This window comes from Caenimonas sedimenti (assembly GCF_007833165.1).
Lineage (GTDB): Bacteria > Pseudomonadota > Gammaproteobacteria > Burkholderiales > Burkholderiaceae_C > Ramlibacter > Ramlibacter sedimenti.
In genome coordinates this window covers 54,999-163,800 of the sequence record NZ_VOBQ01000009.1, presented here as the reverse complement: position 1 = coordinate 163,800, position 108,802 = coordinate 54,999, and the positions used below count along the sequence as shown (strand labels likewise).

Below are 108,802 nucleotides of genomic sequence, written 5' to 3'. Positions count from 1 at the left end.
CCACCACCGCCGCAGGCGGCCAGGACGACAGCGGCAAGCGCCGCGGCAAGAAGCGTTCTGAAGTTCAAGTGCCGGCTCCCGCAACAAGGCTGCGTGCGCCATTGTCGGGCTCGCGGGCCCCGCCTCGCGGCCTTTTTTGGCGCGAAGGAAGCGCGTCAGTCGAAGGTGAAACGCTGCAACGGAACCTGCCGGCCGTCCGGCAAGGTCATCGTCGCCTTGGTCGCCGTCCTCGCCTGGAACGTCACCGACCCGAGCGAGGCCGACAGGGTCCTTGGCTGCTGGTACGGCCCGGTCAGCGTCTGCCCGTCAGCGAACTGCGTCAGGGTGAGCGTGAAGGACGAAGTGGTCGCCAGCTGGCCGGTCGCCCGGTACCACACCGGGCTCCCATCCTTGTCGTACATGAAGCTGCCCAGCGTGACGTTGTTGCCCTGCACTTCGATCACAAAGGCGCGGCCGCTCTCGTCTTCGTTCCACCAGGTCCCGTTGGCGAAAGTCGCGTTCGACGGCGGCCCGCCATCGCCGCGGAACTGCTCGAGGGTGATCAGGTGTTTGTCGTCGCTGCCGGTCAACTTCACTTCCAGCGTGCCAGTGGTTGCCGTGTCGAATTCCAGGACCATGGTGGCGATGGCGCTCGACGTGTCGGGCGGCCGGTAAGAGCCCTCCAGCGTCTGCCCGCCGCTGTAGCGGGTCAGCGTGCCGGTGTAGCTGCCATCGGACTGCTGCGTCGCGAAGCCGGTGGACCAGGTCGCCCGGCCATCGTCGTCGAAGACGTAGGCGCTCACCAGGATCCGCTCGTCCTGCCGCTCGATGAAGAAGCCGCGGCCGTTCTCCTGCGGGTTCCACCAGAGGCCGGTGTTGGGCTCGGCCAAGTCCTTTTCGGCCTGGCAGACCGCGGCAAACAGCGTGGGGTTCTCCGAGCCCTCCTCGCCGCAGCAGCCCGCGAGTGCGAAGGCGGCCAACACGGCGGCACACAGACCGCGGAAGTTCATGCGGCGTCTCCTGACGGTTGAATCTGCACGGGATGCAGCAGTTCCTCCCCCGCGCCGAACCGGCGCACGTTTTCGACGATCAACGCCGCGAGCCGCGCCACGCCCTGCGGATTGCCCGCGCCGCCCACGTGTGGGGTGATCAGCACGCCCGGTGCTTTCCACAGCGCGTGGTCGGCAGGCAGCGGCTCGGGGTCGGTCACGTCCAGTCCCGCGCCTGCCAGGTGCCCCGAGTGCAGCGCGGCCACCAGGCTGGCCGTGTCCACCACGGTCCCCCGCCCCACGTTCACCACCAGCGCGCCGCGCTTGCAGGCCGCCCATTCGGCCGCGCCGAACAGGCGATGCGTTTCTGCCGTGCCGGGCAGCGAAAGCGACACGGCATCGGACTGCGCCAGCGCCTCGTGCAGGCGCGCGAGCGGCAGCACCTGCTGCACGCTGCCCACCACGTCGCCGACGCCGCTGCGGTTGACCGCAATGCAGCGCATGCCGAAGCCCTGCACGCGCCGCGCGGTCTCCTTGCCGATGCGGCCGTAGCCCACCAGGCACAGCGTGCGGCCATCCAGCGAATCCATGCGCGCCGCATAGGCACGGTTCCACTCGGCGCGGGCGCCCTGCACGGCGGCATCGCCCAGGCGGCGCCCCAGCGCCAGCAGCAGGGCGACCGCGTGCTCGGCCACCACGCCGGCGGCGGTGTCGCCCACGCTGGTCACGGCGACGCGCGGCGGCAGGCCGTGCTGCTCCACCGCCTCCTGGCCGGTGGAGATGAGCTGCAGCCAGCGCAGCCGGGGCGCCTGCAGGACGGCCTGGGCGAGGGCGGGGCTGTAGCCTTGCGCGACGCCGGCGAACAGGGCGCCGTCGGCGCTTGCCAGCGCGGCGATGGCTTCGGCTTCGCTGGCCACGGCGACCAGCTCGCAGGCGGCGTTGCGCAAGCCTTCAGCCAGCATGCGCTGCTGGCCGGTGAACGGCGTCCAGAGAAGGATGGTGGGGCAGGTGGGCATCAGGCGAGATTGTGGCGTTAAGCTCGCCGCCATGCCCATCGCCGTCATCGACTTCGAAACCACCGGCCTCTCACCCGCCATGGGCGACCGCGCGACGGAGATCGCCATCGTCATGGTGGAAGGGGACCGCGAGGTTGGCCGTTTCGAGTCGCTGATGAATGCCGGGGTGCGCATCCCCGCCTTCATCGAGGCCTTCACCGGGATCACCAACGAGATGATCGACGCGGCGCCGCCGGCCGATGAGGTGATGGCCGCGGCGGCGCGCTTCGTCGGCGACGCGCCCCTGGTCGCGCACAACGCATCGTTCGACCGCCGCTTCTGGGCCGCCGAGCTGGAGCGGCTCGGGCCCGACGCGCCGGCAGCCAACCCTTTCGCCTGCACCATGCTGCTGTCGCGCCGGCTGTACCCGGAGGCCATGAGTTTCCGACTCGGTTCGCTGGCGGCGTTCCATGACCTGTCGTATTCCTCGCGCGCCCACCGGGCGATGGCCGATGCGGAGGTCGCTGCGGCGCTGCTGAAGCGCATCCGGCGCGACCTGGAGCGGCGCTACGACGCGTACGAACCGGGGCACGAGTTGCTGGTGAAGGTGGGCAAGGCGCCGAAGAAGAGGGTGGGCGAGGCGATTGCCAAGTACCTGGGCGCCCGCGGCGAGCCCCGCCCCGGAGCGGCCGCCTCGGTCCCCGCCACCATGAAATTCGAAAGTCAGGCTTTCCTTTTTCCTGGTCCGTAAGGTACCATCGGTCCATGCTCCCCCGCCCCGCACTGGAAGCCGCGGTCCGGCGCGCGCTGGCGCGCTCGCGCGGCGTGGTGCTGGTGGGCCCGCGCCAGGCCGGCAAGAGCACGTTGGCGCAGGCCTTCGTGCGGCGGGATTCGCCCCAGTATTTCGACCTGGAATACCCGCCCCACGAACGCCGGCTGGCCGAACCCGCGCTGGCGCTCGAGCAAGCACGGGGGCTGGTCGTCATCGACGAGGTGCAGCGCCGGCCGGACCTGTTCCCGTTGTTGCGCGTGCTGATGGATCGCTCCGATGCGCCCGGCCAGTACCTGCTGCTGGGCAGCGCCTCGCCCCACCTGGCACGGCAGGCCGGCGAGTCCTTGCTGGGGCGGGTAGAGGTCGTCGAGGCCGCCGGCTTCGACCTGCGAGAGGTCCTGCCCCGCACCGCGCCGTGGCACGATGAAACGGCCAGCCGCCTGTGGCTGCGCGGCGGCTTTCCTCGCTCCTGGCTGGCTGCCACCGATGACGACAGTTTCGCCTGGCGCCAGCAGGCCATCGCCCAGCATCTGCAAACGGACCTGCCGCAGTTCGGGCTCAACATCAGCGCCCCGGGCATGCTGCGCTTCTGGACCATGCTCACGCACTACCACGGCCAGACCTGGTCGGCCGCGGATCCCGCGCGGTCCCTCGGCGTGTCGGAACCGACCATCCGGCGCTACCTGGACATCCTCACCCAGACCATGATGCTGCGCCAGCTCCAGCCCTGGCACGAAAACCTGGGCAAGCGCCAGGTCAAGGCGCCCAAGCTCTACTTCCGCGACACCGGCTTGCTGCACGCCTTGATGGACGTGCGTACGATGGCCCAGCTGGCCACGCACCCGCGCGCCGGCGCCAGTTGGGAGGGTTTTGCCCTGGAGCAGGTACTGCGCCTGGCGCGTCCGCAGCAGGCCTACTTCTGGGCCACGCACCAGGGCGCGGAGCTCGACCTGCTGATGTTCCAGGGCAGCCGCCGGATCGGCGTCGAGTTCAAGCGGGCGGACGCGCCTGCGGTGACGCCATCGATGCGCATCGCCATCGACGACCTGAAGCTGGATGCCCTGTATGTGGTGCACCCGGGCCAGCACCGGTTCAAGATGGCCGAGGGCATCGAGGCGGTGCCGCTGTGGGCCATGCTGCCATGAAGGCGCCGGGCGACAGCCTGTTCGCCGCCTTCATCCCCCTGTTGCCGCTGACGCTGGCCGTCTTCACCGGCTACTTCGCCATGGGCATGGCGATGCCGGTGGTACCGCTGCACGTGAGCCAGACGCTGGGCTTCAGCACCGTGATCGTGGGCGTGGTGATGGGCAGCCAGTTCGCCTCGTCCTTCTTCGCGCGCATGTGGGCGGGGGAGGTGTCGGACGCGCGCGGGCCGCGCTTCGCCGCGATGGCCGGGTTGCTCGTCACCTGCTGCGTGGGGCTCACCTACCTGGCTTCGCTGGCCTTCACCGGCCAACCCACCGTCTCCGTCGCCATCCTCGTCGCCGCACGCCTGATCACGGGCGTGGGCGAGAGTTTCATCATCACCTCCATCCTCAGCTGGGGCATCGCACGCATGGGCGCGGAGCATGCCGGCAAGGTGATCGGCTGGGTGGGCATGTTCCTCTTTGCCGCCTACGCGGCCGGCGCGCCGGTGGGTGTGGCGGTGCACGGTCGGTTCGGCTTCGCGGGCATCGCGGTCGCCACCATCGCCATTCCGCTGCTGGCGCTTGCGCTGGTGGCGGCGTTGCCGAGGCTCAAGCCCAGCACGGCGCCGCGGCTGCCGTTCTACAAGGTGTTGGGTGCCATCCAGCTGCCCGGGCTGGGGCTCACGCTGTGTTCGATGGGCTACGCCATGGTGGTGGCCTTCATCGCGCTGCTGTTCGCGCAACGCGGCTGGGGCGGCGCGGCGCTGGCCTTCACCAGCATGGGAGCGGGCTTCATCGCTGCGCGATTGCCGTTCGGGCACCTGCCCGACAAGCTGGGCGGCGCGCAGGTGGCGGTGTTCACGGTGTTGCTGGTGGCGCTGGGGCAGCTCGCGATCTGGCTGGCACCGGGGCCGGTGCTGGCCTGCGTGGGAGCCGCGCTCACCGGCGCCGGCTATGCGTTGGCCTTCCAGGGATTCGGCGTGGAGGCGGTGCGGCGCACACCGCCGCAAAGCCGCGGCGCGGCGATGGGCGCCTATGTCGCCTTCCAGGATCTCGCCATGGGCTTGTCGCCGCCGCTCGGCGGCGCGCTCGCGCATGCCGCGGGGCTTGACGCTGTGTACCTGGCTGCAGCGGTCGCGGCGCTGGGCTCCGCCGTGGTCGCGGCCGTGCTGCTGAAGGCACGCTGACCAAGCCGGCTGCGTTGCGGCAACGCCACCGCACCGCCTGACACAAAAAATATTCAGTACGCACAAGCCTGTGGAGCAAACCGGCACAACTGCCGGGTTGTCCACACGGGCGGCGGCGCCGCCGAAGTTGTCCCAGATGCACGACAGCAGGGACAGGGCGCCGCCCACATGCCTGTCCCGTTCGTAACTGCTTGATCCGCAAGGGGCAAAGGGCGGTTATCCACACAAGTGGCCGGCGCCTATCTACTACTGCTATCTTGAATCTGAAGAGAAACCAGGAAGAGAGTGCGCAGCCGGAAGCGGCGCCAGGGAGGCTCTTGCGCTTCGCGCGGCTTGGCCCACAATCCGCCCCTCGGGTTGACAAGCGCAACTGACAAGTCCCGGCCGGCCGGGCCACTACGCTGCGGCACTCAACACATCCTGGAGGCACTTCCCATGGCCACGCAACTCCCCGACAGCGTCCTCTCGCACGTCTCGCTCGGTACCAACGACTACCCCACCGCCAAGGTCTTCTACGACGCCCTGCTGGCGACTCTGCAGATCAAGTGCGTGATGGACTTTCCCGGTGGCGCGGGCTACGGCCGCAAGTTTCCCGAGTTCTGGATCCAGGCGCCGCATGACGGCGGCCGGGCCAGCGTGGGTAATGGCGTGCACATCTCCTTCCTGGCGAACTCGGTGGAAGAGGTGAAGGCCTTCCACGCCAAGGCGCTGGCCCTGGGCGGCAAGGACGACGGCGCGCCGGGCTATCGCAAGGAATACGACGACAAGTACTACGCCGCCTTCGTGCGCGACCTCGACGGCAACAAGATCGAGGCGATGCTGATGGTGGAATGAGCGCGGGGCCTTGTCCGACACACAGGGGCACCGGGCCTGCCTAGATTGGGTTCATCTGCAAGGAGAAATGCAATGGATGAACTCAAGGCTCCCCGCCCCCTCGCGGTCGTGACCGGCGCCTCATCGGGGATCGGTTACCACCTGGCCCGCTGCGCCGTCGAACACGGCTACGACCTCGTCGTCGCGGCTGACACTTCACTGGATGCGGCGGTCAGCGACCTGAAATCGCTCGGCGCCGCGAAAGTCGATGCGGTCGAGTGCGACCTGGCCTCGACGGACGGCGTCAAGAAACTCATCTCGGCGATCGGCGGGCGCGAGGTCGACGCCCTGCTGGCGAATGCCGGCCACGGGCTGGGTGGCGCCTTCCTCGACCAGGACTTCCCGGCCATCCTGCACGTGATCAACACCAACATCACGGGCACGGTGCACCTGATTCATCAGATCGCCAACCGCATGCGCGAGCGCGCCAGCGGCGAAGGCCATGGCCGCATCCTCATCACCGGATCCATCGCGGGTTTCCAGCCAGGCAGCTTCCAGGCCGTCTACAACGGCACCAAGGCCTTCATCGATTCCTTCTCGCTGGCGCTGCGCAACGAGCTGAAGGACACGCGCATCACCGTGAGCTGCCTAATGCCCGGCCCGACGGACACCGAGTTCTTCGCACGGGCGGACATGCTGGACACCAAGGTGGGCACCGACAAAAAGCAGGATGCCGAGGAAGTCGCGCGCATCGGTTTCGACGCCATGCTCAAGGGCGAGGCCGATGTCGTGGCGGGTTGGAAGAACAAGATGCAGGTCGCCATGAGCAAGGTCATGCCGGCGCAGGCGACGGCGGAGATGCACCGCAAGCTGGCGGAACCCGGCACCGGCAAGTCCACGGAATCCAAGGAGCAGTGATGACCCACCAGTACAAGAACCAAGCCCAGGACAAGCAGGCCGCGTTGAGCGGCAAGGTCGAGAACGACTTCAACAAGCAGGGTCAGCAGAAGCCCACGCAGAAGAACGAGGGCCAGCGCACGCCGCTGAGCCGGCATGACCGGGAAAGCCAGATCGGCAACAACCAGTCGCAAGCCAGGCGCGGTGCCCCGAACCAGGGCAACAAGGCCGGACCGCGCTGATCAGCCCTGCGGGGCCGGGCCGAGCAGGTCGGCGTAGTCGAAGCACTGCGCCAAGCCCAGCGAGCAGCCGCGCGGCCGCCAGCGGCCGTCGGCCTGCTTCACGAACAGCTGGTGCCCACCCAGCAGGCGGCGCAGCATGGGATCGAAATCCAGCAGTGCGTGGGGAGCCAGTTTGGCTTCCACTACGTGGCCGGGATCGAACGTGTCGGCTGCGGGCGTGTGCATTGCAGCATTTTGAGGCGTTTTGCGCCGCCCGCGCTGTCCAACGGACGACATTGCGGCTTGTGCGCAACGCCTTCCGTCGGGAGCTGCCTCTAAAGAGGGCGCTTGCCTGGCTTCTTACCTGGTACTGACAGGCAGACCGGCCAGGGTGTCGCCGAAAGCGTTCCGCGGTGCAGCCTGGGCCAACCAGGTGCTGCCGCTGTCTTCACCGGTCAGGGCGGCCACCTGGTCGCGGCTGGCGAGGTATTCGCCAACCACTTGGGCGCGCGTCCTGGTGCCCTGCACGAAGCGCAGCGGGTTGTACTGGGTGGACCAGGGGTTCACGCCGGCCTGCTTGAAGGCCACGAGTTCGGCATTCACCTGCGCGCGGCTGGCGGTGGAGACGAAGTCGTCCTTCACCACGGTGGGAGTTTCAGCGAAGGCGCTGCCGGCGAAGGCGGCAGCGGCGACGACAAAGGCGGCGGCGATGTGGCGGTTCATGATCAGGTTTCTTTCCATCGAGCGGTTGCTTTGAATCCGGGCATGGCGGGCCGCGCTCGTCGCCCGTCTGTCCAGCCTCGGTGAGTCTTGGGTCGGCTCATCGATGCATGGCAGATGGGAAGGAAAGACGCGCCGACAAGCGCGCGTTTTCGGGATGCAGTGTTTCGCGGATGGAAACAGCAGAGACTAGAGGAAGCCGACCCGCTTGGGGAACAGCTCGCGCTCCAGGTTGGCCAGCATCTGTGCCCAGCCCTTGCGCGTGGCGTCTTCCATGGCCTGGGCTTCGTTGTGGTCGCCTAGTTCGTGGGTGAGCGTCAGCTCGCTGGCGTTGGCGCCCTGCGCCGCAAAGTCCAGCCGCACCCGCGTGGTTTCGTCCGAATAGGAGGCCACCAGGAAATCGAACACGATGAGCCGGGGCCGCTCGATGGTGACGTAGTTGCCGCGATGCACGACGTCGAACACGCTCTCGTCGCCGTCGGCCAGCGGCCGGCGGTCGGTGACGACGAAGCCGCCGCCCACGACCGGGTTGATCTCGCACTGCATCACGTTGCCGGTGCGGGTGGCGAAGAGGAACCGGGAGGCCTGCGAGGGCGTCAGCCAGGCGTCGAACACGCGCTCCGCGGGCGCGCTGTAGCGGTGCGCCACGCGCACCATCACGGGAGGGCTCATCGTGCGGTTATCGCGCCGACCAGCCCGGCCGTCAAGAAACGAAATGTTAGCGTGCCACCTTGGCTTGAGTTCTGCTCCGCGCAGCGGCCCGTGGATGGCGCGGAACATCGTGCAGCGACGTCCCCCTTGCGAGGAAGAACCGGCTTTGCCGGGCTTCCTTGCACTGATCAACCACTTGGAAAAGTCGCGCAGCGAGCTTTTCCAAGTGAAACCATCTAGCGTGCCACCTCGGGCAGCTCGATCTTCACTTCCAGCACGTCGAAGTTGTCCTGGCGCTCCAGGTGCACCTTGATGTCCTGCGGGTCGATCTTCACGTACTTGCCGATCACGGCGACCAGGTCGCGCTGCAGCGCGGGCAGGTAGTCGGGCTGGCCGGGGTTGCGGCCGCTGCGCTCGTGCGCCAGGATGATCTGCAGCCGCTCCTTGGCGACGCTGGCGGTCTTCTTCTTCTCGCCGAGCAGGAAGGAAAGCAGGGACACGGCTCAGCCCCTTCCGAAAATGCGCTTGAAGAACCCCGCCTTCTGCGCGTCGATGAAGCGCAGCGGCTTGTCCTCGCCGAGAAAGCGCGCCACGACGTCCTGGTAAGCCTCGGAGACGTCGGTGCCCTTCAGGTGCACGGCGGGCAGGCCCTGGTTGCTGGCCTGCAGCACCGATTCGCTTTCCGGGATGACGCCGATCAGCGGAATGCGCAGGATGTCCTGGATGTCCTCCAGCGACAGCATCTGGCCCTGGTCGACCCGGCTCGGGTTGTAGCGCGTGATGAGCAGGTGCTCCTTGATCGGCTCCTTGCCCTCGATCGCGCGCCTCGTCTTCGACGACAGCATGCCCAGGATGCGGTCGGAGTCGCGCACCGAGGACACCTCGGGATTGGTCACCACCAGCGCCTCGTCGGCGAAGTGCATGGCCATCAGCGCGCCGGTTTCGATGCCGGCCGGCGAATCGCACACGATGTACTCGAAGCCCATGGCCGCCAGGTCGTCCAGCACCTTCTGCACGCCGTCCTTCGACAGGGCCTCCTTGTCGCGCGTCTGCGAGGCCGCCAGCACGTGCAGGTGCTCGTTGTGCTTGTCCTTGATGAGGGCCTGGTTCAGCGTGGCCTCGCCGTGGATCACGTTGACGAAGTCGTAGACCACGCGGCGCTCGCAGCCCATGATGAGGTCGAGGTTGCGCAGGCCGACATCGAAGTCGATGACGGCGGTCTTGTGGCCGCGCAGCGCGAGGCCGCTGGCGAAACTGGCGCTGGTGGTGGTCTTGCCGACCCCGCCCTTGCCGGACGTGACGACGATGATCTTGCTCATGGGATTCCCTGGATGCGGAGCTTGCTGCCTTCGAGGCGGATCTGCTTGGGCCGGCCCTGCAGGTCCGCCGGCAGCGGCTCCTCGAAGCTGCGGTAGATGCCGGCGATGGACACCAGCTCGGGTTCGAGGCACTGCGTGAAGATGCGTGCTTCGGTGTTGCCGCGCGCGCCGGCGATGGCCTTGCCGCGCAGCGGTGCGTAAACGTGGATGTGGCCGTCGGCGATGACTTCGGCGCCGGCGTTCACCATGGCCAGGACCACCAGGTCGCGGCCGCGCGCATAAGCCTGCTGGCCGGAGCGCAATGGCTTCTCGATCACGAGCGCGGACGGGTTGACTTCCTCCCTCCCCCCCTGGGGGAGGGCGGGGGCGGGGGCGCGCGCGGCGACAACGTCAGCCTCCTGCGACAAGGCCAGCCCTGCTTCCTGAGCCGCCCGCAATTGCCCCGCATTGCCGCCCTTCACCGCGACCGGCACCACACGGTAGGGCTTGAGCACCTCGAGCAGCGCATCGAAGTCCACCATCGCCTCGGCCGGCAACGGCGCCAGATCGATCACCAGCGGATCGTGGTCGAAAAAATCGGGCATGTCGCCGAAACGCACCTGCATTTCCTGCGCCAGCTGGCCCAGGTCGGCCGTCTTCAGCAACAAGGCCAGCAGCGGCAGGTTCGCGCTCTTGAGTTCGAACGTGGCGGGCGCGCGGCCCGCGAGGGAAACCGTCATCGGTACAGCGGTGGCACAGCGAAAGCGGCGCAGTGTAGCAGCGAGGTGTTACCGGGTTGTCTCCATCTTCCTACGCGGGTTGTGGCACCCCGCCGCCTGGGCGGGGCCGCGCGCCGGACCGACACTGTCCGCAGTCCCCAGGAGTCCGCCATGCGCATCAAGCACCACCCCACCCACTGGCTAGGCGTCGCCGCGATCGTGGCACTGGCCCTGCTCGCGTTCGAAGCCGCGGGCCAGAGCACGGGCGCGGGCGCCATGTTCGAAGGCCGGCCCGCGATGGCCGGTGCGCAGGGCGGCCAGGGCGCGCAGGCGGGGCCGCCGCAAGGGGGCATCGGCCTGCAAGGCACGGAGGGCGCCGAGCTCCGGCTGCGCCGCCCGGCCATCATCGAGCAATCCATGAATCCGCCGCCGGCCGCCGCCTGCGCGGACCTCCCGCGCACCTCAGCGGCGGAACAGCCGCTTTGCCTGCCGCAGGTCCGCGACGAACGGATGGAACGCCGCGTCGCGCGACTCGGGATCGACGCGCAGCAGCGCTGACGGGTGCAGCGTCACCAGCACCTCGCGGCCGTCCGGCCGCGGGAGCCAGTGGCCGCGCTCCGCCATGACCGGCACCGGGCGCCCCAGCAGCGAGCGCGCGGCCGTCGACCCGAGCGCCACCAGCGCCTTCGGCTGCACCAGGGCGATCTCGTCTTCCAGCCAGTGATGGCAGGCCGCGATCTCGCGCACCGCCGGGCTCTTGTGGATGCGGCGCTTGCCGCGCAGCTCGAACTTGAAATGCTTCACCGCGTTGGAGACGAAGGTCTGGGCCTGCGGAATCCCGGCCGCTTCGAGCGCGCGCGCCAGGAGCTTGCCGGCGGGTCCGACGAAGGGATGGCCTTCGAGGTCTTCCTTGTCGCCCGGCTGCTCGCCCACCAGCATCAGCTTCGGCTTGAGCTTGCCTTCGCCCGTGACCGACTGGGTGGCGAACTCGCCGATGGGGCATTCGCGGCACGCCATGGTGGCGGCCTTCAGTTCCGCGAGCGAGGCCACCCGCACCGGTGCCGGCGCGGGCCGTCCGTCAGGCACCGGACGCGGGCACCACCTGCTGCGGCCGGAACAAGGTGTCGAACCAGTCCTGCCACAAGGCATCGGGTGCCATCTCGCCGGGCGCGCGGGCGGCGGGGATGCCCGGCGCGTAAATCAACTGGCCGGCGTCGCAGCGCACGCTGCGCTCCGGCGTGAAGATGGCCCAGTGGGCCGCCACGCTGCGCTTGGCGTACCAGGGCGCCACGGTCTCGACCACATGGTGCGTGGGCTCGTACCAGGCGACCTGCAGGCATTCGCCTTGCTCATCCGGCGCGAGCGCGATGAAGCGCAGGTTCGACTTCATCTTGTGCACGTCGCGCCGCACCGCATGCGCCATGTGCTGGGCATGCAGCATGTCGGGGTCGGCGGCATCGTTGCGCAGGCCGGGCTCGTGCACCAGCCGCCAGAGCAGGCGGTAGAGCAGGGCGAAGCGCTCGGGGTCCTGGTGCAAGACCACGAACTCGGACAGCCGCAGGAAAGAGGCCGGGACGATCGCGGTGGCGGCCCGCGCGACATTGCGTGGGCGGCTGGCCGAGGCCAGTGCCGGCTGCAGGTACTGGTCACCCGCCACCGGATGCAGGCTCCACACGACTTCTTCCGGCCGAACCTGACGCGCGAGCAGATGCGTGGCTTCATCGCGGAAGCCTGCGAGATCGATCGGGCCTTGCAGTTTTGCTTCCATGGGCGATTGTGAGCTGTTTGCACTCACTTAGGGGCGCTGCGGCACGGGCAGTTGTTTGCGTGCACGCAACTCGACACTGAGATACATCACGGCCGCCGCGAGCAAGGGGCCGATGTAGTAGAGCGCGCGGTAGCCCAGCAGCGCCGCCAGCAACTGGGCATCGGGCACGCGGTGCGACAGCAGCGCCACGAACACCGCTTCCAGCACACCCAGGCCAGCCGGCACATGCGTGATGACCCCAGCGACTGCGGCCACCAGCAACACGCTCAGCACGTCGCTGTAAGGCACCTTGCCTTGCAGCAGGACATGAACCGCGCCGGCCATGATCATCCAGTTGGCGCACGACATCGCCAATTGCACGATGGCCATGGTCGGCCGGGGCAACAGCAGTTCGTGGCCGCGCAGCGTCCAGCTGCGCTTCTTCGACCAGCCGCACAGCAGCAGGTAGGTGAGCGCCAGGGCCAGCAGAACGATGCCCAGCAACTGCAGGCCTTCGCTGTCGAGCTTCCAGTCCGGCGGCAAGGCGAGCGGTGCCACGGTGAAGACGATGCCGGCCAGCAGCAGATAGCCCAGCCAGTTCGTGAGCATGCTCAGCGTGAGCACGCGCGTGATGGTGGCCGTGGCCAGGCCCAGCCGCGAATACATGCGGAAGCGGAAGGCGACGCCGCCGACCAGCGAACCCATGTTGAGGTTGAAGGCGTAGCTGATGAAGTTGACCTGCATCACCTGCGGAACCCGAAGACGGTGGCCGGTGTAGCGCCGCCCGACCAGGTCGAAGCAGCTGTACAGCAGGTGGCTGCAGGCGCACAGGGCGGCCGCCTCCCACAGCACGTGGCGCGGCAAGGCGAGCAGGCTCTCCTTGACGTCGCCCCAGTCGACCCCCCGCGCGTACTTGACCAGCAGCCCGATGACCAGTGCGAAGAAGGCGAACGTCAGCGCGCGCTTCAGCCAGGGCCACCAGGGCTTGTCACGGATCACGATCGTCCTTGGGGGTCGCGAATGCCGGGATCAGGGACGCCGGCAACAGGCGGGGCAGCCGGCTCGGCAGCCAGCTCGCGATCTGCGGGTAACGGCGCGTGAAGTGGTAGGCCAGGAAGCTGTGCACCAGCGACCAGCCCTTCAGCTCGCCCATGCCTTCCAGGGTGACCTGGTTGCAGCTGTGGCACATCAGCTTGTCGAGGCGCTCCGACAGCAGCGCGTTGAAGGCCCGGTCGCGGATCACGACGTTGGCCTCGAGGTTCAGCGCCAGGCTCATGGGGTCGAGGTTGCTGGAGCCCACGGTGGACCACTCGTCGTCCATCAGCGCGACCTTGCCGTGCAGCGGGCGGTCGCAGTATTCGTAGATGCGCACGTCCGACTTCAGCAGGTGGTGGTAAAGCATCATGGCCGCCGTCTTCACGAAGGCCATGTCGGGCTGGCCCTGCAGGATCAGCCGCACGTCGACCCCACGCCGCGCGGCGCGGCGCAGCTCTTTCATCAGCCGGTAGCCGGGGAAGAAGTATGCGTTGGCGATCACGATGCGCTTCTTCGCCGCGCGGATCGCGATGCGGTAGTGGCGCTCGATGTCGTTGACGTGCGAGTTGTTGTCGCGCACGGCGAACAGCGCGTCGGCGCCGCCGGCGGCGGGCAGCGCGGCGGGCGTGGTGCGCAACTGCTTGCGCCAGCGCCACCACTGACGGTGCTGGCGCATGTAGCGCTGGCCCTGGGCCAGCGAGGTGTGGACGAAGCGGTGGATCTCGGCCACCAGGGGGCCCCGGATCTCCACCGCGTAGTCCTGCTTGGCCTCGGGTCCGAAATCGCCCAGGTGGTCGGCCGAATAGTTGATGCCGCCGACGAAGGCGACCTCGCGGTCCACCACGACGATCTTGCGGTGCATGCGATGGAAGAACTGCGGCCGCCAGCCGAAGGGCCGCGGGCCGGGGTCGAACACGTGCAGCCGCACGCCGGCGTCGCGCAGGACCTGCTGGTAGTGCTGCGACAGGCTGGGCGAGCCCCAGCCGTCGATGGTGAGGTCGACCTGGGCGCCGCGCTTGGCCGCCGCGACCAATGCTTCCTGCAGCTGCAGCCCGACCTTGTCCTCGAACAGGATGAAGGTTTCCAGCACCACCTCGGTCTTCGCGTTGGCGATGCAGGCGAACACGCGCGGATAGAACTCCTCGCCGTTTTCCAGCAGCCGGATGTCGTTGCCAGGAATCCAGCGCCCATGGCTCATAAGTGAATCTCCGCGGCCAGCGGCGCATGGTCGGACAGGTGGGCCCATGGGCGGCGCGGCAGCACCACCGGCAGGTGCACCGAGCAGTTGCGCACGTAGATGCGGTCCAGCGACAGCACCGGGAAGATCGCGGGGAAGGTCTTGGCCGATTCGCCATAGGCGGTGACGAAGATCTCCCTGAGCCCGGCCTCGCGCCAGAGGATGTCGTGCGCGCGCTTGCGCCAGTCGTTGAAGTCGCCGGCGACGATCAGCGGCGCCTCCGGTGGCATCTCGGAATGGGTGATCTTGCACAGCAGGTCCAGCTGCTGTTGCCGGTGGTTCTCGGCCAGGCCCAGGTGCACGCAGATCACATGCACGTCCTGCGTGTGCCCGGGCACGCGCACCACGCAATGGAGCAGGCCGCGCTTTTCCGGCCCGGCGATCGACACGTCGTGGTTCTGGTGCCCGACGATCGGGAACTTGGACATCACGGCATTGCCGTGGTGGCCCTTGGGATAGACCATGTTGCGACCGTACGCGAACTGCGGCCAGATGCTGTCGGCCAGGAACTCGTAGTGGGGCGCGTCCGGCCAGTCCTCGATCTTCTTGCCGTGGTCGTCGTGCGTGCCCAGGACCTCCTGCAGGAACACGACGTCGGCTCCGACCTTGCGGACCGCGTCGCGCAGTTCCGGCAGGATGAATTTGCGGTTGAAGCTGGTGAAACCCTTGTGGATATTGACCGTCATGACGGTCAGCTGCGGGGCTGAAGACACAGTCTCGCTCATGGGCGCTCGGCTCTCGTTCTGGTGGGAGAGCCTGTTGTACGGCCCGGCTCACTGCCGAGGCGTAGGACGGCAGGCTAAGTTGCTGTCGTGCGGGCTGGCGCGATGTTGCGCGCGGTGCCGAGCCAGGTCGCGCACAGCGTGACGTGGCCGTCCGCATCGATGGCGAAGACGTCGGCCGCGCAGACCGTGAGCAACTGGCCCGCATCGATCACCCGGCCGCGGGCGCGCAAGGCCGCGCCCCGTGCCGGTGCCACCAGCTTGATCGCGCCGTCGATCGTCGCGTTGACCCAGCCCGCGGGCAGCAAGGTGCCGGCCGCCGACACGGCCGCGAAATCGGCGATGGCGAAGACGGCCGTCGCCTGCAACTGGCCCGGGCGAAAGCTGAAGGCGTCGGCCACCGGCATTTCCAGCTCCACGGCGCCAGGCTGTGCATCAAGGAAGCGCAATCCCAGGGTGCGCGCCATCGGCATGGCGAGCACCAGGCGCTGCAGGTCGGCGAAAGCGGCGGCAGATGTCATGCGGACAGCTTAGGATCGCAGCCGTGGCACGGCGGTTGCATTGGCGACTCGATGTCGCGCAGGTGGCGGCTGTAGGACGAAGGGCCGAGGCGGCGTCGGTTCCTGCTGACCCCTTCCCCCCAACCTCAGCGGTTTGTTGCAGACTGGAGCCCGATGAACAACAGCAAGATGCGTCTCGCTTCCCTCATTCCGCCCTTGTTGGCGGCACTGTTCGTGGCCCCGGCCGCCGCCGACTGGCAACCCGACGCCTACTACCTTCAAGGTGGGTGGAGCCGGCATCACGCCGCCAGTGCCACGGTGGGCGCGGTGTGGGACGCTGACTGGCGGCATTCCGTTTGGGGCCTGCAGGCCAGTGTGCAGGGCGAAGTCTTCCTGAGCGCGTGGCGCGCCGAGGACTTCAGCAAAGGGCACCAGTGGTTCTATCAAGCCGGACTGTTGCCAGTGCTGCGGCTGCGGCCGGCCGAGGGCCGCTCGCCCTGGTTCCTGGAAGGTGGGATCGGGCTCAGCTACACCAACCGGCCTTACATCACGCCCATCAAGCAGTTCAGCACCAAGTTCAACTTCTACGACATCGTGGGGTTGGGCTACAGCTTCGACGGCGGGCGGCAGGAAATCGGCTTGCGCTACGTCCACATTTCGAACGCCGACATCCGCAAGCCGAACCCCGGCGAAGACTTCGTGCTGCTGCGCTACGCGCGCCGCTTCTGAAGGCCGGGGCCTGCGCGGCGGGACGCGGCGTCCTACGGGGGCGCCCGGGCGCGTCCGATAGGGCCGGGCAGGCAGTGCTCCAAAGTGGGAGGTACGTACCCGGCACGCCCGGGCCTTCCCCCACAAGATACGGAGCTCATCATGAACAGGACCACCATCACCCGTGCGTTGCTCGCCGCCGGCGTGCTCGCCACCGCGGGCCTGGCCCAGGCGCAAACGACCGACGTGCCGATGCAGGCGGGCGAAGCCAGCACCTTCAGCGGCGGCGTGCCCAATGCCGCGACCACGAACTCGCCTTACGAGGACAGCGGGATCCTGGCGCGCTCGTACACCTACAGCGTCGCCCCGCCGGTCACGTACAGCGTGGCTCCTTCCACCACCTACATCATGGGCGCGGCACCGGTCTACACCAGCCCCTATCCGCTGACCGCCGACCGCACGCATGACACCTACCAGCAGGGCAGCGCATCGGCCACCACCAACGTGCCGGGCCGCGCCGGTGAGGCCAGCACGATGACCGGGGGCGTGCCGAACGCCTCGACCAACAACTTCGCTTCCGGCGGCACGACCATCCTCCACGGGCCGCTCTACGACCAGTTTGGTCACCGCGTTTACGTTTACTGACGCTCTACGCGGGGTTGCAGGCCGGCTCCTGCCGCGCCTGCCACCACGTGTCCTACTTCAGCCGTCTGACGCGTCCGATGCGAGCGCGCAAGGCTCAGCCCCAGAGTTGCGCTGTTCCCGGCACCGCCGGGCTTTCAGCGCCAACTACCCCAGGGAGCACCACCATGACCAAGACCTCTTTCACCCGGACCCTGCTGGCCGCCGGCCTCTTCGCCGCCGCCGGCCTGGCCCAGGCCCAGCTCACCACCGACCTGCCGACGCGTGCCGGTGAAGCCAGCACCTTCACGGGTGGCGCGCCCAACGTGGCCACGTCCAACTCGCCCTACGGCGGGCTGCCGAGCAACCCGACCTACATCACGGTCTCGCCCAGCAACACCGCGGTGCTGGGCGCCGGTCCGCTGACCCCGGTGTACGTGAGCCCGGCCTCCGTGGCGACCGACCCCACGGACGACAAGTACCGCATGGGCCGTGCCGCCGCCACCAACAACGTCCCCGGCCGCGCCGGTGAGGCGAGCACCTTCACCAACGGTGCCCCCAACGTCTCGACCAACAACTGACCGTTCGTCGCTGGAATGAAAAAAGGCCTGGGCCGCGAGGCCCAGGCCGAACTTGCTTCTTCGTCCCCGAAGCTGGTTCGTGATCAGCCGTGGTGGCCGCGGTGCCCGCGATGGCCCTTGCCCATGCGCAGGGTTTCCGCGTCGAACACCTTCTGCTGCGCCGCCGACAGCACGCCATAGAAGCTCTTGGTGACTTCGGCGCGCTGGTCCATGGCGGCCGCGCGCTCGGCACGGCGTGCGCGCATGAAGTCGATGCGCTGGGGCGTGGTCATCGCCGCGAGGTCCGGACGCTGGCCACGGGCGCGCGGCTGCATCGCCGCGACCCACGCGTTCCAGGCGGTTTCCTGGGCGGCGTGGATCTGCAGCTTGGCCTTCAGGTCGGCGAGCTTCTGCGCATGGCGCTCCTGCATCTTGGCGATCCGCTGCTCGTGGCGGGCGGGGTCATGCCGGCCGCCCGCGGGCGGCGACTGGGCGAACGCCGCCGAGAGGCCGAGGCCGGCCACCAGGCTGGCGGCGAGCAGGTGCTTGTGCAACTTGTTCATGAGAGGCTTCCTTTCAAGGTGGAGCCAGTGTGCGCACGATCTGTAACACCCCCATCGCGCTCCCGTTGCTGCGCGGTAAAGCTGGGCCAGCCACGGCGCCCGCCGGAGAGCACAAGCCGGGTCGCCCGCCTCCTACGGCAAGCTGGCACGCCGGGCCACATGGCGCACGGCCGGGCACGCGCACAGTGGCCTCAACCAATCAGGAACATCCCAAGGAGTGCACCATGACCCAGGCTTTTGTGCGAGCGGCCGCCACGGTGCTGGCCACCACACTGCTGTCCGCCGGCGCCGTGCTGGCGCAGGCGCAGGCCCCGAATACGCGCATCGATACGGCGCCGCCGCCGGCCGAGGAGCGCAACAGCGTCGGAACCGTCGAGATCGAACCGGTGCTGGCGAAGAAGCGCTACCTCGAGCAGCTGGCCCGCAGCAGCGGCGAGCCCGACACCCGGACGATGGGTGCCGGCCCGGCCAACGTGGTGCGGCGCGCGCAGGCCGGTGAAGACTTGAAGCTGCAACGCGCTGTGGATGCCGCCCACCGCCGCAGCCACAGCCCGATCGCCCCCTGACGGGCCGTCAGGCCGGGCCGCCGGCCAGGTCTTCGAGGATCGGGCAGTCGGGGCGCTCGTCGCCCTGGCAGCAATGAATGAGGTGGTGCAGCGTCTTGAGCATCTCCTCCATCGCCACGATGCGCGCCCCCAGTTCGTCCGCATGCCGCTGGGCGACCCGGCGGACGCTGGCGCTGGCCCGGCGCCGGTTCTGCCAGAGGCTCACCAGTTCGCCGATCTCCGCCATCGAGAAGCCCAGGTCGCGCGAGCGCTTGATGAAACGCAGCGTGTGGACTTCCGCCTCGGAGTACTGCCGGTAGCCGGCGTCCGTGCGGCCCACTTTGGGCAGGAGGCCCAGCCCTTCGTAGTGCCGCACCATCTTGGCCGAGACGCCGGACAGGCGTGCGGCTTCCCCGATGTTGACGGGCCAGGCCATCAGCGGGCCACCTGGTAGCCTTCTTCCTCGATGGCCCGCGCGATGGCTGCGGGATCTCCGCCCGATTGCACCTGCACCTGGCCGCTGGCCAGGTCCACCTTCACCTCGGCCGCGGGGTCGACCGACTGCACGGCCTGGGTGACGGCGCGGACGCAGTGCCCGCACGTCATGCCCTGCACCTGGAAACTCTGGTTCATGATTCGTCCTTCCTGTCGATGAGCGTGCCAGTCTGAACTTTGCCATGATGGCAAGGTCAAGCGGGCATGCAACCCAACCCTTTGGCGAGAAGGGTTGCCGCACCGGGCTTGACCTTGCCATCATGGCAGGCTTGACCATGGCGCCATGACTGATTCGACCGCTTCCACCGCCACCCTGGACCTCGGCGTCGCCGGAATGACCTGCGCCACCTGCGTGAACCGGGTCGAGCGCGCCCTGAAGAAGGTCCCGGGCGTGCAGGATGCCAACGTGAACCTGGCGACGGAGTCCGCGCGCATCCGCTACGACGCGGCGGGCGACACCGAGGCGCGCATCCGGCGGGCCGTGCGCGACGCCGGCTACGAGCCGCGGGCGGCCGAGCAGGCCCTGGCTCCCGACGCATCGCCCTGGGCCGGCTTTGCGCCGGTGGCGCTGGGGCTGGTGTTGTCGCTGCCCCTGGTGCTGCCCATGCTGGGCGACCTGGCCGGCCGCCACTGGATGCTGCCGGCCTGGCTGCAGTTCCTGCTGGCCACGCCGGTGCAGTTCGTCCTGGGCGCGCGCTTCTACCGGGCCGGCTGGCATGCCCTGAAAGCCGGCACCGGCAACATGGACCTGCTGGTGGCCATCGGCACCACGTCGGGCTGGGCCCTGTCCATGTGGCTCTGGCTGGGCCAGGGCGCGCAGCACCTCTACTTCGAGGCCTCCGCGGTCGTCATCACGCTGGTGCTGCTGGGCAAGTGGCTGGAGACGCGCGCCAAGCGGCAGACCACGGCGGCGATCCGGGCCTTGCATGCGCTGCGGCCGGAGATCGCCCACGTGCTGCTGCGCACCGGCGGCGAGGCCGACCTGCCGTTGTCCGAGGTGCTGGCCGGCGACCGTCTGGTGGTGCGCCCCGGCGAGCGCGTGCCCGCCGACGGCGTGGTGGAGCAGGGCGAGACGCAAGTCGACGAATCCATGCTGACCGGCGAGCCGCTGCCGGTGGCCAAGGGCGTGGGCGCGCGCCTGACCGGCGGCAGCATCAACGGAGACGGCCGCGTCGTGCTGCGGGCGACGGCAGTCGGTGGCGAAAGCGTGCTGGCGCACATCATCCGGCTGGTCGAAGACGCGCAGGCGGCCAAGGCGCCGCTGCAACGCCTGGTGGACCGGGTGTCGGCCGTGTTCGTGCCGGTGGTGCTGGCGATCGCCGGGGTCACGCTGGGCGGCTGGCTGCTGGCGGGCGCCGGCTTCGAAGCCGCCCTGATCCACGCGGTGGCGGTGCTGGTGATCGCGTGCCCTTGCGCGCTCGGCCTGGCCACACCGGCAGCCATCATGGCCGGCACCGGCGTGGCGGCGAAGCACGGCATCCTGATCAAGGATGCGCAGGCGCTGGAACTGGCGCACCGCGTCGACGTGGTCGCCTTCGACAAGACCGGCACGCTGACGCTCGGCCGGCCGCGCCTGGTGGCATTCAGCGTCGCGCCCGGTGTCGATGAGGCGCAGGCGCTGGCGGCGGCCGCCAGCCTGCAGAGCGGCAGCGAGCATCCACTCGCGTCGGCCGTGCTGGACCACGCGCGCGAACTTGGCATGGCGATCGCGTCGCCGGATGCGGTGCGGGCGGTTCCGGGGCGCGGCACCGAGGGCGAGGTGGCGGCGCGCAGCTACCTGATCGGCAGCCTGCGCTGGCTGCACGAACTGGGGGTCACACCGGGGCTTCTCCAGGGCGAGGTCGACCGGCTCCAGCGCCAAGGGGCGACGCTGTCGGGCCTGGTCGAGCGCGCCACGGAAGGCCTGGTGCTGCGGGCGCTGCTGGCGTTCGCCGACGAGCCCAAGCCGGGTGCCGCCGAGGCCCTGGCCCACCTGCGCACCCGCGGTGTGCGAATCGTGCTGCTCTCCGGCGACAACCGCGCCGCCGCGCTGGCCATGGGCGCCCGGCTGGGACTGCGACCGGACGAAGTGCGCGCCGAGGTGCTGCCGGGCGACAAGGCCGCGCAGATCGAACAGCTGCGGGCCACGGGCCAGGTGGTCGCCATGGTGGGCGATGGCGTCAACGACGCGCCGGCGCTGGCCGCCGCCGATGTCGGCATCGCCATGGGCACGGGCACCGACGTCGCCATGCATGCCGCCGGCGTGACGCTGATGCGCGGCGACCTCCGGCTGGTGGAAGGCGCGCTGGCGATCTCGGGCCGCACGGTCGCGAAGATCCGGCAGAACCTGTTCTGGGCCTTCGCATACAACGTGGCCGGGATCCCGCTGGCGGCTCTGGGTTACCTCAACCCGGTGCTGGCAGGGGCAGCCATGGCGCTGTCGAGCGTGAGCGTGATGGCGAATGCGATGTTGCTGAAGCGCTGGCGGCCCTGAGCAAGCTGGGGTTCGCCTGCGGGCTCACCCCAGCCTACGAAGCCCGCGGGGTACGCCGGCGATGCAGCGCGGTCGAACGCGTAGGCTGGCGGTGAGCCCGAAGGCGAACCCCAGCGTGCGCACGCTCACCCCTTCATCAACGCCGGATAGTCCGTGTACCCCGCCGCCCCGCCGCCATAGAACGTCGCCCGGTCCGGCGTGTTCAACGGCGCATTGGCGCGCAGGCGCTCCACCAGGTCCGGGTTGGCAATGTACGGCCGGCCGAAAGCCACCAGGTCGGCGCCCGTCGCCAGCGACAGCTCGGCCAGCGGCTTGTCATAGCTGTTGTTCACCATCCAGGCGCCCTTGGCACCGGCGTCGCGCCAGGCCTTGCGCAACGCCACATAGTCGAACGGCCGGCCCTCCACTTCACGCGGCCCGCCGGTCGCGCCTTCGATCACGTGGAGGTACGCCAGGCCCAATGGCGCCAGTTCACGCACGACGTGGTCGAACAGCGGCTGCGGATCGGCGTCGACGATGTCGTTGGCCGGCGTCACCGGCGACAGGCGCAGCCCGACGCGGCCGCCGCCGATCTCGCCCGCCACGGCGCGCATCACTTCCAGCAGCAGGCGCGCGCGGTTCTCGATGGAGCCGCCATAGGCATCCTGCCGGTGGTTCGCGCCGGTCTTCAGGAACTGGTCGAGCAGGTAGCCGTTGGCGCCGTGGATTTCCACCCCATCGAATCCGGCCGTGGCCACGGCGTGGCGCGCGGCATGGCGGAAGTCCTGCACGATGCCCGGGAGCTCGGCGGCGTCGAGCGCGCGCGGCTCCGAGGTGGGCGCGAAACTGCCCACGCCGTTCTCGATCAGGTAGGTCTTGGTCTTCGCCGTGATGGCCGAGGGCGCCACCGGCTGCTGGCCGCCGGGCTGCAGGCTGGTGTGCGAGACCCGGCCGACATGCCAGAGCTGCACCACGATGCGACCGCCTTGGGCGTGCACGGCATCGGTGACCTTCCTCCAGGCGGCGAGCTGTTCGGTGGTGTACATCCCGGGCACGTCGGCATAGCCCTGGCCCTGCGGGCTCACCGGCGTGGCTTCGGTGATCAACAAGCCTGCGGTCGCGCGCTGCGCGTAGTACTCCGCCATCAGCGGTGTCGGCACGGCGCCGGGGGCGCGGTTGCGGGTCAGCGGTGCCATCACGATGCGGTTGGGCAGGTGCAGCGTGCCGGCTTGCAGCGGATCGAACAGGGAGGTCAAGGACGGGCTCCGGGGTTGGGTCGGGGAAGGGCATCAGCCTAGCGGCTTGCGTTCAACCTTGCCGGCGTAGGGTGGTGCGGGGCCGCAGCGACAATGGCCGGGCATGCCGCCCGCTTCGCTGCTCCCCCTGGCGCTCGCGCTGTCCCTGGGCGCGGCGGTGTCGCTGGGCATCACCCGCTTCGCCTACGGCCTGTTGCTGCCGCCCATGCGCGCGGACCTGCAGTGGAGCTACACCCTGGCCGGGGCGATGAACACGGCGAACGCACTGGGCTACCTGGCGGGCGCGCTGGTGACGCCGCGCTTGCTGCAGCGCTGGGGCCCGGGCGTGCTGCTGGTCGGCGGCTCGGCGCTGGCCAGCGTCTTCATGGTGCTCAGTGGATTCTTCACCGCGGCCGCACCCTTGCTGGCCCAGCGCCTGCTGGCCGGCGTGGCCAGCGCCTTCGTCTTCATTGCCGGCGGCTTGCTCGCGGCGCGGCTGGGTGCACAGCAGCCGTCGCGCAGCGGCTTCCTGCTGGGGCTGTACTACGGCGGCACGGGCTTCGGCATCGTGGCTTCGGCGCTGCTGGTGCCGGCGGCCATGCAGGCGGCCGGCGAGCGGCCGCACGCCTGGGCCTGGGCGTGGTGGGCACTGGCGCTGGCGTGCGCGCTGGGAACGCTGGCGTTGCGCTGGCCGGCGCGCGTGCTGGCGCAGGGCCAGGCAGCCCCTGATCCCGCCGCCGCGGCGCCGGCGGAGGCTCCCGCCGTGTGGCGTCCTTTTGCCTGGGGCCTGGCCGGCTACTTCATGTTCGGCGTGGGCTACATCGGCTACATGACCTTCGTGGTGGCGCTGCTGCGCGAACAGGGTGTGACGCCCGGCGCGGTGACGGCCTTCTATGCCTTGCTGGGTTGTGCGGTGATCGCATCGTCGCGCATCTGGGCCGGCCTGCTGGATCGCTTTCGCGGCGGCGAGTCGCTGGCGATCCTGAATGCGCTGCTCGGATGCGCGACCTTGCTGCCGGTGCTCACCTCGGCCTGGGCCGCGCTGCTCGCCTCCGGCCTGCTGTTCGGCGCCGTCTTCCTCTCGGTGGTCGCCTCGACCACCGCGCTGGTCCGCCACAACCTGCCAGCCGCGCACTGGGCGCGCGGCATCAGCGCCTTCACCATCGTGTTCGCGGCCGGGCAGATCGTCGGGCCGACGGTGGTCGGCTGGGTCGCGGATGGGCCGGGCGGGCTGCAGCGCGGGTTGCTGCTGTCGGCGGTGGCCCTGTGGCTGGGCGCGGGGCTGGCGTGGCGGCAGCGCCCCTTGAGTTGACCTGGGAGGTCATGGACGGCGCACCGTGGCTGCCCAGAATGGGCGCATGACCGCTCCCATCTTCGGCAGCACACGCCGCTTCCGCACCGTCATGCACCTGTGGCCGCCCTACTGGGGCACGGGCATTTCAGTGGGCGAAGTCGCGCCCGACTGGCGGCGGCTGGTCGTGCGCATGCGCCAGCGCTTCTACAACATGAACGCCTTCGGCACGCACTTCGGCGGCAACCTGTACGCGATGTGCGACCCGCATTACGCGCTGCTGCTGATCCCGCTGCTGGGACGCGGCTACCAGGTGTGGGACAAGGCGGCTGCCATCGATTTCGTCCAGCCGGGGCGCGGCACGGTGCAGGCGGTGTTCGACTGGGACGATGCGCAGCTGGAGGAAATCCGCGCCCGCACCGCCGATGGCGCGAAGTTCGAGCCGCAACGCGTGGTGGAGGTGCGCGATGAAGCGGGTGCCGTCGTCGCGCGGGTGCACAAGACCTTGTACGTGCGAAGGCGGGCCGCTTCGTAGGCTGGGGTTCGGCTTCGCGCTCACCGCCAGCCTACTTGCTACGCCTGCAGGCCTTCCACCTTCAACGCCTCCTGCACCGCCGGCCGGGCGCCCACGCGCTCCTGGTGCGCGACCAGGTTCGGATACGGCCCGAGGTCGATCCCCAACGGCTTGGCCCAACGCGTCACCACGTACAGGTAGGCGTCCGCCACGCTGAAGTGCTCGCCGAGCAGGAAATCCTTGCCGGCCAGTTCGCCATCGAGCCAGGCCAGGCGTTTGAGGCCGCGATCGCGGAACACGTGCTTCGCCTCCTCCGGGAGGGCCGGGTTGAACAGCGCCCCGATGGAGCGGTGCAGCTCCATGCCGATGAAGGTCAGCCACTCCTGCAACCGGTAACGCGGCAGCGTGCCGGCGGCCGGCACCAGGTTCTTCGTGGGCACCTGGTCGGCGATGTATTGCAGGATGACCGGCACCTCGCGCAACCGGGTGCCGTCGTCCAGTTCCAGCATGGGCACATAGCCCAGCGGATTGATCGTGTAGTAGTCGGTGCCGTCGTCGAGCTGGTGGGTCTTGGTCGGGGCCTTGACCGGTTCAAAGGCGAGGCCGGCTTCACGCAGCACGATCTGGGGCGACAGCGAACAGGCGCCAGGCGAGTAGTACAGCTTCATTTGTGTTTCTTTCTGTGTATGCGGGGGGTAAAGACGCATGCTAGCGTTTCCCTGCGGATTTTGCAGAGCCACAATGTCGGGCATGGGACGGATCCTGAAGTGGCTCGTAGGCGCGCTGGTGCTGTGCGCGCTGGCTGCTGCCGCGGCCGTGCTGTCGGTTCAGCAGTGGCTGCGCACGGACGACTTCCGCGTGCGGATGCAGCAGCAGGCGACGCAGGTGCTGGGCGTGCCGCTGCAGATCGGCAAACTCTCCGTCGACATGTAGCCGTTGCCGGCGGTGGCCGCCGAGGACGTGCGCATCGCCACCAACCCGCCGATCACCATCGCCCGTCTGGAAGCCCGGCCGGACTGGACGTCGCTCGCGGCCGGTGACGTCGAGATCGACACCCTGATCGTCGAAGACGCGGTCGTGCCGCAGTCCAGCGTGAATGCGATCGGCGCGACCCTGCAGAAGCGCGCCAAGGCCACCGAGCCGGAGAAGCGCGCACGGCAACGCCGCAGCGGCATCCGCTCGCCGCGCCGCGTGCAATTGAAGAAGGTGACCTGGTCCGACGGCCAGCAGCGGATGACCGTCGAGGCCGAGTTCGGCCTGGGCCGCGACGGCCTGCTGGATGTCGCGAACTTCAAGGTGGTGGACGGGCGGCTGGCCGGCGCCAGCGGCACCATCAAGCGCAATGGCGACGACTGGCCGGTGCACGTGAAGGTGGGCGGCGGGACGATCGCCGGCAAGCTGCAGCTGGACGAGTTGCCCAGCGGCGCAGTGTCGCTGACCGGGCAGCTCACCACCGAGGGCGTCGAGGTGGCGGCGCTCACCGCGCCGAGCAAGACGCTCACCGGCAAGCTGCGGGCGCAGACGGCGCTGCGCGCGGAGTTTCGCGACATCGGGCAGCTCGGCGATGTGCTGGCCACGCAGACGCACTTCAACGTGAGCGATGCGCTCGTCCGCGGCATCGACCTGGCGCGGGCGGTGGAGACCGCGGGCCTCAACCGCGGCGGCATGACCCGGCTGAACGCGCTGGCGGGGCAAGTGCACACCCAGGGCAAGACCGTGCATCTGACCCACCTGGTGGCCACCTCGGGTCCGCTGGCGGCCAACGGCAACGTGACCATGGCGGCCAACCGCAGCCTCAGCGGCCGCATCAACGTCGATGTGCCGACGGCCAAAGGCGCGGTCGGCGTGCCGCTGGTGGTGAGCGGCACGGCCGATGCGCCGGCGGTTTCGATGACCCGCGGGGCGCTGCTGGGCGCGGTGGTCGGCACGGTGATCGCGCCGGGCGTGGGCACGAGCGTGGGCGCCAGTGCCGGCGAAAGGGCGGCCGACAAGCTGCGCGGCCTGTTCGGCAAGTAGCCGCGTCCTACAAGCGCTGGCGGCGGCTGCCGATCAGCAGCGAGTCCGGGCGGCTCTACATTGGCCGCATGAAGACGCACCTCTCCACCGTGGAAACGGTGCTCGAGTACGAGATCCTGTCGCCCACGCATTTCTGTTTCAACATCGAAGCGGCGCACTGGCCGACGCAGAAGATCCGGAGCGAGCGGCTCGCCATCTCCTCCGGCGTGGCGCCCCATAGCTTCGAAGACCCGCGCAGCGGCAATCGCTTCATCCGGTTCGACGCGGCCCCGGGGCCGTTGCTGGTGAACTACCAGGCCGAGGTCGAAGTCGAGACGGTCGAGATCGACCCCGCCTTGACGGAGACGCCGGTCGGCCAGGTGCCGGATGCCGTCTTCCGCTACCTGTTGCCGACCCGCTATTGCGAGTCCGACGTGATGGGCAGCGCCGCGCAGAAGATGTTCGGCCAGTTGCCGCCCGGCATCGGCCGCGTGCGCGCGATCGAGGAATGGGTGCGCAACGAGATCACCTACAAGCCGGGCAGCAGCACGTCGACGACAACGGCGCAGGAAGTGTTCGTGCAGCGGGCCGGCGTCTGCCGCGACTTCGCGCACCTGGGCATCACGTTCTGCCGCGCGCTCAACATCCCGGCGCGGCTGGTGGTGGGCTATGTGTGGTTCGACGAGCCGCCGCAGGATTTCCACGCGGTGTTCGAGGCGTGGGTGGGCGGCCGCTGGGTCCTGTTCGATCCGACCGGCATGGCGCCGGTCGACCGGCTGGTGCGCATCGGCACCGGCCGCGACGCCAAGGACGTGGCGTTCAGCACGATGTTCGGCTCGGTCCGGATGACGCGCAAGGAGGTCAGCGTGCTGGAGCACGACCCGCGTCCGCCGAAGCCTGAGCCCCATGCGCAGGTCGACCACCGCGACGCAGAACCAGCCATCCAAACAGCGTAGCGGTCAGGTACATCACCACTGAATAGATCGCTGACGGCAGGGCGAGCTGGAAGTTGTTCAGCACCGACAGCGCGATGAACAGCGACAGCGTGGAGTTGTGGATGCCGATCTCGAAGCTGATGGCGGTGGCCAGCGGCTTGTCGAGGCCCGCCGCGCGGCTCAGGTAGTAGCCGGCCAGCAGGCTGACCAGGTTGAACAGCACCACCGCCGGGCCGATGCTGGAGAAGCTGGCGGTGAGCGCCGACCATTCCTTGCCGATGGCGATGAGCGCGAAGGCTGCCAGCACCAGCGCGCTGAAGATCTTGAACGGCTTTTCCATGCTGGCGGCGAAGCCCGGACGCTGCGCCGCCACCGCCATGCCGATGGCCACCGGCACCAGCACCACGCCGACCACCTCCAGCACCTTGCCGACCTGCAGCGGCACGACCTGGCCGCTCTGGATGAAGGCGTTGATCGCGAAGTTGGCGATCAGCGGCAGCGTCACGATGGAGAAGATGGTGTTAATGGCCGTGAGCGAGATGTTCATCGCCACGTTGCCGCCGAACAGGTGGCTGAACAGGTTGGCCGACACGCCCCCGGGCGAGGCCGCGAGCAGCATCAGCCCGACCGCGTACACCGGCGACAGCCCCAGGCCGACCACGATGCCGTAGCAGGCCGCGGGCAGCAGCACCGCCTGCAGCAGCAGCGCGATGAAGACCGCCTTCGGGTGCTGCAGCAGCCGCTTGAAATCGGCCAGGCTGAGCGACAGGCCCAGCCCGAACATCACCAGCGCCAGCGCGACCAGCAGCAGCGTCGGCAGGAGCTGGATGAAGTCCAAGGCCGGCCCCGGCTAGTTCTTGTACGAGGGGTCGGTGCGCTCCACCTTGCGCAGCAAGGCCGGCCAGACCAGGTTGGAGCCCTGGCCCATGGTGACCTTGCGCCGCGCTTCGGCCACCCCGTCGATGATCCGCGGGTCCACGGTGGTGAGCTCCCCGCCGCCGGCTTGCGCGTCGATCTGGATGCGGCAGGTGTTCTCGAACGTGTACATGGAGAGGAAGGCATCCGCCACCGTGGGGCCCACCGTCAGCAGGCCGTGGTTGCGCAGCATCAGGAAGGTCTTGTCGCCCAGGTTCTGCTGCAGCCGCGCCTTCTCCTCGTCGCGCACGGCCACGCCCTCGTAGCCGTGGTAGGCCAGCGAGCCCAGCACGAAGGTGCTCTGCTGGCTGATCGGCAGCACGCCGTTCTTCTGCGCGCTGACCGCGATGCCCGCGCGGCTGTGCGTGTGCAGCACGCAACCCGCGTCTTCCCGCACCGCGTGGATGGCGCTGTGGATGACGAAGCCGGCCGGGTTGACGGGGAAGGGCGAGTCGATCAGCTTGTTGCAGGCCAGGTCGACCTTCACCAGCGACGACGCGGTGATCTCGTCGAACATCAGCCCGTAGGGATTGATCAGGAAGTGGTGCTCGGGGCCGGGGATGCGCGCGGTGATGTGGGTGAAGATGAGGTCGCTCCAGCCGTAGAGCGCGACCAGGCGGTAGGCCGCTGCCAGGTCCACGCGCAGGTTCCACTCGGCTTCACTGACGACTTCCTTGAGCGATGCGATGTTCATGCGGCTTCCTTCTTCAGGTAGATCGAGTTGCGGGGCTGTGCCATCAGGCGGCGCAAGAGGGGTTCGAATTCGGCCAGCGGCAGCGTCTCGGCCTTGGGGTCGAAGGCCGGGTTGTCGTAGAGCGCGCAGAACTCCTCACAGCGCGCGAAGTGCGGGTGATCCCGGAACTGCTCGCGCATGTCGCGGTCGAGCCCGACGTGGTGGAAGAAGTAGTGGCCCTGGAAGATGCCGTGGTGCTGCACCATCCAGTGGTTCGCTTCGCTCACGAACGGCTTGAGCACGGCGGCGGCGATGTCCGGGTGGTTGAACGAGCCCAGCGTGTCGCCGATGTCGTGCAGCAGCGCGCAGGCCACGTATTCGTCGTCGCGGTTGTCGCGCAGCGCGCGCGTGGCGGTCTGCAGCGAGTGCGTGTAGCGGTCGACCGGGAAGCCGCCGTAGTCGCCCTCCAGGATCTGCAGGTGCTTCATCACGCGATCCGGCAGGGATTGGGTGAACTGCATGAATTCGCCGCCGATGACTTGCCAGTCGGCGGCGGTGCTGTCCTGCATGCGGGTGAATTGGGCGCGGGCGTTCATGGGGGGCTTCGTGGCTTCCTTGGAGTGTGCATTCTTGGCCCGGGCTTGACCATCAACTGTCAATATTTGGACAATGTGCGGGTTGTCCCTGCCCTTGGGAGTCGCCACCGTGTCACTGTCCGCCAGCGCCGAGCTGCTGCACAGGCTGTCCGCCAACCCCTGGTTCGGTGCGCTGGCCCTGGGCGACCGCCGCGCCGTGCTGGCCGCCTGCGACCGCGTGCGCCTGCGGCCGGGCGAGATGCTGTTCCGCCAGGGCGACGCGGTGCCCGCCGGTACGGGCGCGTTCTACGGCTTGTCCAGCGGCTCCATCAAGGCTTCCAGCCTGCGCGAGGACGGCAAGGAAGCGATCCTGGCCGTGCTGGAGGCGGGCAACTGGTTCGGCGAGATCTCGCTGATCGACGGCCAGCCGCGCACGCATGACGCCACGGCCTTGCGCGAGTGCGAGGTCCTGGCGCTGCCGCGTGCCGACTTCGATGCGCTGATGAAGAAGCCCGCGTTCTCGCATGCCGTGAGCCGCATGCTGGCGGCCCGGGTGCGTTCGCTCTACGGCATGGTGGAAGATGCGACGCTGCGCTCCACCCGCGCCCGCATCGCCCGCCGCCTGCTGCTGCTGGCGCGCGGCGACGCGACCCAGTCGCCAGGCGCGCGGCCGGTGGTGCCGGTGTCGCAGGAGTCGCTGGCGATGATGCTGGGCGTCACGCGCCAGACCCTGAGCAAGGAGCTGCGGGTGCTGGTGCAGGCCGGCGCGGTGGTGCTCGGCTACGGCAGGATCGAGATCGCCTCGACGGAGAAGCTGCAGGAACTGGGCGTGGACCACTGAACGGCGGCCAGCGCGTCAGTCCTGCACCTTGCCGCGCCCCGCCTTGATGCCGGAACGGATGGATTTGCCCTCCAGCCGCCGCTGCCTGGAGCCGTAGGTCGGCTTGGTCGCGCGCCGGCGCTTCGGGACATGGGCCGCGGCGGCCACCAGTTCCTCCAGCCGCGCCATCGCTTCCAGCTTGTTCTGGTCCTGGCTGCGCGTGGCCTGGGCCTTGATGACGACCACGCCGTCCTTGGTGATGCGCTGGTCGGTCATGGCCAGCAGCCGGGCCTTCACTTCCTCCGGCAAGGACGACGCGCGGATGTCGAAGCGCAGGTGCACCGCGCTCGACACCTTGTGCACGTTCTGCCCGCCCGGGCCGCTGGCCCGCATGGCGGTGAATTCGATCTCGTGGTCGGGGATGGGAGGCATGGCGCGGTGCCGCGCGGCGGCGTCAGCCGCCGCGAAACTCGCTCGGGCTCTTGCCGGTGTGGTCGCGGAACACCCGGCTGAAGTGCGAAGGATTGCCGAAGCCCCAGGACAGCGCGATGTCCGTGATCGGCCGCGCGTGCGGGCCGGCCTGCTGCAGGTCGCGGATGCAGGCCTGCAGCCGCAAGCGCTGGATGTACGCGGCGATGGACTCGCCCTCGCCGCCGAACGCGTTGTACAGGTGGCGCCGGCTGCAGTTCAGGGCGCGCGCGATCGCGTCCACCGACAGCGCCGGGTCGCGCAGGTTCTTCTGCACGTGGGACCGGATGCGGTCGCGCAGGGCTTCGCGCTGGGTCACGGCGGTTTCGAGGCCGCTCAGTTCCTGCAGCGACAAATGCACCAGCTGCTTGATCAGCTCGCCCGCGCCCTGCGCGGCAGCCGGGCTCATGTTCGGCAGCTCCTGGTAGGTGTTGCGCATGGTCTCCAGCGCCACCCGCGAGATGCCGCTGGTGCCGAGGCGGCGCGCCATGACCCCGTCGAAGCGCAGGTTGCGCTCGGCCAGGCCGTCCTTGGGCACCATCACGATCAGGTGGTCCACCCGTTCCGGGTTGGCGATCTCGTAGCTGCCGGTGGTGTCGTAGATCACCCAGGCGCCGTCACGCGCGCAGGCTTCGCGCCCCTGCTGCTGCACGGTGGCGCTGCCCTGCCAGGGCGCGACGATCTTCAGGTAGGCCGTCTCGCTGGTGCGCGCCATCGAGGGCGTGCGCAGCACGCGGTGCCGGTTGGCTTCGAGGCGGGTCAGGATCACGTCGCCCGCGTGCGAGGCCTGCATGTGGCCATCGAACTCGCTGTCGCCGTACAGGTCGGACTGCAGGCCGCCGAAATGCTTCGACACCCACTCGCGCCATTGCGGCGCCCGGTCGCGCGGGGCGACGACGTCGGTGCTCAGCAGGGTGGAATCGGCCATGGATCGCAGGATTATGGGGTGCGCATGGGCGGGTGACCCAGGGAAAACCCGGAGCGACTTGCACACCCAGACAAGCGAATGTGCGCGTTCAGCACAGCGGCGAGCGGCCGCGGTTTCTACGATGCAGGCACCGCCGCAAGGTGCGGAAGGAGACATCCCATGCAAGCAGTGAAGGCCATGAAGAATCGCCGCCAGTTCATCCAGGGCACGGCGGCCGCGGTGGGGGCGCTGTCCGCCCCGTCCCTGATGGCGCAGGCCGGCCCCGTGCGCGTGGGCTATGCGATGGCGCGCACCGGCCCCTGGACCGGCGGGGCCCAGGTGAGCCAGGAGCCGAACTACCTGCTCTGGGCCGAGCAGCAGAACGCCGCGGGCGGGCTGGACGTGAAGGGCACCAAGCGCCAGATCGAACTGATTTCGTCGGACGACCGCAGCGACGTCGAGACCTGTGTGCGCACCTACGAGAAGCTGATGGGCAGCGACAAGGTCGACCTGGTGCTGCCGCCCTGGGGCAGCAACGCCAACTTCGCCGTGGCGCCGCTCGCGAATCGCTTCGGCTATCCCTTCCTGGCACCGACGGCACTCTCGCGCCGGCTGGCCGAGATGAAGCTGCCGTACTTCTTCCTGCTGCTGCAGCAGCCCAAGCCGATGTGCGACGCGCTGGTCGACATGCTGAAGGCGAACGGCGCCAAGAGCGTGGCCGTGGTCTACGTGGACGACCTGTTCGGCCTGGAGAACTATGCGGCGCTGAAGGTGGCGTTGGCCGGCAGCGGCATCAACCTGGTGCAGGACACCAGCTACCCGGGTGGCGTGAAAGACCTGTCGCCGGTGCTGCGTTCGATCAAGGACAAGAACCCCGACGCCTTCATCGGCTTCACCTATCCGCCCGACACCATCCTGGCGTCGCGCCAGGCCAAGGAGATCGGCTTCAACCCGAAGTTCTTCTACGCTTCGGTGGGCACCGCCTTCCAGCTGTACCGGAACGTGATGACGCCGGCCGGCGCCGAGGGCGTGCTGGGCATGGGTTCGTGGAATGCCAAGACCAGCCCGGGTGCCAAGGCGTACTTCGACGCGCACGTGAAGAAGTTCGGCGCGCAGAAGGAGCCGGATCGCTGGGCGAGCGGCCATTGCTGGGCCGGCCTGGAGATCCTGACCAACGCGGTGAAGCAGCATGGACTGGACCGCAAGGCGATCCGCGACTACGTGGCCAACACCACGCACAAGACCATCATCGGCGACGTCAAGTTCACCGGCAGCGAAAACACCGCGACGCCGGGGACGGTGGGGCAGTGGCAGAACGGCGAGATGGAGATCGTGTGGCCGCAGAAGGTCGCGACGGCGAAGTTGAATCCGGCGAAGCCGGCCTGGAAATAGCCCCCCATCAACCTGCAAGGACACGCCCCGGACACGGGGCGTGTTGTCCTCCGTGCTCTCACTTGGTGCCTGGCTCGAACTCCTCACCTCCGGGCTGATCACCGGCGGCATCTATGCGTTGGTGGCGCTCGGCCTCAACCTGCAATACGGCCTGATGCGCATCCTGAACATCGCCCACGGCGAGTTCCTGATGGTGGGTGCCTACCTGACGTGGATGATGCAGACGTCGTTCGGCTTCCCGCCGCTGCTGATGGTGCCCGTGTCGTTCGCCATCCTGATGGTGCTGGGCCTGGCCATCCACTGGCTTTGCTTCCGCCGCCTCACCGCGACCTCACCGAATCTCGACATCTTCGAGGCACGCGGGCTCATGGTCGCCTTCGGCCTGATGTTCCTGGTGCAGAACTTCGTCAGCTGGGGTTGGGGCGGCGACTTGCGCGGCTACGACTTCATGACCGAGCCGGTGAAGTTCGGCGGTGCGCAGTTCGCCGGCAACAAGCTGCTGGTGTTCTTCCTGGCGCTGGTGTTCGCCATCGCCATGATCGTGCTGCTGCGCATGACCTTGCTGGGCAAGGGCGTGCGGGCATTGATGCAGTCCCCGGTGGGCGCTCAGCTGGTGGGCATCAACACGCGGGTGTTGCATCCGCTGATGTTCGGCATCGGGCTGGGGCTGTCGGGCGTGGCGGGCGCGTTGCTGTCGATGGCGTACACGATCTCGCCGTCGATGGGCGAGCCCTACACGGTGACGGCGCTGATCGTCATCACGCTGGGTGGCTTCGGCAGCATGGGTGGAGCGCTGGCGGGCGGGCTGCTGCTCGGCGTCGTGGAAGCGATCGGCATGCACTACACCAACCCGTCATTGAAAGCCCTCTTGTCGTACTGCGTGTTCATCGGGGTGCTGTTGCTGCGGCCTGAAGGGCTGTTCACGCGAAAGAGCCGCAAAGCATGACGAGCAGACAACTCCTCGTGCGCGACCTGCTGGTGCTGTTCGGCGTGGCGGGCTGGTCCCTGGCCTTGCCCTACTGGGGCAGCGAATTCGTCGTGTCGATGGCGCTGACCTGCCTGATGTACGTGGCGCTGTCTTCGAGCTGGGCGCTGTTTTGCGGCTTCACGCGCTACCTCTCGCTGGCGACTTCGGCCTTCTTCGGCATCGGCGCCTATACCTGCGCGCTGTCGCTGGAGAAGCTCTCGTGGGTGCAGTCGGTGGCGCTGGGCGCAGGCATCGCGATGGTGATCGCGCTGATCATGGGGGCCGCGGTGCTGCACTTGCGCGGCACCTATTTCGCGGTGCTGACCTTCGGCATGACCGAGCTGATCCGCCATGCCATCACCTATTTCGAGAAGAGCGTGACGGGGACGGTCGGCCGCGTGCTGACGGTGGTGCCGGAGCGCGACACGATCTACCTCACCGTGCTGTCGCTGGCGCTGCTCGCCGTGGGCACCTCCATCGTCGTGCGGCGCACGCGCTTCGGCCTGGCGCTGGCCGGCATCGGCGCCGACGAGCAACGCGCCCAGACGCTGGGCGTGAACACGCGCTGGGTCAAGCTGGCCGGCTTCGCGATGACGGCCGGTTTCGCCGGCGCCATGGGCGCGGCCATGTCGGTGCGCTGGACCTACATCGACCCGCACACGGTGTTCAATCCGTTCATCGGCTTCCAGACCGTGCTGATCGCGCTGATCGGGGGCGCGCTCACGCTGTGGGGTCCGCTGATCGCCGCCATCGTCTTCAGCCTGCTGGCCGAGACGCTGCGGCTGAAGGCGCCGCAGGTGTACATGATGGCGCTGGGGCTGCTGCTGATCCTGTCGGTGCTGTACCTGCCCGGCGGCCTGGCGTCGCTGCGCTGGGAGACGTTCCGCGGCTGGCGCGATGCGACGCGAGCCTGGTGGAAGGAGCGCCGCTACGAATGGAGCGGCGACAAGCAGCGCGACAAGGCACGCGCACGGAAGAACCGCTATGCATGAGGGCACGCCGCTGCTGCTGGCCGAATCGGTGACCGTGCGCTTCGGCGGCCTGGTTGCGGTGGATGCCGTCAGTGCGCGCTTCGACGCCGGGGAGCTGGTCGGGATCATCGGCCCCAACGGCGCCGGCAAGACAACCTTCTTCAACGCCATCACCGGTGTGCAGGTACCGACCTCCGGGCGTCTCCTGGTGAGCGGCGACGACCTGACCGGCAAGGGGCCGCACCGCTTCGCCGCGCACGGCTTGGCGCGCACCTTCCAGACGCCGCGCGTTTTCGCCGACCTGCCGGTGCGCGACAACATCGAATTCGGCCTGAAGTTCGCCGGGCGCCGGCCGCGCAAGTACTGGTTGTGGGGCGAGGAGGCCACCGTGCCGTGGACGCTGCGCGATGCGACGCGGATCCTGCAGCTGATCGGCCTGTCGGACCAGGCGGCGCTGCCGGCCGGCGCGGTGACGCCGTCGCAGCAGCGGCTGCTGGAGATCGGCATGGCGCTGGCGACCCGCCCGAAGATGCTGCTGCTCGACGAAGTCGCGGCGGGCCTGACCGAATCCGAGATCGAGGAGATGGCGCGCCTGATCCGCCGCCTGCGCGACGAGCTCGACCTGACCGTGGTCTGGATCGAGCACGCGGTCACTGTGCTGCTGCGCCACGTGGAGCGGGTGCTGGTGCTGCACCAGGGCCGCAAGATCGCCGATGCCACGCCGCGCGAAGTGGTACGCAACCCGGAGGTGGTCGAGGCCTACCTGGGCGACGAGATGGTGGAGGGCGTGTCGTGATGCACTACCGCGATCGACCGTTCGCGTTGGCAGGTGGCATCGCGCCGGCACACCTGAAGGTGCGCGGCCTGCGCGCGGGCTACGGTCCCTTCCTGGTGCTGCGTGACGTGACCTTCGAGGTGAAGCCGGGCCTCACCGTGATCCTCGGCCCCAACGGCGCGGGCAAGACGACCTTGCTGCGCGCATTGAACGGCCTGATCCCGCGCGGTGGCGAAGTGCTGCTCGACGGCGAGGAGTTGGCCGAGAAGACCCACGAGATCGTCCGCAACGGCGTGACGCTGGTGCCCGAAGGCCGCCAGCTGTTCCCGCAGATGACCGTCATGGAGAACCTGGAGCTGGGCGGCTGGCTTGTGCCCAAGGCGGAGCGCGCCTCACGCATCGAGCGCGTGTTCGCCGACTTCCCCAAGCTGCGCGAACGCATCACGCAATTGGCCGGCACCATGAGCGGCGGCGAGCAGCAGATGGTGGCGGTGGCGCGCGCCATGGTTTGCGCGCCGCGCCTGCTGATGCTCGATGAACCGTCGCTGGGCCTCGCACCGCGCATGGTCGACGAGCTGCTCGCGATTGCCCGCCGCATCGCCGACGCCGGCACCACCGTGCTGATGGTGGAGCAGAACGTGAAGAAGGCGCTGGCCGTGGCCGACCGCGGCTACGTGCTGGAACGCGGCGCGCTGGTGGCCAGTGGTCCCGCGAAGCTGCTGGCGCGCTCCACCGTCATCCGCGAAGCCTACCTGGGTGCCGCGAGCAGTGAAACGACGACTGCGGCCGATGCGGCCCGGCGCGAAAAGGCTGCCGCGTGAACAGACACCGAACAGCACCGTCATTCCCGCCTTCGCGGGAATGACGACAACCAAGGAGTACCCCATGTCCGATCTTTCCATGTTGATCAACGGCCTGAAAGTCACGGCCGAGAACAACGCCACCTTCGAGCGGCGCAACCCGCTGGATGGCACCGTGGCCACGCGCGCGCCCGCGGCGTCCGCCGCCGATGCGGTGATGGCGGTCGAGGCCGCGGCCGAAGCCTTCCGCACCTGGAGCGAGACCGGCCCCGGCGAGCGCCGTGCCTTGCTGCTGAAGGCCGCGGAAAAGCTGGAGGCGAAGCTGCCGCAGTTCGTGGAAGCGGTGTCGGCCGAGACCGGAGCCACCGGCATGTGGGCCGGCTTCAACGTGATGCTGGCGGCGGGCATGATCCGCGAAGCGGCGTCGCTGACGACGCAGATCGCGGGCGAGGTGATCCCGTCCGACGTGCCCGGTTCGCTGGCGATGGGCGTGCGGCAGCCGGCCGGTGTGGTGCTCGGCATCGCGCCCTGGAACGCGCCGATCATCCTGGGCGTGCGCGCGATCGCCACGCCACTGGCCTGCGGCAACACCGTCATCCTGAAGGGCAGCGAGAACTGCCCGCGCACGCACCAGCTGATCGTCGAGGCGTTCCAGGAGGCAGGGCTGCCGGCCGGGGTCGTCAACTACATCACCAATGCCCCGGCCGACGCGGGCGCGGTGGTGGAGGCGATGGTGGCGCACCCGGCGGTGCGGCGCGTCAACTTCACCGGCTCCACGCGCGTCGGCCGCCTGATCGCGATGACCTGCGCGAAGTACCTGAAGCCCGCCGTGCTGGAGCTCGGGGGCAAGGCGCCGCTGGTCATCCTGGACGACGCCGACCTCGACGATGCGGTGAATGCGGCGGCCTTCGGCTGCTTCGCCAACAGCGGGCAGATCTGCATGAGCACCGAGCGCATCATCGTGGACCAGAAGGTGGCCGACGAGTTCGTGCGGAAGTTCGCCACCAAGGCGAAGTCCCTGCCGCTGGGCGATCCGCGCAAGCCGGAGCCGGTGGTGCTGGGCAGCGTGATCGGCATGTCGACGGTGGAGCATTGCAATGCACTCATCGATGACGCGCTGGCGAAAGGTGCCAAGCTGGCCTGCGGCGGCAAGGCGGACTCGACGCTGATGCCGGCAACGCTGCTCGATCACGTGACGCCGGCCATGCGCATCTATCACGAAGAGACCTTCGGGCCGGTGAAGGCAATCGTCCGCGTGCGCAACACCGAGGAGGCGATCGCCTGCGCCAACGACAACGAGTACGGCTTGTCGGCTGCGGTCTTCGGGCATGACATCGCGCGCGCGTTCAATGTGGCGCGCAAGATCGACTCGGGCATTTGCCACGTCAATGCGCCGACGGTGCACGACGAAGCGCAGATGCCCTTTGGCGGCGTGAAGGGCAGCGGCATCGGCCGCTTCGGCGGGCGCGCCGGGATCTACGAATTCACCGAGCTGCGCTGGATCACGATCCAGACCACGCCGCGGCACTATCCGTTTTGATCACTCTGAAATCTGCTGCGCAGATTTCAGAGTGGCTTGATCAGCAGGAAAAGCTTCGGGCGGCCGGGCGCTTTTCCTGCGAAATGAACAGCCACGAGTTCTTCCTCGCCAGGGCGCATGATGGACCTCCGGGCGGTGTCAAGAAGTCCGTGCCTCCAAGTCGGCGAGGTAGAACATCGCGTGCTCGCGCGAGTCACCGCACATCTCCGCCGACGGCCGAAGCCCCGCGCAGAATGTCGGCCGTTCCGGCCGCCCGAAGATCCGGCATCGGTTCGCTTCGTCGAGCTGGACGCACCGCACCCCCGCCGGCTTCCCCTGCGGCATGCCGGGAATCGGTGAATTGATGGAGGGCGCCGTGCAACAGGCGCCACACCCGGTGCGACAATCCATTGCTATGGTTTCAGAAGCAAACTACTCAGCCTGCAAGCGGCTCGCCGCCCAGAGGACCTGATCGATCACGTCCTGGACCCGGGCCCGGTTGCCCTCCTCGGCCAGTTTCCCCTGCTCGTCGAAGGCGGTGTGCGCGCGGCCCAGTCCGAACACCTTGGGCGACACCCAGCAGTGCAGGTTGAACAGCAAGGGAACGAGATGGCTCTGCGAGCGCAGTCCGCCCAGCGCACCGGGCGAAGCGCTCAGCACACCCACCACCTTGCCCCGGCTGAACCGGAAGTCGTCCTTCCACACCGGGTCGGACTTCACCGGACTCGACAACCAGTCCAGCGTGTTCTTCAACAGGGCCGGATAGCTCGCGTTGTATTCGGGCGTGCAGATGATCCAGGCCGGGTGCTCGTAGAACAGCTGCTTGAGCTTCATCACATCGGCCGGCGTGCCCTGGGCTTCCAGGTCGGCGTTGTACATGGGGACGTCGTAGTCCCCCAGTTCGAGATGGGTGACGTCGGCACCGGACGCCGTGGCGAGCGCGGCGACTTCGCGCGCTAGCTTGCGGTTGTGCGACTGGGCGCGGGTGCTGCCGGCAAAGACGAGGAGCTTCATCGCCCGATTGCATCACATCGCGCAAGGACTCACCCCGCCCGGTAAAATCGTGGCCTTTCGGCCACAAGGCCGCCCCGCGCCCGGATCGGCGCTTTCCCAGTCTCCCCATGCTTTATCCCGAAGAGTTCGATGTCATCGTGGTCGGTGGCGGCCACGCCGGCACCGAGGCCGCGCTGGCTGCCGCCCGCATGGGTGTGCGCACACTGCTGCTGACGCACAACATCGAGACCCTGGGGCAGATGAGCTGCAACCCGTCCATCGGCGGGATCGGCAAGGGCCACCTGGTGAAAGAGGTGGATGCGTTGGGCGGCGCGATGGCGATCGCCACGGACGAAGGCGGCATCCAGTTCCGCATCCTCAACTCCAGCAAGGGCCCGGCCGTGCGGGCGACCCGTGCCCAGGCCGACCGGATTCTCTACAAGGCGGCGATCCGCCGGCGCCTGGAGAACCAGCCCCATCTCACCTTGTTCCAACAGGCCGTCGACGACCTGATGCTGGAGGGCGACCGCGTGGTCGGTGCCGTCACGCAGGTCGGCATTCGCTTCCGGGGCAGGGCGGTGGTGTTGACCGCTGGGACTTTCCTGGATGGCCGCATCCATGTCGGACTCAACAATTACGCTGCCGGACGTGCGGGTGACCCCCCGGCCGTCTCCCTGTCAGCGCGGCTGAAGGAGCTGAAACTCCCGCAGGGCCGGCTCAAGACCGGGACGCCGCCGCGCATCGACGGGCGGACCATCGATTTCGCGCAGTGCGAGGAGCAGCCGGGAGATCTGGACCCGGTTCCGGTGTTCAGCTTCATGGGTCATGCCAGCATGCACCCGCGCCAGGTGCCGTGCTGGATCACGCACACCAACGAGCGCACGCACGAGATCATCCGCTCGGGGTTCGACCGCAGCCCGATGTTCACCGGCAAGATCGAAGGTGTGGGTCCGCGCTACTGCCCGAGCGTCGAGGACAAGATCAACCGGTTCGCCGACAAGGACAGCCATCAGGTGTTCCTGGAGCCGGAAGGGCTGACGACCAACGAGTTCTATCCCAACGGCATTTCGACGAGTCTGCCGTTCGACGTGCAGCTCGGCTTGGTGCGGACGCTGCCAGGCTTGGCCAAGGCGCACATCCTGCGGCCGGGCTACGCCATCGAATACGACTACTTTGACCCGCGGGCGCTGAAGAGCAGCTTCGAAACCCGGCAGATCGCCGGCCTGTTCTTCGCCGGGCAGATCAACGGGACGACGGGCTACGAAGAGGCGGCGGCCCAGGGCTTGTTCGCCGGGATCAATGCCGCTCTGCTCTGCAAGGAAGAGGAAGCCTGGTTGCCCAGCCGCGACCAAGCCTACCTCGGCGTGCTGGTCGACGACCTGATCAGCAAAGGGGTGACGGAGCCGTACCGCATGTTCACCAGCCGGGCCGAGTTCCGGTTGCAGCTGCGCGAAGACAATGCCGACCTGCGCTTGACCGAGGATGGCCGGCGTTTGGGGCTGGTCGACGACGCCCGCTGGGAGAGTTTCAGCCGAAAGCGCGACGCCGTTTCACGTGAAACCGAACGGCTGAAGGCGACTTGGGTGAACCCGCGCAACTTGGCAGACGCCGAGGCCCAGCGCGTCTTGGGCAAAGGCATCGACCACGAGTACAACTTGGGCGATCTGTTGCGCCGGCCGGATGTGCGGTACGAAGGCTTGATGAGCCTGGAAGCTGGCCGCTTCGCAAGCCCTGCTGTTTCACGTGAAACGCTGGGCGATCTGCTGGAGCCGGTGGTCGAGCAGATCGAGATCGCGGCCAAATATTCCGGCTACATCGAACGGCAGAAGGGTGAGGTGGAGCGGGCGGCCCATTACGAAAACCTGAAGCTGCCGGCCGAGCTGGACTACATGCAGGTGGCCGCCCTGAGCATCGAAGTCCGGCAGAAGCTGAGCAAGCATCGCCCCGAAACGCTGGGCTTGGCTTCGCGCATCTCGGGCGTGACCCCGGCGGCAATCTCCCTCTTGCTGGTCCACCTGAAGCGCAACAGGTTCCAGGGCTTCGCAGACGCGGCGAACCAGCCGAAACAGGTCGCGTGAGCTGGTGATCCCGGAGTCCAGTCCGCAGGTGCGCCATGCCGGCGGCCGATCATTGACCGAGGGACGAGGCTCGCCCTTTGCAGCCCAGGTGGATTTCAGGTGACTGCTGACGCATTGGAGCCTCAGCTGCGCGCGGGATTGGGCGCCCTCGGGCTTGACCTGGACGATGGCCAGGTGGCCCAGCTGCTGGCCTACCAGGCCCTCATCCACAAATGGAACAAGATCTACAACCTGACGGCGGTGCGCGAGCCGGAGGCCATGCTGCGTCAGCACCTGCTGGACAGTCTGGCCGCGGTCCCACCCTTGCGGCGATTCGCGGCCGGCCGGCCGTTGCGCGTGCTGGACGTCGGATCCGGCGCCGGACTGCCGGGTGCGGTCTTTGCCATCTGCAACCCGGAGCTGCAGGTCGCATGCGTTGACGCCGTCCACAAGAAGGCGGCCTTCCTGCGCCAGAGCGCGAGCGAACTCAAGCTGAAGAATTTGCAAGGCCTGCATGCGCGAGTCGAAACTCTGGCGGGCCCCTACGACCTGGTCTGTTCGCGGGCCTTCGCTTCCCTGGCGGACTTCGTCACCTGGTCGGCGGGCGCTCTGGCGGAGCAGGGCACCTGGATGGCCATGAAAGGCAAGCTGCCCAAGCAGGAACTGGCGGACCTGCCCACGGACATCGAGGTGTTTCACGTGGAACGTCTGCAGGTCCCGCTGCTGGATGCCGACCGCTGCATCGTCTGGATGCGCAGGGCCGCCGGCGCCTGACGGTACACTCGCCCTTCACCCGGAGGGCTTTCCCATGCTTGGCGTTGCAGACTACGGCGCGTTCGTCGCCGCGATCCTGATTTTTCTGTTGATTCCGGGTCCGGGCAATCTCGCGCTGATCACCTCCACCGGCAAAGGCGGAATCCGGGGCGGCTTGGCCGCAACCATGGGCGTGATCGCTGGCGACCAGGTGCTCATGTGGGCCGCCGTGGCCGGCGTCGCGACGCTGCTCGCCACCTACCCCGCAGCCTTCCGGGTGGTGCAATGGGTGGGTGCCGCCTACCTGGCATGGCTCGGCTTCCGCATGCTGATCGCCAAGCCCGGCGACGCGCCGGTGCTGCACATCGAGCCGCGCCACTACTTCAAACAGGCCGGACTGATCACGCTCCTGAACCCCAAGGCCATCGTGTTCTACATGGCCTTCTTCCCTCTGTTCGTCGATCCGGCCCAGCACCAGGGCTTCGTCACGTTCGGCGTGATGGCCGCGACCATCGCGGCGCTGACGTTCGCCTACGGGCTGGTGGTGGTGCTGCTCACGCACTTCCTGGCCGAACGCATGCGCGCCAACCCCGTCATCGCGCGCGTGCTCGAGAAGCTCGCCGGCATCTTCCTCATCGGCTTCGGCGTCAAGCTCGCGGTCTCCAAGTAGGGCGCCGCGTGGCCAAGATCTTTTGCGTCGCCAACCAGAAGGGCGGGGTCGGCAAGACCACGACCACCGTCAACTTGTCGGCCGGCTTGGCCAAGGTCGGCCAGCGTGTGCTGATGGTGGACCTCGACCCGCAGGGCAACGCCACCATGGGCTCGGGGGTCGACAAGCGCGCGCTCAAGCTGACGGTGTACGACGTCCTGCTCGAGTCGGCGTCGGTCGCGGAGGCGCGTGTCCGCAGCGACCGGCTGATCGAGGCCGGCTGCGCATATGACGTCCTCGGCGCGAACCGCGAACTCGCCGGCGCCGAGGTCGAATTGGTCGACATCGAGCGCCGGGAGAAAAGACTCAAGCTGGCGCTTGCCGAAGTCGCGAAAGACTACGACTTCGTCCTCATCGACTGCCCGCCTTCGCTTTCGCTGCTGACGCTGAACGGCCTGTGCGCGGCCCACGGCGTCATCGTCCCGATGCAGTGCGAATACTTCGCCCTCGAGGGCCTGTCGGACCTGGTCAACACCATCAAGCAGGTGCACGCGAACCTGAACAAGGACCTGGAGATCATCGGCCTGCTGCGCGTGATGTTCGATCCGCGCATCACCTTGCAGCAGCAGGTGAGCGACCAGCTCAAGTCGCACTTCGCCGAAAAGGTCTTCGACACCGTGATCCCGCGCAATGTCCGGCTCGCGGAAGCACCCAGCTACGGCCTGCCCGGCGTCGCTTTCGACCCGGCCGCGCGCGGCAGCCAGGCCTTCGTGGACTTCGCGCAAGAGATGGTTCAGCGCCTGGCCAAGATGAAGTGAGCCCGCCAGGCCGCCTGGACACTGCATGTCAAGCTATCGAAATCAGAGCAGATGAAGCCCGCCAACGTCCTCATCCTGCCCGGCTGGGAAAACAGCGGCGCGGGCCATTGGCAGACCCTCTGGGAAAGCCGCTACGGCTACGTGCGGGTCGAGCAACACGACTGGATGAAGCCGTTGCGCGGCGACTGGTCCGCGCGGCTCGAGGAAGTGCTGCTGACCCGCGATGAACCAGCCGTGCTGGTCGCCCACAGCCTCGGCTGCATCCTGGCAGCCGCCTGGGCCGCGCACTCGCAGAACACGCATCGCGTCCGCGCCGCCTTGCTGGTGGCGCCGGGCGACGTCGAGCGGCCGGACATCCGCGCGCAGATTCCCACCTGGTCACCGATCGAATTGCGCACCTTGCCATTCCCGAGCGTCCTGCTGGCGAGCCGCAACGATCCGTACTGCGAGTTCGACCGGGCGCGCCTGTTCGCCTATGCCTGGGGCTCGCAGTTCATGGACTACGGCGATTGCGGCCACATCAATGCCGACTCGGGCCTGGCCAGCTGGCCCGAAGGACACGTCCTCCTGCAGGACCTCATGAAAGACTAGCCAAGAATATGGTGACGAAGAAACCCAAGGGCCTCGGCCGGGGCCTCGAAGCGCTGCTGGGACCCAAGGTCGACGAGAGCGCCGGCGCGGACCAGCAATCACTGGCCAGCCCCGGCCTGCCGGCCTCGCTGTTGCTCGACGACATGGTGCCGGGCCAATACCAGCCGCGCACCCGCATGGACGAGGGCGCGCTCTACGAGCTGGCCGAGAGCATCAAGGCCCAGGGGATCATGCAGCCGATCCTGGTGCGCCGCCTGGCCGAGGGCGCCAATGCCGGCAAGTATGAAGTGATCGCCGGCGAGCGCCGCTTGCGCGCGGCACGCCTGGCGGGACTCGACAGCGTCCCGGTGCTGGTGCGCGACGTGCCGGACGAATCGGCGGCTGCCATGGCCCTGATCGAGAACATCCAGCGCGAGGACCTGAATCCGCTGGAAGAAGCGCAGGGTCTGCAGCGCCTGATCAAGGACTTCGGGCTGACGCACGAACAGGCCGCGCAAGCCGTGGGCCGATCCCGCAGTGCCGCGTCGAACCTGATGCGCCTGCTGAACCTGGCCGACCCGGTGCAGACCATGCTGATGGCCGGCGACATCGACATGGGCCACGCGCGCGCGCTGCTGGCCCTCGAACGCGCGTCGCAGATCACGGCGGCGCAACAGATCGCGCAGAAGAAGCTCTCGGTGCGCGAAGCGGAGTCGCTGGTGAAGAAGCTCGGCGCCGAGTTCAGCCTGGTCTCGCCCAAGCCCAAGAAGGAAAAGTCGCGCGACCTGCGCCGGGTGGAAGAAGAGCTGTCGGACCTGCTCACCGCGCAAGTCGACGTGCGCGTGAAGAAGCGCGTGAAGCGCCATGGCCGCATGGAAGAACTCGGCGAGGTGGCGATCCAGTTCGGCTCGCTGGAGGAGCTGAACGGGCTGATCGACCGGCTGCGCTCCGGCTCATGAAAAAGCGCCCCGATGGGGCGCTTCTTCGTTGCGGGTGACTGCCCTTACTGGTACGTGTACCGGATGGTGTAAGGCAGGGTCACGGCCACCGGCGTCGTCATGGTGAGCGTGGCGGCGATGTTGCCGACGTTGCCCGAGTAGCTGCAGCTGTTGATCGTCAACGTGCCGCCTTGCGCCGCGAGCGACTTGAAGGTGGTGTCCGCCGCGAGGTCGGAGCAGAACTGCGCTTCCGTCGACGGCTGGGGCACGTTGTTCACCGTGACGGTTTGCTGGACACCGGACACGGTCACCAGGATGACCAGCGTCTTGTTGCCCGACGGGACGGGTGCCGGTGCCGGTGCAGGCGTGGGAGCCGGCGTCGGGGCCGGGGCCGGCGCGGGGGAGGGCGCGGGCGTCGGTGCCGGCGAAGGCGCCGGGGTCGGCGACGGTGCCGGAGAAGGGGCGGGGGTCGGTGCCGGTGTGGGCGCGGGGGTCGGTGCGGGCGTGGGCGCCGGCACCGTCAGGTTGAAATTGGCCGCGGCGCCGGCGTTGGCCTGCGCGAAGGCGGTGTTGAACAGGGTCTGCAGCGAAGCGGCGTTCGCCGCGTTCAGCGTCATGAAGGTGTTGAGCGATCCACCGTTGGCGACCAGTTGCGAAACGGCGCGCAACACGCGCCCGTATTGCTGAGTCGTCGCCGGGGTCGTGACGGGTAGCGTCGTGGTGATGCTCACCCCACCCAGCTGGAACATGTTGTTCAGCGCGCTGGCGGAGCTGCCGAAGTTGAGGCTGGTCACGCCACCGCTGGCGGTCTTCGACATGTTGTAGGCGACCGTGGTCAACGGGGTGACGATGCCGGTGGTGGTACCACCGTTGGCGGCGACCACGACCTGCATCGGGTCCGAGAGGGTCTTCGTCATGCCCGTGGCTTCGTCGACATACGTGCCGTCCTTGGCTTCGATGACGATGTCGCCGGCGTAGTCCACCTGCAGGGTGTAGGCGCCGGTGGCGCCGGTGGTCACGCATTTCAGCTGGTCACCCTTGCCGGCGGCGACGGCCTTGTAGGCGCACACGTTGGCGTTGGTCACAGGACCCTTCACCACAGAGCCGGAGACGTCGGTCGTCACGGGGTCGTCGCTCCCGCCGCAGGCGACGAGCAGGCCGGCGGCGGCCAGGCACGTGCACAGGAGGGAAAGGGACGGGCGTTTGGCAAGGATCATGGGGAACAACTCCAGATGGGGGACTGACGGAAGCGGTGAGGGTACCCGGATGGGTTACAACCGGATACCCCTCGATCGAGGGGGCTCGCTTCTTGTCACAGTGTGTCGCGCGCATGCCACGTACCCCGACGGGTACCGGCGATGCTGCGGGCCTGCCAGGGGACGGCGCCCGGGCTACAGGGCGAAGATCTTTCCCGGGTTCATGATGTTGCGCGGATCCAGCGCCCGCTTGATCGTGCGCATCATGTCGACCGCGCCGGCGCCGGCCTCGTCGACCAGGAAACCCATCTTGTGCAGGCCCACGCCGTGTTCGCCGGTGCAGGTGCCTTCCAGCTCGAGCGCGCGCGCCACCAGCTTGTGGTTCAGCGCCTCGGCGATCTCGCGCTCCTTCGGCTGTGCCGGATCCAGCAGGTAACCGAAGTGGAAGTTGCCGTCGCCCACGTGGCCCACCAGGAAGTAGGGGATGCCGCTGGCGTCCGCCTCGCTCACCGAATCCAGCAGGCAGTCGGCCAGGCGGGAGATCGGCACGCAGGTGTCGGTGGAGATCACCTTGCAGCCGGGGCGCGACTGCACGGCCGCGAAATAGGAATTGTGGCGCGCGGTCCAGAGCCGCGTGCGTTCCTCCGGCGTCTTGGCCCATTCGAAGGCATTCCCGCCATGCTCCGCCGCGATCTCCTGGACCGTCTCGGCCTGCTCCTGCACGCCGGTCGGGGAGCCGTGGAACTCCATCAGCAGCATGGGCTCCTCGCGCAGGCCCAGCTTGCTGTGCGCGTTGACCATGCGCACCGTGTTGTGGTCGATCAGTTCCACGCGCGCGATCGGCACGCCGAGCTGGATGACCTGGATGGTGGTGCGCACCGCGGCCTCGATGCTCGGGAACGAGCAGATCGCTGCCGAGATCGCTTCGGGAATCGGGTAGATGCGCAAGGTGACCTCGGTGATCACGCCCAGCGTGCCTTCACTGCCGACGAACAGGCGTGTCAGGTCGTAGCCGGCTGAGGACTTCTTGGCGCGCGTGCCGGTCCGGATGGTTTCCCCGCTGGCCGTGACGACCTCGAGCGCCAGAACGTTTTCGCGCATGGTGCCGTAGCGGACTGCGTTGGTACCGGAAGCGCGGGTTGCGGCCATGCCGCCGATGGAGGCGTCCGCGCCGGGATCGATCGGGAAGAACAGGCCGGTGCTCTTGATCTCGTCGTTCAGCTGCTTGCGCGTGACGCCCGGCTGCACCGTCACCGTGAGGTCTTCGGCATTGATGGCCAGCACCTTGTTCATGCGCGCCACGTCGATGCTGATGCCGCCCTGCACGGCCAGCAGGTGGCCTTCCAGTGAAGAGCCGACACCGAACGGGATGACGGGCACGTCGTGCTGCGCGGCCAGCCGGACGGCATCGGCGACGTCCTGCGTGGACTCGGCAAAGACCACGGCCGCGGGCGGGGGCACCTGGAACGAGGACTCGTCGCGGCCGTGCTGCTCGCGCACCGCCATGGCGGTGGAGCATTGCGCGCCGAAGCGGGCCTTCAGCGCGTCGAGCAGGACGGCGGGAACCTCGCGCTGGTGGACTTCGGGAACCAGGTGCGAGAGGGCGGCAGGTGCATTCATGGGGCTTGTCTCCGGGGCGCAGCGCCCAGTGTAGACCGCCCCAGCCCGGCCGTCAGCCCGCATCGCCCGAGCGATCACGCTCTCTCCACCAAAGTCTTACAGCGCCCCGGCCTCGTACTCCTGGGGCGTGAGGACGCCATCCTTGTTCGCATCCAGATCCTCGAAGCTGCGCGGCAGGATCGCCAGTTGCTGCGCCTCGGCGCGGCTCAGCTCGCCGTCGCTGTTGCTGTCGGCCTGCTGGAACGAGGTGCGGACGGCGGCCAATGTCCAGCGGCCGGCCGGCACTGGCGACGCGGCCGCGGGCGCGACCGCTGTGCGTGCCGGCGCTGGCACCTGCTGTGCCACGGCCCCCGTGGACACGGCCGCAGCGAACGCAAGCGCCAGCAGCGTCCGCTCAGCGGATGCCATCCTCATACTCCGCGCGCGTGATGACGCCGTCGAAATTGCGGTCCAGTTCTTCGAAGCTCACGCCGCGCGGCAGGATGCGCAGGGCTTCCGCCCGCGACAGCTCGCCGTCGCGGTTGCTGTCGCCGTTGATGAACGAGCGAGCCACTTCGACCGGGTTGGCCCCCGAATTTCCCATCGTGACCGTCTGGCTCGGCCCGCGTGCCACGTTGGCGGCGACCCCCGCGCCGGGAATGGTCGTGTTGCCGGTGACCGTGGCCGAGCTGTCGGTGATCACGGAATTGAACATGGAGGACGTGGTCGTGGTCGTGCCGCCGGCGTCCGTCGTCGTCGTCGTGGCGGTACCGTCGCCATTGACGACCGTGGTCGAGGTGGCGCCGGGACCCGTGATGGCGTTCGCCGCGACGCCGGGATTGCTGGAGACGCGGCCGCCGCTGCCCGCCGTCAGGCCCGCGGGCGCCTGCGAGTTCAGCCCGGCGGGGTTGGTCGGGGAGGGCGTGACGGCAGCGCTGGTGCCCGCGGTCAACCCGCTGGGCTTCGGCGCGGCGAAAGAGGCGATCGCCGCCGCCGATGGTGCGGCGACGGGAGCCTTGGGTGCGACGTGCTGGGCCTGGGCGGCGGTGGCACACACGCTGAGCACGGCGGCGCAAAGCGCGGCCGTGCGGAAGTTGCGATGAGCTTGCATGGACGGACTCCTGGTGTCATGGGGGCACGCGAAGCGCGCCATTCGACCCATGATTGCCAGGAGCAGCTGCGCGGGCTAGCCGCCGGTGCCTCGAACATTTGTAGGAACCGGCGGACCGCGGGTGGCTCAGCGCTTGGGGCTGGAGGCCGGCGGTTTGGGAGGGGTCACGACCTGCGTCGTGGAGTTCTTGGAGGGCGTGCTCTTGACGGTGGGCGCGGGGCCGAAAGTCTGGGCACGGACGGTGGGGGCGTTGATCATCGCCACGAAAGCGAACAGGGCGAGGCTGCAAGCCTCGAAGTTGGGAAGCTGGATGGCTCTGCGTTGGGTTCGCATCGGATGGTTGTCCTTTCGGCAGTGGAGGGAGAGCGCATTGCAGCCGAAAGGCTTTTGTGAAGCGAGCCTTTTTGCCGGGTGTTGCGCGGGAAACATCCGGGTGCGCGGCGTAACCGGGAGGGCCCCCGCGTGCACAATGCTTCCATCCAAGGAGAACCCTCATGGGCAAGCGCCTGACGCAGATCGCCACGCGCACCGGCGACGACGGCACCACCGGCCTCGGCGACAACACGCGCGTGCCCAAGGACAGCCTGCGGGTGCACGCGATGGGCGAGGTGGACGAACTGAACTCGCACATCGGTCTGCTGCTCTGCGAGGAGATGCCGCCGGAAGTCCGCACGCTGCTGGTGACCATCCAGCATGAGCTGTTCAACCTGGGCGGTGAGCTGTCGATCCCCGGCTTCGAATTGCTGAAGTCCGACGCGGTCGCCGCATTGGACGAGGCACTCGCCACGCACAACGCCGAGTTGCCCAAGCTGCAGGAGTTCATCCTGCCGGCCGGCAACCGCGCGGCTTCGCAGGCGCACGTGTGCCGGACGGTGGCGCGGCGCGCCGAACGCGCGCTGGTGGCGCTGGGGCAGGGCGAGACGCTGCGCGAGGCGCCGCGCCAGTACCTGAATCGCCTGTCGGACCTGATGTTCGTGCTGGCCCGCGTGCTGAACCGCACGCACGGCGGTGACGACGTCTACTGGAAGAGCGAGCGGCTGAAGCGCGACGCCGAAGGCAGCTAAGCCGCCAACACGGCCATCGTGATCCGTGACACGCAGGTGGGGCGGCCCTGGTCGTCCTGCATGTCGATCTGCCAGACCTGCGTGCTGCGACCGATGTGCACCGGCCGGGTGGTGCCGCTCACCCAGCCGGCGGTGGCGCCGCGCAGGTGATTGGCGTTGATGTCCAGGCCGACGGCGCGTTGACCTTCGGGGCAGCAGTACGCGGCGCCGCACGACCCCAGCGTTTCCGCCAGCACGACGCTCACGCCGCCGTGCAGCAGGCCATAGGGCTGCTTCGTGTGCCCGTTCACCGGCACCCGCGCGCGGATGAAATCGTCACCGACCTCGATGAATTCGATGCCGAGCCGCTGCACGGCCGTGTCGACGTGGATCCCGGTGAGGATCTCGATGGAGATGGGTTTGGTCCAGATGCGCATGAAGACGATGCTAGCGCAGGTCCTAGCGCAGGCGCGGCCGCGTCTCGTTGCCCTCGTCCTCGGCGGTCCGGCGCGGCCGCACCGGCTGCGCCGGTTGGGCCGTCGTCGGCGCACCTTCGCGGTTCAGCAACGCATAAAGCAGGATGGCCCCGAAGGTTGCAGTACCGATGCCGCCCAGTGCGAAGCCGCCGAACTTCAACGTGAAGTCGCCAGTGCCCAGCACCAGGGTGATGGCCGCGACGATCAGGTTGCGGTTCTGCGAGAAGTCGACCTTGTTGTCCACCCAGATCTTGGCGCCGGCGACGGCGATCAGGCCGAACACCACGATGCTCACGCCGCCCATCACCGGCAAGGGGATCGCCTGGATCACGGCGCCGAACTTCGGCGAGAAGCCGAGCACGATCGCGAGGAGGGCGGCGACGAAGAAGATCGCCGTGGAATAGATCTTGGTGGCGGCCATGACGCCGATGTTCTCCGCATACGTCGTGACACCGGTGCCGCCGGCCGCGCCGCTGACCACCGTCGCCACACCATCGCCGATGAAGGCCCGGCCCATGTACTGGTCGAGGTTGCGGCCGGTCATCGCGGTCACGGCCTTGATGTGGCCCAGGTTCTCCGCCACCAGGATCACCGCCACCGGCGCGATCAGCAGCATCGCCGGGCCGCTGAACACCGGCGCCGCGAATGCCGGAGCACCGATCCACGCGGCATTGAGGATGCCCGACAGGTCCACCGGTTTGCCGAGGCCCAAGCCATTGGTGAGGATCGCGTAGAGCACGCTGGCGATGATCAGCCCCACCAGGATCAGCAGGCGCTGCACCATGCCGCGCGTCATCACCGCCACCAGGCCGACGCAGGTGAAGGTCAGCGCCTGCATCCAGGCGTCGAAGTTGCCGGCCGCCATGTTCTTGACCGGGATGCCGGCGAGATTGAGGCCGATCACCGCGACCACCGCACCGGTGACCACGGGCGGCATGAAGCGCTCGATCCAGCCGGTGCCCACCGCGTGCACGATGGCGCCGATGATCGCGTAGACGATGCCGCAGGCGATGATGCCGCCCAGCGCGACGCCGATGTTCCCGTTGGGGCCCTTGCCGGCATAGGCCGATGCGGCGATCACCACCCCGATGAAGGCGAAGCTGGAGCCCAGGTAACTGGGCACCTTGCCGCCGGTGATGAAGAAGAAGATGAGCGTGCCTACGCCGCTCATGAGGATGGCGATGTTGGGATCGAACCCCATGAGGATGGGCGCGAGCACCGTGGCACCGAACATGGCGATCACGTGCTGCACGCCCATGGCCGCGGTCTGCGGCCAGGGCAGGCGTTCGTCCGGCGCGATCACGCCGCCTTGTTGCAGCACCGCCGCCGGCCGCTCGGTCCAATCGAACATTCCCATCGCTCGCTCCTGAAGTCCGAGCGATGCTAGGGGCAATGCCGCCACCGTGCAAGGCCGGAGCAATCCAGCCCGTGCGGCTTGCAGGGACTCAGCGGCCGAACAGGGCGACCTTGCCGACCACGTGCGGATCCTTCAGGATCTTGCGGTGGCCCAGGCCTTCGGTGCCCAGCAACTGGGCGCCGCGGATGGCATGCGCGAACGCCTGGCCATCCTCGTACCGGTTGATGCTGTCCGCGCGGTCGTGCACCACGAGCGTCGGGACCCGGATGCGCGAGCCGACGGCCGCGGGTTCGAACTGCGGCATCAGGATGCCCTCGCGCGCCTCGAAACGCTTCTGCATGGCGAGGCGCGTGGACTCGCTCAGCCCGAACACGCGCGCGAACAGCCGCGTGTACTCGCGCGGCGACGCCGGCGGCGCCAGCAGCACAAGCCGCTCCACCGGCAGCCCGCGGCTGGCCGCGAATGCGGCGGCGTTGGCGCCCAGCGAGTGCGCCGCCAGCAGGCGCAGCACGTGGCCTTCCTGCTGCAGGCGGCCGGCCACGTATTCGATGGCGCGGGCGAACTGCGGCAGGTTGCTCACCGAGCCTGCGCTGCGCCCGTGCGCCGGCATCTCGACGATGACGGGCCGCAGGCCCTGCTGCGCCAGCGATTCCGCCAGCGGCAGCATCTGCCGCGCATGGCCACCCCAGCCATGCACCAGCAGGGCGACTGGCCCGTGCGGTGCGACCGGCATCGAATACACGGTCACTTCCGCGTCCTCGAAGGGCCAGCGTTCGATGCGCCAGCCGGGCTCCCAGGACACGCGGCGATTCAGCCACTTGGGCGGCAATGGCGTGCCGAAGAGGCGGGCTGCCGCGCGGACGGCGAGGGCGGGCCACAGCTTCTCGGAGGCGCCCAGTGCCAGCCGGAACAGGCGGATGCCGGGGCTCGCCTGGTAGTAGTCGGAGGTCACTTCGAGCGTGGTGCGCGTCATGCGTGCTCCTTCAGAAGAAGACCATGTCTTCATTGCGCCGCGGCAGGGCGCGCAGCGACAGCCAGGCCGCGCGCGCGGCGCGCCAGCCCCCGTAGAGGCCAAGCAATCCAATCAGGGTCAGCATGGGAGATCCTTTCTTCGCACACATGTGCGAAATGTCGACAATCGAACAGGCAATACGTCTGTCTCCGTGCGCTTCAGCGCTTGTAGGTATCCAGCAGCCGCCGCCAGGTGGCGGTGGCACGCTCAGCTGCCTTCTGCTCGCGCAGGAAGCGGCCGTCGTGCAGCAGCCCCAGGATGAGCGAGTTGATCTCGCTCACCAGCTGCTCGGGGTCGGTGTCGGGGCGCAGGTGGCCCGCCTCGACGGCCTGCTGGACGGTGCGGCGCAACGCCGAACGCCAGCGCGTGACTTCGCCGTGCAGCATGTCGCGCAACGGGCCTTCGCGGTCGTCGAGTTCGAAGGCGCCCGCGCTGTAGATGCAGCCGGCATGCACGTCGACGTCGCGCGTGCGGGTGATCCAGCGGCGCACGATCTCGTCGAGCCGGGGCAGGCCCTTGGGCAGCTGCACCGCGGGCACGAACACATCGGCGATGAAGCGGCGGCCGAACTCCTCGATCACCGCCTTCTGCAGCGCCTCACGCGAACCCACCCGCGAGAAGACGCCGCTCTTCGACAGCCCGATGCGGTCTGCCACGGCCTGCAGCGAGATGGCCTCCAGGCCCTGCTCGGACGCGAGGTCGAGCCCGGCGCCGACGATGGCGGCACGGGTCAGTTCGCTTTTCTGGGTTTTGGCGTCCACGGCGCAATATTAGCACGCTCGTGCGAAAGCTGCAAACTGATGGGCTGGTCCTGCGTCCGGCCGGGCTGACCGCCTACGCTTTCAGGCCATCCGCAGGCGCCCCATGCATGAGGCACTTTTGCCCCATGCATTCCGGAGACATCCATGAAATCAACCCTCATTTTTGCCGCGGCCGTCCTGGCCTGCGGCGCCTCGTTCGCCCAGTCGACCCCCGCCGTCCAGGCCGAATCCAACGCCACGGGCAAGGCGGAGAGGGCAGCCGATGCCAAGGTCGCCAACCGCAAGGGCAGCACGACCGCGACCATGGGCAACAACGCCATGGACACGAACGGCGACGGGATGATCTCGCGCAAGGAATGGAACGCCCACCACGGCAAGATGTGGAGCGGCATGAAGGCCGACAGCAACGGCATGGTCCCGTGGTCGGAAGTCGAAGCCGGCATGGGCCGCGGCACGCCGAAATAAAGCTGGGGTTCGCGGCGTGGCGGCGGCAGCGCCGCTGCGCTAGGCTTGCGGCCCATGGCCCCAGCGTACACCCCGAGGATCCGCCAGTACCAGGACTGGCTGCGCGAGCAGCGCGGGCTCACGTTCACCGGCTACGCCGCGCTCTGGGCCTGGTCCGTGCGCGACCTGGACGCGTTCTGGCAGAGCATCTGGGACCATTTCGCCCTGGAGTCGCCGACGCCGCATCGCGCGGCGCTGGTGGACGCCTCCATGCCGGGCGCCCGCTGGTTCGAGGGGGCGCAGGTCAACTACACCCGCCAGGTGTTCCGGCATGCCGATGCCGCGCATGCCGCCGGCTTCCCCGCCATCGTCAGCCGCAACGAGAAGGGCGAAGCGCGCGAGATCAGCTGGCCCGAACTGCGCCGCCAGGTCGCCGCGCTGGCGCTGCACCTGCAAGCGCAGGGACTGCAGCCCGGTGACCGGGTGGCGGCGTACCTGCCCAACATCCCGGAGGCGATGGTCGCCTTTCTCGCCGTCGCGAGCATCGGCGGCATCTGGAGCCTGTGCGCGCCCGACATGGGCACGGCCGCGGTGCTGGACCGCTTCAAGCAGATCGAACCGAAAATCCTGATTGCCTGCGATGGCGTCAGCTATGGCGGGCGTGACTTCGACCGCACGGCGGTCGTCATGGAATTGCGTAACGCGCTGCCGACGGTGCGCCACGTGATCGTCCACCTGAATCTCGGCCGCAGCGGCGATGCGTTGGCAACGTTGCAGCCCTGCACCGGGTTCACCGCGGCGACGTCGCGTGATGACGAGGAGGTCGCCGCCTTCGAACCGCCGTGGCTGCCGTTCGACCATCCGCTGTGGATCGTCTACTCGAGCGGGACCACCGGCTTGCCGAAGCCGATCGTCCATGGGCATGGCGGCACCGTGATCGTCGCCCTGGCTCTGATGGGGCTGCACAACGACATCGGCGCCAGCTACGAGCCCAACAGCTGGGGCGAGCGCTTCCACTGGTACAGCTCCACCGGCTGGGTGATGTGGAACTGCCAGGTGGCGGGCCTCCTGCTCGGCGCCACTTGCTGCATTTACGACGGCAACCCCGGCGGCAGCAAGGAGAAGCCGGACTGGACGGTGCTCTGGCGCTTCGCGGCGGAAACGAAGGTGACCTTCTTTGGCGCCGGCGCCGCCTTCTTCGCCAATTGCATGAAAGCGGACGTCGATCTCACCCGGATCGTGGGGCTCGAGCGGGTCCGTGCGCTCGGCACCACCGGCTCCCCGCTGTCCGAGGAGGCGCAGCGCTGGGGCACGCAGCAGTTCGAAGCGCTGGGTGTCCCCGCCATCTGGTGGTGCAACATGTCCGGCGGCACCGACTTCGCGGGCGCCTTCATCGGCGGCAACCGCGAGCTGCCGCTGGTGCCGGGCGAAATGCAGTGCCGCCTGCTCGGCTGCGCCGTGGAAGCGTGGAACGAGCAGGGCCAACCCGTGATCGACGAGGTGGGCGAACTGGTCTGCACCCGCCCCCTGCCATCCATGCCGCTGTACTTCTGGGGCGATCAAGGCAACAAGCGCTACCTCTCCAGCTATTTCGACATGTACCCCGGCGTCTGGCGCCATGGCGACTGGCTGAAGATCCGCCCGCACGGCGGCTGCATCATCTACGGCCGCAGCGACGCCACCATCAACCGGCACGGCCTGCGCATGGGCACGAGCGAGTTGTACAGCGCGGTCGAGGCCTTGCCCGAGGTGCTGGACTCGATGGTGGTCGACCTCGAATTCCTGGGGCGCGAGAGCTACATGCCGCTGTTCGTGGTGCTGCGGCCCGGCGTGATGCTGGACGACGCGATGCGCGAGCGCATCAACGGCGCCATTCGCACGGCGCTCAGCCCGCGCTTCACGCCCAACGCCATCCTGCAGGTGGCGGAGATCCCGCGCACGCTGTCCGGAAAGAAGCAGGAGCTGCCGATCAAGAAGCTGCTGCTCGGCCAGCCGCTGGAGAAAGTCGTGAACCAGGACGCCATGGCGAATCCGGGCTGCCTGGACTGGTACGTCGCATTCGCCCGCGAGCGGGCGGCGGCCGCGGGACCGTGAACGGGTGGACGTTCCGCCCGCTGCAGCGTGCCGACTTTCCGTTGCTGTCGCGATGGCTGCAAGAGCCGCATGTGGCGCGCTGGTGGGCCGACGACGTGTCGCTGGCGGGCATCGAAGCGGACTACGGCGGCTGCATCGACGGCACCGAGCCCGCGGACGTGTTCATCGCTCTGCTCGACGGCGTGCCCACCGGCTTGGCGCAGCGCCTCGCATGGACCGCCTACCCCCAGTACCTGGAAGACGTGCGGCCGCTGCTGTCCATGCCCGCCAGCGCCTGGAGCATCGACTACCTGATCGGTTCGCCACGTGACACAGGCCGTGGCCTGGGGACAGCGATGCTGCACGCCTTCACTGACTTGCTCTGGCGCGATCGCCCGGCGGCCAACGCTGTCGTGGTTCCGGTGCATGAGGAAAATGTCGCGTCCTGGCGCGCGCTGGAGAAATGCGGGTATCTGCTTGTGGCGAGCGGTGACCTGGCGCCGGACAATCCGCAGGACAGCCCGCGGCACGTCATCTATCGCATCGACCGGCCCGCGGTTGCAAGGAGTGCGGGATGTTCCTGAAGAACTGCTGGTACGTGGCCGCCTGGGACCACGAACTGATCGACGGCAAGCTGCTGCCGCGCACGCTGCTGGACGAACGCGTGCTGCTCTACAAGGGCGACAGCGGGCGCATCGTCGCCTTGAAGGATCGTTGCTGCCACCGCGGGGCACCCCTGTCGTTGGGAAGGAGAGAGGGTGACTGCGTGCGCTGCATGTACCACGGCCTCAAGTTCGACCCCACCGGCAAGTGCATCCAGATCCCGGGCCAGGACAACATCCCTGCCAAGCTGGGCGTGCGCAGCTACCCGGTGGTGGAGCGCGACCACCTGGTGTGGATCTGGATGGGCGAGCCCGAACTGGCGGACCCGGACGACATCATCGACTTCCCCTACCTGCGCGATCCGCAATGGAAGGGCATCCCCGGCTACCTGCACTACGACGCCAACTACCTGCTGATCGTCGACAACCTGAGCGACTTCGCGCACCTGGCCTTCGTGCACACCAAGACACTGGGCGGATCCGAGGAGTACGCGTACGTCACCAAGCCGCTGAACATGGAGCGGCTGGAGCGCGGGTTCCGGGTGGAGCGCTGGCACATGAACGCGCCGCCGCCGCCGTTCCACCGCAAGGTGATCCCGGTGGCCGAGCGCACGCAGCACGTGGACCGGCGCAACATCGGGCACATGCACATCCCGGGGACCTTCTTCCTGGACACGCTGTTCTCGCCGGCCGGGACCGGCGCCGAAAAAGGCAACCTGTCCGGGGCCCGGCAGTACCGCAACTGCCAGTTCATGACGCCGGAAACGGAGCGCACCACGCACCATTTCTGGATCTACCTGAACGACTACGAAGGCGACGACGCCAACATCTCGCGCTCGCTGCATGCCAGCCTGATCGAGGGCTTCCTCGAAGACAAGCACATCATCGAGGCGCAGCAGCGCGCGATGGACGAGGACCCCGAGTTCAAGCTGCTGGCGGTGATCGCGGACGCGCCGCTGGCGCATTTCCGGCGGGTGCTGGACGGCCTGATCGCGAAAGAGCAGGCCGATCAGGCCTTGCGGTTGACAAGGACGATCCCGATCGCCACGCCGCAGAGCGCCAGCACGAGCTGAGTCGTCAGGGGCTCCTTCAGAAGCGCAACGCCGAAGACCAGCGCGAACATCGGCGTGAGGAAGGTGAAGGACGACATCTTCGTCGCGGGGTAGTGCCGCAACAGCCACATCCAGGCGAGGTAGCTGGCGAAGGCGCCGACGACGGTTTGCAGCCCCAGCGAGAACCAGGCGTAGCCGGAGTACGAGAACGACCACTTCTCACCCAGACCCAGCGACAGCAGCGGCGCCACCAGTGCAGTGACCGCGACCTGGTAGAACAGGGTCTTCTCGGCGCTCGCCTTCGCCATGGAAGAAGCGCGGATCACCAGCGTCGTCAGGCCCCACAGCGTGCCGGCCGCCAGCGCCAGCGCGTCGCCGCGCAATTGGCGCGCCGTCGTCTCGCCGGTGAAGCCTTCGCTGAAAGCCACGGCCACGGCGGCGAAGGCGATGAACAAGCCGACCCATTGAATCGGCCGCAGGCGTTCCGCGGGGACGATGCGCGGCAGCAGCAGCGCGACCACGAAGGGCGATGTGTAGAGGAACACGGTGAGGCGCGACGCCGTCGTGTCGCGCAATCCCAGGTAGATGCACGAGAACTCCGCGGCGAAGAGCACACCCGCCAGCAGGCCGGGCCGCAGCGTGCCGTCGCGCGTGAAGAGATCGACCTTGCGCCAGACGCACCACAGCCACAGCAACGCCGTGGCACCGGCGAAGCGCAGCGCCGCCTGCCAGAGCGGCGGCACTTCATCGACGGTGGTCTTGATCAGGATCTGCTGGAGGCCCCAGAACAGGCAGCAGAAGAGAAGCAAGGTGATGGCGAGGGGATCGAGATGTTCTTTTCGGTCGGGCATGTGGCGATGCTAGCGGCAGCCCCGGCGGGACAGGACACTAGCGCTTGAACACGATCGCGGAGTCGACGGCGTACAGCGTGCAGCCCGCACCATGCCAGTGGACGCAGAGTTCCATGGCGCGCACCGACGGATCGGGCGAACTGGAAAGGTGGGGGTGGGACGGCCGGCCCCCTTGCCACGCGCATCGCCCCCGGTCGGCCACGGCGAATGCACGAGGCTGGGGATAAGCAAGGAACTTGCGGTATTCCTCCTTGCACTTGGCGTGAACCGGGACCGCGTCGACGTCTGTCAGCTGGGGCGGCGAGGCAGCAGCAATGGAGGACGACGCGGCTGGCTGAGCCGCGCTGCGCGCCGCCAGGTCGCGCTGCCAGTTGATGGGGATCGCGAAGTTCAGGTTCTGGCCTTCACGCTGGATCAAGGTGGTGATGCCGATGAGGCGCCCGGCTGCATCGAACAGGCCGCCGCCGCTGGAACCCTGGGAGATCGGTGCCGAGGTTTGAATCAGCACCAGGTTGCGCCGGTCGGCGTCACGGCGCAAGGCCGACACCAGCCCGTCGCTGAGCGTGAGTTCGAGCCGCTGCGGATTGCCGAGGGCGTAGACCTTCTGCCCCACAACCACCTGGTCACTGTCGCCCAGTTCCACGGCCGGCGCGTGCAAATTGCGGGCGTGGATCTGGCACAGGTCGCGGGCGGTGTCGGCGTGCTGCAGGCGTGCGTCGTATTGCACGTTGTCCTTGCGGACGACGAAGCGCTTGGCGCCACGGACCACGTGGCAGTTGGTCAACAGGGTCTCAGGGGCAATTACCACGGCACTGCCGGTGCCGCTGGCCAGGTCGTCGGTATCGTAGGCGCGCACGAGAAAGACGCTGGGCCCGAGCAGCCGGTAGAGGGCCTCCGGCGTCAGTGTCTGCGCCTGCGCTGCAGGCAACAGCGCGGCGGCCACGGCGGCCAGCAAGGCGATGGGGATGCGGAACTTCATGGCGAAAAGATCTCGCGGAACACTTCAGGCAGCCCGTCCGTGCGGGAGCGCGCCGGGGTGACCGACGTCAGCGGTCGGCAGGCGTTGTCGGTGGCGGCCAAGCCCACCCGCTCGCGACGGAGGGTGCTCGGCTCATCCGCCGGCTGGTCCGGGTTGGTTGCATCGATCAGCTCCACGGAGCATCCATCGCCACCGGCGCGGTTGCGCATCAGGTAACGGCCATTGGCTTTGGGCTGGAACGAGACAATCACCTCGCAGGCGCGCCGGTCATTGCGCATGTAGACGAAGCTCAGGCTTTGCAGGCGATTGGCCCGCAGCGTGAACTCGCTGCGCGCCGGCTCCGCCGCGGTGGTCCGCTCGAGCAGTTGGCGTCGCGAGCAGGCGACGGGTTGCTCGAACGTGGAAATGCTCACGGTGCCCTGGCCCGGGTGAAGGGTGCGGACCAACAGGCGTGCGCTGGGGCCACCCGTAGGCGGCGTGTAGTTCGGGGCCGGGGGAACCGTAACGCAACCGGCGGTCAGCACCAGGGCGAGGACCGGCGGCACGAAGCGGAGGACCATGCGAAATTATGGTCGCGCTGGGGCCGGGGCGCCCGGCCAGAATGGCGCGCCTTGTCGCGGCCGCGCCACAGGCGGCTAAGGGGAGGCCGACGCCAGCTTTGCCAGCAGCCGTTTGAGCGCGTTCTGCTCGGACGCGCCCAGGGCCCGCAGCACGGACTCCTCATGAATACGCGCTTTATCGATGAGCGGGCGTACCAGGCGCCGGCCGGTGGCTGTGATGCCGACGAGCGTGCGCCGCTGGTCCACCGGGTCGGCCAGCAACTCCACCCACCCGTGGCCGGCCATCCGCTGCACGAGCTTCGTGACCGTCGGCTGCTTGGACAGGACTTCTTCCGCCAGCTGGCTCACCGTTTGCGGGTCGCTGTCGTGCAATGTCGCAAGCACTCGCCATTCAATGGAGCTCAGGCCCGCGGCGCGAACCTGCGCGTCGAAATCCTTGTACACGGCGTGGTTCGCCTGTCCCAGCAGGTATCCCAGGTAGCCGTCGACGAAGCGCGGCGTGCTCACAATGGCAGCTCCGTGTAGTAGCGGCCGCCATGAAACAACAACGGTGAGGCGCCCTCGCGCCAGCGGCACCGCTCGACCTCGCCGACGAAGATGACATGGTCGCCTTCCTCGTAACGGCTGCGGTTGAAGCATTCGAAGACGGCAGCCGTGCCGCGCAGCAGTGGCGCGCCGCCCACGCCCTCGTCGAACTCGACGCCGCTCCAGCGGTCCGCGCCCTTGGAGGCGAACCGTTCCGCCTCGGCCTTCTGGTCGGAGGCCAGCACGTTGATTGCGTAGTGCGAGCCGGCGGCGAACACCGAGAGCGAAGCGGCCGCGCGCGCCAGGCTCCACAGCACCAGGGGCGGCCCCAGCGACACCGAGTTGAACGAGTTGGCCGTGAGGCCGATCAGCTGGCCGTCGGCCGAGCGCGCGGTGACGATGGTCACACCCGTGGCGAACATGCCCAGCGCGCTGCGGAACTCCTGCGAGGAGAAGCTGGGCGGCTGGGCTTGGCGCGGCGGGCTCATGAGGCGGATTGCATGAATTTTCATGTATTATGGTTCCGAACTTCCGTGACCGCAAACGCATGCTGCAGGAAACCATCGAGCCCGCGTGGCTGGACGCCTTCGAATCCGTCCTGCGGCGCTGCGCGGTGCGCGCCGGTGACACCGTCTGCGTCCTGGGTGAAAGCCAGAGTCGCCCGGCCCTGCTGGAACTCTCCCGACTGGCCGCGGCGCGCCTCGGGGCGCAGGTCTTCAGCCTGGTGCTGCCCAGTGCCTTCAGTCCCGATCTCCCGGTGGCCCGCAGCACGGGCGCGTCGCCGGTGCTGCGCCAGCTGCAACCCGTCGTCAGCGCATTGGCCGCCAGCACGCTGGTGCTGGATTGCACCGTGGAAGGCCTCATGCATGCGCCGGAACTCCCCGCCATCCTGAAGGGTGGCGCCCGTGTCCTGTACGTGAGCAACGAGCATCCCGAGGCGCTGGCGCGGCTGGTGCCTGACGACGCGCTCGAGCCGCTGGTGAAGGACCACATCAAGCGGCTGCGCGCCGCGCACGAAATGCATGTGACTTCGGCTGCCGGCACCGACCTGCGCATCGGCTTGGCGGGCGCCATCTGCGGTGGCAACTGGGGCTACACCGCGCGCCCAGGGACCATGAGCCATTGGCCCGGCGGCCTGGCGCTCGCGTTCCCGGCCGCCGGCAGCGTCAATGGCACGCTGGTGCTGGCCGAGGGCGACGTCAACCTCACCTTCAAGCGCTACCTGGAACGTCCGATCACGTTGCGCGTCGAGAACGACTACGTCACCCGCATCGAAGGCGCGGGCACCGATGCCGAGTTGATGCGCAGCTACATCGCCGCCTGGGGTGACCGCGAGGCCTACGCCGTCAGCCACGTCGGCTACGGGCTCAACGCACGCGCGCGCTGGGACAGCATGGCGCTGTACGACAAGCGTGACTTCAACGGGACGGAGCTGCGGGCATTCGCGGGCAACTTCCTCTACAGCACCGGGGCCAACGAAGTCGCCGGCCGCCACACCCTGGGCCACTTCGACCTGCCGTTGCGCGGCTGCACCGTGCGGCTCGACGGCGCCACCGTCGTGGATGCGGGAGTCCTCGTCGCATGATGACCGTGCCTGCCTTCACGGTGCTGGGCGGTGGCCCCACGGTGTTGATGCTGCACGGCATCGGCGGGGGCCACCTCTCGTTCGCCCCGCAGGTCGAGACGCTGGCCTCCGCGGGGTATCGCGCGGTGGCCTGGGACATGCCTGGCTACGGGCACAGCGCGCCGATCGAGCCCTATACCTTCAAGGGCCTGGCGGAGAGTTGCATCGCCCTGATCGAAGGCCTGAAGTGCGACGACGTCACGCTGGTCGGCCACAGCATGGGCGGCATGGTGGCGCAGGAGGTCGCGGCGCGCCGTCCCCAGCTGGTCAACAAGCTGGTCCTGTGCGGCACCTCGCCATCGTTCGGCAAGCCGGACGGCGATTGGCAGCAGGAATTCATCCGCCAGCGCACCGCGCCGCTGGACGCCGGCAAGAGCATGGCGGAGCTGGCCGAAGTGCTGGTGCCGCAGATGGTGGGCCCGGGCTCGCTGCCCGAGGGGGTGCGGCTCGCCACGCACTGCATGGGGCTCGTCCCCGCGGCGACCTACCGGCGGGCGCTGGAGTGCATCGTGACGTTCGACCGCCGCGCCAACCTGCCGCAGATCCGCGTGCCCACATTGCTGGTGGCGGGTGAGCACGACCGCAATGCCCCGCCGGCCGTGATGAAGAAGATGGCGGATGCCATCACGCACAGCAGCTTCCTGGAAATGAAGGGCGTCGGCCACCTGCAGAACCTGGAAGCCCCCGAGGAGTTCGACGGCCTGCTGCTCAACTTCCTGGCGCTGCCGAAAGCCTTGCTGCACTAGCATGCGCGCATCGACCCTCCTCGCCTGGGCCGTCCTGCTATGCGGTCCCGCGCAGGCAGACCCCGATGCGACGGCGCTCGGTCAGGCGCAAGGCTATCCCCTCGGCACCGCGACGACCTTCTACCGTGAACCCTACCGGGTGGGATCCTGGTCAGCGCTCGATCGCGTGCCAGGCGTCGTGGTCCGGCGCGTGGCCGCTTCGGCAGCGCCCCTTTCGCTGCCGCCCTTCGCCCATCCGCCGCCCATCCGCTATCGCTTCCGCAACATCGAGTACGGCCTCGCCGACTACCTGGCCCGGCAGCGCACCACGGGCTTGCTGGTCCTGAAGGACGGACAGGTCGTCGCCGAGCACTACGGCTATGGCAGGACGCCGGAAGCGCGCTTCCTCTCGATGTCGATGGCCAAGAGCGTCACCTCGCTGCTGGTGGGCATTGCGCACCAGCAGGGCCTGATCGCCTCCCTCGACGACCCCGCCGTCCGCTACGCGCCGGCCCTCGCGGGCATCGCGTATGGCGACGTGCCGATCCGGCACCTGCTGCGGATGTCGTCCGGGCTGACCTTCACCGAACGCTACGAGCCGGGGGACGACCGGGCTCGGCTGTCCGCGGCGTTCGCCACCGCGCCGGGTGGCACGCTGGAGGTGTTGCGCACCATCACCGACCGGCACAGCCCGCCGGGAACGGTGTTCCGCTACGCCGGCGCCGAGACGGATGTCCTGGGGCGCGTCCTCGCGGGTGCGACGGGACGCACGCTGGCGCAGCTCACCACCGAATGGCTCTGGCAGCCGATGGGTGCCGAGCACGAGGCCTTCTGGCGTCTCGGCCGCGACGGCCAGGAAGGCGCCCAGGGCAGCTTCAATGCTTCGCTGCGCGATTGGGGCCGGCTGGGCCTGCTGCTGGCGCGCGACGGCAAGGCCGGTGACCGCGAGATCGTCCCGCGCGGCTACCTGCTGGAGGCCACCGACATCTCCCGGCAGCCGCCTGCGTTCCGTCCCGGGCGCGCCACACCAGGCTTGGGCTACGGCTACCAGTTCTGGCTGTTGCCGTACCGGGAGCGGACGTTCGCTTTGCAAGGCATCCACGGCCAGGCCGTTTATGTGCAGCCGGCAACCGGCATCGTGATGGTTGTCACCTCGGTCTGGCGGCAAGCCAGTGGCTATCAGGATCCCCTGCCGGGCCAGGAGCGCCACGCGCTCTGGCGCGGCGTGCTGCAGTCGCTCGGCGGCAGCGTCGATGGAAGCTGAACGGACAACCAACATGCCTACGCCCACCCCGCTCGCCTTCACTCCCGCCGTGGGCGACCATGCTTTCACCCCGGCGCAGGCGAGCCTGCTCACCACCGCGCATCGCCTGGGCGAAGAGAAGTTCGCCGCGCGGGCGGCGCAGTGGGACGAGGAGGCGAGCTTCCCGTTCGCGAACTACGAGGACCTGCGGGCCGCCGGCTTCCTGGGCCTGTGCGTGCCGGCTTCGCACGGCGGGCTCGGTGCCGATTACGCGACGTACATGATGGTCGCCGCGGAAATCGGCCGCTTCTGCGGCGCCACCGCGCTCACGTACAACATGCACATCTGCTCGACGATGTGGACCGGCATGCTGGCCGACGGCATCGCGATGACCGACGCGCAGCGCGCCGAGCATGCACGCCGGCGCGAGTTGCATTTCGCCCGCGTCGTGAAAGACGGCGCCATCTATGCCCAGCCGTTCTCCGAAGGCAGCGCCGCCGCCGCGGGGCGCGCGCCCTTCGGGACCACGGCGCGCAAGGTCGAAGGCGGCTGGCGCGTCAACGGCCGCAAGATCTTCGCCTCGCTGTCCGGCGCGGCCGACTACTACGGCATCCTCTGCACCGAAGACAAGGGCGACGAGCACCCCGATGCCCGCGACACGCTCTACCTCGCCGTGCCGGCGAAGAGCGAAGGCTTCGCCATCAGCGGCGACTGGAATCCGCTGGGCATGCGTGGGACGGTCAGCCGCAACCTCACCTTCAAGGACGTCTTCGTCAGCGACAACGAGCAGCTCATGCCGCGCGGCGTGTACTTCAAGGGCGCGCAGACCTGGCCCGCCATGTTCTTCACGCTCGCACCGACCTACCTCGGCATCGCGAACGCGGCCTACGATTTCACCGTGCGCTACCTGCGCGGGGAAGTACCGGGCGAGCCGCCGGTGAAGCGCCGCATGTACCCGACGAAGCAGATCGCCGTGGCCCAGATGCGCATGCAGCTCGAGCAACTGCGCAGCATCTTCCTGCGCGCCATCCTGGAGGCGCGGCCGAATCCTTCCAAGGACGAAAAGATGCGGCTCTATGCCGCCCACTACACCGTGATGGAAGGCGCCAACGACATCGCGCGGCTGGCGATCCGCACCTGCGGCGGCCAGAGCATGATGAAGCACCTGCCGCTGGAGCGCCTCTACCGCGACAGCCGCTGCGGCTCGCTGATGCTGCCCTGGACGGCCGAACTGGTGCTGGACCGCATGGGCCGTGAAACCCTGTACGAAGCCGGGGAGAAAGACGAGTGATGCGCTGCTGGATGCTGCTGGCGGCCGCGGCGGCTTGCGGTGTGGCCGCCGAGCCGCGGCTGCCGACGCCGCTGGGCCCGTGCCAGCACTTCCTGGGCAATCTGCCCAACGTGACCGCCGCCTTGTGCGAAGGAGCGCAGCTGCGCGACAGCGGCACCCGTTCCGTGCGGGGCGTGCCGCTGTTCGCGCGGGACATCGCCGCACCGCAGGCCAAGGTGCGGGTGCTGGTCACGGGGGCCATCCACGGCGACGAGCTCTCGTCGGCTTCGCTGGCGCTGCACTGGATCCAGTTCGCGGCGAAGGAACCCCTGCAGACTCCCCAGCCCGTGCACTGGCGCTTCGTGCCGGTGCTCAATCCCGATGGCGCCCTGGCGCGGCCGCCGCGCCGCACCAACGCCACGGGGGTGGACCTGAACCGCAACTTCCCCACGCCCAACTGGGAGCGCGACGCCACCGTCTACTGGGAACAGCGCACCCGCAAGGACCCCCGCCGCTGGCCCGGCCCCAAGCCGTTGTCGGAGCCGGAGTCGCGCTTCCTGCACGACCAGATCCAGCGCTTCAAGCCGCACCTGATCGTGGCAATCCACGCGCCGTACGGCGTGCTCGATTTCGATGGGCCTTCGGTGCCGCCGTCCAAGCTCGGCCGGCTCTACCTCGACCAGGTGGGCATCTTCCCGGGCTCCCTGGGCAACTACGGCGGCGTCCACAAGGGCGTGCCGGTCGTCACCATCGAGCTGCCGAACGCCACCCGCACGCCGCTGGACGCCGAAATGCGCCAGATGTGGCTGGACCTGCACCGCTGGATGGCCGCGCGGCTGGGCAGCGACGCGCAGGGCGCCCGCTAGAAGCCTGGCCGCCGGGGTGCAGGCAGCGGCGAAATCGGCGAGACTTCGCCACCATGAACACGCCAACCACGGACATCGCGCAACGTTTCGGCAGCGGCCAGTCGGTCCGCCGCATCGAGGACGAGGGCCTGCTGAAGGGCCAGGGCCAGTACACGGATGACCTGGCCCCGGCCGGCGAACTGAAGGCGGTGTTCCTGCGCTCGCCGTACCCGCACGCGCGCATCGTCGCGATCGACACGGCGGCGGCCGGGGCGATGCCCGGCGTGGTGAAGATCGTCACGGGCGCTCAGCTCGTCGAGGCTGGGGTCAAGGCGCTGCCGGGCAATCCCGCGTTCACCCGCGCCGGCCGGGCGCCGGGTGTCACCGCGCCGCGCCGCGCGCTGGCGCACGAACGCGCGCGGTTCGCGGGAGAAGCCGTGGCGCTGGTGGTGGCCGCGACGCTGCAGCAGGCGCGCGATGCCGCCGAAGCGATCTTCGTCGACTACGAAGAATTGCCGCATGTGGTCGACCTGGAACAGGCCGTCGGGCCCGCGGCCGCTGCCATTTGCGACACGGCCCCGGACAACATCGCCGCCGAGATGCGTCACGGCGATGCCGCCAGGGCCGAAGCCGCCTTCGCGCAGGCGGCGCACGTGGTGCGGCTGCGCGTGCGCAACCAGCGGGTGAGCCCGCTCTCGATCGAGCCGCGGGCCGTGCTGGCCTGGGTGTCGGAAGAGGGCCGGTTGACCTTGCGCATGAGCACGCAGATGCCGTCGGGCGTCCGCGATTCGCTGAGCGGCGCGCTGGGCTTGCCGAAAGAGCAGCTGCGCGTCACGGTGGGTGACGTCGGCGGCGGCTTCGGCATGAAGACGGGCATCTATCCCGAGGACATCGCGCTCGCCTGGTGCGCCTGGACGCTCAAGCGGCCGGTCAAATGGTCGGGGGAGCGCAGCGAGGAGTTCCTCTCCACCACGCATGGCCGCGACCAGCTGGCGCGCGCCGAGCTGGCGCTGGACGCCGGGGGCCGCATCCTCGCCCTGCGGCTGGATACGCTCGCCAACACCGGCGCCTACGCGACCGGCACCGGCCTGGCCATCCCGCTGATGATCGGGCCCTGGGTGCAGACCAGCGTGTACCACGTGCCGGTGATCGACTTCCATCTGAAAGGCGTGATGACGAACACCGCGCCCATCGGTGCCTACCGCGGCGCCGGCCGGCCCGAGGCGATCTTCATCATGGAGCGGCTGATGGACGAGGCGGCGCGCCAGACCGGCATCGACCGCATCGAACTGCGCCGCCGCAACTTCATCCGGCCTGAACAGATGCCCTACACCAACCCCATGGGGCAGACCTACGACGTCGGCGAGTTCGAGAAGATCATGGACGAGGGCCTCGCGCTCGCGGACTGGTCAGGCTTCGAAGCGCGTGCCGCGCAGAGCAAGGCGGCCGGCAAGCTGCGCGGCCTGGGCATCGCCACCTTTCTCGAATGGACCGGCGGCATGGCGCTGTCGGAGCGCGTCACGGTGGAAGTGCGGGCAGACGGCATCATCGAGGTCTTCTCCGCGGTGAACCAGATGGGGCAGGGGATCGCAACAACCCTGGCGCAACTCGTGGTGGACGTGTTCGGCGTGCCCATCGACAAGGTGAAAGTGGTGCTGGGCGACACCGACCGCGGCGATGGCTTCGGCAGCGCCGGCTCGCGTTCCATCTTCGCCGGCGGCTCGGCCTTGCAACTCGGCGCCGAGAAGGTGCTGGAAACCGCGCGCGGGCTGGCCGGGCAGGCGCTGGAAGCGTCCGCGGCCGACCTGGACTACGTGGCGGGGCGCTTCAAGGTGCGCGGTACCGACCTCGGCATCGACCTGTTCGAGGTGGCCGCGCGGCAGCCGGAGCGCCGCATCTTCCTGGAGCACACCAACACCGTCGCGGGCCCCAGCTGGCCGAACGGCTGCCATGTGAGCGAAGTCGAGATCGACCCCGCGACCGGCGAGACGCAGGTCGTGCGGTATGCCAGCGCCAACGACGTCGGCCGTGTGGTCAACCCGATGATCGTGCGCGGTCAACTGGACGGCGGCGCGGTGCAAGGGATCGGGCAGGCGCTGTGCGAGCAGATGGTCTACGACGCCGAAAGCGGCCAGCCGGTGACCGGCAGCCTGATGGATTACACGGCGCCCCGGGCCGACATCATCACCGGCGACTTCGTCACCGAGATGAACCAGACGGTGCCGTGCAGGAACAACCCGCTGGGCGTCAAGGGGGTTGGCGAGCTCGGCACGATCGGCGCCACGCCCAGCGTGGTGAACGCGGTGGCCGACGCGCTGGCGCGCGCGGGCCGCAAGGACCTGGCGCCGGGCCTGGAGATGCCGCTCACGCCGTCACGCGTGTGGGAGATGCTGCAGCAGCCGGCAGCCTGAAGGCTGCGCCGCGACCGCGGCGGATTTGCAACGGAAACACTTCCGTCTTCTTGGCGGCACGGCCCGACGTGGGTAGCATGCCACCGTTGTAAAAAGAAGTACGGTTGTATGAAGCAGTCCCTGTCGCGCGCGCTGCGCCTTGTCGTTGGTCTTGGCGCGGTCGCGCTGGCGTCGTGTGGAGGTTCCGGCGCGCCGGGCCCGGCCGCCGGCGCCGTCCTCAAAGCCACCCCCTCCAGTTCGCCCGCGCTCACCGGCACTTATTGGAACGCCGCGGAAGGTGGCACCGGCTTCTTCTTCGAGCACCAGGGCAACATCGGCGTCGTCACGTTCTTCATGTACGACGACAGCGGCAAGCCGGTCTGGTATTCCGCACCCGGGACATTCACGCAAAGCGGCGATGGAAGCGCCAGCTTCAGCGGCACGCTGCAGCGCATGCAGGGCGGCCAGGCGGTTGCCGCACCGACGTACCGCGCGCCGGTGGCAACGGCGGTCGGTGAAGCGACACTGGCCTTTGCGAGCAACGGCACGGTCCGGGCGCAACTGCCCGGCGGCCGGCGCATCGATGCGACGCGCATCCGCCTGGGCGGCGTCACCCCCGTGGACCGGCCCGAGACGGGCATCTACTGGAATCCGGCGGAGAGCGGCCGCGGCTACACGATCGACACCCAGGGCACGACCTCGGTGCTGACGATGTTCCACTACAACCCCGACGGCTCACCGACGTGGAACATCGTCACCGGCAACATCGCGTCCGGCGTGTTCACCGCCAATTTCGACGCGTTCTCCGGCGGCCAGACGTTGACCGGCCCCTACAAGCCGGCGGCAGGGCCGGTGGCACAGGGGCGTTTCACGATGCGCTTCGGTGATCCTTGCGGTGGCTTTGTCCAGTACGAAGGGGCTCCCGCCGTCGCGGTGCGCCGCTTCGCGTTCGGGGCCCTGCCCACCGGCGGCGAATGCCGGGCTCGAGAAGCGACGCTCAACGGCCGCAGCTCCTATGCCAACCAGAACCGGCCGGAGAACCTCGACATCGGCCACCTCATGCATCCAGTGATGGGCCCGGCCCACTTCTACGACGCGCGCGCGTTCGTGGACCTCGACGGCGACGGCATCAGCGAGCTGGTGATCGCGCCGGGCCTGGGCACGACGGAGCCAACGCCGATGCGTGTCTATCGCTTGCGCAGTGATGGGACGTATCTGCTGGACACTGCAGCCTTTTTCGACGGCGCGGTCCCCGGCACGATTCACCCCCGCAAGATGCTCGTGGCCGACTTCAATGGCGACGGTCGCCCGGACGTCTACGTGGCAGACCACGGCTATGACCACGATCCGTTCCCGGGCGCGGGCAACCTGCTCCTGCTCAACACCGGCAGCAAGCTCGCGGTGAAGGCCATCGCCAACAGCCCCGTCCAATACCACCACTGCGCCGCCGCCGGTGACGTCGACAACAACGGCACGATCGACCTCTTCGCCTGCGGGGCGGCGTTCCAGTCGCGGCCGGGTGCGCCCAAGTCGTCGTACCTGCTCCTCAATGACGGCCACGGGAACATGACGGTCACGCGCGCCGGCATCCCCGCCAGCAACACCGACACGGGAAACTCGGGGGCGGCGGAGCTGATCGACGTGGATGGCGACGGCAACATCGACCTGCTGCTGGGCGACCGTGTCTTCAACCGCACGCTGAACCGCGAAGAGCTCCGTGCCTCCATCTACTGGGGCAACGGGAAGGCCCAATTCTCGGACAGCTCGGTGACACGGCTCGCGCTGAATCCCGACTTCCCGCTGGTCTACGACTTCAAGGCGGAAGACATCGACGGCGATGGCAAGCGCGAGGTGATCCTGATGGCGCCGCGGACCAACTTGCAGAACTACTGGATCCAGGTTCACAAGGAAACGGCACCGCGGCAGTACGCCGACCAGTCGCTCGCCCGGATCATCAAGAATGCCTCGAGCTGGGAAGGGAACAACGGTGCCTGGTTTCCGTGGCTGCGCCTCGCGGATGTCAACGGCGACGACCGGCCGGACATCGGCATCGGCGAGAGCAGCGGGATCTGGTCGCGCCGGGACATGCGCTGGCTGAACGACGGCAACGGCAATTTCCTGCGGCAGTGACAAGCAAAAAGGGCGCCGCGGCGCCCTTTTTTTCGCCCGCCGCCGCTCAGGTGCGCAGGGAAATTTCCACTTCAGTCCCGCCGAAGTCCCGCCGCGGTTCAAAGCCGTGGAAGTTGAACGCCATGCGCGGCCGGCGGCCATCGATCAGCTCGGCCATCGCCTTGCCCGAGCCCGCGCCGTGGGTCCAGCCCAGCGTGCCGTGGCCGGCGTTCACCCACAGCCCGCCGACCCTGGTCCGGCCAATGAACGGGATGTTGGTCGGCGTCGCGGGCCGCAGGCCCGTCCAGAACCGCGGGTTGCCGCCTTCCGCTTCGGTGCGGGTATCGCAGACGCCCGGCAGCACCGTTTCGATCCGCTCGGCCAGCATCCGGCAGCGCGCTTGCGCCAACGGGGTGTCCAGCGTCGCGTCGTAGCCTGACAGTTCGATCGTGCCGGCCACGCGCAGCTCGTTGCCAAGCCGGCTCATGGCGATCTTCAGCTCGTCGTCGATGGTGCTGACGGAGGGCGCGAGTTCCGGGCGATTGATCGCGAAGGTCGCGCTGTAGCCCTTGCCGGGGTAGATCGGCAGGTCGATGCCGACCTGGCGCAGCAGCGGCGCCGAGTAGGAACCGCAGGCCACGACCACATCATCCGCCGTCAGGCGTTGCATCTGGCCCGTGGCGCGGTCGCGGATGCGCACGGCGGCGACGCGGCCACCAGCTTGTTCCAGCCGTTCGATGTCATGGCCATAGAGGAACTGCACGCCGCGCTCGGCGCAACGGGCGGCCAGCGACTGGGTGAAGACACGGGCGTCGCCGCTTTCGTCGCTGGCGGTGTAGGTGCCGCCGACGATGCGGTCGAAGCGGGCGAAGGCCGGCTCGATCTTCAGCAGCTCTTCCTTGCTCACGACCTTGCGGTTGACGCCGAACTTCTGCATCAGCTGCGCCGCTTCCGCCGCGCCGTCGAAGGAGGCCTGGTCGGTGTAGTAGTGGGCGATGCCGCGCTCCAGGCGCTGGTAGTCGATGCCGGTGGCGCGCACCACGTCCTTCAGGGCGGCGTGGCTGTAGGCGCCCAGGGCCACCAGCTGTTGCACGTTGCGCTCGAAGGCGGCGTCGTTGCACTGGCTCAGGAATTGCAGGCCCCAACGCCATTGCTGCCAGTCGAGCTGTGGGCGGAAGACCAGCGGCGCGTCATTGCGGAACATCCACTTCACGAGCTTGGCCGGTGCGTGCCTGTTGGCCCAGGGCTCACAGTAGCTCACCGAAATCTGGGCGGCATTGGCGAAGCTGGTTTCGCGCGCCGCTTCCGGCTGGCGGTCGACCACGATCACGTCGTGGCCGCGCTCCAACAGGTGCCACGCGGTGCTGATGCCGATGATGCCGGCGCCGAGTACGAGAGTCTTCATGCCCGGAAGTTTGGCGCCGCTTGCCCTCTTTGAAAAGAAAAATTAAACTCTCAGTGAAAACATCAGGCTTGCTTATATGAATACCTTCGACCCCGCCGCGCTGGAATGCCTGGCCGCCATCGTGGAGGAAGGCGGGTTCGAGCGGGCGGCCCAGCGCTTGTCGATCACGCAATCGGCCGTGTCCCAGCGGCTGCGCGCCCTGGAGGCCCAGGTGGGCACCGTCCTGATCGTGCGCAGCCGGCCGCTGAAGCCGACCTCGGCCGGCTACCTCCTGCTCAAGCATACGAAACAGATGCGCCTGCTGCGCGCCGACCTGGAGCGCGACCTGCGCGAACTGGCGCCCAGCTCAGCCGGTGGCGCGCGCGAAGAGGAGCGGGTTTCGATCGCCGTGAATGCCGACAGCATCGCCACCTGGGCGTTGCCGGCGTTGAATGACCTGGCGCGGCAGGGCTTGCCGATGGAGATCATCACGGACGACCAGGACTTCACCCACGAATGGATGCGCGAAGGCCAGGTGCTGGGCTGCGTCACCACCGTCAAGCAGGCGTTGCGCGGCTGCAAGGTGGTGCCGTTGGGCGCGATGGACTACGTGGCCGTCGCGCAGGTGGATTACGCGAAGGCGAATTGCCCGAAGGGGCTGACGCAGCACAACTTCCGGGACCTCCCCTTCGTCGCCTTCAACCGCAAGGACGACATGCAATCCGAATTCGTCGGCAAGGCCTTCGGCCTGAAGCGCGTGTCGCTGAACCAGCTGTTCGTGCCGAGCTCGGAAGGGCAGGTGCGCGCCGTGCTGGCGGGATGGGGCGTGAGCGTGGTGCCCGAGTTGCTGGCGCGCGGCCTGATCGAGCAGGGGCAGCTGGTGAACATCGCGCCACAGGCGGCGTTGCCGATCCAGCTCTACTGGCACTGCTGGAACCTGGCGTCGGAAGTGCTGGACCAGTTGAGCGCCGCGCTCACGCAAGCGGCGCAGGAGGCCTTGTCGGCCGCCTGAGGGGTCAGCGAGGGGTGGTGGCGCCGTGCGGCAGCTCGATCTCGAGGGGGCCCACGCTGGTGAAACCGTCCGGGCCCGCCAGTGCGAACACGAGGGCGAGCAACGCAGCGGCAATCCAGGCCAGCGTTTGCGTCCACAGCGGTTTCATGGCGATCCCTTTTCCAGGTTGTTGTAGCCCTGGAGTGTGGGGTCGCCGCGCGTGGTGCGGAGCGTCGGGGTTGTAAAGTCCCCGTCCCGTTTGTGCGAAGCCGTAACGCGCGCAGGCCGCGCGCGAACTTCCTACCGTATGAGCAGCACCGGCACTCCGCATTGCGCGAGCACCTGCGTCGTCACCGACCCCATCACGAGGCGCGCGAGCGACCCATGCCCCTGGCTGCCCATGAGGAGCAGTTCGTATTTGCCTTCGTCGGCAAAGGCGGCGATCGTGTCACCGGCGGAACCGACCTTCCACTGGCTGTCGGCCTTCAAGCCGTGCGAGGTGAGCGTCGCGAGCGCGGGCTCCAGCACCTTCGCCGCCTCGTCGGCGTGGTAGTCCTTGACCACGGTCGCGCCCAGGGCGTTCCGCGCATGCGGCGGCAACGGCGTCTGCGCGTGAAAGAGCGTGTAGCTGTGGCTGTCGTCGAAGAGGGTGCGGTTCGCGCACACGTAGTCGAGCATCTTTCGGGTGTACGGGCTGCCGTCCACCGTGAGAAGGATCTTCATGCTTCCTCCTGGGTTGCGATGCGCCAGCCTAGCATGCCCTGGGTGCGGGCGGCAGCTCCAGCAGCCAGTTCTCGCGGAAGGCAGCCTGTTCGCCCTTGGCGGCATAGCCCAACGGATTGGCGAGCACGCGGCAGCCGCGCTCGACGTAGTCGTGCGGGCAGTGCAGGTGGCCATGCAGCCAATAGTCCGCATGGGCGAGCAGATGGTCCAGCGAATTGCAGAAGCCGGCCGTGCCTGGCGTGAGCCCGTAGCGCGGGTCGGCGCTGCGCAGGCTGGGCGCGAAATGCGTGATGACGACGGTGGTGCCTTCGAACGGCTGTGCCAGCGCGTCGGTCAGCCACGCCTGGCATTCCAGCGCGAGTTCGCGCCAGCCTTCGGCCAGCCACAGCGCGCCATGGCGCATCGTCGCGGCCTTCTCGAGATAGAAATTGGCGGCCCGGTATGACTTGTGGCGCTTGCGCAGCAGCGTGGCCAGCGTCGGCTCCGGCTCGCCCGGCTGCAGGGCCAGGGCATCGAAATCGGCCCACAGGGTGGTTCCGATGAAGCGGACGCCCTGCAAAACCAGGGTTTCCCGTTCCAGCCACTGGATATCGAGCGCGTCGCACAGGGCCCGCAGGCGGGCATGCGTCTCGTCGAAATCGAGGTGGTCGTATTCGTGGTTCCCCGGGACGTACAGCACCGGCACCGGCCACCCGTGGCGCGGCGAGAAGCGTCCGAGGCCGAAGTCGTCCTCGCGCAGGCGCGACCCACGCTGGTAGGAACCGATGTCGCCGGCAAGCACCAGCAGGTCGGCGCCGGGCGCGGGCCGGGCGTGAAAGCCGGGCTGGGTTTCGAGGTGCAGGTCGGACAGCAACTGGATCTTCACCCGGCCATTTTCCCCTGCTTCCCGCGGCGCGGGCGGCGCGATCAGGCGCTGGCGGCTTCCATCGCGCCCAGCTGCATCACGTCGGACAGCAGGCCATAGGCGGCGGTCCAGGCTTCGCGCACTTCGTCCGTGAACTGCGGGCCGAGGCCTTGCTCCAGCGTCCAGAGCAGCGCGGCGCCGACGGTGGCGTAGTGCTCGGTGCGTACGCCGTAGCCGGCGTGGCGGGCGCCGAGATCCCGCACCACCGGCGCGAGCCGCTCGAGGTTGCCCAGGCCCAGCACGGCCGCGCCGATCATGGACATCAGCATCTGCCCCTGGCGCGCGATATCGCCCTTGAACATGGGGCGCAGCGCCGGGTCGAGGCTGAACAGGCGGTTGTAGAACAGTTCGGCGGCCGTAGCCGCGATGGGGCGCACCTGCGCGAAGCTGGCCTGCACGAGCTTGATCTGGCGGGGGGTCATGGAATCTCCGGGTGAACGGTGGCTGGACCCATTCCAGAGATCAAGTCCCGTGCCAGGCGGTCAGTCCAATGAAATCAAGGGCTTGCGCGCGGCTGCCCGGGACGGACCGTCGGCGATTGCCGACACCTGGGGCTGCGCGCCCGGCCGTTCGCCAATGAATTGGGCTGTCGGCGTTCCCCGACAGGCGCGCCCGTGCGGATTTCACAGGCCAGGCTTGAAGGCCGCGGGCTCCAGCTGGTGCCGCCCGAGCAACGCATAGAAGTCGGTGCGATTGCGCTGCGCGAGCCGCGCGGCGTGGCTCACATTGCCGGCGGTGAGCTTGAGCAGTTGGACCAGGTAGTCGCGCTCGAACTGCCGCCGCGCCTCGTCGAACGGCAGCAGGTCGCTCGCCTGGTTGGCCAGCGCACGCTGGACCAGGGCCTGGGCGACCTGCGGGCCGGCGGACAGCACCACGCACTTTTCCACCACGTTCTGCAACTGCCGCACATTGCCCGGCCAGGCCGCCGCCACCAGGCTTTCGAGCGCGCCCGGGCCGAACCCGGCCAGCGGCTTGGCGTAGCGCTGCGCCAGCGTCGCCAGGAAGTGCTGCGCCAGCAACGCGATGTCCTCGCGCCGCTCGGCCAGCGCTGGCAGCTCCAGTGCCACCACGTTCAGGCGATAGAACAGGTCTTCGCGAAAGCGACCCGCCGCGACCTCGTCGTCCAGCCGCCGGTGCGAGGCCGAGATGACGCGCACGTTGGTACGCACCATGCGGTCACCGCCCACCGCGCGCACTTCGCCTTCCTGCAGCACCCGCAGCAGCTTGACCTGCGCCGCCAGCGGCAGGTCGCCGATCTCGTCCAGGAACACCGTGCCGCCGCGCGCTTCGACGAACAGGCCGGGCCGGTCGCGCACGGCCCCGGTGAACGCGCCCTTGACGTGCCCGAACAGCTCGGACTCCACCAGGTTTTCGGGGATCGCGCCGCAGTTGACCGCCACCAGCGGCGCGCCGGCGCGCGCGCTCGCCGCGTGGATGGCGCGGGCCAGCAGCTCCTTGCCGCTGCCGCTGGGGCCGTGCACCAGCACCGCGGCATCGGTTTGCGCCACCATCCGCGCTTCGGCCAGGACCTGCTCCATGCGCGGGCTGCGCGTGAGGATCGCCTCGCGCCACGACTCGCCGGGTTCAGCGCCGGGCATGTCCGCGCCCAGCGTCCGGGCCGCCGCCAGCGCCCGGTCCACTTCGGCCATCAGGTCATGGGCCTCGAAGGGCTTGGGCAGGTAGCCGAACACGCCGCGCCGCAAGGCCAGCACGGCATCGGGGATGGTGCCGTGCGCGGTGAGCATCAGCACCGGCAACAGGGGCAGCCTCCGGTGCACGGCGTCGAACAGCTGCAGGCCGTCCATGCCGGCCATGCGCAGGTCGGTGATCAGGAGTTGCGGCAAGCCCTGGTCGAGGCAGGCCAGGGCCTCCTTGCCGCTGGCGGCCTCAAGCGGCTCATGTCCTTCCTGGCGCAGCCGCAGCGACAGCAGCCGCAGCAGGGCCGGGTCGTCGTCGACGATGAGGATGCGCGCCATCAGGGCCTGTTCACGCCTAGCCGTAGACGACGGGCGCGTGCAGCCGGACGCGGAAGATCGTGCCGCGCCCCGGTTCGCTGTCGACCTCGATGCTGCCCTGGTGCAGGTCCACGCACTCTTTCACGATGTGCAGGCCGATGCCGGTGCCCTGGATGTTGCCGACGTTGGTGCCGCGATGGAACGACTGGAACAGGCGCGGCAGGTCCACCGGCGGGATGCCGATGCCGCGGTCCTGCACGACCAGGTGCAGCCGGTCGCCATCGGCGGAGGCCGCGCAGGTCACGGGGCTTTCCGCAGCCGAATATTTCAGTGCATTGCCCAGCAGGTTCATCAGGATGTGGCGCAGCAGCTGCGCATCGACCAGCCGGCGGTCCTCGAGCCCCTCGCACTGCATGGCGATGCGCGCGGCCTGGGGGTTCGCCTGGTCCAGTTCCGCCGCCATCTGCGCCAGCAGCGAGGGCACGGCGGCCGACACCGGATCGAAGACGAAGCGGCCCGACTCCAGCTTGCTCGTCACCAGCACCTGCTCGATCATCCCGTTCATGCGCGTGACGGCGGTCTTGATCAGGCCGACGATCTCCTTGCGCTCGTCGTCGGGCAGGCGGTTGCCATAGTCGTCCAGCAGTTCCACCGAGGACAGGATGGCCGCCAGCGGCGTGCGGAATTCGTGGGACGCGACCGCGACGAAGCGCGACTTCATCTCCGACAGTTCGCGTTCCCGACGCAGCGAATGCTGCATGTCTTCTTCCGCCTGGCGACGCTGGGTGACGTCCGTCAGGAAATTGAGCGTCGCCGGCGTGCCCATCCACTCGAACAGCACGGCGGAAATTTCCAGCCAGCGGGAGCTGCCGTCGTTGTGCAGCACCCGGAACTGGTAGTAGTTCTCGACCGGCTCGCCTTTGATGCGCCGCATGTGGTTGGTCAGCACGCGCTCGCGGTCGTCGGGGTGGATGAACTCGATGAAGGGCTTGGACATCGCCGTGGCTTCGTCCAGGCCCGTCAGGGCCAGCGCCTTCGGATTGGCGTAGAGGATCCGCCCGCCGGCCGTCACGAGGATCCCCTCGTTCACGTTCTCCACCACCTTGCGGTACTTGGCCTCCGAATCGCTCAGCGCCTTCGCGGCTGCCTTGCGCCGCGAGATGTCGCGCACGAACGAGCTGAATGTGAGGCCCTCGGCGGTGCGTACCGGCCAGATGGAGATCTCGACGTCGAACTCTTCGCCATTGCGGCGCAGGGCCCGGGTCTCCACGCGCCGGTTCATGATCTGGGGTTTGCCCCCATTCAGGTACCTGGTGATGCCGCCCAGGTGGTTGGCGCGGTGCCCGCGGGGGATGATCAGCTCGGTCAGCAGCTGCCCAAGTGCTTCGGCCCGGCTGTAGCCGAACATCCGTTCGGCGGCCGTGTTCCAGTCCATCACGTGGCTGTCGGTGTCGATGGTGATGACCGCGTCGTTGGCGGTGGCCAGCAAGGCCTGGAGCCGCGCGTTGGCATCGTTCAGGTTGCGCTCGGCATCGGTGCGCCGCGAGATCTCTGCACGCAGGGCGGCGGTGGTGTCGAACTGCCAGGTGACGTCCTTGGCGATGTGGACGACCGTCTGGCCGCCGGCGGCATTGGGCACGCAGAGCGCCTGTTCGCGCAGGCGCACCAGCCGCGGCCCGCGTTCACGCGTCCCGGGTTGCTGCACCTTGTATTCGATGACGTAGCCCGGCCCGGGCAGTGCGGCGCGCGCGGCGCGAACCCGCGCGATGTCGTCGTGGGCCACGAGCTCGACCAGCGCGAGGGGGCCCCTTTCCAGGTCGGCGGCCGTCCGGCCCCAGTAGCGCTCGAATGCGGCATTGACGAACGTCACCCGGCCGGAGGCGGCGTCCCATAGCCAGAGCATCTCGTCCACGGCCGCGGCGATGGCGGCCAGGGCGTCATTCGCCGGAAGCGCAGGCGCGGGGGGCGAGCTCATGCAGGGAGCATAGCGGCAGACCGCCGGAACGCGCCACATGTCGCGGGCCGGCGCTGCTCATGCCGGATCGGCATGGGAACGGCCAGGCTTTAAGGTTGCAACCCTAGGGATAACCCTTAGTCTTCGGTCATTGCCACTCACGCACTGCTGCAAGTGCCCCTCGCCATGTTGGATTTTTTCGCCCAGATCGCCCGCTTCCTTTCACCGGCCGCCCCCGATGGCGCCGACTTCCCGAACACCCTGCTGGAAGAGGCCGGTGCCCGGGCCGGCCGCGACCCCCAGCAGGCCCAGGAACTGCGTGACGCGGCGCACGCCGCCATGCGCGTCGTTCGCTAGTGTCCTGTCCCGCAAATATCTAGGCACTCGCTGCCCCGACTCCGGGGCAGCCCGAAGGGTTCGGCGCCCTGCGGGGCGCTCGACGGGCGTGCAAAGGGGGTCAAGACGCCCAGTCTTGACCCCCTCTGCCCACCCGCCGAATCATCCCCGCAGGGTCCGAACGAGTGCCTAGATATTTGCGGGACAGGACACTAGAGCTTGACCCCCGCGCCTTTGACAGTGGGCGCGAGCTGTCCGACCTGTTCCTTGACGAATCCGGCAAAGGCCGGCTGACCCACAGGCGAGGTCGAAATGCCGAGGTCGGCCATGCGTTTCTTCACGTCGGCCAACGCGAGCACTTCGTTGACCGCCGTGTTCAGGCGGGCGACGACATCCGCCGGCATCCTGGGTGGCCCCGACAGGCCGAAGAAGTTGTCCAGTACCAGCTTGCGATGCCCGGACTCCACCACGCTGGGCACGTCCGGCACCAGCGGTGAACGGTTGGCGGACGTCACGGCAAGCGGCGTGATCTGCCCGCTCTTGAAGTAGGGCACGAACGCGGTCACGACGTCGATGCCCATGGGCACGATGCCGGCGATCAGGTCCGTCGTCATCGGCGCGCCGCCGCGGTACGGCACGTGGACCATGTTCAGTGCCAGCGTGTTCTTCATCAGCTCGCCGTAAATGTGCCCGATGGAGGCTGGGCCGCCTGAGCCGAAGTCGAGGCGTCCCGCTTTCTTCGCCACGGTCTCCAGGTCGGCCATCGTTTTCATCCCGGCCTTCGGGTTGGCCATCACCACGCACGGCGCCGTGCCGATCAGCGCGATGTGGGTGAAACCTTCGATCGGATCGTAAGGCTGCTTCTCGAGGGCGAACGGGCCGATGGAAATCGGCGTCGAATTCGAGAGCATCAGGGTGTAGCCGTCCGCCGGCGCCTGGTGCACGGCCAGGCCGCCCACGCTGCCGCCCGCGCCGGGGCGGTTGTCCACCACCACGCCTTGCCCCAGCTTGGTGGCAAGCTGCTCCGCCATGACGCGCGCCACGATGTCGCTGGCGCCGCCGGCCGGGAACGTCACCACGATCTTGATCGGCCTGTCGGGCCAGGCAGCCCAGGCGGGCAGGGCGACGGTGGCAGCGCCGGCGCCCAGGGTGCGCAGGAAGCGGCGGCGGGAAGGGGTGGGTTTGGAGATCATGAAATTGCCATGCAACCCCCGTGCCATCAGGCGTTGGGGTCGCCAAAGGCCTTCCGGGCCACCGCCGCCACCGCCAGGCGCAGCCAGGCATGGTCGCTGCGCTGGCTCTGCCGCCGGTGCCACAACGCGTCCACGTGGACGGGCGGCACCTTGAACGGCAGTTCCCGCAGGACGAGCTCATGAGCCATTCCCGTGACGCTGACGAAGTGCCGTGGCAGCACCGTCAGGAGATCCGAGCTGGCCACCACGCGGCCGGCGGTGAAGAACTGGTTGACCGTCAGGACCACGCGCCGCTCGCGTCCGAGCGACGCCAGCGCCTCGTCGATGAAACCGAACGGCCGGCCCGAGAAACTCACCAGCAGGTGGTGCGCCTTGCAGTAGCGGTTCAGCGTCATCGGCCCGCTGGCCAGCGCATGGCCCTTGCGCATGACGCAGACATATTCCCCGTCGTACAGGCGCTGGTGGTCGAAGGCGGCCAGGCCGCCGGACTGAGCCTGTGATGTCAGGTCGGCCAGCACCGCGGGAAAGTACCCCACGGCCAGGTCGATGTGGCCTTCGTCCAGCAGGCGCCGGGGGTCGCGCGTGGTCAGCGGCAGCACCCGCATCGAGACGCCGGGGGCGTCGCGCTCGATGATCTCCACCAGTCCGGGCATCAATTCCGCGGCCGTGGCGTCCGCCATGGAAATGGTGAAGGTATTGCTGGCCGAGGCGGCGACGAAATCGCCGGGGGTGATCGAGGCCTCCAGCTGGCGCAAGGCGTCGCTGATGGCCGGCCATAGGGCCTGGGCGCGCGGCGTCGGCTCCACGCCGTAGCCGCTGCGGCTCACCAGCTTGTCGCCGAGCGACTCACGCAGGCGGTTCAGGGCGTTGCTGACGGCGGGCTGGGTCATGGCCAGGTTGCGGGCGGCGCGGGTCAGGTTGCGCTCCGTCATCACCTGGTCGAACACCCGCAGCAGGTTCAGGTCGAGCGTCCGGAAGTTGGGGGCATGCATACGATCTGTGAATGATAGACATCACTAAACTAAATTGGCAACATATCAGTAATTACCCTAGTATTGCCCTACGCCTTCACAAGAGGCGCAACCTACCAAGGGGAAGAGTTCATGGCACGTTTCATCCAGCCCCAATTTCCGACCGAACACGCGGGCATCGCCCGCTTCGAGCGCGGCTTGCAGAGCGTGGCCGCCGGTGTGCGCAATTTCGACGGCGCCCGCGGCGCCGCCACCCTGATGCTGGCCGCATTGGTGTCCGCCGTGCTGGTGGTCGCCAACCAGGTCATCGACACCTGGACCGAAGGCCACCTGCTCGCGGCCTGGGTGTTCACTTGGCTGGTCGGCTTCGCCGCCCTCGCCCTGCTGGCCGGCCCGGCCCGCCGTTTCGCCGGCGCGCTGCGCAGCGGCCTCAAGGCCTGGAGCGTCTCGCGGCGCCTGGCGCGTGAAGACGCGCGGCTGTGGGAAGTGGCGCTGACGGACGCCCGCGTGATGGCCGACCTGGGCCGCGCGATGAGCCGGGACGCGGCCCGCGACGCCCGGTATTACTAACCCCCCCGAAGCGCCTGCGGCGCCTCCCCCCAAGGGGGGCCCGCGAAAAAAAGCCACCCAAAGGGTGGCTTTTCTCATGGGCCGGAGACCGTCACGCGGCCAGCCGCTTTTCGATCATGGCCTTCGTCTCCGTCAGCTCCTGCGGCAGGTGGTAGGCGAGCTGCTGGAACAGTTCGGCATGCAGCTCCAGTTCCTTCTGCCACGCGGCCTTGTCGATGCTGGTGACCTTGTCGAACTGCTCCGCGCTGAAATCCAGGCCCGTCCAGTTCAGCTCCTCATAGGAGGGGCTCACGCCGAAGACGTGCTCGGTGCCGGCGGCGCGGCCTTCGATCCGGTCGATCATCCACTTCAGCACGCGCATGTTCTCGCCGTAGCCCGGCCAGACGAACTTGCCGTCCTCGCCCTTGCGGAACCAGTTGGTCGTGAAGATCGCCGGCAGCTTCGCGCCGCTCGCCTGCAGCTTCTTGCCCAGCCCCAGCCAGTGCTGGAAGTAGTCGCTCATGTTGTAGCCCGTGAAGGGCAGCATGGCGAACGGGTCGCGCCGCACCACGCCCTGCTGGCCAAAGGCCGCGGCCGTGGTTTCGGAGCCCATGGTGGCGGCCATGTACACGCCTTCCACCCAGTTGCGGGCCTGCGTCACCAGCGGCACGGTCGTGGAACGCCGGCCGCCGAAGATGAAGGCATCGATCGCGACGCCACGCGGGTCGTCCCAGGCGGGGTCGAGCGCCGGGTTGTTGATGGCGGCCACGGTGAAGCGGGCGTTCGGGTGTGCGGCCTTGGCGCCGGTCTCCTCGGCCAGCTTCGGCGTCCAGTCCTTGCCTTGCCAGTCGATCGCGTGCGCGGGCGGCGGGCCCATGTTCTCCCACCACACATCGCCATCATCGGTCAGCGCGACGTTCGTGAAGATCACGTTCTTGTCGAGGCTGGCCATGCAGTTCGGGTTGGTCTTGGTGTTGGTGCCCGGCGCCACGCCGAAGTACCCGGCCTCCGGGTTGATGGCATACAGGCGCCCGTCGGCGGCCGGCTTGATCCAGGCGATGTCGTCGCCGATCGTCGTCACGCGCCAGCCCTCGAAGCCCTTGGGCGGGATCAGCATGGCGAAGTTGGTCTTGCCGCAAGCCGACGGGAAGGCCGCGGCCACGTGGTACTTCTTGCCCTCGGGACTGGTCACGCCCAGGATCAGCATGTGCTCGGCCAGCCAGCCCTCGTCACGGCCCATGGTGGAGGCGATGCGCAGCGCGAAGCACTTCTTGCCCAGGAGCGCGTTGCCGCCGTAGCCCGAGCCGTACGACCAGATCTCGCGCGACTCCGGGTAGTGGACGATGTACTTGGTCTTGTTGCAGGGCCAGGACACGTCGGCCTGGCCCGGCTCCAGCGGGGCGCCGACCGTGTGCACGCAAGGCACGAACTCGCCCTCGACCCCCAGCACGTCGTACACGGCCTTGCCCATGCGCGTCATGATCTTCATGTTGACGGCGACATAGGCGCTGTCGGACAGCTCGATGCCGATGTGGGCGATGGGCGAGCCGAGCGGGCCCATGGAGAACGGCACCACGTACATCGTGCGGCCGCGCATGCAGCCGTCGAACAGCGGCTGCAGGGTGGCGCGCATCTCGGCGGGCGGCATCCAGTTGTTGGTCGGGCCCGCGTCTTCCTTCTTCTCGGAGCAGATGTAGGTGCGGTCTTCGACCCGGGCCACGTCGCTCGGGTCCGACCACGCCAGGAACGAGCCGGGGCGCTTCACCGGATCCAGCTTGCGGAAGGTGCCGGCATCCACCAGCTGCTGGCACAGGCGGTCGTATTCCTCCTGGCTGCCGTCGCACCAGTGCACGTGCTCGGGCTTGCACAGGGCGACCATGTCGGCCACCCAGGCGATCAGCCGGGCGTTCTTGACGTACGCGGGGGCCTGCACGTTGAGGCCCTGCATCACGGGTGAGTTCATCCAAAGCTCCTAAGTTGAAAACCTGTTTTCAAGAAGGAGCGTTGCGGCAGATGCTGCTGGCGGCGCGCCCTTTTGAAAGCAGGCTTGGCGCAGTCGGCTGGCGGGGTTGCGGGATGGGCAACAGTGGAACGCGATCGGGTGGAACGCTTCCGCTAGGGCGGCTGGTTGCGGCCATTTTAAGAACGGAGGCCCTCCGCCCGTCACGGTTCAGCCGCAATTCCATGCAAAACATGCATGGGGTTATGCGCACCAAATCTCGGCGCACCAAAACACAACGCCCGCCGGGCTTGCGCACGGCGGGCGTCATGAATTCTTGAGCGGCGCCATTGCGCCGCAGGCTCAGGCCATGTAGATCGCGATGAAGGCCAGCAGGAACATCAGCACGCCACCCGCCACGGGCAGCACGATCGGGATCGCGGGCACGATGTCCTCGACGCCGTCGTGGAATTCCTGGGGTTCATCGCCATGGCTGTGGCGCGGCTCGGGGGTGGACATGGTTTCCTCGTGGGGCAATCTGCGGGAGATGCCGCGATTCTAACGGCAGCCGACCGGGCGCTCAGAGCAGGGCATAGGTCGTCGTGGCCCGGCAGGCGCTCTTGCCGTCGTCGGCGCCGCGGATGTCGATTTCGCCGAATGCCAGCGACTTGCCAGCTCGCACGATGCGCGCCTGGACCAGCGCATCCTGCTTCGACAGCGGCTTCAGGAAGCTGGTATTCATCTGGACCGTGGTGCAAGGCCGGAACTCGCCGAACTGGTTGATGAGCGCCAGCACCATGGCCGTATCGGCCGCCGCCATCATGGCCTGGCCGCAGAGCATGCCGCCAATCCGGGAGAGCGAGTCGCTCTGCGGCAGCCGCAAGGTGACGCTGCCCTCGTCAAAGCTTGCCACCCGCAATCCCAGGGCCTGGACCCAGGGCGCGAAATACTCGGCCAGGGCCGACTGCAACACTTCCGCGTTCATCTTCTATTGCTCCTCTGCCTGAAAGCCGCCGGCATGCAGCGCGTGCAGCACCGCCTGGATGTGGTCGCGGCCGCGGGTCTGGATCACCAGCTCGATCTCGACGTTCTGGGCCGCCAGCATGGTAAACGCCCGCTGGTGGTGGACTTCGTCGATGTTGGCGCCCGCTTCGCTGACGATGGCCGTGATGCGCGCCAGCGAGCCCGGCACGTCGCGCGCGCTCACGTGGATGCGCGCCAGACGGCCCGCCCGCACCATGCCGCGCTGGATGATGGCGGCCAGCAGCATCGGGTCGATGTTGCCGCCGCCCAGGATCAGCCCGACCTTGCGGCCCGCGAAGCGCCCTGGCTCCTTCAGGACGGCAGCCAGCGCCGCCGCGCCGGCGCCTTCGACCAAGGTCTTTTCGATCTCCAGCAGCATCACGATGGCCTGCTCGATGTCGCCCTCGTCCACCAGCAGGATGTCGTCCACGTGGCGTTCGACAAGCGCCTGGGTGAACACGCCCGGCTTGCCCACCGCGATGCCTTCCGCGATGGTGGAGCCGCCCTGCGGCAGCTCCGTGTGCTTGATCGCATTGAACATGTTGGGGAAGCGCAGCGTCTGCACGCCCACGACCTCGATGCCCGGCTTCAGCGCCTTCACCGCCGCCGCCACCCCGCCGATCAGGCCGCCCCCGCCCACCGCGACCACGATGGTGTCGAGCCCCGGCACGGCATCCAGCATCTCGATGCCCACCGTTCCCTGGCCGGCCACGATGGCTTCGTCGTCATAGGGGTGCACGAAAACCAGCCCCTGCTCGTCCGCCAGCTGCCGGGCATGCGACCGCGACTCTTCCAGCGTGTCGCCGTGCAGGACGATTTCGGCGCCGAAACTGCGGGTGCGCTCCACCTTCACCCCCGGGGTGAAGCGCGGCATGACGATCACGGCCCGCAGCCCCAGGCGCTGCGCGTGATAGGCCACGCCCTGGGCGTGGTTGCCCGCGCTCATGGCGACCACGCCGCGCCGGCGCTCGTCCTCACCCAACTGCGCCAGCTTGTTGCAGGCCCCCCGTTCCTTGAAGGAAGCCGTGAACTGCAGGTTCTCGAACTTCAGGAACACCTGGCAGCCGGTCAGCTGCGAGAGCGTGCGGGACTCCACGCAGGGGGTTTCCAGCACCTGGCCCTGCAAGCGGGCGGCAGCGGCCCGGATTTCAGCGAGTCCGATCATCCGGGAATTGTCCACGCCTTCCGGGGGGTCCTGCGCGCGGTCCACACGGATGAGTGTCTTCCATGTAGCATCAACTCGCGTTATCGTAAGAGCGCATCCCACGGAGGTCGATTGGCCAAGCGTCTGGTGGACTTGCAAGTACTTCCCTCTCCGGGCCTGAAAGACGCCCCGGTGCTGGACTTGATGTGCTCGCATTTCGTGCTCACGCTGGCAGCGAAGCAGGGCGCCAAGTTCAATGTGCGGCGCGACCTGAACGGGCTGCTTTCCCTGGCGGGCCGCCACCTGGCCTGGCCGGCACCGGCGCTCGACCGGCTGCGCGAATTCCTGGGCCGCCGCTGCAAGGACAACGAGTTCTGGCGCGGCCACGAACAGCTGGCCACGCGCGAATTCCTGGACCGGCACGGCGTCTGGCGTGGCCCCTACGAAGAAGGCACGCTCTTCTTCTACCTGGACGAATACGCCAAGGACCAGCCCAAGGACCTGCTGTCCGTCCTGTCCGTCACCGGCGAGTGGCTGACGCACGCGCTCAAGAAGCATTCGACGCTGGTCGAAAAGAACATCGACGCCCTGGCCAGCCTGCTGCAGTTGAACAAGGCCGAGCGCGCCCTGTTGCTTTACGGCACGCTGGCGCGCTACCAGCGCGACCTGCGCAGCCTGCTGGTCGAGTTCAAGGTGAACAACGCGCCCGAGGCCTATGCCGCCATCGCGGAGGTCGCGGGCGTCAACGCCGCGGAAGTGGGCGAGGCCCTGCGCGCGGGCTCCCGGCTGGAACGCATCGGTCTGGTCGAGAACCTCATCTCCGAGCACAACATCACCGACCTGGCCGACCTGATGAAGGTCAGCGAGAAGCTGCCGCCGGTGCTGATGCGCGAATACCGCGACCACAACGAGCTGATGGCGGTGTTCACGCGGCCTTCGGCCAAGAGTTCGCTGGCGCTGGATGATTTCTCCTTCGTGTCCGAAGACGCCCAGGTGTTGCGCGCCATGCTTCGCAACGCGGTGGACCGCAAGGAGCCTGGCGTCAACGTGCTGCTCTACGGGCCGCCGGGCACGGGCAAGACCGAACTCGCCAAGGTGGTCGCGCACGCGGCCGGCCTGGAGCTGTTCGAGGTGGAATACGCCGACCGCGACGGTAACTCCCTGAGCGGGCGCGACCGCTACCGCTCGCTGCAGATCGCCCAGGTGTTCCTGAAGGGCAGTGCCCAGGCCGCGCTCCTGTTCGACGAGGTCGAGGACGTCTTCCCGCCGATCTCCAACGAGGCCGCGCAGATCATGGCGCGGGCCGAGCAGGTGGTGGCGCCGCCGTCCGGCAGCGTCAGCGGCAAGGCCTGGGTGAACCAGATCCTGGAATCGAACCCGGTGCCGACCATCTGGGTCACCAACCGCATCGAGCAGATCGACCCGGCCTTCCGCCGCCGCTTCGCCTATCACCTGGAACTGAAGTCGCCGCCGCCCGGCGCGCGCGAAGGCCTGGTGCGCAAGACGCTCGAAGGCGTGCCGGTGTCCGAAGGATTCGTCGCCAAGCTGACGGAACGCAAGGGTCTCACCCCGGCGCAGATCCGAACGGCAGTGCGTTTCGCCGGCTTGGCCCAGGCGGAAGGGGCCTCGACCGAGGCACTGATCGAACGCCAGTTGCGCAACGCCGACCAGGCGCTTGGGACGCGCAGCCAATCGGCGGGCGAACGGCGCAGCGTCACCACTTACGACCTCGAGATGCTGAACGTGGAGTCCCGCTTCGAGGTGCCCCGCATCGTCGAGGCGCTGAAGGCGCGCGGCCATGGCTCGCTGTGCTTCTTCGGCGCGCCCGGCACTGGCAAGACGGCGCTGGCCGAGCACATCGCCCGCAGCCTCGACCGGCCGTTGCTGGTGAAGCAGGCCAGTGACCTGATGAGCAAGTTCGTCGGCGAGACCGAGCAGAACATGGCTGCCATGTTCCGCGAGGCCGAGAACGAGAAGGCCGTGCTGCTGCTCGACGAGGCCGACAGCTTCCTGCAGGACCGCCGCGGGGCGCAGCGCACCTACGAGGTGACCGAGGTCAACGAGATGCTGCAGGGCATGGAGCGGTTTGCCGGCATCTTCATCTGCACCACCAACCTGATGGACCGCATCGACCAGGCGGCGCTCAGGCGCTTCACCTTCAAGATCAAGTTCAAGCCGCTGACCATGGCGCAGCGCGAGCGGATGTTCGTCACCGAGGCGCTGGCCGGCGACGCCGCGTTGCTCACACCCGAGGCGCAGGCCCGCCTGATGAAACTCGACCAGCTGTGTCCCGGCGACTTCGCGGCCGTCAAGCGCCAAGTGGACATCCTGGCCACGGCGTTCAGCGTTGAGGAATTCCTCGAGCAACTCGAGGCCGAGCACCGGATCAAGCCGGAAGTGCGCGAGGCGCGCAGCATCGGCTTCATGCAGTAGCCGCGACAGCGGCTGCAGGCGTCAGGGCCTGGCGCGGTGCGCCACCATGCGCTCATGCAGGCGCGTGACGATGCGGCTGCCCGTCTTCACCATGAGAAAAGGAAACACGCTGTGGATCAGCGCGGCAGCCGCGCCGAGCAGCATCGTGCCGGCGAAGGACAGCGACGCGGCCATGTGCTCCCAATAGTTTTCCCCAACGCTTTGCGGGTGTTCGGTGAAGGCGTTCATGGGGATCAAGTCTAGGCATTCAGGCGCGCAAAAGGCTTGCGAGTTCGGACTGAACGCGATCCATCCTGAGCAATCATTGCTCTAGAACGGCAAGATCGTAGAAAATTGCCGCCATGGACAAGAAAGACCTGCAACTCCTTGCCCTGCTGCAGCAGGACGCCGCCACCCCGCTGGCGCAACTGGCGCAGGCCGTGAACCTCTCGACCACGCCTTGCTGGCGCCGCGTGCAGAAGCTGCACGAGGATGGCGTGATCCGCAAGCAGGTGGCGCTGTGCGACCCCGTGCGGCTCCATGTGCCTGTCACCGTCTTCGTGTCCGTCCGCACCAGCCAGCACAGCGACGCCTGGGTCAAGCGGTTCGTGCAGGCCACGCGCGACATCCCGGAGATCATGGAGATCTACCGCATGAGCGGCGACGTCGACTACCTGCTGAAGGTGGTGGTGCCTGACATCGCAGGATATGACCGGGTCTACAAGCGGCTGATCAAGGCAGTCGATCTGCAGGACGTGAGCTCCAGCTTCGCCATGGAGGTCCTCAAGTCGACCACTGCCCTGCCGCTGGACTACGCGGACTCGACCACCCGCAGCACGTCCTCGCCGTAAGCCTCGAGCTTCTTCGCGCCGATCCCGCTCACGCCTTCGAGCTCACGCAGGGTCTGCGGCGCCAGGGCCGCGATCGCGGCCAGCGTCGCGTCGTGGAAGATCACGTAGGCGGGCAGGTTGTGCGCGCGGGCCACCTCGGCGCGCCACAACTTGAGCGCGGCGAAGCGCTGCTGGCCGGCCTCCGTCAGCCCTGCGGTCGTGGCGCTGGCCTTCGCCGCTTTGTCTCCTGTCTTGTCGCGGTTGCGGACACGTCCGCCGGGCTGCGACACCGATTCGCGCAGCATCACCGGCTGCTCGCCCTTCAGCACCGCGCGCGAACCCTCGGTCAGCTGCAAGGTGTTGAAGGCCTCCGAGTTCACCGCCAGCGCCCCGGTGGCGATCAGCTGCCGCAGCACGCCGCGCAACTGCTGCTCGCTCAGGTCCGCCGCGAGGCCGAAGGTCGAGATGCGCTCGTGGCCGAACTGCGCGACCTTTTCGGTGGCCTTGCCGCGCAGGATGTCCATGATGTGACCGGCGCCGAAGCTGATGCCGCTTTGCTGCTGCACCCGGTAGATGGTGGAGAGCAGCTTGCGCGCGGCGTCCGTCCCGTCCCACACCGCCGGCGCTTCCAGGCAGTTGTCGCAGTTGCCGCAAGGCTGCGAAGCCTCGCCGAAATACGCCAGCAGGCGCACACGCCGGCAGTCCGTCGCCTCGGCGAGCGCCAGCAGGGCGTCCAACTTGCCGCGCAGCACCTGCTTGAATTCCTCGCCCGCCGGGCTCTCGTCGATCATGCGGCGCTGGTTCACGACGTCCTGCAGCCCGTAGGCCATCCAGGCGTCGGCCGGCAGGCCGTCGCGGCCCGCGCGGCCCGTCTCCTGGTAGTAGCCTTCGATGTTCTTCGGCAGGTCCAGGTGGGCGACGAAGCGCACGTCGGGCTTGTCGATGCCCATGCCGAAGGCGATGGTGGCGACCATCACCACGCCGTCGTCGCGCAGGAAGCGGTCCTGGTGGCGCTGGCGCACGCCGGCGTCCAGCCCCGCGTGGTAGGGCAGCGCGTCCAGGCCCTGCTGGCACAGCGTCTGCGCGATCTCTTCGACCCGTTTGCGCGACTGACAGTAGACGATGCCCGCGTCGCCGTCGTGCTCGCGCTGGATGAAGCGCAGCAACTGCTGCGTGGCGTCCTTCTTCTCCACCAGCGTGTAGCGGATGTTGGGCCGGTCGAAGCTGCTGATGAAGCGCTGCGCACCTTCCAGTTTCAGGTGCGTGACGATGTCTTCGCGCGTGATGTCGTCGGCGGTCGCGGTCAGCGCGATCCGCGGCACGCCGCCGAAGCGCTCGTGCAGGACGGCCAGCGCCCGGTACTCCGGCCGGAAATCATGGCCCCACTGGCTGACGCAATGCGCCTCGTCGATGGCGAACAGGGCGAGTTGGCCGCGCTCGTGCAAGGACTCCAGCTGCGCCAGGAAGCGCGGCGTGGTGATGCGCTCCGGCGCGGCGTAGAGCAGGGTGATCTCGCCGCGCAGCAGCCGCTTCTCGACCGCGTTGGCTTCTTCGCCGCTCAGGGTGGAGTTGAGGAAGTCCGCCTCGATGCCGGCTTCGCGCAGTGCCCCCACCTGGTCGTGCATCAGCGCGATCAGGGGGGAGACGACGACGGTCACACCCCGGCCGGCCCGGTGCTGCGCGATGGCGGGGATCTGGTAGCACAGCGACTTGCCGCCTCCCGTGGGCATGAGCACCAGAGCGTCGCCGCCGCCGATGACGTGCTCGACGATGGCCTGCTGCGGGCCGCGGAAGCTTTCGTAGCCGAAAACCTCGTGGAGGATGGATGCGGGCGTGCTCAAGATGGGGTCATTGTCCCGAAACATGAAGCTCCAACGCTTTCTTCTTAGAATTGGATGACCATGAAGCCTGTGACCTATACCCGTGGACAAGCCCTGCCGGCCCTGCTGGCGCAACGCATCGCCATCCTCGACGGGGCGATGGGAACCATGATCCAGCGCTTCAAGCTGAGCGAAGCGCAGTACCGGGGCGAGCGTTTCCGCGACCACCACAAGGACGTCAAGGGCAACAACGAGCTGCTGTCGCTGACGCGCCCGGACGTGATCCGCGACATCCACGAAGGCTACCTGGCCTCGGGCGCCGACATCATCGAGACCAACACCTTCGGTGCGACCTCGATCGCGCAGGCCGACTACGACATGCCCGAGGTCGCGCGCGAGATGAACGTGGCTTCGGCCCGGCTGGCGCGCGAAGCGGCCGACAAGTTCAGCACGCCGGACCGGCCGCGCTTCGTGGCAGGCGCCCTCGGCCCGACACCCAAGACCGCCAGCATCAGCCCCGACGTGAACGACCCGGGCGCCCGCAACGTCGACTTCGAGCAGCTGCGCGCGGCGTACTACGAACAGGTCGCGGGGCTCGTCGAGGGCGGCTCCGACCTGCTGCTGGTGGAAACCATCTTCGACACGCTGAACGCCAAGGCGGCGCTGTTCGCCATCGAGGAGTTCTTCGCCGACACCGGCGAACGCCTGCCGCTCATCATCAGCGGCACGGTGACCGATGCCTCCGGCCGCATCCTCAGCGGCCAGACCGTCACGGCGTTCTGGTACAGCGTGCGGCACGCGCGGCCGCTGGCCGTCGGCCTCAATTGCGCCCTCGGCGCGGCGCTGATGCGGCCCTACATCCAGGAGCTGCACAAGGTTGCCGCCGACACCTTCATCAGCTGCTACCCGAACGCCGGCCTGCCCAACCCGATGAGCGACACCGGCTTCGACGAGACGCCGGAGATGACCTCGCGGCTGCTGCGCGAGTTCGCGGCCGAGGGGCTGGTGAACATCGTGGGCGGCTGCTGCGGGACGACGCCGGAGCACATCGGCGCGATCGCCCAGGCGGTGCAGCCGCTGGCTGCCCGCTCCGTGCAAAAAGAGTTCTTCTACAAAGAGGCCGCCTGAGGCTGTTCACTCGGAAATCGCTGCGCGATTCCCGAGTGGTCTGATCAGTGCGAAGAGGACCGGCGAAGCCGGATCCTCATCGCAAAAGGGGCCGCCCTGCGCGATGCTCCGTTCGGCCCACGGGCCGCTGCGCGGAGACTGGGATTCTTCGCCACTCCTTTTGGGATGTCTGGCCAAGGCGAGCCAGCGGGCGGTAACCCGCTGGCCCCTTGTCGCGGCGCCCGGCCGGTAAGCCGGGATCCAACAGAAGCAAGTGTGCGGGCTGGGCCGACGAAAGTCTTGCTGATCTTCTGCGACTCCTGGCCTTTGGCGGCAAAATGAGCTGATGATGGCAAAAGGGAAGATAATCTTCCTTCATGGACGCTATCGACCGGAAAATCCTGAGGGTGCTGCAAACCGACGCGCGCGCCAGCCTTCAACAGATCGGCCAGCAGGTGGGCCTGAGCACTTCGCCCTGCTGGGAACGCATCAAGAAGATGGAAACGGCGGGCGTGATCGAGGGCTACACGGTCCGCCTCAACGCCCAGGCGCTGGAGCTCAACGACACGGTGCTGGTCCAGGTGACGCTGGACAGCCACTCGGACAACACGCTGGAGAAGTTCGGCGAGACGCTGGCGGCCATCCCCGAGGTGATCGAGGCCTACCTGGTCTCCGGTGAGTACGACTACCTGCTGCGCGTCGCGGTGAAGGACACCCGGGACTACGAGCGCCTGCTGCGCGAGCAGCTCTACAAGATCAAGGGCATCCGCCACAGCAAGTCTTCCTTCGTCCTGCGGACCTTGAAGAAGGCGGATCTGCCGATCTGAGCATCACGTAAAATCAGGCCACCTCAAGGAGCGCTGCAGCGGCCACGACGCCGTCAGGCTTGAGATGTCTTTCAACCGCGCTCACTTCTGAATCAAAGAGGTGAGTGATGCGTCAGCCCGATGTCCCCCCGATGAAGCTTTCCGGCCTGGAGCCTGTCCAGCTCGGCAAGGGGACCCTGTTCGTCAATGTGGGCGAGAGAACCAACGTGACGGGGAGCAAGGCGTTCGCCCGCATGATCCTCGCCGGTGAATTCGAGCAAGCGCTCGCGGTGGCGCGGCAGCAGGTGGAAAACGGCGCCCAGGTCGTGGACGTCAACATGGACGAAGCCATGCTGGACAGCAAGGCCGCCATGGTCCGCTTCCTGAACCTGATGGCGAGCGAGCCCGACATCGCGCGGGTGCCGGTGATGATCGACTCGTCCAAATGGGAGGTCATCGAAGCGGGCCTGCGTTGCATCCAGGGCAAGGGCATCGTCAACTCGATCAGCATGAAGGAAGGCGTGGACGCCTTCAAGCACCAGGCCACCCTGGTCAAACGTTACGGGGCCGCGGCGGTGGTGATGGCCTTCGACGAAAAGGGCCAGGCCGACACCTTCCAGCGCAAGACCGAGATCTGCCAGCGCGCCTACCGCATCCTGGTCGACGAACTCGACTTCCCGCCGGAAGACATCATCTTCGACCCCAACATCTTCGCCATCGCCACCGGCATCGAGGAGCACAACAACTACGCGGTGGACTTCATCGAAGCCACCAAGTGGATCAAGCAGAACCTGCCGGGCGCGAAAGTGAGCGGCGGGGTTTCCAACGTCAGCTTCTCCTTCCGCGGCAACGACCCGGTGCGTGAAGCCATCCACACCGTGTTCCTGTACCACGCCATCCAGGCCGGCATGGACATGGGCATCGTGAACGCCGGGATGATGGGCGTGTACGACGAGCTGGAGCCCGAACTGCGTGAGCGCGTCGAAGACGTGGTGCTGAACCGCCGGCCCGATGCCGCCGAGCGGCTGATCGAAGTCGCCGAGTCGGCCAAGGGCGCCGCCCGCGATGAGGGCAAGAAGAACGAATGGCGCCAGCTGCCGGTGGGCCAGCGCCTGTCGCATGCGCTGGTGCACGGCATGAACGAGTTCATCACCGAAGACACCGAGGAGATGTACCGGGAGATCCTGGCGAAGGGCGGCCGCCCGCTGCACGTGATCGAAGGACCGCTGATGGACGGCATGAACATCGTGGGCGACCTGTTCGGCGCCGGCAAGATGTTCCTGCCGCAGGTGGTGAAGTCGGCCCGGGTGATGAAGCAAGCCGTGGCCCACCTCATCCCCTACATCGAGGAGGAGAAGCGGCAGCAGGAGGCCGCGGGCGAGGACGTGCGCACCAAGGGCAAGATCGTCATCGCCACCGTCAAGGGCGACGTGCACGACATCGGCAAGAACATCGTGACCGTCGTGCTCCAGTGCAACAACTTCGAGGTCATCAACATGGGCGTGATGGTGCCCTGCCACGAGATCCTGGCGATGGCCAAGGTCGAGGGCGCGGACATCGTCGGCCTGTCGGGGCTGATCACGCCTTCGCTGGAAGAGATGCAGTACGTGGCGGCCGAGATGCAGAAGGACGCGCATTTCCGCGTCAAGAAGATCCCGCTCCTGATCGGCGGCGCCACGACCAGCCGCGTGCACACCGCCGTCAAGATCGCGCCGCACTACGAAGGCCCGGTGGTCTACGTGCCCGATGCTTCGCGCAGCGTGAGCGTCGCGCAGGGCCTGCTATCGGACCAGGCGGCGAAGTACATCGCCGAGGTCAATGCCGATTACGACAAGGTCCGCACGCTGCACGCCAACAAGAAGCAGGTGCCGCTGTGGCCGCTGGCGAAGGCGCGCGCGAACAAGACACCGGTCGACTGGTCGGGCTACACGCCGCCGGTGCCCAAGTTCATCGGCCGCCGCGTCTTCAAGAACTACGACCTGGCGGAACTGGCGCGCTACGTTGACTGGGGCCCGTTCTTCCAGACCTGGGACCTGGCCGGTGCCTTCCCCGCGATCCTGAAGGACGAAGTGGTCGGCGCCGAGGCCGTGCGCGTGATGTCCGATGGCCAGCGCATGCTGAAGCGGCTGATCGAAGGCCGTTGGCTCACGGCCAACGCGGTGGTCGGCTTCTGGCCGGCGCAGAGTGTGAACGACGACGACATCCGCCTCTACACCGACGAATCGCGCACGCAGGAGGCGCTGACCTGGTACGGCCTGCGCCAGCAGGCCGAGAAGCACACGATCGACGGCGTGCAACGCCCCAGCCGTGCATTGGCCGATTTCGTGGCCCCCGCTGGCGGGCCGAAGGACTACGTCGGCATGTTCGCCGTCACCGCGGGCCTGGGCGTGGACAAGAAGGAAAAGTACTTCCTGGACGACCACGACGACTACTCGGCCATCATGCTCAAGGCCCTGGCCGACCGGCTGGCCGAGGCGCTGGCGGAATGCCTGCACGAGCGCGTGCGCAAGGACCTGTGGGGCTACGCACCGAGCGAGCAACTGGACACCGAAGCGCTCGTGGCAGAGAAGTACCGCGGCATCCGCCCCGCGCCCGGTTATCCGGCCTGCCCCGACCACAGCGTCAAGCGCGAGATGTTCGCGCTGTTGCAGTGCGAGGAGATCGGCATGGGCATCACCGAGAGCCTGGCGATGACGCCGGCCGCCAGCGTGAGCGGGTTCTACCTGAGCCATCCGGACAGCACCTACTTCAACGTCGGCCGCATCGGCAACGACCAGCTGCAGGACCAGGCCGCACGCCGCGGCGCGCCGGTGAACGAGCTGGAGCGGTTGCTGGCGCCGAATCTGTGACATCCGGCAGCACTTTGGCCGTGCGGTGTCTTGCGCTCCCCCAGGCTCAGCCGTTCCAATAGCGGGCAGGAGATGACCATGCAGAAACTTGCCTTCGCCGTACTCGCCGCCACGCTGTCCGCCGGTGCGCTCGCGCAATACGACGGCCCCGAGAGAAGCTACAAGCAGAAGCCCGAGCCGCTGTCGCTGGAAACCTGCCAGCGCTGCGGCACCGTCGAAAGCGTGCGCGAAGAAAAGCGCAAGGGCGAGGCCAACGGCGCCGGCATGGTCGGTGGGGCCGTCATCGGCGGCTTGCTCGGCAACCAGATCGGCAAGGGCAGCGGGCGGGCGGTCGCCACCGTGGGCGGCGCGGTCGCTGGCGGCTACGTCGGCAACGAGGTGCAGAAGAACGCCAACAGCCGGATGGTCTGGGTCACCGAGGTCCGGATGAAGGACGGGACGCTGCGCACCTTCGAGCAGGACGGCCGGCCCCGCTGGCGCTCCGGCAGCATCGTCCGGGTGCGCAACAACAGCCTGAGCTTCTAGCCTGCCGGCTGCCGGCGCCGTCCCGGTCGTCGGCATGCTCCTACCGACGGCGCCCGTGTGCGCCGATAGCGGATGAGCCTGCGGCCGCTAGCCTGCCGGTATGACCTGGTCCGATCGCGTTCCCCTGGCCCTGCGCAAGGCGCTCAAGCCCGCCCGGCCCGTGGCGCGCGCTGTGCGGCTGTGGAGCGACGCCGGCGGCATGACCATGAGCGCGGCCGTTTCCTTCTACGGCATCCTGAGTCTGGCGCCCTTGCTGCTGGTGGTGGTCGCGCTGCTTGGATGGTGGATGGACCGCGAGGTGCTGGAAAAGGGCATCCTCAGCCAGCTGGGCACCATCATCGGCGAGCGCGGCACCGGTGTGATCGCCGACACCCTGGCCAGCGCCCGCGCCCCCTCCGAAAGCATCATGGCCAGCATCGCCGGTTTCATCGTGCTGCTGTTCGGCGCCACCGGCGTCTTCGGCGAATTGCAGGATGCCTTCGCACGCATCTGGGCCACGGGGCAGCCGGGCCACGGCCGGCAGACGTGGCGCCACACGGCCACCCTGCGGCTGCGGGGCATCGGCTACGTGCTGGTGGTCGGATTCCTGCTGCTGGTCTCGCTGGTGGTGTCCACCTTGCTGAACATGTTCTCGGGCTGGCTGGGCCAGGGCCTCCCGCTCGAAACCCTGTTCCGGGTGCTGAACGAGATGCTGGCGTTCGCGGTGTGCACCGGCCTGTTCATCGGGCTCATGCGGATGAGCGCGGGGCCGAAGCCGCGCATGCGCTACCTGCTGATCGGCGGCTTCGCGGCGGGTATCCTGTTCACCCTGGGCCGGCAACTGCTGTCGATCTACCTCTCGACGGCTGCCGTCGTCTCGGCCTACGGAGCGGCCGGTTCGCTCATCGTGCTGCTGATGTGGCTCTATTTTTCCTGCGCCGTGCTGCTGCTGGGCGCCGGCTTCGCGCGTGCCGTGGAAGAGGGGCAGCTGGCGCCATCGACACCCGGCAGCCCGGACTCAGGTGAGCGCCTTGCGCTGCGCACCCCATAGCGCCAGCGCGGAGATCACGGCGGCGGCCAGCAACACCGCCAGCCCCCAGCGGTAACCCACTTCGCGCGTCCACAGCAGTCCCAGCATCCAGGGCGCGACCGCGCGTGCCAACGCGGTCGGCAAGCCCAGCGCGCCGTTGAGGGATGCGACGTGGTCCCGGTTCACGTATTGCGCGATGGCCGTGCCCTTGACGATGGTGAGCATGCCGTTGCCCAGGCCGTACAGCGCCACGAAGACCAGCGCGGCGATGGGGTTCGTCGTGCCCGCGAGCAGCGCGCCCAGTCCCAGCGGGATCAGCCAGGGGATCAGCCGGTTCGCCAGGTGCAGGTCGAAGCGGTGCTCGAAGAAAAACAGCAGCAACCGGCCCAGTACCTGGACCAGGCCGATGCTCGCCGGAATGGCGATCACCCAGGCGGCCGGCAACCCGCTTTCGCGCAGCAGGCTGATCATGTGCGGCGGCAGGGCCGAGGTGACGCCCATCATCCCGATCACGAACACGCCGATCAGCAGGAAGGGCGCGCTGCGCACCAACTGGCCGGGCGTGTTCGTGCTCCCTGCCGTCGCCGGCACGGGCTTCGGGGCGCCGCGCAGCAACACCGCATGGAGCGGGACACAGACCAGCAGGTGGATCGCCGCCAGGCCCAACAGCGCCTGGCGCCAGCCGAAGGCCTCGATCCACCAGGCCGACAGCGGGATGAAGACGGTGCTGGCGAGACCGCCGAGGAAGGTGAGCGTGATGATCGCGCGGCGGAAATCATGCGGAAACCGCCGCGTCACCACCGCGAACACCGGCGAATAAAGGGTGCCGGCGAGCGCCGCGCCCAGCAGCAGCCACACCGCGTAGAAGGCGGCGGGGCTGCGCACCAGGCTGTGCAGGGCGAGGCCGAGCGCGACCAGCAGCGAGCCACCCGTCATCACGGCGCGTTCATGGCCGCGATCGATCCAGCGCCCGACCGGGTAGGCCAGCAGCCCTTCGGCCAGCAGCGCCAGGCTGAAGGCCAGCGACGATTCCGCACGTGACAGCCCCAGTTCGCGCTCGACCGGTTCGAGCAGCAGCGCGAACGTGTAGAACACGCTGCCCCAGGTGATCAGTTGCGCCAGGGACAACCAGCCCACCAGCCGGCGGTCGTGGCCGGCCGTCGCCGTCATGCGGCGCCGGTGCCCGCGTAGTTCCAGCCGACTTGCCTTGCCGCCGCGATCAGGCGCGGATTCAGCCGCAGGCGCTGGCGCCCGGCGGCTTCCATCGACACGCCGAATCGCACGCGGCCCTCGTCCAGGAAGAAGCTGAGCACGCTGCCGCGCGGGTGCGCGCCATCCGAGTCGGCGACGGTGAGCACGCCGTGCGGCACCGCGGCCAGCAGGTCCGTCACGCGCGCCGGCGAGGTGGCCTTGAAGTAGAGGATGTGGAAACCGGTCAGCGGATCGCCGGGATTCAGCCGCACCACCTGAACGGGCCGGCCGTCGCGGTCGCGGTCGCGCGCCAGCTCGCTCAGGTCGCGCCACACGAGCTCGTCACCGAGGATGCCGATGCGCAGCGGCGTATCCGCCTTGGCGAAGGTGCCATCGGGCCAGTCGACGAAGCTGGCGAACTTGTGCAGGAAGGCCGCCTTGACCAAGGTGTCGCGCGATGCAGCGGGGACGCCCTGGGCCGCAAGCCGCGGCGCCGCTGCCGCGACGAGCGCGGCGACCAGCACGGGGCGCCGCCGCAGGCGCGCTGGTGAAGGATCGTGGAGCGGGCGGGACGGCATGCTCGCTCTCAGAGGCGCCACACGGCCTTCAGGAAGATGGCGCGCTCGAGCTCTGCCCGCGAACCGGGCGCGCCCCATTCCGGATGGCGGCGGTCGCCGACGTTGCGCGCGGTCAGCGACAGTTCCAGGCCCGGCCGCACGTGCCAGCCCACGCGCAGGTCGAGCGCGGTGTACGAAGGCACGGCGGGCAGCGGCAGCGAGCCGACGTGGCGCAGCCGCGCGTCCAGCTCCAGCTTCGGCGCGACGTCCCACGAGAGGCCCAGGTTGACACGGTTCCGCGGGTCGTTGCCCAGCTGGCTCTGGCCGCCAGGCAAGGGGGCCGTCCCGGCACGGGCTGCGAGCTTCAATTTCTGGTGGACATAGCCGGCGTCGAATCGCAGGGTGTCGGACACCTTCCACCGGCCCCAGGCCTCCACCCCGGTCAGCTGCCCTTCATAGCTGTTGCCGAAGCCCAGCCCGCCGGGCTGCGTGTCCACCGAGCGCAGGCGGTCAAAGTCGTGATGGAACAGGGTCACCGAGTAGCTGACGGCGGCACTGGGTTGCGAGCGCCAGCCGATTTCGGCCACGCGCGCGATTTCCGAATCGAAGTTGGGGCCGCCCAGGTTCAGCTGCGGCGTGAACGCGTCGCGGTCCACGCGGGACGGGACGCGCACCGCGCGTGAGACCGCGGCCCACAACAGTGACTGGGGCGTGGCCTGCCAGGCGACACGGGCGTTGGGCAGCCACTCCAGCCCGGTGTAGCTGTTGTGCTCGGCCTTCAGGCCGGCGGTGAAGCGGATGTCCGGCGTGAGCGCGAATTCGTCCTGGGCAAAAACGTTCCAGAGATTCATGCGCCGGTGGTTGGGGAGCAGCTGCAATTGCGCCGGCGCCAGGTTGCGCAGGCTGTCCTCCTGCCGCCGGTAGCCGGCGCCCCAGAGGAAATCGTGCCGCTCCAGCGGCCGGCTGGTGTGCTGGAATTCGATGTCGATGGTGTCCAGGCGGTCATCCACGGACCCGGGCTGGTCGCGGTTGGCCCGGTCGAAGTAGGCCTGCAGCTGGGCGCGCTCGCCCGGTGCGATGTCGCGGGCCCAGCGGCCGAGCAGGCTGGTGCCGGAAATCCGGCGCTCGGTGGGACCCTGCGTGAGTTCGGCCTGGTAGACGTCCCCCTGCAAGGTCCACTGGTCCTTGCCCCTGGCGTGGTCGGCGCGGAAGCCGGCGGCGTTGCGTTGGGAACTGTCGCGGATCGGCGCTCCCGCCGCGTTGTGCGTCTCGTCCATGTTGAGCCGCTTGGCGTAGAAGCGCCAGTGCACGTCGGGGTGCGGCGAGCCGCCCCAGCGCCCAGCCAGCAGGTTCTCCCGATTGCCAGCGCCGGACTTCAACAGCGTGCCCGTGGTCTCGGCGGCGTTGCGCGTCACGATGTTGATGACGCCGTTGACCGCGTTGGAGCCGTAGAGCGTGCCGCCGGCGCCGCTCAGCACCTCGATGCGCTCGATGTCCTCCAGCACGAGGTCCAGCGACTCCCAGAAGACACCGGAGAAGAGCGGCGAGTACATCGTGCGGCCGTCGACCAGGACCAGCATCTTGTTGGCCAGCACGCTGTTGAAGCCGCGGGCGCTGATGGCGTACTGGTTGGCGTCGGCGCGGGCAACGTGCAGGTTGGGTGCGAGGCGCAACACCTCCGGCAGGGTCACCGCGCCGGAGCGGCGGATGTCTTCCTGGTTGATGACGTACACCGAGCCCGGCACGTCGGCCAGGCGCTGGACGCGCTTGCCCACCGAGGTGACCTCGATGCTGGACAACTGCTCCAGCGAGAGGTCGGTGAGGCTGGGCGCCGTCTGCGCCGCCAGGGCGAGCGGCGCCAGGGCCAGAAGGCCGCAGGCCAGCGAGCGGCGGCGCGCGGCGGCGGGCACCGGAATCGGGTTCATCGGGCGATTATTCATGAGCCGGCGCGCGCCGCGCATCGGTCTTTGTCCTCAGTGGGACGCCCACAACAGCCGGCGGGCACGCAGCACCTGCGCGATGTGCGTCGCATGCACATCGCGCCTTGGATCAGCGGCCGCTGGCGTTCACCCAGGCTGGAGCGGAGGGAGGTCGACTGCGCGCAACGTTGCCGTCGCGATCGCCGCGAGTTGCTCCTGGCCATCCGCGGTGGTCATGACCTCGACGCTGGCCACGCAGATGCTCGCTCCCATCCGGACCGCGCGAGCCTTGGCCACGATGGCCTCGCCGCTGGCCGGACTGAGGTAGTTCACGTGCAAGTCCACCGTGACGGCGATGCGACCCGGAGGCAGGGCCGTGGTGACGGCGGCGCCGGCCGCGTGATCCGCCAGCCCCGCGATGACGCCACCATGGAAATGGCCGTTGAACTGCAGCAGGTCGGGCCGCCGGGCCAGCCGCAGATGAACGCTGCCGCGCTCGACCAGGGCCACCTGGGTGCCGACCGCGCTCGTGTAGCCGGGGCTGGAAGTGACGCGCTCCACCAGCGCGCGGGCCGCGATGTCATCGTTCATGGCCTTGATTCTTGGCCCGGCCCCACCTGCGGACAAGCCCTATGGCACAACTACCTCGCTATCGATACCGTCTATCGCACATGGACATCAAGCAGCTGCGCTACGCGATCGCGGTCGCCGAGGCGGGAAGCTTCAGCGCCGGCGCTCGCCAAGCCTTCGTCACGCAGCCGACGTTGTCGGCGGCGATCGCCGCGCTGGAGGCCGATGTCGGGTTCAAGGTGTTCGACCGGCACCCGCGTGGCGTGGTTCTGACGCCGCAGGGGAGCCGCTTGATCGCGCATGCGCGGTCCGTGCTGTCGGAGCTGGCGGCGATGAAGACGCTGGCCCGGTCACCCGCGGTCCAGCGCCGGCGGCTGCGCGTCGGCCTGTTGGCGACACTCGCTCCGCAATTCGTCGCGGACACGATCGCGGCGCTGACCCGGTCGGCCGGCTTGCCGGGCTGCCAGACGGAAGACGGTTCATTGAGCGCCTTGCGCCGGCGGCTCGCCAGTGGCCGCCTGGACGCGATCCTGACTTCACTGGAAGCGCAACCAGCCCCGGGGGTCTGCCAGCTCGAACTCGCGGCGGACTCGCAAGTGCTGGCGCTGCCCGAAGCCTGGGAAGTTCCGGCGCAGGTGACGCCCGCGATGCTCCATGGCCAGACGCTGATCGTGCGCATCCACTGCGAGTTCCTCCAGGCGGCCTCGCGCATCCTGGACGAATGCCGCGTCGCGCCCATCGTGGTCGCCAGGACGGAGAGCGACGCGCATGCCATGGCGATGGTGGGTGCGGGCCTGGGCGCCTGCCTGGTGCCGGACAGCCTGTCGGCTCCCCGCGTGAAGCTCGTGCAGGTCCAGCAGGTGCGGCTGCAGCGCCGGCTGGGTCTCGAATGGATCAAGGGTGCGGCGGGAGGTGCGCTGGACCGGATGCAGCGACTGGCCTGAGACCTCACTGCGACGCCGACAGCAGCCGCCGGTACTGCACGGCCTCCGCGATATGCGTGGTTTGCACATCCCGCGCCGCCGCCAGGTCAGCGATGGTCCGCGCGACCTTCACCACGCGATGCGTGGCGCGCGCGCTCCAGCCCAGGCGCGCCGCTGCGGTGCGCAGGAAGTTGCTGGCCGTGGCGTCGAGCGCGCCGTGCGCATCGAGCGCCTGGCCTTCCAGCGCGTGGTTGGCATGCCCCTGCCGCTGTTCGGCCCGCGTGCGCGCCGCCACGCAACGCGCGTGGATGGCGGCCGTGCTTTCGCCGGGCGGCGTGTTCAGCAGCAACTCGGGCGGCAGCGCCGGCACTTCCACGTGCAGGTCGATGCGGTCCAGCAGCGGCCCGCTCAGTTTGCCCTGGTAGCGGGCCACCTGGTCCGGCGTGCAGCGGCACGGCCGGGCCGACCCCAGCCAGCCGCAGGGGCAGCGGTTCATGGCGGCGATGAACTGGAAGCGCGCCGGGAATTCCGCGCGGCGCGCGGCCCGCGCGATCGTGATCCGGCCGGTCTCCAGCGGTTCGCGCAGGGCTTCCAGGGCGCTGCGCGGAAACTCGGCCACTTCATCCAGATAGAGCACGCCATGATGCGCCAGTGAAATCTCGCCTGGCCGCGGCGGCGAACCGCCACCCACCAGCGCCACCGCGCTGGATGAATGGTGCGGCGAGCAGGTCGGCCGCTGCGACCATTGGGCCGGCGCGAAGCGGCCCGCCAGGCTGGCGATGGCCGCGCTTTCCAGCGCCTCCTGGATGCGCATCGGCGGCAGCAACCCGGCAAAGCGCGTGGCCAGCATCGACTTGCCGGCCCCAGGCGGGCCGACCAGCAGCAGACTGTGGCCGCCGGCGGCGGCGATCTCCAGTGCCCGCTTCGCCGCCGCCTGTCCTTTGACGTCAGCCAGGTCCGGATAGCGCGGTGGCGCGCCAGGCGCCCCGGCTTCCAGCCGGACCCAGCCATCGCCCGGCTCGGACGCATCGGCCTGCGGCTGCGGCAGGAACTGCCGCACCACGTCGAGCAAGTGCACCGCACGCAGCACTTCGGCGCCGGGGACCAGGGCCGCTTCTTCCGCGCTGCCCGGCGGCAGCACCAGCCGCACCCGCACGCCGGCCGACTGCAGCGCCAGACTCGTCGCCAGGGCGCCGCGCACCGGGCGCAGCTGGCCGGACAGCGACAGTTCACCCGCGAACTCGTGCCCCGCCAGCCGGGCGCCGTCGATCTGGCCGCTGGCGGCCAGGATGCCCAGGGCGATCGGCAGGTCGAAGCGGCCGGAATCCTTGGGCAGGTCGGCCGGCGCCAGGTTCACGGTGATGCGTTTGTTGTGGGGGAACTGCAGGCCGCAGGTCAGCAGGGCCGAGCGGACGCGCTCGCGCGCCTCTTTCACTTCGGTGTCGGCCAGGCCGACCAGCGTGAAGCTGGGCAACCCATTGGCCAAATGCACCTCGACCGTGACCGCTTCGGCCTCCAGGCCCAGCAGTGACCGGCTCTGCACCAAAGACAGGCTCAAAGCGGATTCCCTCCCCATAGATGTGCATGACACGCCCTGGTGCGGCCAAAAAAACAAGATGGCACCGAGTTGGTGCCAACTGGCCGCGAAAACGAGTACCTCAGCGGCATAACGCCAAAAGCAGGGTTCACGCGGACCGGGTGTTCCTCCTTGTGACATTTGGCACGCGTCCTGCTTAGTCAGCTGAGCGTCCCTTCCTCAAATCACGGAGAACCCATGAAATCCAAAGCCCTCGTGCTGCTGTCCTCGCTGGTCTTTGCCGGCAGCGTTTTCGCCCAGACCGCCGCGACGCCCGACTACACGCTGTCCTATAACGTGGGCGTGGTCTCCGACTACCGCTACCGCGGCATCTCGCAGTCGCGGCTCAAGCCGGCGCTGCAGGGCGGCGTCGATTTCGCCCATTCCAGCGGCTTCTACGTGGGCACCTGGGCGTCCACGATCAAGTGGATCAAGGATGCCGGCGGCGACTCCAACGTCGAGATCGACGTGTATGGCGGCTACAAGTTCAACGCGGGCCCGGTCGGCGTCGACGTGGGTGCCCTGCGCTACTTCTACCCGGGCTCCAGCCTGGGCGTCAACCCCGACACCACCGAGCTGTACGCGGCCGGCACCTGGGGCCCCGCCACGTTGAAGTACTCGCACGCGGTCACCAACCTGTTCGGCTTCGCCGACAGCAAGGGCAGCTACTACCTGGACCTCACGGCCACGTTCCCGATCGGTGAGAGCGGCTTCTCCGTCACGCCGCACATCGGCTACCAGAAGGTCAAGAACAACTCCGCCGCAAGCTACACCGACTATTCGATCGCGCTCGGCTATGACTTCAAGAACGGCCTGACCGCCAGCCTCGCCTGGGTCGACACGGACAACAACAGCTACCTGGCGCCCAACGGCAAGAACCTGGGCAAGTCCGGCGCCGTGCTGGGTCTCAAGTACGCGTTCTGAAGCTGGCGCTGCCAAAGGAGAAAGCATGAAACTCGTCACCGCCATCATCAAACCCTTCAAGCTCGACGAGGTGCGCGAAGCCCTCTCGGGCATCGGGGTGCAAGGCATCACCGTGACCGAAGTCAAGGGCTTCGGCCGCCAGAAGGGCCACACGGAGCTGTATCGCGGCGCCGAATACGTGGTCGATTTCCTGCCGAAGGTGAAGATCGAGGCCGCGGTCCCCGACGAGTTGGTGGAGCGGGTGATCGAGTCCGTCGAGGGCGCCGCCCGCACCGGCAAGATCGGCGACGGAAAGATCTTCGTCTACGACCTGGAGCAGGTCGTCCGCATCCGCACCGGCGAGACCGGCAAGGAAGCTCTCTAAAACCCCTATCGCATCAAAGAGAGACACTGACATGAGGAAATTTCTCGCCACCCTGGGCCTCGGCCTGGGCCTGCTGATCGGCAGCGCCGCCGCGGTCGCGCAGGCGCCTGCCGCGTCCGCACCCGCCGCGCCTGCCGCGACCGCCACGACGACTCCCGCGACCCCTGCCGCAGCCGCGGCTCCCGCGGCTGCCACCGCGGCACCTGCTGCTGCTGCCCCTGCCGCCGCGGCCCCCGCAGCAGCGCCCGCCCCCGTCCCCAACAAGGGCGACACCGCCTGGATGACGGTCTCCACGCTGCTGGTGATCCTGATGACGATCCCCGGCCTGGCGCTGTTCTACGGCGGCCTGGTCCGCAGCAAGAACATGCTGTCGGTGCTGATGCAGGTGTTCGTGGTCAGCTCCATGATCTACGTGCTGTGGATCATCTATGGCTACAGCGTCGCCTTCACCGGAGGCAGCGCCTTCATGGGGGGCTTCGGCAAGCTGTTCCTGTCGGGCGTGACGCCGGAATCGATCGCCGCGACCTTCAGCAAGGGCGTCGTCATTCCCGAGCTGAGCTTCGTCGCCTTCCAGGCCACCTTCGCGGCCATCACCTGCGCGCTGATCGTCGGCGCCTTCGCCGAGCGCATCAAGTTCTCGGCGGTGCTGCTGTTCTGCGCCATCTGGTTCACGTTCAGCTACCTGCCGATCGCCCACATGGTCTGGTACTGGGACGGCCCGGACGCGATCACCGACGCCAAGTCGCTGGAGACCGTCACGGCCGCCGCCGGCTGGCTCTGGGCCAAGGGCGCGCTGGACTTCGCGGGCGGCACCGTGGTGCACATCAACGCCGGTGTCGCCGGCCTGGTGGGCGCCTACCTGGTGGGCAAGCGCCTGGGCTACGGCAAGGAATCGCTGACGCCTCACAGCCTGACGCTCACGATGGTCGGTGCCTCGCTGCTGTGGGTGGGCTGGTTCGGCTTCAACGCCGGCTCCAACCTGGAAGCCAACGGCGTCGCCGCCCTGGCCTTCATCAACACGCTGGTCGCCACCGCCGCCGCGACGCTGTCCTGGATCGCCGGTGAAGCCCTGTCCAAGGGCAAGGGCTCGATGCTGGGCGCCGCCTCCGGTGCCGTGTCCGGTCTGGTCGCCATCACCCCGGCTTGCGGTTTCGTCGGCCCGATGGGCGCGCTGATCATCGGCCTCGCGGCCGGCCTGGTCTGCCTGTGGGGCGTGAACGGCCTGAAGCGCATGCTCGGCGCCGACGACTCGCTGGACGTCTTCGGCGTCCACGGCGTGGGCGGCATCCTGGGTGCGCTGCTGACCGGTGTGTTCGCTTCGCCCTCGCTGGGCGGCACCGGCGTCTACGACTATGTCGCCAACAAGGTGAACCCGGACTACTCCATCGGCGGCCAGGTCTGGATCCAGTTCCAGGGCGTGCTGACGACCATCATCTGGTCGGGCGTGGTGGCCTTCATCGCCTACAAGATCGTCGACCTGCTGATCGGCCTGCGCGTGACCGAAGAGGAAGAGCGCGAAGGGCTGGACATCAGCAGCCACGGCGAGACCGCATACAACCGCTAGAGCGGGACGGATGGGCCGCGGTGGCACGCCGCGGCAAGTCAAAAGAACCAAGCAAGATCTCCTTTGGATGTTCGGCCCGCCTCGGCGGGCCGTTTTTTTGGTGAGCCGCCAAAGCCGCCGCGCCCTCAGTGCAGAATGGGGGCACAACAGGAGACAGCGGTATGGTCGAACTGGTCGCTGGGGAATTGCGTTGCGAGATCGAACCCCGGCTGGGGGGCTGCATTTCGGGCTTCTGGATGGGTGACGTCCCGGTGCTGAGGTCGGGGCCGGCTTCCGAGCTGGCTTCAGCCCGGCAGTCAGGCAGCTATGCGCTCGTGCCCTTCTCGAACCGCATCGCGAATGCCAGCCTGGTCTGGGATGGGACGCAACACCCGCTGGTCCGCAACAACGGCGATGAACCGCACGCCATCCACGGCGTCGGCTGGCAGCGGCCCTGGTCCGTCCTCGAAAGCGATGCCCAGACCGCCATGCTCTCCTACGAGCACAAGGCGGACAGCGCCTGGCCGTTCGCCTTCGACTGCTCCCACACGATCCGCCTGCGCGAAGGGGCGCTCGAATTCACGCTGGCCCTCACCAACCAGTCCGCGCAGGCCGCGCCCGCCGGGCTGGGCTGGCACCCGTTTTTCGTCAAGCGTTCGCGCAGCCGCATCGCTTTCGACGCCACGGGCCGCTGGGAGATGGGCCCCGACAAGCTGCCCACCGTGCGCAAGGGTTCGCGCGGCCTCGACAGCGATTGCGCTTTCCTCGACGTCGACCACTGCTTCGACGGCTGGGATGGCGTGGCCCACCTGCGTGACGAGGCGATGCACGTGCGCATCCGTTCCAGCCTGTCCCGGCTGGTGGTGTTCACCAACGACACCCGCGACCACATCGCCGTCGAACCGGTGAGCCACGTCAACAACGCGGTCCACCTGGTGTCCGCCGGCGCCAAGGCCGCCGACCTGGGCCTGCGTGTGCTGGCGCCGGGCGAGACCATGGTGGCGCAGATGACGCTGGAAGTGGAGCCCGCGCGATGAAAGCCCACCCCCGAAACGCCTTCGGCGTCTCCCCCAAAGGCACCCCAGAAAATTGCTGCGCAATTTCCCGGGGACCCCGCCCAAGGGGGCGCACCCAGCGGCCCGGCAAAGCCGGTTCCGCGGGTGCCCACGACGGCGCTTCTTCTCTCATGCACCACGGCGGATGCGCGGGGTTGTGAGGAACTGATGTGGATACAGGCCGTCGCGGAACCGGACGCCTTGGGCGAGTCGCCGTTCTGGCATCCGCAGGAGCAACGGCTGTACTGGGTGGACATCGACGGCCGCCGAATCCGGCGGGTGCGGCCGGGTGAAGCCGCCGAAAACTGGCCCTTGCCGCAGCAACCCGGCTGCATCGCCCCCGCCGCCGGCGGTGGCCTGGTGATGGGCCTGCGCGACGGCATCTATCGCGCGCGTGAATGGGGCGGGACGCTGGCGCCCATCGTGCGGTTCAACCACGCGCAGACCTCCCGCTTCAATGACGGCAAGGCCGACCCGCTGGGCCGCTTCTGGGCCGGCACCATCTACGAACCGCGCGATGCCCGCAAGGCTGACTTGTACAGCGTCGATTGCCGCCCCGGCAACGGCGAAGGCGGCAAGCCGGTGGTGCAGCTGAAGGCGCACAACGCGACCACCGCCAACGGCCTGGCCTGGTCGCCCGATGCCCGCACGCTCTACTGGACCGACACGCCGCGGCATGTGATTCACGCCTGGGACTGGGATGCGCGCGCCAACGTACTGCGGCGCCACCGCATCTTTCACCAGTTCCCGCCCAAGCCCGCCGGCTGGCGCCCGGGCGACCCGGGCTACGGCGGCCGGCCCGATGGCGCGGCGGTGGACGCCGAGG

General features: G+C 68.4%; 118 protein-coding genes and 1 riboswitch (1 of these 119 running past the window's edge). Of the genes, 58 read left to right on the top strand and 60 right to left on the bottom strand.

From position 1 onward, the window contains the following. Positions 1-155: 155 nt before the first annotated feature. Positions 156-989 carry a hypothetical protein gene (locus FN976_RS12385; RefSeq protein WP_145893339.1) on the bottom strand — a complete coding sequence of 278 codons (834 nt, stop codon included), beginning with the start codon at positions 987-989 and terminating at the stop codon, positions 156-158. Then, complete coding sequence (locus FN976_RS12380) at positions 986-1,984, bottom strand: D-2-hydroxyacid dehydrogenase (RefSeq protein WP_186510860.1); 999 nt, start codon at positions 1,982-1,984, stop codon at positions 986-988. Before FN976_RS12380 ends, FN976_RS12385 begins: the two co-directional genes overlap by 4 nt. A gap of 31 nt (positions 1,985-2,015) precedes the next feature. Here FN976_RS12380 and FN976_RS12375 point away from each other — a divergent pair, with 31 nt between their 5' ends. The 6 genes from FN976_RS12375 to FN976_RS12350 all read left to right on the top strand — a co-directional run bounded on the left by FN976_RS12375 (position 2,016) and on the right by FN976_RS12350 (position 7,001). Next, positions 2,016-2,714, top strand: a complete 699-nt coding sequence (locus FN976_RS12375; protein WP_145893337.1) for a 3'-5' exonuclease — start codon at positions 2,016-2,018, stop codon at positions 2,712-2,714. 14 nt (positions 2,715-2,728) lie between these two features. Then, positions 2,729-3,880, top strand: a complete 1,152-nt coding sequence (locus tag FN976_RS12370; RefSeq protein WP_145893336.1) for an ATP-binding protein — start codon at positions 2,729-2,731, stop codon at positions 3,878-3,880. Continuing rightward, positions 3,862-5,049: an arabinose transporter gene (locus FN976_RS12365; protein WP_255440356.1), complete on the top strand. Its 1,188-nt coding sequence runs from the start codon at positions 3,862-3,864 to the stop codon at positions 5,047-5,049. The genes FN976_RS12370 and FN976_RS12365 overlap by 19 nt, the downstream gene beginning before the upstream one ends. A gap of 435 nt (positions 5,050-5,484) precedes the next feature. Further along, a complete protein-coding gene (locus tag FN976_RS12360; protein ID WP_145893334.1) occupies positions 5,485-5,883 on the top strand; it encodes a VOC family protein in 399 nt (132 codons plus the stop codon). Between the two features lie 72 nt (positions 5,884-5,955). Further along, a complete protein-coding gene (locus FN976_RS12355; RefSeq protein WP_145893333.1) occupies positions 5,956-6,780 on the top strand; it encodes an SDR family NAD(P)-dependent oxidoreductase in 825 nt (274 codons plus the stop codon). Next, entirely contained in the window at positions 6,780-7,001 is a 222-nt protein-coding gene (locus tag FN976_RS12350) for a hypothetical protein (protein WP_145893332.1), read from the top strand. The genes FN976_RS12355 and FN976_RS12350 overlap by 1 nt, the downstream gene beginning before the upstream one ends. Here FN976_RS12350 and FN976_RS12345 read toward each other — a convergent pair whose 3' ends face one another. From FN976_RS12345 to minC, 6 genes are all read right to left on the bottom strand, one after another. Further along, the gene (locus FN976_RS12345; protein WP_145893331.1) at positions 7,002-7,226 is read right to left on the bottom strand and encodes a hypothetical protein; all 225 of its coding nucleotides are present in this window, start codon (positions 7,224-7,226) and stop codon (positions 7,002-7,004) included. It abuts the gene before it with no gap. A gap of 114 nt (positions 7,227-7,340) precedes the next feature. Then, complete coding sequence (locus FN976_RS12340) at positions 7,341-7,721, bottom strand: DUF4148 domain-containing protein (protein ID WP_145893330.1); 381 nt, start codon at positions 7,719-7,721, stop codon at positions 7,341-7,343. A 168-nt stretch (positions 7,722-7,889) separates the two neighbouring features. Beyond that, entirely contained in the window at positions 7,890-8,372 is a 483-nt protein-coding gene (locus FN976_RS12335) for an SRPBCC family protein (protein ID WP_186510858.1), read from the bottom strand. 215 nt (positions 8,373-8,587) lie between these two features. Next, positions 8,588-8,851: a cell division topological specificity factor MinE gene (gene minE, locus FN976_RS12330; RefSeq protein WP_145893328.1), complete on the bottom strand. Its 264-nt coding sequence runs from the start codon at positions 8,849-8,851 to the stop codon at positions 8,588-8,590. A gap of 3 nt (positions 8,852-8,854) precedes the next feature. Then, positions 8,855-9,670 carry a septum site-determining protein MinD gene (gene minD, locus FN976_RS12325; protein WP_145893327.1) on the bottom strand — a complete coding sequence of 272 codons (816 nt, stop codon included), beginning with the start codon at positions 9,668-9,670 and terminating at the stop codon, positions 8,855-8,857. Then, a complete protein-coding gene (gene minC / locus FN976_RS12320; protein WP_145893326.1) occupies positions 9,667-10,389 on the bottom strand; it encodes a septum site-determining protein MinC in 723 nt (240 codons plus the stop codon). The genes minD and minC overlap by 4 nt, the downstream gene beginning before the upstream one ends. 150 nt (positions 10,390-10,539) lie before the next feature. Between minC and FN976_RS12315 the strand changes: the two genes are divergently transcribed. Next, positions 10,540-10,926 carry a hypothetical protein gene (locus FN976_RS12315; RefSeq protein WP_145893325.1) on the top strand — a complete coding sequence of 129 codons (387 nt, stop codon included), beginning with the start codon at positions 10,540-10,542 and terminating at the stop codon, positions 10,924-10,926. Here the strand turns inward: FN976_RS12315 and FN976_RS12310 are convergent. From FN976_RS12310 to FN976_RS12285, 6 genes are all read right to left on the bottom strand, one after another. Next, complete coding sequence (locus FN976_RS12310) at positions 10,831-11,454, bottom strand: UdgX family uracil-DNA binding protein (RefSeq protein ID WP_255440355.1); 624 nt, start codon at positions 11,452-11,454, stop codon at positions 10,831-10,833. The two genes, FN976_RS12315 and FN976_RS12310, sit on opposite strands and share 96 nt — an antisense overlap. Then, a complete protein-coding gene (locus tag FN976_RS12305) occupies positions 11,447-12,136 on the bottom strand; it encodes a TIGR03915 family putative DNA repair protein (RefSeq protein ID WP_145893323.1) in 690 nt (229 codons plus the stop codon). The genes FN976_RS12310 and FN976_RS12305 overlap by 8 nt, the downstream gene beginning before the upstream one ends. Positions 12,137-12,163: 27 nt before the next feature. Next, positions 12,164-13,114 (bottom strand): lysylphosphatidylglycerol synthase domain-containing protein, encoded by a 951-nt coding sequence (locus FN976_RS12300; protein WP_349291377.1) that lies wholly within the window; start codon positions 13,112-13,114, stop codon positions 12,164-12,166. Next, positions 13,104-14,348 (bottom strand): cardiolipin synthase ClsB, encoded by a 1,245-nt coding sequence (gene clsB / locus FN976_RS12295; protein ID WP_145893321.1) that lies wholly within the window; start codon positions 14,346-14,348, stop codon positions 13,104-13,106. Before clsB ends, FN976_RS12300 begins: the two co-directional genes overlap by 11 nt. Next, positions 14,345-15,112, bottom strand: coding sequence for an endonuclease/exonuclease/phosphatase family protein (locus FN976_RS12290; RefSeq protein ID WP_145893320.1), 768 nt, complete (start codon positions 15,110-15,112; stop codon positions 14,345-14,347). The genes clsB and FN976_RS12290 overlap by 4 nt, the downstream gene beginning before the upstream one ends. A 74-nt stretch (positions 15,113-15,186) precedes the next feature. Then, positions 15,187-15,630, bottom strand: a complete 444-nt coding sequence (locus tag FN976_RS12285; protein WP_145893319.1) for a PaaI family thioesterase — start codon at positions 15,628-15,630, stop codon at positions 15,187-15,189. Between the two features lie 153 nt (positions 15,631-15,783). Here FN976_RS12285 and FN976_RS12280 point away from each other — a divergent pair, with 153 nt between their 5' ends. The 3 genes from FN976_RS12280 (at position 15,784) to FN976_RS12270 (ending at position 17,519) form a co-directional block, all read left to right on the top strand. After that, positions 15,784-16,338 carry an acyloxyacyl hydrolase gene (locus tag FN976_RS12280; protein WP_255440353.1) on the top strand — a complete coding sequence of 185 codons (555 nt, stop codon included), beginning with the start codon at positions 15,784-15,786 and terminating at the stop codon, positions 16,336-16,338. A gap of 141 nt (positions 16,339-16,479) precedes the next feature. Next, entirely contained in the window at positions 16,480-16,962 is a 483-nt protein-coding gene (locus tag FN976_RS12275; protein ID WP_145893318.1) for a hypothetical protein, read from the top strand. Positions 16,963-17,126: 164 nt separating this feature from the next. Further along, on the top strand, positions 17,127-17,519 hold the full coding sequence (locus FN976_RS12270) for a hypothetical protein (protein ID WP_145893317.1): 393 nt from the start codon (positions 17,127-17,129) through the stop codon (positions 17,517-17,519). A gap of 83 nt (positions 17,520-17,602) precedes the next feature. On the opposite strand, the gene FN976_RS12265 is transcribed toward FN976_RS12270, so the two are convergent. Further along, on the bottom strand, positions 17,603-18,061 hold the full coding sequence (locus FN976_RS12265) for a Spy/CpxP family protein refolding chaperone (RefSeq protein WP_145893316.1): 459 nt from the start codon (positions 18,059-18,061) through the stop codon (positions 17,603-17,605). A 224-nt stretch (positions 18,062-18,285) separates the two neighbouring features. Here FN976_RS12265 and FN976_RS12260 point away from each other — a divergent pair, with 224 nt between their 5' ends. Continuing rightward, a complete protein-coding gene (locus tag FN976_RS12260) occupies positions 18,286-18,627 on the top strand; it encodes a hypothetical protein (protein WP_145893315.1) in 342 nt (113 codons plus the stop codon). A 7-nt stretch (positions 18,628-18,634) separates the two neighbouring features. Here FN976_RS12260 and cueR read toward each other — a convergent pair whose 3' ends face one another. Continuing rightward, positions 18,635-19,042: a Cu(I)-responsive transcriptional regulator gene (cueR, locus tag FN976_RS12255; protein ID WP_145893314.1), complete on the bottom strand. Its 408-nt coding sequence runs from the start codon at positions 19,040-19,042 to the stop codon at positions 18,635-18,637. Further along, positions 19,042-19,239: a heavy-metal-associated domain-containing protein gene (locus FN976_RS12250; RefSeq protein WP_145893313.1), complete on the bottom strand. Its 198-nt coding sequence runs from the start codon at positions 19,237-19,239 to the stop codon at positions 19,042-19,044. Before FN976_RS12250 ends, cueR begins: the two co-directional genes overlap by 1 nt. A 145-nt stretch (positions 19,240-19,384) precedes the next feature. Here FN976_RS12250 and FN976_RS12245 point away from each other — a divergent pair, with 145 nt between their 5' ends. Further along, on the top strand, positions 19,385-21,574 hold the full coding sequence (locus FN976_RS12245) for a heavy metal translocating P-type ATPase (protein WP_255440352.1): 2,190 nt from the start codon (positions 19,385-19,387) through the stop codon (positions 21,572-21,574). 125 nt (positions 21,575-21,699) lie between these two features. Here FN976_RS12245 and FN976_RS12240 read toward each other — a convergent pair whose 3' ends face one another. Then, on the bottom strand, positions 21,700-22,809 hold the full coding sequence (locus tag FN976_RS12240; RefSeq protein ID WP_145893312.1) for an alkene reductase: 1,110 nt from the start codon (positions 22,807-22,809) through the stop codon (positions 21,700-21,702). A 103-nt stretch (positions 22,810-22,912) separates the two neighbouring features. On the opposite strand from FN976_RS12240, the gene FN976_RS12235 reads away from it, so the two are divergent. Beyond that, the gene (locus tag FN976_RS12235) at positions 22,913-24,100 is read left to right on the top strand and encodes a YbfB/YjiJ family MFS transporter (protein ID WP_145893311.1); all 1,188 of its coding nucleotides are present in this window, start codon (positions 22,913-22,915) and stop codon (positions 24,098-24,100) included. A 46-nt stretch (positions 24,101-24,146) separates the two neighbouring features. Next, on the top strand, positions 24,147-24,614 hold the full coding sequence (locus FN976_RS12230; protein ID WP_145893310.1) for a DUF4442 domain-containing protein: 468 nt from the start codon (positions 24,147-24,149) through the stop codon (positions 24,612-24,614). A 38-nt stretch (positions 24,615-24,652) separates the two neighbouring features. On the opposite strand, the gene gstA is transcribed toward FN976_RS12230, so the two are convergent. Further along, the gene (gene gstA / locus FN976_RS12225) at positions 24,653-25,261 is read right to left on the bottom strand and encodes a glutathione transferase GstA (protein WP_145893309.1); all 609 of its coding nucleotides are present in this window, start codon (positions 25,259-25,261) and stop codon (positions 24,653-24,655) included. Between the two features lie 82 nt (positions 25,262-25,343). Between gstA and FN976_RS12220 the strand changes: the two genes are divergently transcribed. The 3 genes from FN976_RS12220 (at position 25,344) to FN976_RS12210 (ending at position 27,544) form a co-directional block, all read left to right on the top strand. Further along, positions 25,344-25,526 (top strand): hypothetical protein, encoded by a 183-nt coding sequence (locus FN976_RS12220; protein WP_145893308.1) that lies wholly within the window; start codon positions 25,344-25,346, stop codon positions 25,524-25,526. Positions 25,527-25,538: 12 nt separating this feature from the next. After that, complete coding sequence (locus FN976_RS12215; RefSeq protein WP_186510857.1) at positions 25,539-26,609, top strand: AsmA family protein; 1,071 nt, start codon at positions 25,539-25,541, stop codon at positions 26,607-26,609. Between the two features lie 68 nt (positions 26,610-26,677). Then, positions 26,678-27,544: a transglutaminase-like domain-containing protein gene (locus tag FN976_RS12210; RefSeq protein ID WP_145893306.1), complete on the top strand. Its 867-nt coding sequence runs from the start codon at positions 26,678-26,680 to the stop codon at positions 27,542-27,544. Here the strand turns inward: FN976_RS12210 and FN976_RS12205 are convergent. From FN976_RS12205 to FN976_RS12195, 3 genes are read right to left on the bottom strand one after another with little or no spacing between them, the layout of a single operon-like run. Continuing rightward, on the bottom strand, positions 27,450-28,361 hold the full coding sequence (locus FN976_RS12205) for a bile acid:sodium symporter family protein (RefSeq protein ID WP_145893305.1): 912 nt from the start codon (positions 28,359-28,361) through the stop codon (positions 27,450-27,452). The two genes, FN976_RS12210 and FN976_RS12205, sit on opposite strands and share 95 nt — an antisense overlap. A 12-nt stretch (positions 28,362-28,373) precedes the next feature. Continuing rightward, positions 28,374-29,132, bottom strand: coding sequence for a class II aldolase/adducin family protein (locus FN976_RS12200; RefSeq protein ID WP_145893304.1), 759 nt, complete (start codon positions 29,130-29,132; stop codon positions 28,374-28,376). Continuing rightward, the gene (locus FN976_RS12195) at positions 29,129-29,707 is read right to left on the bottom strand and encodes an HD domain-containing protein (RefSeq protein WP_145893303.1); all 579 of its coding nucleotides are present in this window, start codon (positions 29,705-29,707) and stop codon (positions 29,129-29,131) included. Before FN976_RS12195 ends, FN976_RS12200 begins: the two co-directional genes overlap by 4 nt. Positions 29,708-29,816: 109 nt before the next feature. Here FN976_RS12195 and FN976_RS12190 point away from each other — a divergent pair, with 109 nt between their 5' ends. After that, positions 29,817-30,527 (top strand): Crp/Fnr family transcriptional regulator, encoded by a 711-nt coding sequence (locus tag FN976_RS12190; RefSeq protein ID WP_255440351.1) that lies wholly within the window; start codon positions 29,817-29,819, stop codon positions 30,525-30,527. 15 nt (positions 30,528-30,542) lie between these two features. Here the strand turns inward: FN976_RS12190 and arfB are convergent, their stop codons facing one another. Together arfB and FN976_RS12180 are read right to left on the bottom strand one after the other, a co-directional pair. Beyond that, positions 30,543-30,938, bottom strand: coding sequence for an alternative ribosome rescue aminoacyl-tRNA hydrolase ArfB (gene arfB, locus FN976_RS12185; RefSeq protein WP_145893301.1), 396 nt, complete (start codon positions 30,936-30,938; stop codon positions 30,543-30,545). A 22-nt stretch (positions 30,939-30,960) separates the two neighbouring features. After that, entirely contained in the window at positions 30,961-31,902 is a 942-nt protein-coding gene (locus FN976_RS12180; protein ID WP_145893300.1) for a helix-turn-helix domain-containing protein, read from the bottom strand. A gap of 159 nt (positions 31,903-32,061) precedes the next feature. Between FN976_RS12180 and FN976_RS12175 the strand changes: the two genes are divergently transcribed. The 6 genes from FN976_RS12175 to FN976_RS12150 all read left to right on the top strand — a co-directional run bounded on the left by FN976_RS12175 (position 32,062) and on the right by FN976_RS12150 (position 38,326). Beyond that, entirely contained in the window at positions 32,062-33,273 is a 1,212-nt protein-coding gene (locus tag FN976_RS12175) for an amino acid ABC transporter substrate-binding protein (RefSeq protein WP_255440350.1), read from the top strand. A gap of 40 nt (positions 33,274-33,313) precedes the next feature. Beyond that, the gene (locus tag FN976_RS12170) at positions 33,314-34,219 is read left to right on the top strand and encodes a branched-chain amino acid ABC transporter permease (protein WP_255440349.1); all 906 of its coding nucleotides are present in this window, start codon (positions 33,314-33,316) and stop codon (positions 34,217-34,219) included. Continuing rightward, entirely contained in the window at positions 34,216-35,232 is a 1,017-nt protein-coding gene (locus tag FN976_RS12165; RefSeq protein WP_145893299.1) for a branched-chain amino acid ABC transporter permease, read from the top strand. Before FN976_RS12170 ends, FN976_RS12165 begins: the two co-directional genes overlap by 4 nt. After that, entirely contained in the window at positions 35,225-36,007 is a 783-nt protein-coding gene (locus FN976_RS12160) for an ABC transporter ATP-binding protein (RefSeq protein WP_145893298.1), read from the top strand. The genes FN976_RS12165 and FN976_RS12160 overlap by 8 nt, the downstream gene beginning before the upstream one ends. Further along, positions 36,007-36,807, top strand: a complete 801-nt coding sequence (locus tag FN976_RS12155) for an ABC transporter ATP-binding protein (RefSeq protein ID WP_186510866.1) — start codon at positions 36,007-36,009, stop codon at positions 36,805-36,807. The genes FN976_RS12160 and FN976_RS12155 overlap by 1 nt, the downstream gene beginning before the upstream one ends. A 64-nt stretch (positions 36,808-36,871) precedes the next feature. Beyond that, positions 36,872-38,326, top strand: a complete 1,455-nt coding sequence (locus tag FN976_RS12150; RefSeq protein ID WP_145893297.1) for an aldehyde dehydrogenase — start codon at positions 36,872-36,874, stop codon at positions 38,324-38,326. A gap of 138 nt (positions 38,327-38,464) precedes the next feature. Here FN976_RS12150 and FN976_RS12145 read toward each other — a convergent pair whose 3' ends face one another. Both FN976_RS12145 and FN976_RS12140 read right to left on the bottom strand, forming a co-directional pair. Beyond that, positions 38,465-38,716, bottom strand: coding sequence for a YkgJ family cysteine cluster protein (locus FN976_RS12145; protein WP_145893296.1), 252 nt, complete (start codon positions 38,714-38,716; stop codon positions 38,465-38,467). A 21-nt stretch (positions 38,717-38,737) separates the two neighbouring features. Continuing rightward, positions 38,738-39,319: an NADPH-dependent FMN reductase gene (locus tag FN976_RS12140; protein WP_145893295.1), complete on the bottom strand. Its 582-nt coding sequence runs from the start codon at positions 39,317-39,319 to the stop codon at positions 38,738-38,740. 107 nt (positions 39,320-39,426) lie between these two features. On the opposite strand from FN976_RS12140, the gene mnmG reads away from it, so the two are divergent. From mnmG to FN976_RS12110, 6 genes are all read left to right on the top strand, one after another. Next, the gene (gene mnmG / locus FN976_RS12135) at positions 39,427-41,376 is read left to right on the top strand and encodes a tRNA uridine-5-carboxymethylaminomethyl(34) synthesis enzyme MnmG (protein ID WP_145893294.1); all 1,950 of its coding nucleotides are present in this window, start codon (positions 39,427-39,429) and stop codon (positions 41,374-41,376) included. Positions 41,377-41,475: 99 nt separating this feature from the next. Then, the gene (gene rsmG, locus FN976_RS12130) at positions 41,476-42,129 is read left to right on the top strand and encodes a 16S rRNA (guanine(527)-N(7))-methyltransferase RsmG (protein WP_145893293.1); all 654 of its coding nucleotides are present in this window, start codon (positions 41,476-41,478) and stop codon (positions 42,127-42,129) included. 34 nt (positions 42,130-42,163) lie between these two features. Next, a complete protein-coding gene (locus tag FN976_RS12125) occupies positions 42,164-42,778 on the top strand; it encodes a LysE family transporter (protein ID WP_145893292.1) in 615 nt (204 codons plus the stop codon). A gap of 8 nt (positions 42,779-42,786) precedes the next feature. Continuing rightward, a complete protein-coding gene (locus FN976_RS12120; RefSeq protein ID WP_145893291.1) occupies positions 42,787-43,575 on the top strand; it encodes a ParA family protein in 789 nt (262 codons plus the stop codon). 51 nt (positions 43,576-43,626) lie between these two features. Further along, positions 43,627-44,166: an RBBP9/YdeN family alpha/beta hydrolase gene (locus FN976_RS12115; RefSeq protein ID WP_145893290.1), complete on the top strand. Its 540-nt coding sequence runs from the start codon at positions 43,627-43,629 to the stop codon at positions 44,164-44,166. 8 nt (positions 44,167-44,174) lie between these two features. Further along, entirely contained in the window at positions 44,175-45,104 is a 930-nt protein-coding gene (locus FN976_RS12110) for a ParB/RepB/Spo0J family partition protein (RefSeq protein WP_145893289.1), read from the top strand. A 44-nt stretch (positions 45,105-45,148) separates the two neighbouring features. On the opposite strand, the gene FN976_RS12105 is transcribed toward FN976_RS12110, so the two are convergent. From FN976_RS12105 to FN976_RS12085, 5 genes are all read right to left on the bottom strand, one after another. Continuing rightward, the gene (locus FN976_RS12105) at positions 45,149-46,300 is read right to left on the bottom strand and encodes a hypothetical protein (RefSeq protein ID WP_145893288.1); all 1,152 of its coding nucleotides are present in this window, start codon (positions 46,298-46,300) and stop codon (positions 45,149-45,151) included. A 174-nt stretch (positions 46,301-46,474) separates the two neighbouring features. After that, positions 46,475-47,899 carry an FAD-binding oxidoreductase gene (locus FN976_RS12100; RefSeq protein ID WP_145893287.1) on the bottom strand — a complete coding sequence of 475 codons (1,425 nt, stop codon included), beginning with the start codon at positions 47,897-47,899 and terminating at the stop codon, positions 46,475-46,477. A gap of 96 nt (positions 47,900-47,995) precedes the next feature. After that, entirely contained in the window at positions 47,996-48,307 is a 312-nt protein-coding gene (locus FN976_RS12095; protein WP_186510856.1) for a hypothetical protein, read from the bottom strand. Beyond that, a complete protein-coding gene (locus tag FN976_RS12090) occupies positions 48,294-48,989 on the bottom strand; it encodes an EF-hand domain-containing protein (RefSeq protein ID WP_145893285.1) in 696 nt (231 codons plus the stop codon). The genes FN976_RS12095 and FN976_RS12090 overlap by 14 nt, the downstream gene beginning before the upstream one ends. Positions 48,990-49,115: 126 nt before the next feature. Beyond that, entirely contained in the window at positions 49,116-49,322 is a 207-nt protein-coding gene (locus FN976_RS12085) for a hypothetical protein (protein ID WP_145893284.1), read from the bottom strand. Between the two features lie 161 nt (positions 49,323-49,483). On the opposite strand from FN976_RS12085, the gene FN976_RS12080 reads away from it, so the two are divergent. Next, the gene (locus FN976_RS12080) at positions 49,484-50,053 is read left to right on the top strand and encodes a cob(I)yrinic acid a,c-diamide adenosyltransferase (RefSeq protein WP_145893283.1); all 570 of its coding nucleotides are present in this window, start codon (positions 49,484-49,486) and stop codon (positions 50,051-50,053) included. On the opposite strand, the gene FN976_RS12075 is transcribed toward FN976_RS12080, so the two are convergent. From FN976_RS12075 to FN976_RS12060, 4 genes are all read right to left on the bottom strand, one after another. After that, positions 50,050-50,469: a hotdog fold thioesterase gene (locus FN976_RS12075; protein ID WP_145893282.1), complete on the bottom strand. Its 420-nt coding sequence runs from the start codon at positions 50,467-50,469 to the stop codon at positions 50,050-50,052. The genes FN976_RS12080 and FN976_RS12075 overlap by 4 nt on opposite strands. Before the next feature lie 22 nt (positions 50,470-50,491). Next, positions 50,492-51,865, bottom strand: a complete 1,374-nt coding sequence (locus tag FN976_RS12070; protein WP_145893281.1) for a solute carrier family 23 protein — start codon at positions 51,863-51,865, stop codon at positions 50,492-50,494. 88 nt (positions 51,866-51,953) lie between these two features. Next, positions 51,954-52,838, bottom strand: a complete 885-nt coding sequence (locus tag FN976_RS12065; protein WP_145893280.1) for an alpha/beta hydrolase — start codon at positions 52,836-52,838, stop codon at positions 51,954-51,956. A 197-nt stretch (positions 52,839-53,035) separates the two neighbouring features. Beyond that, complete coding sequence (locus FN976_RS12060; RefSeq protein WP_145893279.1) at positions 53,036-53,638, bottom strand: TetR/AcrR family transcriptional regulator; 603 nt, start codon at positions 53,636-53,638, stop codon at positions 53,036-53,038. Positions 53,639-53,782: 144 nt separating this feature from the next. Between FN976_RS12060 and FN976_RS12055 the strand changes: the two genes are divergently transcribed. From FN976_RS12055 to FN976_RS12040, 4 genes are read left to right on the top strand one after another with little or no spacing between them, the layout of a single operon-like run. Continuing rightward, a complete protein-coding gene (locus FN976_RS12055) occupies positions 53,783-54,103 on the top strand; it encodes a hypothetical protein (RefSeq protein WP_145893278.1) in 321 nt (106 codons plus the stop codon). Between the two features lie 54 nt (positions 54,104-54,157). Further along, on the top strand, positions 54,158-56,176 hold the full coding sequence (locus FN976_RS12050; RefSeq protein WP_145893277.1) for an acetoacetate--CoA ligase: 2,019 nt from the start codon (positions 54,158-54,160) through the stop codon (positions 56,174-56,176). After that, positions 56,173-56,739, top strand: coding sequence for a GNAT family N-acetyltransferase (locus FN976_RS12045; protein ID WP_145893276.1), 567 nt, complete (start codon positions 56,173-56,175; stop codon positions 56,737-56,739). Before FN976_RS12050 ends, FN976_RS12045 begins: the two co-directional genes overlap by 4 nt. Beyond that, positions 56,730-57,830, top strand: coding sequence for an aromatic ring-hydroxylating dioxygenase subunit alpha (locus FN976_RS12040; protein ID WP_145893275.1), 1,101 nt, complete (start codon positions 56,730-56,732; stop codon positions 57,828-57,830). The genes FN976_RS12045 and FN976_RS12040 overlap by 10 nt, the downstream gene beginning before the upstream one ends. On the opposite strand, the gene FN976_RS12035 is transcribed toward FN976_RS12040, so the two are convergent. The 5 genes from FN976_RS12035 to FN976_RS12015 all read right to left on the bottom strand — a co-directional run bounded on the left by FN976_RS12035 (position 57,767) and on the right by FN976_RS12015 (position 61,212). Then, positions 57,767-58,660: a DMT family transporter gene (locus tag FN976_RS12035; protein ID WP_145893274.1), complete on the bottom strand. Its 894-nt coding sequence runs from the start codon at positions 58,658-58,660 to the stop codon at positions 57,767-57,769. The genes FN976_RS12040 and FN976_RS12035 overlap by 64 nt on opposite strands. Before the next feature lie 37 nt (positions 58,661-58,697). Further along, positions 58,698-59,639 carry a S1C family serine protease gene (locus FN976_RS12030; protein ID WP_145893273.1) on the bottom strand — a complete coding sequence of 314 codons (942 nt, stop codon included), beginning with the start codon at positions 59,637-59,639 and terminating at the stop codon, positions 58,698-58,700. Continuing rightward, positions 59,636-60,199, bottom strand: coding sequence for a hypothetical protein (locus FN976_RS12025; protein ID WP_145893272.1), 564 nt, complete (start codon positions 60,197-60,199; stop codon positions 59,636-59,638). Before FN976_RS12025 ends, FN976_RS12030 begins: the two co-directional genes overlap by 4 nt. A 75-nt stretch (positions 60,200-60,274) precedes the next feature. Then, entirely contained in the window at positions 60,275-60,706 is a 432-nt protein-coding gene (locus FN976_RS12020) for a MarR family winged helix-turn-helix transcriptional regulator (RefSeq protein WP_255440344.1), read from the bottom strand. Further along, complete coding sequence (locus FN976_RS12015; RefSeq protein ID WP_145893406.1) at positions 60,703-61,212, bottom strand: flavin reductase family protein; 510 nt, start codon at positions 61,210-61,212, stop codon at positions 60,703-60,705. Before FN976_RS12015 ends, FN976_RS12020 begins: the two co-directional genes overlap by 4 nt. A gap of 59 nt (positions 61,213-61,271) precedes the next feature. On the opposite strand from FN976_RS12015, the gene FN976_RS12010 reads away from it, so the two are divergent. The 7 genes from FN976_RS12010 to FN976_RS11980 all read left to right on the top strand — a co-directional run bounded on the left by FN976_RS12010 (position 61,272) and on the right by FN976_RS11980 (position 70,951). Further along, positions 61,272-62,309, top strand: a complete 1,038-nt coding sequence (locus tag FN976_RS12010; protein WP_145893404.1) for a 2,5-dihydroxypyridine 5,6-dioxygenase NicX family protein — start codon at positions 61,272-61,274, stop codon at positions 62,307-62,309. Further along, positions 62,306-63,094 (top strand): alpha/beta fold hydrolase, encoded by a 789-nt coding sequence (locus FN976_RS12005; RefSeq protein WP_145893271.1) that lies wholly within the window; start codon positions 62,306-62,308, stop codon positions 63,092-63,094. The genes FN976_RS12010 and FN976_RS12005 overlap by 4 nt, the downstream gene beginning before the upstream one ends. 1 nt (position 63,095) lies before the next feature. After that, on the top strand, positions 63,096-64,337 hold the full coding sequence (locus FN976_RS12000; RefSeq protein ID WP_145893270.1) for a serine hydrolase domain-containing protein: 1,242 nt from the start codon (positions 63,096-63,098) through the stop codon (positions 64,335-64,337). A 13-nt stretch (positions 64,338-64,350) separates the two neighbouring features. Further along, complete coding sequence (locus FN976_RS11995) at positions 64,351-65,607, top strand: acyl-CoA dehydrogenase family protein (RefSeq protein WP_145893269.1); 1,257 nt, start codon at positions 64,351-64,353, stop codon at positions 65,605-65,607. Next, positions 65,607-66,452: a M14 family zinc carboxypeptidase gene (locus FN976_RS11990; protein ID WP_255440378.1), complete on the top strand. Its 846-nt coding sequence runs from the start codon at positions 65,607-65,609 to the stop codon at positions 66,450-66,452. The genes FN976_RS11995 and FN976_RS11990 overlap by 1 nt, the downstream gene beginning before the upstream one ends. Before the next feature lie 53 nt (positions 66,453-66,505). Continuing rightward, entirely contained in the window at positions 66,506-68,842 is a 2,337-nt protein-coding gene (locus tag FN976_RS11985; RefSeq protein ID WP_145893268.1) for a xanthine dehydrogenase family protein molybdopterin-binding subunit, read from the top strand. Between the two features lie 108 nt (positions 68,843-68,950). Continuing rightward, a complete protein-coding gene (locus FN976_RS11980) occupies positions 68,951-70,951 on the top strand; it encodes an FG-GAP repeat domain-containing protein (RefSeq protein ID WP_145893267.1) in 2,001 nt (666 codons plus the stop codon). 46 nt (positions 70,952-70,997) lie between these two features. Here the strand turns inward: FN976_RS11980 and FN976_RS11975 are convergent, their stop codons facing one another. After that, positions 70,998-72,335: a D-amino acid dehydrogenase gene (locus FN976_RS11975; RefSeq protein ID WP_145893266.1), complete on the bottom strand. Its 1,338-nt coding sequence runs from the start codon at positions 72,333-72,335 to the stop codon at positions 70,998-71,000. Positions 72,336-72,411: 76 nt separating this feature from the next. Here FN976_RS11975 and FN976_RS11970 point away from each other — a divergent pair, with 76 nt between their 5' ends. Next, entirely contained in the window at positions 72,412-73,326 is a 915-nt protein-coding gene (locus FN976_RS11970) for a LysR family transcriptional regulator ArgP (RefSeq protein WP_145893265.1), read from the top strand. Positions 73,327-73,330: 4 nt separating this feature from the next. On the opposite strand, the gene FN976_RS28860 is transcribed toward FN976_RS11970, so the two are convergent. The 6 genes from FN976_RS28860 to FN976_RS11945 form a co-directional block, all read right to left on the bottom strand. Next, the gene (locus tag FN976_RS28860) at positions 73,331-73,474 is read right to left on the bottom strand and encodes a hypothetical protein (protein WP_186510855.1); all 144 of its coding nucleotides are present in this window, start codon (positions 73,472-73,474) and stop codon (positions 73,331-73,333) included. A gap of 131 nt (positions 73,475-73,605) precedes the next feature. Continuing rightward, positions 73,606-74,028, bottom strand: coding sequence for a universal stress protein (locus tag FN976_RS11965; RefSeq protein ID WP_145893264.1), 423 nt, complete (start codon positions 74,026-74,028; stop codon positions 73,606-73,608). Between the two features lie 28 nt (positions 74,029-74,056). Then, on the bottom strand, positions 74,057-74,893 hold the full coding sequence (locus tag FN976_RS11960) for a metallophosphoesterase (RefSeq protein WP_145893263.1): 837 nt from the start codon (positions 74,891-74,893) through the stop codon (positions 74,057-74,059). 41 nt (positions 74,894-74,934) lie between these two features. Continuing rightward, positions 74,935-75,354 carry a globin family protein gene (locus FN976_RS11955; RefSeq protein WP_145893262.1) on the bottom strand — a complete coding sequence of 140 codons (420 nt, stop codon included), beginning with the start codon at positions 75,352-75,354 and terminating at the stop codon, positions 74,935-74,937. Positions 75,355-75,555: 201 nt separating this feature from the next. Beyond that, a complete protein-coding gene (locus tag FN976_RS11950) occupies positions 75,556-76,908 on the bottom strand; it encodes a sigma 54-interacting transcriptional regulator (protein WP_145893261.1) in 1,353 nt (450 codons plus the stop codon). Between the two features lie 16 nt (positions 76,909-76,924). Continuing rightward, positions 76,925-78,862: a PAS domain S-box protein gene (locus FN976_RS11945; RefSeq protein WP_186510854.1), complete on the bottom strand. Its 1,938-nt coding sequence runs from the start codon at positions 78,860-78,862 to the stop codon at positions 76,925-76,927. A gap of 165 nt (positions 78,863-79,027) precedes the next feature. Here FN976_RS11945 and FN976_RS28855 point away from each other — a divergent pair, with 165 nt between their 5' ends. Further along, on the top strand, positions 79,028-79,198 hold the full coding sequence (locus FN976_RS28855) for a hypothetical protein (RefSeq protein WP_186510853.1): 171 nt from the start codon (positions 79,028-79,030) through the stop codon (positions 79,196-79,198). A 191-nt stretch (positions 79,199-79,389) separates the two neighbouring features. Here the strand turns inward: FN976_RS28855 and FN976_RS11940 are convergent, their stop codons facing one another. Then, positions 79,390-80,370 carry a Bug family tripartite tricarboxylate transporter substrate binding protein gene (locus FN976_RS11940; protein WP_145893259.1) on the bottom strand — a complete coding sequence of 327 codons (981 nt, stop codon included), beginning with the start codon at positions 80,368-80,370 and terminating at the stop codon, positions 79,390-79,392. Between the two features lie 26 nt (positions 80,371-80,396). Beyond that, positions 80,397-81,362, bottom strand: a complete 966-nt coding sequence (locus FN976_RS11935) for a LysR family transcriptional regulator (protein ID WP_145893258.1) — start codon at positions 81,360-81,362, stop codon at positions 80,397-80,399. Between the two features lie 111 nt (positions 81,363-81,473). Between FN976_RS11935 and FN976_RS11930 the strand changes: the two genes are divergently transcribed. Further along, a complete protein-coding gene (locus tag FN976_RS11930; protein ID WP_145893257.1) occupies positions 81,474-81,911 on the top strand; it encodes a hypothetical protein in 438 nt (145 codons plus the stop codon). Positions 81,912-82,002: 91 nt separating this feature from the next. On the opposite strand, the gene FN976_RS11925 is transcribed toward FN976_RS11930, so the two are convergent. The 4 genes from FN976_RS11925 to FN976_RS11915 all read right to left on the bottom strand — a co-directional run bounded on the left by FN976_RS11925 (position 82,003) and on the right by FN976_RS11915 (position 86,017). Then, positions 82,003-83,853 (bottom strand): phosphoenolpyruvate carboxykinase (GTP), encoded by a 1,851-nt coding sequence (locus FN976_RS11925; RefSeq protein WP_145893256.1) that lies wholly within the window; start codon positions 83,851-83,853, stop codon positions 82,003-82,005. Positions 83,854-84,192: 339 nt separating this feature from the next. Further along, positions 84,193-84,348 carry a hypothetical protein gene (locus FN976_RS28850; RefSeq protein ID WP_186510852.1) on the bottom strand — a complete coding sequence of 52 codons (156 nt, stop codon included), beginning with the start codon at positions 84,346-84,348 and terminating at the stop codon, positions 84,193-84,195. A gap of 61 nt (positions 84,349-84,409) precedes the next feature. Next, complete coding sequence (locus FN976_RS11920) at positions 84,410-84,814, bottom strand: PaaI family thioesterase (RefSeq protein ID WP_145893255.1); 405 nt, start codon at positions 84,812-84,814, stop codon at positions 84,410-84,412. A 3-nt stretch (positions 84,815-84,817) separates the two neighbouring features. Beyond that, positions 84,818-86,017, bottom strand: a complete 1,200-nt coding sequence (locus FN976_RS11915) for a threonine ammonia-lyase (protein WP_145893254.1) — start codon at positions 86,015-86,017, stop codon at positions 84,818-84,820. A gap of 111 nt (positions 86,018-86,128) precedes the next feature. On the opposite strand from FN976_RS11915, the gene FN976_RS11910 reads away from it, so the two are divergent. Continuing rightward, the gene (locus FN976_RS11910; RefSeq protein ID WP_255440339.1) at positions 86,129-88,429 is read left to right on the top strand and encodes an ATP-binding protein; all 2,301 of its coding nucleotides are present in this window, start codon (positions 86,129-86,131) and stop codon (positions 88,427-88,429) included. Positions 88,430-88,450: 21 nt separating this feature from the next. On the opposite strand, the gene FN976_RS11905 is transcribed toward FN976_RS11910, so the two are convergent. Continuing rightward, a complete protein-coding gene (locus FN976_RS11905; RefSeq protein WP_145893253.1) occupies positions 88,451-88,657 on the bottom strand; it encodes a DUF6356 family protein in 207 nt (68 codons plus the stop codon). A gap of 113 nt (positions 88,658-88,770) precedes the next feature. On the opposite strand from FN976_RS11905, the gene FN976_RS11900 reads away from it, so the two are divergent. Next, on the top strand, positions 88,771-89,259 hold the full coding sequence (locus FN976_RS11900) for an Lrp/AsnC family transcriptional regulator (RefSeq protein ID WP_145893252.1): 489 nt from the start codon (positions 88,771-88,773) through the stop codon (positions 89,257-89,259). Here FN976_RS11900 and recQ read toward each other — a convergent pair. Continuing rightward, positions 89,220-91,103 (bottom strand): DNA helicase RecQ, encoded by a 1,884-nt coding sequence (recQ, locus tag FN976_RS11895; RefSeq protein WP_145893251.1) that lies wholly within the window; start codon positions 91,101-91,103, stop codon positions 89,220-89,222. The two genes, FN976_RS11900 and recQ, sit on opposite strands and share 40 nt — an antisense overlap. A gap of 36 nt (positions 91,104-91,139) precedes the next feature. Between recQ and FN976_RS11890 the strand changes: the two genes are divergently transcribed. The 5 genes from FN976_RS11890 (at position 91,140) to FN976_RS11870 (ending at position 97,375) form a co-directional block, all read left to right on the top strand. Beyond that, positions 91,140-92,186 carry a homocysteine S-methyltransferase family protein gene (locus tag FN976_RS11890; protein WP_145893401.1) on the top strand — a complete coding sequence of 349 codons (1,047 nt, stop codon included), beginning with the start codon at positions 91,140-91,142 and terminating at the stop codon, positions 92,184-92,186. A gap of 356 nt (positions 92,187-92,542) precedes the next feature. Then, positions 92,543-92,992: an Lrp/AsnC family transcriptional regulator gene (locus tag FN976_RS11885; protein ID WP_145893250.1), complete on the top strand. Its 450-nt coding sequence runs from the start codon at positions 92,543-92,545 to the stop codon at positions 92,990-92,992. 19 nt (positions 92,993-93,011) lie between these two features. Next, positions 93,012-93,082: riboswitch (S-adenosyl-L-homocysteine riboswitch) on the top strand. A 41-nt stretch (positions 93,083-93,123) separates the two neighbouring features. Next, entirely contained in the window at positions 93,124-95,820 is a 2,697-nt protein-coding gene (gene metH, locus FN976_RS11880) for a methionine synthase (protein WP_145893249.1), read from the top strand. 78 nt (positions 95,821-95,898) lie between these two features. Next, positions 95,899-96,345: an outer membrane lipoprotein gene (locus tag FN976_RS11875; RefSeq protein ID WP_186510851.1), complete on the top strand. Its 447-nt coding sequence runs from the start codon at positions 95,899-95,901 to the stop codon at positions 96,343-96,345. Positions 96,346-96,445: 100 nt separating this feature from the next. Continuing rightward, complete coding sequence (locus FN976_RS11870) at positions 96,446-97,375, top strand: YihY/virulence factor BrkB family protein (RefSeq protein WP_145893247.1); 930 nt, start codon at positions 96,446-96,448, stop codon at positions 97,373-97,375. Here FN976_RS11870 and FN976_RS11865 read toward each other — a convergent pair. From FN976_RS11865 to FN976_RS11850, 4 genes are all read right to left on the bottom strand, one after another. Continuing rightward, positions 97,343-98,524, bottom strand: a complete 1,182-nt coding sequence (locus FN976_RS11865; protein ID WP_145893246.1) for an MFS transporter — start codon at positions 98,522-98,524, stop codon at positions 97,343-97,345. The two genes, FN976_RS11870 and FN976_RS11865, sit on opposite strands and share 33 nt — an antisense overlap. Further along, positions 98,521-99,123: a TOL_0243 family YfiR-like periplasmic protein gene (locus FN976_RS11860; protein WP_186510850.1), complete on the bottom strand. Its 603-nt coding sequence runs from the start codon at positions 99,121-99,123 to the stop codon at positions 98,521-98,523. Before FN976_RS11860 ends, FN976_RS11865 begins: the two co-directional genes overlap by 4 nt. A gap of 8 nt (positions 99,124-99,131) precedes the next feature. After that, positions 99,132-101,027: a TOL_0244 family TonB-dependent receptor gene (locus tag FN976_RS11855; RefSeq protein ID WP_186510849.1), complete on the bottom strand. Its 1,896-nt coding sequence runs from the start codon at positions 101,025-101,027 to the stop codon at positions 99,132-99,134. 141 nt (positions 101,028-101,168) lie between these two features. Next, a complete protein-coding gene (locus FN976_RS11850; protein ID WP_145893243.1) occupies positions 101,169-101,612 on the bottom strand; it encodes a PaaI family thioesterase in 444 nt (147 codons plus the stop codon). Between the two features lie 80 nt (positions 101,613-101,692). Between FN976_RS11850 and FN976_RS11845 the strand changes: the two genes are divergently transcribed. Further along, positions 101,693-102,535 (top strand): LysR family transcriptional regulator, encoded by an 843-nt coding sequence (locus tag FN976_RS11845; protein WP_186510848.1) that lies wholly within the window; start codon positions 101,693-101,695, stop codon positions 102,533-102,535. A gap of 4 nt (positions 102,536-102,539) precedes the next feature. On the opposite strand, the gene FN976_RS11840 is transcribed toward FN976_RS11845, so the two are convergent. Beyond that, positions 102,540-104,072: a YifB family Mg chelatase-like AAA ATPase gene (locus FN976_RS11840; RefSeq protein ID WP_145893241.1), complete on the bottom strand. Its 1,533-nt coding sequence runs from the start codon at positions 104,070-104,072 to the stop codon at positions 102,540-102,542. Positions 104,073-104,288: 216 nt separating this feature from the next. On the opposite strand from FN976_RS11840, the gene FN976_RS11835 reads away from it, so the two are divergent. From FN976_RS11835 to FN976_RS11815, 5 genes are all read left to right on the top strand, one after another. Beyond that, the gene (locus FN976_RS11835) at positions 104,289-105,014 is read left to right on the top strand and encodes a TorF family putative porin (protein WP_145893240.1); all 726 of its coding nucleotides are present in this window, start codon (positions 104,289-104,291) and stop codon (positions 105,012-105,014) included. A gap of 25 nt (positions 105,015-105,039) precedes the next feature. Beyond that, the gene (glnK, locus tag FN976_RS11830; RefSeq protein WP_145893239.1) at positions 105,040-105,378 is read left to right on the top strand and encodes a P-II family nitrogen regulator; all 339 of its coding nucleotides are present in this window, start codon (positions 105,040-105,042) and stop codon (positions 105,376-105,378) included. A 31-nt stretch (positions 105,379-105,409) separates the two neighbouring features. Next, the gene (locus FN976_RS11825) at positions 105,410-106,942 is read left to right on the top strand and encodes an ammonium transporter (RefSeq protein ID WP_145893238.1); all 1,533 of its coding nucleotides are present in this window, start codon (positions 105,410-105,412) and stop codon (positions 106,940-106,942) included. A 161-nt stretch (positions 106,943-107,103) separates the two neighbouring features. Then, positions 107,104-107,958, top strand: a complete 855-nt coding sequence (locus FN976_RS11820; RefSeq protein ID WP_145893237.1) for an aldose 1-epimerase — start codon at positions 107,104-107,106, stop codon at positions 107,956-107,958. A 186-nt stretch (positions 107,959-108,144) separates the two neighbouring features. Continuing rightward, on the top strand, positions 108,145-108,802 hold the 5' portion of the coding sequence (locus tag FN976_RS11815; RefSeq protein ID WP_145893236.1) for an SMP-30/gluconolactonase/LRE family protein. Its footprint extends 260 nt past the window's final position; only the first 658 of its 918 coding nucleotides appear in the window; it begins with the start codon at positions 108,145-108,147; its stop codon lies off the right edge, out of view.

Coding starts and splice junctions, on each gene's coding strand:
- FN976_RS11915 (WP_145893254.1), bottom strand. CDS start 86,017: ATGATCGGACTCGCTGAAATCCGGGCCGCTGCCGCCCGCTTGCAGGGC.
- FN976_RS11950 (WP_145893261.1), bottom strand. CDS start 76,908: ATGGCGCGCATCCTCATCGTCGACGACGACCCGGCCCTGCTGCGGCTG.
- FN976_RS12175 (WP_255440350.1), top strand. CDS start 32,062: ATGCAAGCAGTGAAGGCCATGAAGAATCGCCGCCAGTTCATCCAGGGC.
- FN976_RS12105 (WP_145893288.1), bottom strand. CDS start 46,300: ATGATCCTTGCCAAACGCCCGTCCCTTTCCCTCCTGTGCACGTGCCTG.
- FN976_RS11855 (WP_186510849.1), bottom strand. CDS start 101,027: ATGAACCCGATTCCGGTGCCCGCCGCCGCGCGCCGCCGCTCGCTGGCC.
- FN976_RS12050 (WP_145893277.1), top strand. CDS start 54,158: ATGGCCCCAGCGTACACCCCGAGGATCCGCCAGTACCAGGACTGGCTG.
- FN976_RS12370 (WP_145893336.1), top strand. CDS start 2,729: ATGCTCCCCCGCCCCGCACTGGAAGCCGCGGTCCGGCGCGCGCTGGCG.
- FN976_RS11990 (WP_255440378.1), top strand. CDS start 65,607: ATGCGCTGCTGGATGCTGCTGGCGGCCGCGGCGGCTTGCGGTGTGGCC.
- FN976_RS12095 (WP_186510856.1), bottom strand. CDS start 48,307: ATGGCATCCGCTGAGCGGACGCTGCTGGCGCTTGCGTTCGCTGCGGCC.
- FN976_RS11940 (WP_145893259.1), bottom strand. CDS start 80,370: ATGATCTCCAAACCCACCCCTTCCCGCCGCCGCTTCCTGCGCACCCTG.
- FN976_RS11955 (WP_145893262.1), bottom strand. CDS start 75,354: ATGACCCCCCGCCAGATCAAGCTCGTGCAGGCCAGCTTCGCGCAGGTG.
- FN976_RS12080 (WP_145893283.1), top strand. CDS start 49,484: ATGGGCAAGCGCCTGACGCAGATCGCCACGCGCACCGGCGACGACGGC.
- FN976_RS12265 (WP_145893316.1), bottom strand. CDS start 18,061: ATGAACAAGTTGCACAAGCACCTGCTCGCCGCCAGCCTGGTGGCCGGC.
- FN976_RS12355 (WP_145893333.1), top strand. CDS start 5,956: ATGGATGAACTCAAGGCTCCCCGCCCCCTCGCGGTCGTGACCGGCGCC.
- FN976_RS12270 (WP_145893317.1), top strand. CDS start 17,127: ATGACCAAGACCTCTTTCACCCGGACCCTGCTGGCCGCCGGCCTCTTC.
- FN976_RS11865 (WP_145893246.1), bottom strand. CDS start 98,524: ATGACGGCGACGGCCGGCCACGACCGCCGGCTGGTGGGCTGGTTGTCC.
- FN976_RS12125 (WP_145893292.1), top strand. CDS start 42,164: ATGCTTGGCGTTGCAGACTACGGCGCGTTCGTCGCCGCGATCCTGATT.
- FN976_RS12350 (WP_145893332.1), top strand. CDS start 6,780: ATGACCCACCAGTACAAGAACCAAGCCCAGGACAAGCAGGCCGCGTTG.
- FN976_RS12200 (WP_145893304.1), bottom strand. CDS start 29,132: ATGAACATCGCATCGCTCAAGGAAGTCGTCAGTGAAGCCGAGTGGAAC.
- recQ (WP_145893251.1), bottom strand. CDS start 91,103: ATGTTTCGGGACAATGACCCCATCTTGAGCACGCCCGCATCCATCCTC.
- FN976_RS12075 (WP_145893282.1), bottom strand. CDS start 50,469: ATGCGCATCTGGACCAAACCCATCTCCATCGAGATCCTCACCGGGATC.
- FN976_RS11930 (WP_145893257.1), top strand. CDS start 81,474: ATGGCACGTTTCATCCAGCCCCAATTTCCGACCGAACACGCGGGCATC.
- FN976_RS12260 (WP_145893315.1), top strand. CDS start 18,286: ATGACCCAGGCTTTTGTGCGAGCGGCCGCCACGGTGCTGGCCACCACA.
- FN976_RS12110 (WP_145893289.1), top strand. CDS start 44,175: ATGGTGACGAAGAAACCCAAGGGCCTCGGCCGGGGCCTCGAAGCGCTG.
- gstA (WP_145893309.1), bottom strand. CDS start 25,261: ATGAAGCTGTACTACTCGCCTGGCGCCTGTTCGCTGTCGCCCCAGATC.
- FN976_RS12340 (WP_145893330.1), bottom strand. CDS start 7,721: ATGGAAAGAAACCTGATCATGAACCGCCACATCGCCGCCGCCTTTGTC.
- FN976_RS12220 (WP_145893308.1), top strand. CDS start 25,344: ATGGGACGGATCCTGAAGTGGCTCGTAGGCGCGCTGGTGCTGTGCGCG.
- clsB (WP_145893321.1), bottom strand. CDS start 14,348: ATGAGCCATGGGCGCTGGATTCCTGGCAACGACATCCGGCTGCTGGAA.
- FN976_RS12035 (WP_145893274.1), bottom strand. CDS start 58,660: ATGCCCGACCGAAAAGAACATCTCGATCCCCTCGCCATCACCTTGCTT.
- FN976_RS28850 (WP_186510852.1), bottom strand. CDS start 84,348: ATGTCCACCCCCGAGCCGCGCCACAGCCATGGCGATGAACCCCAGGAA.
- FN976_RS12070 (WP_145893281.1), bottom strand. CDS start 51,865: ATGGGAATGTTCGATTGGACCGAGCGGCCGGCGGCGGTGCTGCAACAA.
- FN976_RS12250 (WP_145893313.1), bottom strand. CDS start 19,239: ATGAACCAGAGTTTCCAGGTGCAGGGCATGACGTGCGGGCACTGCGTC.
- FN976_RS12280 (WP_255440353.1), top strand. CDS start 15,784: ATGAACAACAGCAAGATGCGTCTCGCTTCCCTCATTCCGCCCTTGTTG.
- FN976_RS12305 (WP_145893323.1), bottom strand. CDS start 12,136: ATGGAAGCAAAACTGCAAGGCCCGATCGATCTCGCAGGCTTCCGCGAT.
- FN976_RS12140 (WP_145893295.1), bottom strand. CDS start 39,319: ATGAAGCTCCTCGTCTTTGCCGGCAGCACCCGCGCCCAGTCGCACAAC.
- cueR (WP_145893314.1), bottom strand. CDS start 19,042: ATGGCCTGGCCCGTCAACATCGGGGAAGCCGCACGCCTGTCCGGCGTC.
- FN976_RS11970 (WP_145893265.1), top strand. CDS start 72,412: ATGAATACCTTCGACCCCGCCGCGCTGGAATGCCTGGCCGCCATCGTG.
- FN976_RS11850 (WP_145893243.1), bottom strand. CDS start 101,612: ATGAACGATGACATCGCGGCCCGCGCGCTGGTGGAGCGCGTCACTTCC.
- FN976_RS12085 (WP_145893284.1), bottom strand. CDS start 49,322: ATGCGAACCCAACGCAGAGCCATCCAGCTTCCCAACTTCGAGGCTTGC.
- FN976_RS11965 (WP_145893264.1), bottom strand. CDS start 74,028: ATGAAGATCCTTCTCACGGTGGACGGCAGCCCGTACACCCGAAAGATG.
- FN976_RS12100 (WP_145893287.1), bottom strand. CDS start 47,899: ATGAATGCACCTGCCGCCCTCTCGCACCTGGTTCCCGAAGTCCACCAG.
- FN976_RS11835 (WP_145893240.1), top strand. CDS start 104,289: ATGAAATCCAAAGCCCTCGTGCTGCTGTCCTCGCTGGTCTTTGCCGGC.
- FN976_RS12245 (WP_255440352.1), top strand. CDS start 19,385: ATGACTGATTCGACCGCTTCCACCGCCACCCTGGACCTCGGCGTCGCC.
- FN976_RS11925 (WP_145893256.1), bottom strand. CDS start 83,853: ATGAACTCACCCGTGATGCAGGGCCTCAACGTGCAGGCCCCCGCGTAC.
- metH (WP_145893249.1), top strand. CDS start 93,124: ATGAAGCTTTCCGGCCTGGAGCCTGTCCAGCTCGGCAAGGGGACCCTG.
- FN976_RS28860 (WP_186510855.1), bottom strand. CDS start 73,474: ATGAAACCGCTGTGGACGCAAACGCTGGCCTGGATTGCCGCTGCGTTG.
- FN976_RS12230 (WP_145893310.1), top strand. CDS start 24,147: ATGACCGCTCCCATCTTCGGCAGCACACGCCGCTTCCGCACCGTCATG.
- glnK (WP_145893239.1), top strand. CDS start 105,040: ATGAAACTCGTCACCGCCATCATCAAACCCTTCAAGCTCGACGAGGTG.
- FN976_RS12375 (WP_145893337.1), top strand. CDS start 2,016: ATGCCCATCGCCGTCATCGACTTCGAAACCACCGGCCTCTCACCCGCC.
- FN976_RS12040 (WP_145893275.1), top strand. CDS start 56,730: ATGTTCCTGAAGAACTGCTGGTACGTGGCCGCCTGGGACCACGAACTG.
- FN976_RS12235 (WP_145893311.1), top strand. CDS start 22,913: ATGCCGCCCGCTTCGCTGCTCCCCCTGGCGCTCGCGCTGTCCCTGGGC.
- FN976_RS12195 (WP_145893303.1), bottom strand. CDS start 29,707: ATGAACGCCCGCGCCCAATTCACCCGCATGCAGGACAGCACCGCCGCC.
- FN976_RS12150 (WP_145893297.1), top strand. CDS start 36,872: ATGTCCGATCTTTCCATGTTGATCAACGGCCTGAAAGTCACGGCCGAG.
- FN976_RS12360 (WP_145893334.1), top strand. CDS start 5,485: ATGGCCACGCAACTCCCCGACAGCGTCCTCTCGCACGTCTCGCTCGGT.
- mnmG (WP_145893294.1), top strand. CDS start 39,427: ATGCTTTATCCCGAAGAGTTCGATGTCATCGTGGTCGGTGGCGGCCAC.
- FN976_RS12315 (WP_145893325.1), top strand. CDS start 10,540: ATGCGCATCAAGCACCACCCCACCCACTGGCTAGGCGTCGCCGCGATC.
- FN976_RS11980 (WP_145893267.1), top strand. CDS start 68,951: ATGAAGCAGTCCCTGTCGCGCGCGCTGCGCCTTGTCGTTGGTCTTGGC.
- FN976_RS12145 (WP_145893296.1), bottom strand. CDS start 38,716: ATGGATTGTCGCACCGGGTGTGGCGCCTGTTGCACGGCGCCCTCCATC.
- FN976_RS11985 (WP_145893268.1), top strand. CDS start 66,506: ATGAACACGCCAACCACGGACATCGCGCAACGTTTCGGCAGCGGCCAG.
- FN976_RS12015 (WP_145893406.1), bottom strand. CDS start 61,212: ATGAGCCCGCCGCGCCAAGCCCAGCCGCCCAGCTTCTCCTCGCAGGAG.
- FN976_RS28855 (WP_186510853.1), top strand. CDS start 79,028: ATGTTGGATTTTTTCGCCCAGATCGCCCGCTTCCTTTCACCGGCCGCC.
- FN976_RS12160 (WP_145893298.1), top strand. CDS start 35,225: ATGCATGAGGGCACGCCGCTGCTGCTGGCCGAATCGGTGACCGTGCGC.
- FN976_RS11935 (WP_145893258.1), bottom strand. CDS start 81,362: ATGCATGCCCCCAACTTCCGGACGCTCGACCTGAACCTGCTGCGGGTG.
- FN976_RS11820 (WP_145893237.1), top strand. CDS start 107,104: ATGGTCGAACTGGTCGCTGGGGAATTGCGTTGCGAGATCGAACCCCGG.
- FN976_RS12380 (WP_186510860.1), bottom strand. CDS start 1,984: ATGCCCACCTGCCCCACCATCCTTCTCTGGACGCCGTTCACCGGCCAG.
- FN976_RS12385 (WP_145893339.1), bottom strand. CDS start 989: ATGAACTTCCGCGGTCTGTGTGCCGCCGTGTTGGCCGCCTTCGCACTC.
- FN976_RS11885 (WP_145893250.1), top strand. CDS start 92,543: ATGGACGCTATCGACCGGAAAATCCTGAGGGTGCTGCAAACCGACGCG.
- FN976_RS12345 (WP_145893331.1), bottom strand. CDS start 7,226: ATGCACACGCCCGCAGCCGACACGTTCGATCCCGGCCACGTAGTGGAA.
- FN976_RS12275 (WP_145893318.1), top strand. CDS start 16,480: ATGAACAGGACCACCATCACCCGTGCGTTGCTCGCCGCCGGCGTGCTC.
- minC (WP_145893326.1), bottom strand. CDS start 10,389: ATGACGGTTTCCCTCGCGGGCCGCGCGCCCGCCACGTTCGAACTCAAG.
- FN976_RS11825 (WP_145893238.1), top strand. CDS start 105,410: ATGAGGAAATTTCTCGCCACCCTGGGCCTCGGCCTGGGCCTGCTGATC.
- FN976_RS12090 (WP_145893285.1), bottom strand. CDS start 48,989: ATGCAAGCTCATCGCAACTTCCGCACGGCCGCGCTTTGCGCCGCCGTG.
- minD (WP_145893327.1), bottom strand. CDS start 9,670: ATGAGCAAGATCATCGTCGTCACGTCCGGCAAGGGCGGGGTCGGCAAG.
- FN976_RS12165 (WP_145893299.1), top strand. CDS start 34,216: ATGACGAGCAGACAACTCCTCGTGCGCGACCTGCTGGTGCTGTTCGGC.
- FN976_RS12180 (WP_145893300.1), bottom strand. CDS start 31,902: ATGGCCGATTCCACCCTGCTGAGCACCGACGTCGTCGCCCCGCGCGAC.
- FN976_RS12290 (WP_145893320.1), bottom strand. CDS start 15,112: ATGAGCGAGACTGTGTCTTCAGCCCCGCAGCTGACCGTCATGACGGTC.
- FN976_RS11975 (WP_145893266.1), bottom strand. CDS start 72,335: ATGAAGACTCTCGTACTCGGCGCCGGCATCATCGGCATCAGCACCGCG.
- FN976_RS12335 (WP_186510858.1), bottom strand. CDS start 8,372: ATGAGCCCTCCCGTGATGGTGCGCGTGGCGCACCGCTACAGCGCGCCC.
- FN976_RS11945 (WP_186510854.1), bottom strand. CDS start 78,862: ATGAGCTCGCCCCCCGCGCCTGCGCTTCCGGCGAATGACGCCCTGGCC.
- arfB (WP_145893301.1), bottom strand. CDS start 30,938: ATGCCTCCCATCCCCGACCACGAGATCGAATTCACCGCCATGCGGGCC.
- FN976_RS12055 (WP_145893278.1), top strand. CDS start 53,783: ATGAAATCAACCCTCATTTTTGCCGCGGCCGTCCTGGCCTGCGGCGCC.
- FN976_RS11845 (WP_186510848.1), top strand. CDS start 101,693: ATGGACATCAAGCAGCTGCGCTACGCGATCGCGGTCGCCGAGGCGGGA.
- FN976_RS11920 (WP_145893255.1), bottom strand. CDS start 84,814: ATGAACGCGGAAGTGTTGCAGTCGGCCCTGGCCGAGTATTTCGCGCCC.
- FN976_RS11905 (WP_145893253.1), bottom strand. CDS start 88,657: ATGAACGCCTTCACCGAACACCCGCAAAGCGTTGGGGAAAACTATTGG.
- FN976_RS12115 (WP_145893290.1), top strand. CDS start 43,627: ATGAAGCCCGCCAACGTCCTCATCCTGCCCGGCTGGGAAAACAGCGGC.
- FN976_RS12010 (WP_145893404.1), top strand. CDS start 61,272: ATGCTGCAGGAAACCATCGAGCCCGCGTGGCTGGACGCCTTCGAATCC.
- FN976_RS11870 (WP_145893247.1), top strand. CDS start 96,446: ATGACCTGGTCCGATCGCGTTCCCCTGGCCCTGCGCAAGGCGCTCAAG.
- FN976_RS11900 (WP_145893252.1), top strand. CDS start 88,771: ATGGACAAGAAAGACCTGCAACTCCTTGCCCTGCTGCAGCAGGACGCC.
- FN976_RS12000 (WP_145893270.1), top strand. CDS start 63,096: ATGCGCGCATCGACCCTCCTCGCCTGGGCCGTCCTGCTATGCGGTCCC.
- FN976_RS12285 (WP_145893319.1), bottom strand. CDS start 15,630: ATGACATCTGCCGCCGCTTTCGCCGACCTGCAGCGCCTGGTGCTCGCC.
- FN976_RS12065 (WP_145893280.1), bottom strand. CDS start 52,838: ATGACGCGCACCACGCTCGAAGTGACCTCCGACTACTACCAGGCGAGC.
- FN976_RS12025 (WP_145893272.1), bottom strand. CDS start 60,199: ATGGTCCTCCGCTTCGTGCCGCCGGTCCTCGCCCTGGTGCTGACCGCC.
- FN976_RS11875 (WP_186510851.1), top strand. CDS start 95,899: ATGCAGAAACTTGCCTTCGCCGTACTCGCCGCCACGCTGTCCGCCGGT.
- FN976_RS12155 (WP_186510866.1), top strand. CDS start 36,007: ATGCACTACCGCGATCGACCGTTCGCGTTGGCAGGTGGCATCGCGCCG.
- FN976_RS12210 (WP_145893306.1), top strand. CDS start 26,678: ATGAAGACGCACCTCTCCACCGTGGAAACGGTGCTCGAGTACGAGATC.
- FN976_RS12030 (WP_145893273.1), bottom strand. CDS start 59,639: ATGAAGTTCCGCATCCCCATCGCCTTGCTGGCCGCCGTGGCCGCCGCG.
- FN976_RS11890 (WP_145893401.1), top strand. CDS start 91,140: ATGAAGCCTGTGACCTATACCCGTGGACAAGCCCTGCCGGCCCTGCTG.
- FN976_RS11995 (WP_145893269.1), top strand. CDS start 64,351: ATGCCTACGCCCACCCCGCTCGCCTTCACTCCCGCCGTGGGCGACCAT.
- FN976_RS12005 (WP_145893271.1), top strand. CDS start 62,306: ATGATGACCGTGCCTGCCTTCACGGTGCTGGGCGGTGGCCCCACGGTG.
- FN976_RS11860 (WP_186510850.1), bottom strand. CDS start 99,123: ATGCCGTCCCGCCCGCTCCACGATCCTTCACCAGCGCGCCTGCGGCGG.